Origin of the sequence: Brevibacterium sp. UCMA 11754, assembly GCF_021532275.1 — a bacterium.
Classification (GTDB): Bacteria; Actinomycetota; Actinomycetes; order Actinomycetales; family Brevibacteriaceae; genus Brevibacterium.
This window is the reverse complement of the sequence record NZ_JACBOT010000021.1, coordinates 56,984-172,326: the sequence shown is the minus strand read 5'-3', so window position 1 is coordinate 172,326 and position 115,343 is coordinate 56,984. Positions and strand designations below refer to the sequence as shown.

Genomic DNA, 115,343 nt, shown 5'->3' with positions numbered 1-115,343 from the left:
TAGAGAATACTAAGGTGATCGAGAGAATCGTGGTTAAGGAACTCGGCAAAATGCCCCCGTAACTTCGGGAGAAGGGGGACCATCCTGGTGAAGCCAACGTGCTTGGTGATGTGCTGGTGGTGGTCGCAGAGGCCAGAGAGAAGCGACTGTTTATTAAAAACACAGGTCCGTGCGAAGATGTAAGTCGATGTATACGGACTGACGCCTGCCCGGTGCTGGAAGGTTAAGAGGACTCGTTAACCCTTTAGGGGTGAAGCGGAGAATTTAAGCCCCAGTAAACGGCGGTGGTAACTATAACCATCCTAAGGTAGCGAAATTCCTTGTCGGGTAAGTTCCGACCTGCACGAATGGCGTAACGACTTCTCTGCTGTCTCAACCACGAACTCGGCGAAATTGCATTACGAGTAAAGATGCTCGTTACGCGCAGCAGGACGGAAAGACCCCGAGACCTTCACTATAGTTTGGTATTGGGATTCGGTGTGGTTTGTGTAGGATAGGTGGGAGACTGTGAGACCTCGACGCTAGTTGGGGTGGAGTCGTCAAGTGAAATACCACTCTGACTATACTGGATTTCTTAACTTCGGACCCTGATCGGGTTCAGGGACAGTGCCTGATGGGTAGTTTAACTGGGGCGGTTGCCTCCTAAAGAGTAACGGAGGCGCCCAAAGGTTCCCTCAGCCTGGTTGGCAATCAGGTGTCGAGTGTAAGTGCACAAGGGAGCTTGACTGTGAGACGGACGTGTCGAGCAGGAGCGAAAGCTGGGACTAGTGACCCGGCCATGGCTTGTGGAAGCGTGGTCGCTCAACGGATAAAAGGTACCTCGGGGATAACAGGCTGATCTTGCCCAAGAGTCCATATCGACGGCATGGTTTGGCACCTCGATGTCGGCTCGTCGCATCCTGGGGCTGTAGTCGGTCCCAAGGGTTGGGCTGTTCGCCCATTAAAGCGGTACGCGAGCTGGGTTTAGAACGTCGTGAGACAGTTCGGTCCCTATCCGCTGCGTGCGTAGGAAATTTGTGGAGGCCTGTCCTTAGTACGAGAGGACCGGGACGGACGAACCTCTGGTGTGCCAGTTGTACCGCCAGGTGCATGGCTGGTTGGCTACGTTCGGGAAGGATAACCGCTGAAAGCATCTAAGCGGGAAGCCTGCTTCGAGATGAGATTTCCAACCCCACTTGTTGGGGGTGAGGTGTCCTATAGATTATGGGTTTGATAGGCCGGGTATGGAAGCACTGTGAGGTGTGGAGTTGACTGGTACTAATACGCCGATCACTCATACAACCATTTTGTTGGTTGGTGTGTGGGAGTAACGTTTACGGGTTTTATAAGGCTTAACGGGTCATGTTGCATGATGGTGTTCGCGTTCGCTGTACGGTTCTTGGACTGCTACTACACTCTTTGAGCATTTGGTTGCTTGGGGTGGTGGTGGTTCGTGTGGTTTTGCGGTGGTGATAGTGGTGGGGAAACGCCCGGTTAACCGTTCCGATCCCGGTAGCTAAGCCCATTCGCGCTGATGGTACTGCAACTTGGTGGTTGTGGGAGAGTAAGTGACTGCCGCAATATTCTTTAAAAGGGGAGGCCATCCTGTCGTTGACGGGGTGGCCTTCTTGTGTGTGGTGAGGGGTCATTCCATGTTTGGTGGGGTGACCCCTGACTCGTATTCATGGCCTTGTGTGTTTTCATGTGTGGTGTGGGGTTGTGTTGGGGTTGTCTCGTGTGTTGCGGGGTAGCCCCTTTTTTTATATTCAGTTCCGTGGTGTGGGGTACTGCCGAAGATGTGTGTCGTGTGTTCGGGGATTTTCTTGTTGAGTGTTGTACGCGACTGGACTCACTGGGATGGCTGGCAGGTTGAAGACAGAGCGTCGCAGCCAAGGAAACACGCAAGGTCCGTCCATTGGCATTGCTGCGTCATCTCCTCGCGCTACCCTTGAAGCCGAACAACCGAGCAGCAGCCTATGGGCAGGAAACTGAGGAGCACAGTGGAAACGAACAGGCGCACGATCATCAAGTCAGCGAGTGTGGTGGGCGGCGTCGCAGTCGTCGGGTCCTCTGCAGGGCTCGCCTCGGCGTGCACCTCGGAGGAGCCGGACGATTCACAGTCGAACTCTGGCGCAGATGCCACCGTTGAGGCTAGCGAGGTTCCGGTCGGATCCGGCACCGTCGTCGATGAAACCTATGTCATCACCCAGCCAAAGGAGGGCGAGTTCTACGCCTTCTCTTCCGTCTGCACACACCAGGGCTGCCAGGTTCGCACCGTGACCGAAAAGGAGATCGTGTGCCCGTGTCATTCCTCGAGGTTCTCGACGACTTCAGGTGAGGTGACCGGAGGTCCCGCTAGCGAGCCCCTCCCCGAATATTCGGTGTCTGAGAGCGGCGGGAAGCTGACGATCTCCGGCAGCTCCTGAACCCAGCGGACCTCACCTCTTGCGAGCGAACCCTTGTGCGAACTCGGTACTGTCCGTGGCCGATGGTCCTAGCTCAGCAGCAGTCCCGGAACCACTAAGGCAGCGGAGACGGCGAGCGTAAGGACGCTCGAGACGCTGAGATTGGTCATCTCCGACCGGCGCGTCCTCTCATTCGCTGCCCGCCACGAGAGGTTCGGCCAAGCTGTTGCCGCCAGATACACCGCGATGACATAACCGCCGAGGCTGAGCATCTAGACGTAGATAAACCACGAGCTCCAACCGCCGAAGTTCGCGATAAGCCGGACGAGCAGCAGCATGGCGACGGCAACGAGAAGATTGCTCAGCAGCATTGTTCGGGTTGTCGCTCGAGATGCCCGGATGGCGGCGAAGGATCCCCATGCGACGACGACTGCGCTGGCGATCTGAGAGAAGAGTTCGGGATTCATGATCGGTCTCCTGCCGACGAGATCAGATCAGCGGCATCGTCGACCCAGTTCGCCGAGTCGACGAGGACGACGATCCCCTCGTGCGACTCGGGGTCGAAACCGAGGTAGGACCGGTAACCGCCGGTGCCGCCGTTGTGCCAAGTGAGATTCGGACTGCGATCCTTCGTTGTGAACCAGGCCCAGCCGATGCGGTCGCTCTCGTCATAGTCTGCGCGAGGTTCGATCGCCTCGGCGCCTGGAGCCGTCCCGTCCATCGTCGCTCGCAGCCAGATGCTCATATCGTGCACTGTCGACCTGGCGGCACCCGACGGGGCCGTCCCGCCCAGTGTCCAGGGGGCGGCACTGAGCCCGGAGGCTGTGTACCCGTGGGGCAGTTCCTGCGCCGATTCGGGCACGTATGTGCTGTCCATACCCAAGGGCTCGGTGATCCGGTCGCGAACGAGCTCTCCGTAACTGGATCCGGTGACCGTCGCTAGGGCCTGGCCGAGGATCCCGAAGGCGAAGTTCGAGTACTCCGGCTCTTTCTCGCCCACGTCTACATCCTTGAGCGAGCCGACGAGGTCCCTCGCAGTCCCGCGATAGGGGTCTGTGTGGAGGTATCTCGAAAGTAGTCTCGCAAGGCCGTCTCCGAAGCTCAGCGCCGGTTCCTGCTTGGGCAGACCCGAACGCTGCGTGGCGATCGAGGTCAGAGTCACCTCGGCGACATCACCTTCGAGATCGGGCCACACATCGCCAAGTCGGGTACCCTCGTCGATCTCACCCCGCTCGATGGCGTCGGCGAAGAGCGCAGCGGTGAAGGTCTTCGTGATCGACCCAATCTCGAACTCGGAATTCTCGTCCGCACCGACCCCGCCCCAGGTGATCTCATCTCCGTTGACCTTCGCGGCCGCAACATGGTGCCAGTGCGCGCTGCCGAGGGTCTCCTCGACCTGTTTGACCAGACCGGCATTGCCGGTGGCCTGACCTTGGAATCCGCGGGGGAACGGTGTGATGACCATGAGGAGGGCCGCAGTGATCACAGCGGCGATGATTGCAGTCAGCCGTCGCTGAGGTGTGGCTGTCGTCGGGTGCGGGGGAGGGGTGCTCGTGTGCGAGGCGTTGGTACTGGTATCCATTTGCTGTCCTGTTCCAAGGTCAGTGCGGTGTCAGTGGGTGCCGATGAGGATGAGCGTGAGCAGGGGGATGATCTTCTGACCAGGGACCCTCCAATGCCCGCGCCGAGAATTCTCGAGCCAGCCGGCTCCGGCGAGGGCGTGGACGTGGTGGTAGATCTGGCCGGTTGTGCCGAATCGGTCGTCCTGGCCGAGCTGGGACACAGTGGTCGTGCCCTCGTAGACCGCTTGCAGGAGCTCAAGTCGGACTGGGTGGCCCAGTGCTGCCAGGGCAGGGGCCGCCTCGGCGAAGTTGAGGTCTTCAAGTGCAGCGGAGGGCAGACCCATCTGCCAGGAAACCGGGGACTCGGCGCCGGGTGGGGTGATGTGACCGGTGTAGACGACACCACCTTCGTCTCCCGCATGGTCGAGGAGGCCGTTGAGGGCCCAGAAGGTATCGTCCTCGGCAGCTCGGGCCGGTCGTCGGCTTGGGGCAGGGTCAACAGCAGCCTCGGCAGAAGCAGCAGGTAAGACCGCGGCATTCTCCAGGTCGGCGACCTTGCGCTCGAGCTCTGCCAGGCGGGCCTCGACTGTGCTCATTGAATCATCCTTCGACGGGGTACTCATAGCATCATAATACAGAATATACGTAATTACGTAAAGACATGAATTGCCAGTGTGGTGCCCGGTGCCAGACAGACTCAGGTGAGAGACCTAAACTGGTGGTGTGATGAGTACCGACGAACCGCGCACCGAGCCCACGCAACCGCGACCTGAAGCACTGCCCCAGGCCATCTCCGAGTCGAAAGCGCTCGGTGCTCCGATGGTCGTCCGCGGAATCCTCGGCGTCGCCTTCGGCTTCGCGACGGTCTTCTGGCCACGTGATGCGGCAAGCCCCAAACACCTGTCGATGGGCGTCGACATCGTCGACATCCTGTCCATCAGCTACCTCGTGCTGTTCGCCCTGGCCCTTGTCTACCAAGCACTCCGCTCGCCGCTGAGCGTGCGCACCGCGGTCTACGGCCAAGCTGTCATCACGATCCCCGCGATCGTGTTTCTGTTCCTTGCAGACCAACCCGCGGAACTGCGCGCGGCAATGAGCATCTGGGCCCTGCTCCACGGACTCATCGAGCTGTACAACTACCGTCAGCTCAAGTCCCACCCGATGGCCTCGGACTTCCTCATCGCGGCGGCCTGCCATGTGCTGCTCGGCGTGATCCTCATCTTCGGAGACGGATTCGGTGCGCTGTGGATCCTCGGCTTCACCGGTGTGGCCACGCTCATCGCCGGCGTCATCTTCATCATCGGCGGCTACTCGCGCATCAGCAAAGCCAAGCAGATCGCAGCCGGCAACGAGACATTCGTCGAGGGCCTCCCCGCAGCCGAGACTGATGATCCAGACGCATCCGACACCCCCGACGCATCCGACACACCAGACTCTCCCGACACTCCCGACGACAAGAACTGACATTCGCCGGGCAGCCGCCGAAGACCACGTCACCCGACGCCCCCAGCCGAACTCGAGAAGACCGAGGTGAGATGAGTACCGTCGAGCACGACTACGAGAATCTTTCCCCACTTACACCCATCGCCGCCTCCGTCAGCTCCTCGGGACTCCTGGGCGACCTGGCCGAAGCCAGCCGCGAACTCTCCCCGGAGCTCTTCCGCCGACTCTTCGAAGTCTCCCGTTCACCCTCACTCCTCATCGCCACCGACTACGACGGCACCATCGCGCCGATCGTCGACCTCCCCGGCCAGGCCTTCCCGCTGGACTCCTCGGTCGACTCACTGCGCGCGCTCGCTCTGCTCCCGTCCACCTCGGCGGGGGTGATCTCCGGTCGCAGCCTCCGCGATCTCGCGGCGATGTCACGGCTGCCCCGGGAGGTCCACCTCTTCGGCTCCCACGGCGGAGAGACGGACACTGTCGCCATCGACAGCCTCGATCCGGAGCAGCGCACGGCTCTCGACGGCCTCCGGCGAGACCTGTTCCAGACGCTGCCGACGACGATCATCGAACACAAGACCACCGGTGCGGCCGTCCACCTGCGCGGGCTCGACGAGGCAGAACGCCACAAGGTCGAATCCGCAGTGGATGAACTCGTTGACACTCACGCGATCTTTCCGACTCGGGGCAAGCAGGTCATCGACCTCTCGGTCGTCCCCTCTTCGAAGGCCGAGGCTCTGCAGCGTCTTCGGGAGCAGACCGGGGCACAGGTGGTCGTGTTCATCGGCGATGACACCGCGGACGAATTCGCCCTCGAAACGCTAGGGGAGGCTGACCTGGGGCTCAAGGTGGGCCGCGACTCTGCAGAGACGCACGCGGACTTCCCGATCAGCTCTCCGGAGGAGGTCTCCGTCGTCCTCGCCGCGATCTACGAGCTGCGCAAATCCTGGCTGTTCGGCAGACGCGCGACCCCGATCCACCGGCACAGTCTGCTGGGCAACGGGCAGTCGACGGCACTGGTCGACCCTTTCGGCAGCATCTGCTGGATGCCGCACCCGCTGCCGCATTCCTCGTCGATGTTCTCCGAAATCCTCGGCGCCGAGGCTGCCGGATTCTTCGCCGTCGACACCGAAGCCGGCACCGCCCCGCTGACACAGCGCTACCTCACCCACTCCACGCTCCTGGAGACCCGCTGGCCGGGCCTGAACTGCATCGACTACCTCGCCCCGGTCGACGCCAACAGCGACGACACCATCGTCGTGCGCGTGCTCACCGGCGACACCGCGGCCCGGATCCGCTTCGCCCCACGACTGGACTACGCCACCGTTCCGACGCGCATGATCCGCAGCCACGACGGCGTACAACTGCTCGGCACCTCCGAGCCCATCTCCCTGATCGCGCCCGGTGTCGACTTCGAGATCAGTGAGACCGGACAGTCACACACCGCCGAGGCGGTTGTCGTGCCCTCTGACATGCCGGGCGGCGTCGTGGTCCTCGTTCTGGCCTGCGGCACCGGCACCGGCGATGCCCGCTACATGGCCACCGGCGGTGAGCACCATGTGCGCCAGCGCGCCCTGAGCTTCTGGACCAACTGGGTCGACACCCTCAACATCCCCAGCCACCACCGCGAAGAGGTCATCCGCTCGGCGGTGACCCTGCGCGCCCTGTGCCACGAACCGACCGGAGGGGTGCTTGCGGCACCGACGACCTCCCTGCCCGAGGGCATCGGCGGCGTGCGCAACTGGGACTACCGCTACACCTGGCTGCGCGACGGATCGATGACCGTGCGCGCGCTGCTCTCCCTCGGGTCCACCGGTGAAGCCGAAGGATTCCTGTCCTGGCTGACTGGAATCCTGGCCCGTACAGTGTCCCCCGAGCAGCTCCACCCGCTCTACGCCGTCGACGGTTCCGCACTGACCACCGAGGCGGTGCTGGCCCACCTGCCCGGATACGCGGGATCCCGTCCGGTTCGGGTGGGCAACGCGGCCGAACACCAGGTCCAACTCGACGTCTTCGGCCCGGTCACCGAGCTCCTCAACGAACTCAGCGAACACCTCGGCGATCTTCCGGATTCGTATTGGACACTGACGTGTCAGATGGTCGAAGCCGTGAGCAAACGGTGGTTCGAAGCCGATCACGGGATCTGGGAGGCCAGGCGTCCGCCGAAGCACAACGTCTACACGCGTGTGATGTGCTGGGTGACCGTCGATCGGGCGCTGCAGATCGCCGAGCGCTTCGGCCGCGAACTTCCCGGCGCCTGGCGGCAGCTGCGCGAGGAGATCGCCCACGATGTGCTCGAGAACGGGTACAACGAAGAGGTCGGGGCCTTCACCGTTGCCTACGGTGAGACCGACCTCGACTCGGCGTGCCTGTTCGTGGGGCTCTCCGGTCTGCTGCCGGCCGACGACCCGCGCTTCGTCTCGACCGTCGATGCCATCGAGCGCGAGCTGCGAGTGGGTCCGACGGTCTTCCGCTACCGCTACGACGATGGGCTGCCCGGTCTTGAGGGCGGCTTCCACATCTGCACGACCTGGCTCATCGAGGCCTTCATCAAGGTCGGACGCATCGACGACGCCTGGGACCTGTTCCGTCAGCTGGACAACCTGCTGGGGCCCACCGGACTGCTGGCCGAGGAATACGATCCGGTCGCGGAGATGCACCTGGGCAATCACCCGCAGGCCTACTCTCACCTGGGCTACATCCGCGTCGCGCAGATGCTCGACGCCTACCGCCCCAGCTGAGCACGGCATACGGTCACCGGCAACCGGCACCCGAGAAACGGATTGAGTGTCAATACACGGGTGCAAGCGTGTGTTTTTCGACATGCAACCCGTGCCTCGGCGCAGGTGGCGTAGCCTCACTCGACGAGGAGGGTGACCACCTCGGCGATGCACGCAGGACGCTCTTCGCCTTCGATCTCGATGACGTGCTTGAGGATGACCTGGGTGCCCTTGTCTCCGGGAATGACCTCGTTGACGCTGACGGTGCCGCGCAGGCGAGAGCCCACCGGGACCGGCTGAGCGAAGCGGACCTTGTTGAGGCCGTAGTTGACGCGGATGGAGACGCCCTCGATGGTGAAGATCTCGCTCGAGAACTTCGGGATCAGGGACAGGGTGAAGAAGCCGTGGACGATCGTCGAACCGTAGGGGCCCTCTGCCGCGCGCTGTTCGTCGATGTGGATCCACTGGTGATCGTCGGTGACATCGGCGAAGGTGTTGATCGCGGCCTGGTCGATCGTCGTCCACTCGGACGAGCCCAACTCGGTGCCGACGAGTGACGTGATCTCATCGATTCCATTGAGTGTGCGCATTCTTGGTTCTCCTTTGATCCGTGACGGTCGCGCGTGATGGTCGTGCGTGGCGAGCGTCTTGCGTGTTCTTAGCGGACATTCGATTGAAGGAATGTCAGTACTTGGCACCTTACTTGTTCGCCTCGCATTTGGCACCGGTGTGTCCGGGATTCGGTAGCGGCATGGCGATGGTGTGTCCGGGATTCGGTTAGGTTGGGGGTATGGCACCCTCCACGGATGAACCACTGACTCAGCCGCTCTCACCCCGGTGGGTCGACCGGCCGGCAGGCTACCGACACTTCGAGTCGGCCCACTTCGTCGGTCATGGCCGCGAGACTTTCGATCGCTGCGCGGAGGAGCTCCTGCATTGGGAGGTGAAGATCCGCAGCGGGTTCGACATCGGTGTGCAGGCTCCGGAGGACGACACAGACCCCCTGAACGTCGGCAGCAGCTGCGCTGCGGGTGCTGCCGGCAGGGCCGCCGGTACGAGCGTCGGCGCGGGCCTCCCGCGGGTCCGGGCCGGACAGGAGCCGACGATCTTCGTGCGGCTCGGGCCGTTCCGCCTGCCCGAGCCGGCCCGCGTCATCGAGGTCTTCGAGGCTGAAGCAAGACGTGGCTTCACCTACGCGACGAAACCTGGATACCCGATCACGGGCGAGGAGTCATTCATCCTCATCCACGCTGACGATGATCGAGTCTTCCTTGTGCTGCGCTCCGTCTCACGAGCGGGAATGGGAATCTGGCGCCTCGGGGAGCCCTTCGTCCGCCTCGCCCAGATCATCTACCGCAGGCGATACTCACGTGCACTGCGAGGATGAGGACCGCGATTCCAGCGGGGACGAGGCCCACGCGGTCTGGGCAACCGCCATTGTGCGTACCGCCATTGTTGGCTCGCGTTCGAAATTTCCCACGAAATCGCATGCAACTCCACAATGACGCGACTGCGTAACCACGCAACCACGCACCGACTGCTGCCTTCCAGAAGCTGTCCAACAGTGGCCAATGGGTGCCGTGGGCCATGCGAAGCAGCCCTGCTGAAACCTCAGGCAGATTCGAGATACTGCTGGAGCGCTAAGTCCTGTGCCTCGGGGTCCGGGAAGACCGCCTCGGTGCGTGCACCACCGGTGATCGGATCATTGCTGAAGATCAGGCGAATGCCCAGCAGACGGGCCTGCCCCTGTGCGATGACGAGTCCCAGGCCCATGCCGCCGCCACCGGCGGAGACGAAGCGGGTCGGCCCGGTGTTGACGATGTCGGGTGGGTAGCCGGAACCGGAGTCGGTGATCGTGATGCTCCGGGTGCTCGTCTCCAGGCGGATCGGATCCCCGCCGTGCTTGATCGCATTGACGAGCAGGTTGGTGATGATGCGTTCGAACCGCCGGACATCGGTGACCAGCGTCGAATTCAGTGCCGCGTACTGGGTGTCGATCTCGTGACCGCCCAGAGCACCGGAGGCCGTCATCGTGCCCAACAGCGACTGGACCGTCTGGTCGATGTTGACGCGGGTGAACTCGGGGTTCGCTCGACCCGCATCGAGGCGCGAGACTTCGAGCAGGTCTTCGACGAGAACCTGCATGCGCTTCACCCGATCCTTGACGAGCTCGGCAGGACGCGAATCCTCTTCGAGCAGGTTGGCCGCGTTGACGAGGCCGGTCAGCGGAGTCCGCATCTCGTGCGCCAGGTCCGCAGTGAAGCGCTGCTCGGAGTCGATGCGCTCAGTCAGCCGTGTCACGGCTGTGTCGACCGCCGAGGCGAAGGCCGCGACCTCCTGGTCCGTGTCGTCGACGACATCGGCGATCCTGATGCTCGTATCTCCGGCCGCGATCTTCCGCGCGGCCTGGGCGCCCAGAGTCAGCCTGCGTGAGATGCGCCCTGCCACGATGGAGCCGACACCGCCGACGACCAGCGAGGAGCCGACCATTCCCACCAGCAGAGCCTGGTCGATGCGGCCGATGAGCTCCTGACTGTCCTTGGTCGAAGCGCGCACGGAGATCACCACGGTGTGGGTGCCGACCTCCATCGGGGCGGCCGCCCACACGATCTCCTCACCATCAACCTCGGAGCGCATCGTCACGCTCTGGCCCTTGAGCGCCTGGGCGCGTGCATCCTTGGGCAGAGCAGGGTCATCGATGCGGGCGTTGAGGGTGAGCACTCCGGTCTCGGAGAAGATGGCGACGGAGTTCGCGAGCTGCTCGGTCACGGTTGAGCGCATGCGGTCATCCTCGGCACGGGCCGCGGACTGGCGCAGCACGATGGAGCAGGAGAGCACGGCGATGATGACCGAGGCAACGATGAGAAGGGAGATCTTCCAGCGCAGTGACATGGGATCAGCCCGCGAAGCGGTATCCGAATCCGCGGACGGTCTCGATCATGTTGGCGCCGATCTTCTTCCGCAGGCGCTGGATGTGGACGTCGACGACACGGGAGTCGCCGGCCCATTCATAGCCCCACACGGTGAAGGCGATCTTCTCACGGGAGTAGACGTGCTCGGGCTGTTCGGTCAGGAGCAGGAGGACTCGCAGCTCGGTGGGGGTGAGGTGGACTTCCTCGCCGTCGATCTCCACGGTCAGGCGACCGGTGTCGAGGACCAGGGAACCCAGCCGCGTCCGGAACGGGCCGAGCTCGCGGTCAGACTCGGCGCTGCCGTTGTTGTTCGCGCCCGTACCCGTGTAGCCGCCCTGGCTGGAGCCCGACTGCATGGCCGGTGAGCTGTCAGGGCGGGGAGGGACGGTGACATCGCCGCCGATCATCTGTTCGTTGCCGCTGTCATTCAAGTCCCCCGAGGTGAATTTTCCGCCCGCGCCCAGGAACGTGTCATCGGACTCCAGCTGGGCCTTGAGGCGTTCGCGGGTGTCCATGCCGGGACTGGCTCCGAGCACCTCGGGGATTCCGTCCCCGGTGATCATGCCGCCGGGGCCGATCACGGTTTCGTGCTCCTCGTCCATTTCGGTGGTCGGGGAGTAGCCGAGTTTGTCGGTGCCGGTGGTGATGAAGCGGCGGACGACGGCGCGGATGCGGGCGTTGAGCACCTGCATGTCGAAAGGCTTGGTGAGATAGTCGTCGGCTCCGGCTTCGAGTGCCTGGACGATGTCGATCGCATCCGAGCGTGCGGAGATGATGATGATGGGAATGGTGGACCGCTCGCGCACGGCCCGGCAGATGGATGCGCCGTTCATTGTGGGCAGCATGAGGTCGAGGAGCAGAACGTCGGCACCATGTGCAGCGACGAACTCGTACCCCTCACGACCGTCGGCGAATGCCGACACCGTGTAATCGAACCGTTCCAGGCCGATCTGGGTTGTCTCCCGGATGACCTCGTCATCCTCAACCAGAACAATATGCATTACGTTTCTCCATTAAGCCGCGTGAAGCGTTGACCCGGTTCAAACCTACCTTCATGCAGGCGGAAGACCTGCACCGACCAACCCGAAGGGCAGCAGGCATCGTCACCATCGGCGTACATCGCCTCCTGCACTACCAGTGTCCCATTCTTACCTGGGCTGAGTTTCAGCTGGTTGCCGGTGGCGATCAGTTCAAGGCGTGGTTCGCCGTCCTTTTCGCTGATGACGGCGCCCGCAACGATCTCGCTCTTCTGCTGCGGATTGGCCACGGTGACGAGTTGGAACCTCTTATCGTCACTGAGGAAGGGTGTTGAGAATTTGAGACATTCCTTGCAGTCGGCGACGACCTGCGCAGACTCTGTCGCCTTCCCCGTCACTGCGACTCCCGAAGCGTCCATGATGAGCTTGCGGATCTCCTTGAGCGAGAAGGGATCGTCGGGTGGACCCGAATCTTTGTTGGCAGGTTCGAACAATGAGGGGGATGCCTTACCTTCAGGTTCGACCCGCAATCCCCTGTCCGGACCGCATGCGGTCATGCCCGCCAGTGTGAGCGTCGCAAGGACGGTTGCGATCACTGTTCTGCAGATTGAGCGCGGGCGCGACTTCTGACCAGGGGTGACCTGGTTCGGGCTGAGCGCGCGCGAAACCTCAGCAGAGGGGCGCCGAATGGGGGTGGGCACGTAGACATTTTTGCTTGTTCTGCTCGGGTAGTCCACCTGAGTCCCGTTTCGGGCGAATCAGGAACGGTCGATTGCCCACCTCGTCTCCGGGCTGCCGAGCGACCTCGGTGCACAGATTCTCAGCTGAGGTCGGTACGCTGGGGGCATGGCAGCATCGAAGTCTGAGAAGAAGTCCACCAGCACCGTGTCCTACAAGGATGCGTTCAAAGTGGGGCTCGTCTGCGGCATCGTCGTTCTGGTCCTGTCGATCATCGTCACCCGCGCCTGGCAGGACCCGACCGCATTCGGATTCGCCTTCGTCTATGCCGGTGCCGCGTTCGTCCTGGTCAGCGCCTGCGCCTGCATTCTCAATTGGGTGATGCGCAATGACACTCAGAATGACGATCAGACCTACCCGATCCTCAAATGAGCACAGCGGTCCTCCCTTAACCCCTGCCAGCAGACATAACCCCTGTCGGCTGAGGCCCACCTCGGTGACGTAGGCTTTTTCCATGGAGACCTGGAACACAGAACTGACGCCGTTGTCCTTCCTGCGCCGCTCGGCCGACGTCTTTCCCGACAAGCGCGCCGTGGTCTACAACGACCAGGAGATGACCTACCGCGAATTCGCCGCGGCCGTGGAGACCCGGGCGCATGCTCTGCGCGCAGCGGGCATCAAGCCCGGCGACCGAGTCGCCTACCTCATGCCCAACCTTCCAGAGGCACTCATCGCCGAGTTCGCCGTGCCGCTGGTCGGTGCCGTGCTGGTGCCGATCAACACCCGGCTGGCCCCCGAGGAGGTCCGCTACATCTGCAACCACAGCCAGGCGAAGCTGCTGGTCGTGGATGCGCAGCTGTGGCCCAGCGTCGCCCCCGTCATCGACGGCCTCGACACCGTCGAGCGCATCGTAGACGTCGAGGACACGACGATCGATTCCTCCGCCGAGGCGGTCCGCCCGGATTCGTCCTCACCCGTCGTGACCGGCCTGGACGAGTTCCTGTCCGGCGCCGAAGCTGACACCGAGGCGCTCAGTTGGAGCGTCGAGGACGAGCGCGCGACGCTGTCGATCAACTACACCTCCGGCACGACAGGACGGCCCAAGGGTGTGATGTACACGCACCGGGGCGCCTATCTCAACGCTCTCGGCGAGGTCATCCACTCCGAACACGACGAGAAGAGCGTGTACCTGTGGACGCTGCCCATGTTCCACTGCAACGGCTGGTGCACGGGTTGGGCGCTGACTGCAGCCGGCGGCACCCAGGTGTGCCTGCGCGAGGTGCGCGGAGACGTGATCTGGGATCTCATCGATCGTCACACGGTCACCCACCTCAACGGTGCCCCGACCGTGATGAGCACGGTCATCAACGCCGAGCGGGCGCATTCCCTCGACCGGGCAGTGACGGCAACGATGGCAGGCGCCGCACCGAGCCCGACTCTCATCTGGCAGATGGAGGCACTGAACTTCGAGATCGTGCACGTCTACGGCCTCACGGAGACCTACGGCCCGTACACGGTGTGCGAGTGGCAGGATTCGTGGGATTCACTGGATGACAAGTCCCGGGCCAGGCTCCGCGCACGGCAGGGAGTCGGCATGGTCCAGGCCGATCAGGCGCGCATCGTCGCCCTCGAGTCAGGTGACGAGCTCGTCGACGTTCCAGCCGACGGACAGACGATCGGAGAGATCGTCATGCGCGGCAACAACGTGATGAAGGGCTATTTCCGCGATGAAGATGCCACCGTGAAGGCCTTCCAGGGTGGCTGGTTCCACTCCGGTGACCTGGGCGTGATGCACGAGGACGGCTACATCGAACTGCGTGATCGGTCGAAGGACATCATCGTCTCCGGCGGAGAGAACATCTCGACCGTCGAGATCGAGCAGGCGATCTCCTCGCACCCGGGAGTCCTCGAAGTCGCCGTCATCGGAGTCCCCGACGACAAATGGGGCGAACGGCCGAAGGCATTCATCATCGTGCGTGAGGGACAGCCGGTCACCGAGGCAGAGGTCATCGACCATGTGCGCACGCAGATCGCGAAGTACAAGGCCCCACGCGAGGTCGAAGTCGTCGAGGCACTGCCCAAGACCTCGACCGGAAAGATCCAGAAGTTCGAACTCCGCAACCAGGAATGGGGCGACCGGCCCTCACGCATCCAGGGCTGACGCGTGGGCCCCGCCGGGGCGAACCGTGGGAGGGCCCACGCCGGGGTGAACCGCGGTGAGGGTCCTCACCCGCGTCCTACCTGAACCTCAGCAGGCGCAGGCTGTTGAGGACGACGAAGACCGAGGAGAACGCCATCGCGGCACCGGCGATCATCGGGCTCAGCAGTCCGAACGCAGCGATCGGAACGGCAGCCGTGTTGTAGGCGAAGGCCCAGAACAGGTTGCCCTTGATCAGGCCCAGAGTCTTCCGGGACAGGCGGATCGCCTGCGGGATCTGACGCGGATCCGAACGCACCATGGTGATGTCCGAAGCCGCCATCGCCGCGTCGGTGCCCGATCCCATCGCGATGCCCAGGTCGGCACCGGCCAGGGCCGCGGCGTCGTTGATGCCGTCACCGACCATGGCCACCGCCTGCCCCTGAGCCTGCAGCTCATTGACCACGGCGATCTTGCCTTCGGGGCGGACATCGGCACGGATCTCGGTGATGGAGAGCTTGCCCGCGACCACCTCGGCGGCTTGGGCATTGTCCCCGGTGAGGAGGACGGTGTTGATGCCGAGCGAGTGCAGTTCGGAGATCGCCTCGGCGGCACCGGCCTTGATCTCGTCCGAGACGAAGGTCAGTCCCCGGAAGTGAGAGTCGATGGCCAGGGCGACGATCGTGGCGCCGGTGGGCACATCCACAGCCGAGAACGAGACGTCGATCCCGCGCTCTCGGAGCAGATCCGGGCGCCCAGCGATCACCTCGGCGCCGTCGATCGTGGCCTGCAGTCCGCCGCCGGGAATGTTCTCGAAATCATCCACCGCCGAGGCGGCCGATCGTTCCGGACGCGCGCTCGCCTGCGCGAGCGGCTGAGCCTCGACCCGCGAATCCGTGTCGGACCATTGCCGCGTGCTGGCGGACTCGACGATCGCGCGGGCCACGGGATGCTCGCTCTGTGACTCCAGTCGAGCCAGAGCCGTGAAGTCCTCGTCACTGAGCTGCGTCGCCTGCAGGGACATGACGCCCGTGGTCAGGGTGCCCGTCTTGTCGAGGACGACCGTGTCGATCGAACGACTCGACTCGAGTGCTTCGGGCCCGGAGACGAGGATGCCCAGTTGGGAACCGCGCCCGGACGAGACGGCCAGAGCAGTCGGCGTGGCCAGACCCAGCGCACAGGGGCAGGCGATGATGAGGACGGTGAGCGCGGCGTGCAGGCCCATCGCCCAGTTGCCGGTGATCAGTCCCCAGGCCAGGAGCGTGAGGGCGCTGATCGCGAAGACGATCGGCACGAACACCGCGGAGATCCGGTCGGCCAGGCGCGCGACGGCCGGTTTGCCCGTCTGCGCACGGCTGACCAGATCGGCCATGGCGGCCAGGGTCGTATCGGATCCGACTCGGGTGGCTCGGACCTCGAGCGCACCCGAGGTGTTGATCGTGGCGCCGGTGACCGAGTCGCCGAGTCCGACCTCGACGGGAACGGATTCGCCGGTGAGCATCGCCTGGTCGATTGCGGAGTGGCCGGCGATCACCTCACCGTCGGTGGCGATCTTCTCGCCCGGACGGACGATGAAGACATCGTCGACGGTGAGCTCGTCGATCGGGACCTGGACTTCCTCCCGAGCGCCGTCGCTGCGATCGCGCAGCACGCTCGCGGATTTGGCACCCAGTCCCAGCAGTGCCTTGAGAGCGGCGGTGGCGCGGTTCTTCGCCCGGTCCTCGGTGAGCTTGCCGATGAGCAGGAACACTGTGATCGCGGCCGCGGCTTCGAACCACACGTGATAGTCGCCGGGGATCTGCCAGCCGTGGCCCGCGGCCACCGCCCGACCCAAGGTGATGTATGAGTAGAGGCTGGCGACGATGATTCCGACGCTGACGAGGGTGTCCATGGTCGTGGACCTGCCCCGTGCGGCCTTGAACGCTGCCGAGTGGAATGGCCACGCGCCCCAGGTCACCACGGGCAGGGCGAGGATCGCGACGATCCACTGCCAGCCGGGGAAGTGCCAGCTCATGACCATGGACACGGCCACGATCGGTACTGCGAGAAGCAGGGATCCGAGGAACCGAGGTCGCAGATGCCTGGGATCGTAGTCGACGATCTCAGGCCCGCTCGCCGAGGTGGTCTTGACTGTGGCGCCGTATCCGGCCTTCTCGACGGCGGCAGTGAGGTCCGCGTCGGTGAGCTCGGATTCGACGACCACGTGGGCGGAATTGAGGGGGAGGTTGACCTCCGCGCTGACTCCGTCCAAGCGTGTCAGCTTCTTCTCGATGCGCGCCGAGCACGATGCGCAGGTCATTCCCGTGATGTCGAGATCGACCTCGCGTGACATCACTTCACCTCATAGCCGGCTTCATCGACGGCGGCGCTGATCGCGCCGTCGTCGAGGTCCCTTTCGGAGGTGATGGTCACGGGGGAGACCCCGCCGGCATTGAGCTCGACGGTGACGTCGGTGACTCCGGGCAGTGCTCCGAGCTCCTCCTGCACGGCGCCCACGCAGTGGCCGCAGGTCATTCCGGTGACCTTGATGGTGGTTGTCGTCATGATGTGTCTCCTGTCTTCGCGCGTCAACCGGCAGGTATGCCGATGATGTCGCCTCAGCTCTTGATGAGCCGGGCGATAGCGGCTGAAGCCTCTTCGATCTTCTTGCGTGCTGCCTCGTCGTCGCCGGAAGCGGCGGCGTCGACCACGCAATGAGCGATGTGCTCTTCTAAGAGGTTGATGGAGACCGCGTGCAGCGCGGCCGTTGCTGCGGAGACCTGGGTCAGGATGTCGATGCAGTACTTGTCGTCATCGATCATCTTTCCGATCCCACGGACCTGACCTTCGATCCGTTTCATCCGCTTCGCAAGGGCGTCCTTCTGCGGGGTATATCCATGATGCTCAGTCATGACGATACTATATACCCCCTTAGGGTATGTGTCAAGTGGCCGGCCCCCCGCGCGCTCTGACATGGAGAGCCTCGGCCATTGTGCAATTGGTCTCACCGTGGGCCCCGGGCGTCGCCAAGCTCCTACAATCGAATCATGCGTGTTGCCAGACTGTATCGATTCCCCGTCAAGGGGTTCCCCGCCGAAGAGATCTCCGAGGCGGATGTGCGCACCGAGCGAGGCATCATCGGCGACCGGGTCGCGGCGTTCACCAACGGCAGCCTCGACGTCCCCGACGACAGCTGGCACAGATACTCCGCGTTCACCGTGCTCAAGAACAACACCGACCTGCAGAAATGGCAGGTGGCACTCGATCTCGCCGAGGTGCCTGAAGGGTCTTCGGCGACCGTGACCCTGACGTCCCCGACCCAGGAGTCCACGACCTTCCGCACGGATGACCGGGACTCAAGGGCCGCCTCGGCGGACTTCCTCTCTGCCCGCATACCCCCGCAGGGTGACTTCCCTCGCGCGCTGAGCGTCGCGGATCAGGGGATGTTCGACTCGCAGGCCTCGGGAATCTCGATCATCAACCCGGCCACGGTCGCCGCGATCTCCCAGACCGCCGAGGGGCAGGCGGCCCTGGCGCCGGACGAAACCGAACTCGACCCGCTGCGCTTCCGCGGCAATGTGCTCGTCGAGGGACTCGCTCCCTTCGAGGAATTCGCGCTCATCGGCAAGATCGTCCGCCTCGGCGGGGTGCGCCTGGCCATCACCCAGGCGATCGAACGCTGCCCGGCGACCACGGTCAACCCCGCCACCACCGAGGTCGACGTCAACGTCCCCCGGGTCTTGGCCTCGGCATGCGGACACCTGCACTGCGGCATCTACGGCCGCATCCTCGAATCCGGCCTGGTCAGTACCGGTGATGAGAGCGAGATCGAAGGCGAAGCCCCGCGCGAGCTCGTCAAGACCGCGCGGACTCCGCGCTTCATGACAGTGTTGGGCAGCCAGCAGATCTGCAACGACATCGTCGAGGTCTCACTGCGCGATGATCAGGGCTGGATCCGCGAATTCGACGAACCCGGCACCAGCCTGCGCGTCCACCTCGAACTGGTCGAACCGTTCTGGCGAACCTATACGATCACGGACGTGTCCGATGACATCGTCTCTATCGCGGTGCGCACCCAGGGCAAGGGCTCCCGAGCGGTCGCAGAACTCGCCGCCGGACAGTCCATCCTCGCCTCCGGTCCGCACGGAACGATGACCGCCGAGCGGGTCTTCGGCGGCACGACCGCGCTGGTCACAGCGGGCATCGGCATCACGCCGAGCCTCGGACTGATGCGCGGGGCGGAGTTGTCAGGCACGGACAAGATCAGGCTCGTCCACGTCGACCGCGACCACCGGACGGCCTGTCTCTGGGACCGCCTGCAGAAGCGGGCCGCGTCTCGGACGGTCCCGGTCGAGGCCCACCATCGTGACACCGCGAGCCAGGGCAGGCCGGGTCACTCGGACCTCGTCGACTGGCTGGCAGGCTGCGACAACGTCATGGTCTGCGGACCCGCCGATTTCACCCGCGCAGTGCTCGAGGCCAGCGCCGAGGCCGGAGTTCCGGCAGTGCACCAGGAGATCTTCGCCTCCCCACACACCGGTATGAGTGAGGCCATCGCCCAGTGTCCGCCCGCCGAGGTGACTCTGGAGAATTCGGGGACCAGCTTCCTCTGGGAGCCGCAGCAGGGGACCCTGCTCGAAGCACTGGAAGCGCGCGGACTGCGTGCCGACAGCTCCTGCCGGGGCGGCTCGTGCGGAACCTGCGCCGTGTCCTTGGCCGCCGGGTCGGTCATCTACCCAGTGGAGCCCGCCGCGCGGATCACCGCTGACGAGGTGCTCGTATGCTCCGCCGTCCCGGCCGGGCCCATCAGCCTCGGGATCTGATCAGCCCCAGCCTCGGAAGCTGATCGACCCCAGCCTCGGAGACTGATCAGCCCCGGCCTCGGCGCAGTGGGTGGCAGAATGGAGCCATGCCCAAGGATCAGCGTGCCAAATTGTCAGGAGGACTGACAAAATCAGTGGGACGTGTGAGCCGACGAATGAAGCTCGGCGTGGCCGGGCGCATCATGTTCGCGAACTCGATCATGCTCGTGGGCATCATGGTGCTGACAACGAGTCTCCTCTACATCCAGCTCTCCCAGCTGAACCAGAAGCGCGAACAGGACCTGCTGCGCTCTGCGGCTGACAATATGTCTATCTCGCTGAGCCTCGTCGGGTCCGGTGAGACCAGTCCGGCCGATTTCATCGACCAGGACTCGCATGAGAACGTCGAGACGATGCTCGACAATGTCGTGAGCGAATACGACTTCGATGTGGCCGCAGTCGTCCCCATCGACTACCTTGTCACTCCTCCGTCCCTGGGTTCGTCGAACCGGCAGGAGCGCAACGAAGCGAATATCGTGTCCTCCACCTCGGGCGATGTGCCCGATGGCTCCATCGATCAGCTCGCCGCGGCAGTCGATGGTTCGAAGGTCTCCGACGGTGAGTCCATCGTCCGCTTCCTCGACGACGGCGGCCCCGGCGGGGGCACGATGTACGTCATCAGTCCGGTCTTCGCAAAGCACCTCGGCGTCGATGGCGTCGGTCCCGACACCGTCGTCGGTGCCGTCATCGTCGGCAACTCCGCCGATTCGGTGCGGGAGGGCTTCTTGGCCCAGAGCAACTGGCTCATCGGCATCGCCATTACGACTCTGGTCCTGGGCATCGCCGCCTCCTGGGCGACCTCCCGCGGCCTGCGCCGAGTCACCGGCGACTACGGGGCCACGGAGCTGCGCAACATGCTCGAGTTCTACTCTTCGGTGCTCAAGGCCGTGTCTGAAGGCCTGCTGCTCGTCGACCGTTCGACGGGCATCGTCCTCATCAACGCCGATGCACGCGAACTCCTGGGGCTTCCCTCTGCCGGCGAGGGCTCCACGGGTGAGGAGATCCCAGGCACCGACGACCCGGTCGGGGCGACCTCGCCGATCGGCGGCATCGCGCTGCGCGACCTCCATCTGCCCGATGCCCTCATCGATCTGCTCTCGTCTGGTCGGTGGGCCCGCGATGAGATCCATTACACCGACGATCGGGTGCTCGTCGTCAACCAGCAGCCCACCGATGCCGCCAGCGACACCTGGGTCGTGACGATGCGCGACCACACCGAACTCGCCGAACTCTCCGGCGAACTCGTCTCCGTCCGATCGTTCTCCGACTCACTGCGCGCACAGACCCATGAATACGCGAACCGGCTCCATATGGTCGTCTCCCTGCTGGAGACCGGACATGTCGACGAGGCGATCGAATTCGCGGCCAAGGACCTCGATGACCTCAACCGGGTCACCGGCGATGGCCAGATGAGCTTCGACCACCCCGTGCTCTCCGCACTGCTGCTGTCGAAGATCGCCCAAGCCGCCGAGGTGGGCATCGACATGACGGTGGACACGGCGGGACTCTCGGGCCGCCTCGGCGGGGACGACCGTGACCTGGCGACCATCCTCGGCAACCTCATCGACAATGCATTCGACGCCCTGAGCAGGCAGGACGTGCTGCCTGAGCACAAGCGGGTGCATGTGCACCTGAGCGGGACAGGCGGGGCAGGCGGCTTCACGATCGAGGTCAGCGACGATGGTCCGGGCATCGACGAAGAACACGTCGACGCGATCTTCGAACGGGGCTGGTCGACCAAGCACGACGGCGTCGAGACCGACAAGGGACTCGGCCGGCAGGAGACCGGCACCCGTGGGGTCGGACTGTCACTGGTCGTTCAGGCGATCCGCCGCCTCGGCGGGGCCGTGGACGTGCAGGGCCGAGGCGAGGACTGCGACGATTTCCAGGGTGCTGTGCTCACGGTGTGGCTGCCCGACGATGGGTACGTCGATCCCGGTGCGCTCGGCCAGACATCCGGGCTCCCCTCCGCGCGGATTGCGGCATCGAACCAGCCGCCGACGGGAAATCCGCCCACGGGGCCGATCCAGATCGTGCGCGGCGACCGCGACGACCGCGACTGAGCTGCTCGGCGGCCCGGCAGTTCGAGCCGACTTCGCAGGCGGTCGGCAGCCTGAGCTGCTCAGCGGGCGGTCGCCTGTGGTGGGCGACGTCCCAATGAATGAAACATTTCCGCGACATCGCGTGGATCCGGCTTAGGCTGTGCAGGAATGCCGGGCCGACGACCACGCGTCATCGGCTGAAGCGAATACGAGTGGAGGAACTATGGACCAGGACATCGTCGTTTGCGAACCGCTGCGCACCGCGATCGGAGGATTCGGAGGACAGTTCCGCGACATCCCCGCCCACGAGCTCTCCGCCACCGTCGTCCGCGAACTCATCGCCAGGACCGGACTCGATCCCGAACTCGTCGCCGACGTCATCATGGGACAGGGCTACTCCACCTCCGAGGCTCCCTGCATCGGCCGTGTCACCGCACTCGACGCGGGCCTTCCCGTGACCGTGCCCGGCAAGCAGGTCGACCGCCGCTGCGGTTCCGGACTGCAGGCGGTCATCGACGCCTCGATGGTCGTCGGCTCCGGCAACGGAGACTTCGTCATCGCCGGCGGTGTCGAATCGATGTCCCACGCACCCTTCTACAACGACACCATCCGCTGGGGAGTCCGCGGCGGCAACGCCGAATTCACCGACTCCCTGGGCCGCGGCCGCACCACTCCGGGCGGAAAGAACTACCCGGTACCCGGAGGCATGCTCGAGACCGCAGAGAACCTGCGCCGCGAGTACTCGATCGGCCGCGAAGAGCAGGACGAACTCGCATACAACTCACACCAGCGTGCAGCCGCAGCTGCCAAGGACGGTCGCTTCGCCGAGGAGATCGTGCCGGTGACGATCCCCGGCACCCGCAAAGTCGCCGAGCATCAGGTCGACGCCGATGAGCACATCCGTCCCGACACCAGCATCGACAAGCTCGCCAAACTGCGTCCCATCCTGGGCAAGGGTGATGACCAGGCGACGGTCACCGCAGGAAACGCTTCGGGACAGAACGACGGAGCTGCCGCGAGCATCGTCACCACCCGCGCTGCCGCCGAGGCACAGGGGCTCAAGCCGCTCGGCCGCCTGGTCAGCTGGGCAGTGGCCGGCGTGCCGCCGAAGACCATGGGCATCGGCCCCGTCCCGGCCACCGCCAAGGCACTCGAGAAGGCCGGGCTGAGCTTGGCCGACATCGACCTCATCGAACTCAACGAGGCCTTCGCCGCCCAGGCGCTGTCCGTGACCCGCGAATGGGGCTTCGGCAAGGACGACTTCGACCGCCTCAACGTCAACGGCTCCGGAATCTCCCTGGGCCACCCGGTCGGTGCGACCGGCGGTCGGATCCTGGCGACGATGCTGCGCGAGATGGAGCGCCGCGACGCCCGCTACGGACTCGAGACCATGTGCATCGGCGGAGGTCAGGGCATCGCCGCAATCTTCGAACGCGCCTGAGGATTGACAGCGTTCCAGTCCTGTGTCACGGATGTGCCCAGGCTGTAACACGAACAGCGGCAGACCCGCAATCGCGACGGTTAGACTGGCGGCATGTCAGATACAACTGAGCCTGAGTCGAGCATCGGTGTGCTCGTGGTTGAGGACGAGGCAGTCGCCGCCCGAGCCCACGCGAAGTACATCGAGCGCATCGACGGCTATCACCTGGCGGGCGTGGCGAAGAACGCCACTCAGGCGATGGCTGCTCTGACCGGAAAGATCTACGGTCTCAATGCGGACTGCATCAACCTCGTCCTCCTCGACATGAACCTCCCCGACGGCCACGGACTGCAGGTCTGCCGGGCCATCCGCGGTCATCGCGTCGACGTCGACATCATCGCCGTCACCGCGGCCCGGGACATGCAGATCGTGCAGGAGGCACTGTCCTACGGTGTTGCCCAATACATCATCAAGCCGTTCACCTTCCCGGTCTTCAAATCCAAACTTGAGGCATACTCCTCCTTCCGCAACAGCCTTGGCGGGGACAGCACCGAGGGCGAGGTCACCCAGACCGACGTCGACACCGCAATCGCAGCACTGCGCACCCACACGGTGACTGCGACTGCCAAGGGCGTCCCGGATGCCGTGCAGACCGAAGTGAAGTCCGTCCTCGACGCCAAACCCGGACAGTCCGCCGCCGAGGTCGCCGTTGGTCTCGGAGTCTCCCGAGTGACCGCACGTCGGTACTTGGAGGCCATGGCCGACGCGGGCATGCTCGCCCGCCGACCCCGGTACGGAGCGGCTGGCCGGCCGGTGCTCGAATACACCGTCGTCACCGAGGACGCCTGAACCACCCCCTCGACACCCGGACCCCCATCCCCGCCACCCCTCGACGCCCGGACCTCTATCCTCACCATCCCCGAGACCCGGACTCGTACCCCACCCGCTCGTACCCCACCCGCTCGTACCCCACCCGCTCGTCCACTCATGCGCTCGCGCCCCCCGGCATGTGGACTTCCCGAGTGACTGCATCGATGATTGACCTATGACAAAGAAGTCCACAACCTGGCTGGCGATCGCAATCGTCGTCGTGCTGCTGGCCTGCGCGGGCACCTTCGCCTTCTTCACATTGCCGCTCAAGGCAAAGACGGCAGCCGAAGACGCCACCGCCGACCTCAACAGCGGGACCATCGAATCGAGTGTCTGGTCGGATGAGAAGACGGCGAAGAAGCTGCACGAACTGGTCCTCGGAACTGTCGCTCAGAGCATGAAGAAGCGCTCGGTCGAGCTCACCGGCACCGAGAAGCACGGTGACGACGTGATCGCGAAACTGAAGTGGACATGGACGAACCAGGATGGAGAGCCCTGGGAATACAGCTCCGAGCTTCCTCTGCACAAGAAGGGTCTGCTCTGGTCAGCCGAGCTCACCCCCACGGTGCTTCACCCGGACCTCGACAACGGACGAGTTCTCGTCTCGCAGAAGAGTCCCGGCGCACGTGGTGCGATCCTCGGTGAGGACGAGAAAGAGCTGATGGCCGAGGGGCCCGTCGTCGATATCGGCATCCACCCGGCCAAACTCGACGAAGCCGGCGGCAACAGCAAAGGTGGCCAGGACACTCTCACCACGCTTCAGGACGAACTCGACATCGATCTCAAGGCGCTAAAGGAGCGCATCGACAAGGCCGAACCCGAGCAGTTCGTTCCCGTCATCACCTTGCGCGAGAGCGACTACAGACAGGTCAAGGACACGATTCACTCCCTTCCCGGCACCGTCTTCAACTCGCACACTCAGCCGCTGAGCCGGAATAAGGGCTTCGCGGGTCCGACGCTGGGAACGGCCGGGGCCGCCAGCGCCGAGGAGGTCGAGGCCTCGGATGGAGAGCTCACCGGCGAGTCCATCGTGGGCAAAAGCGGACTGCAGAAGGCCTTCGACGAAGAGCTGAGCGGGCCGGGCAGCGAAGCGATCTACATCGCGGACGCCGAGAAGGACGGCGGCGACGAAGGCGCCGGCGAAGGCAGCGATTCCGACGAAGGCAAGGCCGCCGAGCCCGTGCTGGTCCACGAATTCCCCGATCATGACGGCGAGGACATCACCACGACACTCAATGTCGGCGTGCAGGAGGCCGCAGACACAGCGGCCGCGACGGGCAAGAAGCCCACGGCTCTCGTGGCGATCCGGCCCAGCGACGGTCACATCATCGCTGTGGCCAACCAGGATCCCGAAGGTGCCGCCTGGGACCGGGCGCTGACCGGGCAGTACGCGCCCGGCTCGGTGTTCAAGGTCGCCTCGGGTCTCGCCCTTCTGGAGTCAGGAGTCGATGCGAAGACGACCCTCGACTGTCCGAAGACCACGACGGTTGATGGAAAGAGCTTCAAGAACGCCGAAGACCATGTCCTGGGCGAGGTGGCCTTCGAAGATGACTTCGCCGAATCCTGCAACACCGCATTCGTCGATGCCGCGGAGAAGGTCTCGGCCTCGGACGTGGCGAATGCGGCATCGAGCCTGGGCATGGACGACATCGATCTCGGAATCGAGGCGAAGATGGCGACCGTTCCCAGCGACGATGACGCGGTGACGCACGCGGCGCAGATGATCGGCCAGGGCAAGGTCAACTCCAGCCCTCTCGCCGTGGCGGTGATGGCCGCCTCCGTGGCCGCGGGAGACACGGTCGATCCGCTCCTCGTCGCCTCTGGTGATAGCGAGGACGGCAGGGACAGCGAGACCGAGAGCGGACAGGCGATCGACGCCGATGCGGCCACGACGATGCAGAAGCTCATGCGCCGCGCAGTGACCGACGGGACCGCCGATGCGCTGCAGGGCGTCCCCGGCGAACCGGTCCACGGCAAGACCGGCACCGCCGAATACGGTGGCGAGACCCCTCTGCGCACCCATTCCTGGTTCGCCGGGTATCAGGGCGACGTGGCCGTGGCCGTCCTCGTCGAGGACGGCGGATTCGGCGCCGAGGCGGCTGTGCCGGTTGCGAAGAAGTTCTTCACAGAGCTCAACTGAGGAAGGACCTCACCCTATCTGCGCTGCGGAAGAATCTCACTTCATCCGCAGCGCGCGCATGACTTCGAAGGCCGTCGTCAGGGTGCGAGCGAAACGGGACTGATCGATCGGGCCGAATGGGGCGATGGGAATCAGGTTCTGCTCGGCGATGCTGTGCGTGTGCGTGAACTGGTAGAGACCCTCAACGCCATGTCGATGGCCCATTCCTGAAGCCTTGACGCCGCCGGCAGGGGAATCGATCGACCCCCAGGCGGCTACGTATGCCTCATTGACATTGACCATCCCGGAATCGAGTTGTCGAGCTGTTTCGATCCCGCGGGACTGGGAGTAGACGCTGGCATTGAGGCCGTATTCGGAAGCGTTGGCTCGTTTGATCGCCTCCGCATCGCTGGCCACCGGATACACGGCGACGACAGGCCCGAAGGTCTCCTCAGCAAACAGCTCGGCGTCCTCGGTGACATCGGTGAGCACGGTCGGCGAGTAGAAATACGGGCCGAGCTCCGGGACCGGGTGGCCTCCTGCGATGATCCGAGCTCCGCTGGCTCGTGCCTGTTCGACGTGCTCGCTGACCCGGGCAAGCTGCTTCGGCCCAGCCAACGACCCCATTCCCGGCCCATACGCGTAGTCGGCGCGCAGTTCGAGGTTCCGGGTCGCCTCGGCGAAATGGGCACAGAACTCGGGGTAGAGATCCTCATGGACATAGATGCGCTCGATGGACAGGCACAGCTGGCCGGCCGAGGAGAAGCACCCGCGCACCGCCCCATCCACGGCCGAGGGAAGCTCGGCATCGGAGAGGATGAGCATCGGGTTCTTTCCGCCGAGTTCAAGGGCGGTCGGAAGCAGACGTCGAGCAGCCTCGGCGGCAATGGAGCGTCCCGCAGCGGTCGAGCCGGTGAAGGAGATCCCATCGGCACCGGCCATCAGGGCAGGGCCCACCTCTTTGCTGGGTCCGGGAACCAGCTGCCAGGCCTCCGCGGGCAGGCCGCAGGCAATGGCCAGACGACGCATGATGATGGCCGTCAGGGTTGTCTGGCTGTCAGGTTTGTGCACCACCGCATTGCCGGCGGCCAGAGCCGCAAGCAGGTCGGTCGCGCCCAAAGTCAGCGGATAGTTCCAGGGGGTGATGAACCCGACGACGCCCAGGGGCGTGCGGGTGACCTCTGTGCGTGTGAGGACGGGAACGGCACCGCGGCGGCGCTCCGGCCGCAGACGGGCGGGAGCGGTCACGCCATAGTGACGGCACACATTGTAAGTATCGAGAATCTCGTCATAGGCGTGGATGCGGGCCTTGCCGGTCTCGTATTGGATGATGTCGAGGAGGAGATCCTCGTGTCGGCGCAATGCAGAATGCAGGCGCAGCAGCACTCGGGCGCGGTGCTCGGGGGACCGTGCGGCCCAGGCCTCGCCGGCGATGCGCGCAGTGGCATAGGCCCGTTCGATATCAGCCGGGGTGTTGATGGAGAAGCGGGGGAGTTCGAGGCCGGTGAACGGGTCGGGGCTGACCATGGGATCGCCGCTGCCTGACGCCTCGGCGTAGGGATCACTGTCGAGGAATTCGCGGAGCCGATCGGTGACATGGGTGATTTGGTCCGAGGGGGTGGCGGTGCTGGTGGCGTTCGTGTGCATCATGCCTCCGTGTCGTCAGCGAATGGGTGGAATGCGGCCTGTGGAACCACTAACTTACGCTACAGTATCTTCATGGTCTCACGTGAACTGCGTCACGCACTGAAGGGGGTCGAGGACCCCGTCGCTGTGATCGATCTGGAGGCGTTCGACGCGAATGTCACCGCCTTGGCCCAGCGCGCTCAGGGCCTGCCGATCCGCGTCGCCACGAAGTCGCTGCGGACTCCCGCTGCGATCGACCGCGCGCTCGCCCATCAGGGCTACTCGGGTGTCTTCGCCTATTCTCTGCCGGAGGCGTTGGCCCTGCACGCCCGCGGAGTCCGTGACATCCTCGTCGGCTATCCCACCGTGGACCGGCGCAGCCTCTCCCAGATGTTCGCCGAGGCGGGGGCCACGCAGAACATCACCTTGATGATCGACTGTCCCACCCACCTCGACATCATTGACAGTGCCCGTGCGGCTGCGGCTGCTGGCGACGACGCACAGACGGTCCGCGTGTGTCTCGATATCGATGCGGCCTACCGCCTCGGCGAGGGGGTGCTCGGCAGTCGGATCCACATCGGGGCCAGGCGCTCGCCGATCCGAGATTCGGCCTCTGCGGTCGATCTTGCCGAACACGTCATCGCTCGCCCGGGTATCGACCTCGTCGGGCTGATGTCCTATGAAGGACAGATCGCCGGGACCGCCGACGCTGGGGCAACGGCCAGGCAGGTGATGGTGCGCGCCATGCAGAGGCGCTCGATCGCAGAGCTGAGGGTGAGGCGCTCAGGCATCATCGACGCAGTGCGCGCGCTGACCGAGCTCGAATTCGTCAACGGCGGCGGCACCGGGTCCTTCGAATCCAGTGCCGCCGAAGGCACGCTGACAGAACTGGCCGCCGGCTCAGGGCTCTTCTCCCCGGGATTCTTCGACGGCTACACCCACTTCCACCATGAGCCGGCCGCGTACTTCGCCACCCCTGTGGTGCGCCGGCCAGGACCCGGCTGGGTCACGGTGTTCAAGGGCGGTTTCATCGCCTCCGGCGTGCCCGGAGCGGACCGTGTCCCGACGATCGCCTGGCCGCAGGGGCTTGACTACGCGGGCCTCGAAGGCGCGGGTGAAGTCCAGACCCCGCTCACCGGTCCCGGCACCGAGGACCTTCGCATCGGCGACCTGGTCTGGTTCCGGCATGCGAAGGCCGGTGAACTCGCCGAGCACTTCAACGAATTCCTCGTCGTCTCCGGTTCGCAGGTCATCGACACCTGGTCGACCTACCGCGGACAGGGGTGGGCGCTGTGAGCGGGCGCGTGAAGACTGCTCGAAGGCTGTTCCGGAACTGGTCAGGCCACGTCCACGCCCATCCGCACACCTTCCTCCGGCCCACCTCGGCGGGGGCGCTGGCCGAGATCCTGACATCCGCGGCCGCTGCCGGTCACCGTGTCCGACCTGTCGGTGCCGGGCACTCATTCACCCCCGTCGCCGCAGGTGACGACGTCATGATCAACCTTGACCACCTCAGCGGAATCATCACCGTCGACGAGGCGAGCGGGCGGGTGCGCTTCCACGCCGGCACCCGGCTGCGTGATATCCCAGCTCTGCTCGCGCCGTTCGGACTGGCCCTGGCCAACCAGGGCGACGTCAACCCGCAGGCGCTCGCCGGAGCGATCTCGACGAGCACACACGGGACCGGGCTCGGCTTCACCGGATTCGCCGGAACCGTCACCGGTCTCTCGCTGATGGGCCCCGACGGTGCCGTCCGCAACCTGTCCCCGACGAGTGAGCCGGAGATCTTCGATCTGGCCCGCGTCGGGCTCGGCGTGCTGGGCATCGTCACGGAGATCGAGCTGCAGTGCGTGCCGGCCTTCGACCTCATCGCCGAGGAACTCGTGACGGATGTCGACGAACTGCTGGCCGACCTTGAGCCGCGGATGCGTGCGGCCGACCATTTCGAGTTCTACTGGTTCCCACACACAGATACCGCTCTGACCAAGACGAACACCAGAGTCGGTCTGGGTGAGATCGGCCCGGGCCACCTCGCCGAGGCAGGGGTGCGCAACCGGATACTCAACCTTCTCGACAAGGAAGTCGTAGAGAACGGTGCCCTGCGTCTTGCCGTCGAGCTCGGCGCCGCAGTGCCCAAACTGGTGCCGCACATCAATCGGCTCGCCCAATCCGCGGTCTCAGACCGGACGTACCGGGCACCGGGACACGACGTCTTCGTGACACCTCGGCGGGTGCGGTTCAACGAGATGGAGTACGCGGTCCCCTTCGCATCCGGCGCCGAGGTGATCCGGGAGATCCGAGCCGCCATCGAGTCGAGAGGGTGGACGATCTCATTTCCGATCGAGGTCCGATCGGCGGCGGCCGATGACGTTCCACTGTCGACGGCCTACGGGCGAGAGACGATGTACATCGCCGTGCACCGGTTCGTGAAGGAAGACTTCGCCGAGTATTTCCGTGTCGTCGAAGGGATCTGCAGGAGCCATGGGGGCCGCCCGCACTGGGGCAAGATCCACAGTCTGGGCGCCGGCGATCTGCGTGAGCTCTATCCGCGTTTCGAGGACTTCTGTGAGCTGCGGATCCAGTTGGATCCGCAGGCGATGTTCGGAAACCGATTCACCGACTCCCTGTTCGGGCCGGACTCACGCGCGAGCTGAGAATTTCCCGCTGACCTGCCCGCAGGCGCTCACCAGCAGTAAAGTGGCAGGAAAGTCTCGATGGCTTGCCCTATCCGGAGTCATTGGGAGAGTGCCGCAGCATTCCCTAAGAAATGGAATCCTCGATGTCAGATTTCGAATCGCAGGCCCAGTCGGACCCCGCAGCCTCCAACAGTCCGGAGAAGGACAAGGGGCGCCGTCGATCGATGATGGTTGCGGCCTTCGGCACCATCGTCGAGTGGTACGACTTCTCGATCTTCTTCTACGTCGCGACCATCCTGACCAAAGAGTTCTTCGGCGATCGGCCCGACTCGCTGCTGCTCACCCTTGGCGTCGGAGCTGCCGGGTTCCTATTCCGGCCGCTCGGCGCCATGGTCTTCGGACACCTCGGTGACAGAGTCGGCCGTAAGTCCGCACTGGTTGTCTCCGCTGTGCTCATGGCCGTCGCGATGCTCGGCATCGCCGTCATGCCCGGGTACGACACGATCGGCATCTGGGCAGGCGTCGGCATGGTGTTCTTCCGCTGCCTGTCCGGCTTCTCCGTGGGTGCCGAATACACCGGCATCATGGTCTTCCTGATGGAGTCGGCCGGCAGCAAGCGGCGCGGACTCGCGGCCAGCTGGGCGGCGGCCAACAGTGAGGTCGGGGCTCTGCTCGCGGTTGGGTCGGGAGCGCTGCTGGCAAGCACCCTTTCGGCCGAGGCGATGAGCTCCTGGGGTTGGCGAGTCCTGTTCATCCTCGGTGCGCTGCTCGCTGCACTGATGATCCCGCTGCGTCGGATGATGGAGGAGACCGACACCTTCAAACGTCTGCAGGCAGCGGAGAAGGCGAAACAGCTGCAGACGAAGCAGCTGCAGGCGAAGGGTGACGATCCCGTCGTCTCGCGTGGTCGCTCCCCGCTGCTCATCGCCTTCCTCCAGCAGCCCCGCGCGATCCTCGTCGCGTTCCTCATCTCCTCGATCGGTTCGGTCAGCTACTTCCTCAATATCACCTACGTGCCGACCTATATCGAAGAGGTCTCGCAGGTGGAGAACTCCGGGTCCCTGGCACTGGGCACGATCGCCGCCGTCGTCGCGATCGTCATCACCCCGTTCTTCGGCATCGCCTCGGACCGGTTCGGACGGAAGAGGACTTTGGCCGTGCTGATGGCCGTCTTCATCCTCACCACCATCCCCGCGTACGCGCTGCTGGCCGACGGGAACTCCGGGGTCGCGATCTTCGGCGTGGCATTCCTTGCCGTGCCGGCAGCCGGCTGGAGCGCTGTGGCGGCGGCCATGGTTCCCGAGCAGTTCACCGGCACCAGCCGGTTCTCCGGAATGGCCATCGGCTACAACGTGGCCACGGTCCTCTTCGGCGGACTCTCGCCGCTGATTGCGACCGCACTGATGTCCTCCACCGGTCTGACGCTGGCTCCGGCGATCTATGCAACCGTCATCGTCGTGGTGGCAGGCGTTCCGACGCTGTTCCTGGCGCGCAATATGGCAGGCAGGCCTTTGGCGGAGGTCGATCGCGACAAGGATCTCGTCCCGGCGTGAGGTCAGTTCTGGGGGAGGCGCTCCAGCAGCCACGAGATGATCTCGGGCCAGGCTCTCTTGGCGACCGAGCGTCTCAGCAGGCCGTGATGACCGATTCGGGAGACCTCGAGTTCCTGCGGTGAGAACGTGCGTCGTTCCACCTCGGCGAGGCGGGCATGGTCGAGGAGTGCGTCGACCTGCGCCGGTGATGCCCAGTTGTCGTCGCTGGTCCCGATTGCGAGCACCGGGGTGCGCAGGCGGGCCATCCGAGTGGAGGCTCCCAGCGTCGGATCGTCGAAGAAGTACTCGGACATGCGCACCCACCGGCCCCATTCGAGCATGGCTGCGGTGGGGATGTCTTCGCCGAGGCCGAGACGTCTGCCTGGTGCGTAGCCGACGAGGGGACTGATCAGGGGGCCGAGCACCCGGAGGATGAGACCGACCCTCAGCCGTTCGGCCAGTGGGTTGATATCGTGCAGTGCCGCTCGTGAGGTGCCCACGGTGACGATTCCGTGCAGATCTTCGGCGGCGTTTCCCAGCAGCAGGGCATGCCCGCCGAGGCTGTGCCCGAGAGCAACCTTCGGCAGCTCAGGGAATTCGTTCGCGGCCCAGGCGGAGACGGCATTCGCGTCCTGCTGCATCCAATCGCGCATCCGCAGCCGGGTGTGCTCCCGTGCTGGACCAGAGGCCGCAACGCCTCGCACATCGTAGGTGAGCACGGCCAGGCCGCGTGTGACCGCATAGTCGGCGAAATTCGTGTAGAAGCGGGCCGGCGTCGCCGTGGCGGAATGGATCGTGAGGAGCCCGACCGGGGTTTCCCGAGGCATCAGCAGCGTGCCGACGATGCAGCTCTGTCGGTCGGATTCGCTGCCGTCGGGACTGCTGTCACCGGCGGCAGCGGTGTGCGGGCTGCCGGGAACCGGGATGCGCACGGAACTCATCATTGTGCTCGTCATGAGCACAACGTTAGTGAAGATCGACCATATTATCTACTGTTCGGTAACAGTAAGTTCTATGCATCGGGATCAGCCCTGTGTGCGGGCTTTCCAGTCGGCGACCTCTGATTCGGCCAGCTGCGCGGCGACGCCCACGTAGGTGGCCGGAGTCAGTGCGGTCAGCAGTTCGGTCTCTGCCTCGGGCAGTCCGAGACCCGCGACGAAGGACTGCAGATCGGCCTGATCGATGCGCTTGCCCCGGGTGAGTTCCTTGAGTTTCTCATAGGGGCTGTCCATTCCAGGTACGCCCTGCAGCCCGGCGGCGCGCATGGCCGACTGGATTGCCTCTCCGAGGACCTCCCAGTTGGAGTCGAGGTCGGCGGCCAGGGCCTCTTCGTTGATCGCGAGCCGTTCGAGGCCCTTGACCAGGTTGTTCAGCGCCAGGACCGAGTGCCCGTAGGCCACTCCGATGTTGCGCTGCGAGGTCGAGTCCGTGAGGTCTCGCTGCATCCGCGAGGTCACCAGGGTCGACGCGAGCGAGTCAAGCAGCGCGCAGGAGAGTTCGAGGTTCGCTTCGGCGTTCTCAAAGCGAATCGGGTTGACCTTGTGCGGCATCGTCGAGGATCCGGTGGAGCCGGCGACGGGGATCTGCTTGAAGTAGTTCATCGAGATGTAGGTCCACATGTCCGTCGCCAGGTTATGGGCGATGCGGTTGAACCGTGCGATATCGGCGAAGAGCTCCGCATCCCAGTCGTGGGATTCGATCTGCGTGGTCAACGGGTTGAACGTCAGTCCCAGGCTGCCTTCGACGAAGGTCTTGGCCAGCTTCGGCCAATCCGCGCCGGGCACGGCGGCCAGGTGGGCCGAGTAGGTGCCGGTCGCGCCGTTGATCTTGCCGAGGAACTCGTTCACTTCGATCCGCTCGTATTGGCGGCGCAGGCGGTGGATGAACACCGCGAGCTCCTTGCCCATCGTCGTCGGCGTCGCCGGCTGGCCGTGGGTGTGGGAGAGCATCGGGACCTCGGCCAGCGCCGAGGCGGTATCTGCCAATGAGTCGATGAGCGCCTTCGCACGGGGCAGCCACACATCGACGGTGGCGCCCTTGATGCCGAGAGCCCAAGACAGGTTGTTGATGTCCTCCGAGGTGCAGCAGAAGTGGACGAGCTCGCTGAGGTCCTCGGCGCCGAGGTCGACTAGCGCTTCTTTGATTGTGTACTCGACGGCCTTGACGTCGTGAACCGTGACGGCCTCATGGGCGGCGAGGGTGGCGATCGTCTCGGCATCGAAGTTCTGGGCGAAGGCACGCAGCCCGGTGACCTCATCCTCCGTGAGGCAACGCACGCCCTCGATCACGGAGTTCTGCGCGAGATGGATGAACCACTCGACCTCGACGGTGATCCGGTTGCGGTTCAGGGCCGCCTCGGAGAGGTGATCGACGAGGTCAGCGGTGTCTTTGCGGTAACGGCCATCGAGTGGTCCGAGAGCAATGGCGGGCGAGATGTCAGCAAGCGAAACAGTCGGCATGGCCCCATTTTCTCATGAGCCGGACAAGGACGCGGAACCGACCACCAGGCGGCCGTGCCGAGGTCCGAGATCCGCAGTGCGACTCGTGCTCCTGACCCTGTGGATTCGGTCGTGACTTCGACGCCGGAACCCTGTGGAGCGTCGACCCGTTTCCACAGGACGAACTGAGGCTCTTCCGGTGGACGATGCCGATTCGTAGGGTGAGAGCCGACACCGATTCGGAGGGAGGACGGCAGTGATCACGGACGAGCTGGCACTCAACAGGGACGGGTGGAGGCAGCGGGCAGACGAGCTGCGCAGCCTGGCGCAGACCTGTCGGCAGGTAGAAGGGTGGGACTCCCCGGCGGGACGGATGCTCGCCGATCGTCTGCTGACATGTTCGGACTCGATCAGCACCCTCGCGGAGAGGGCCGACAAGCTCGCCGAAGCCTACGACCTGCACCTGCAGGTCGTCTCAGTGGGAGGTCGGATCCAGATATGAGAGGCAGGGCGAAGGCAGCGGCACGGGTGGGTAGGCCTGCCGCGGGGCCGGGCGGGTCTGCCGTCGGGTCGGGCAGCACGTGGTTTGCTGTCGACATCGCACGGATCATGGGGCTTCCCGAGCGGTTGAGAACTCTCTGGCCCCACGAGCTGAGGCCACGCGCGGAGTCTGCCGAAACCACCTCGGCGGGGGTGAGTGATATGGGCGTGATTCCGGACGTCGGAAGGGGGATCACGGAAACGGTGATGCTGGGGGAATCCGCGGGCAGGGACTCAAAACGTGGGCCCGATGTGCTCACTGCCTGGCTGACCGGGTTCACGGCCGAGCTCAATCTCACCCGTTCCCGGATCACCATTGTCATCAGCTCCGGGGATGAGACTATCCATCTCGAGGTGTCCCTGTGTGATGACATCTGCCTGGCCATTCTGGTGCTGCATGGCGAGGGGTTCGAGGAGTTCGAAGGCTTCGAACTCCTCAGGCGCCTCGACCCTCCCGAGCTCGGTCGGGTCACCGAGGAGCTGTGCTCTCTGGTTGAGAAGGACTGTGTGCTCACTCTGACCTATCTGAGCGAGGCCAAAGTCGCCGGGATGGAGTTCCTGCACAGGGTTGACGGTTCCTGGGCCCGACCGACGCTGGAGCGCGATGGTGACACGGTCACCGTGGGGACCGACAGCAGCCTCGAAGCCAATGCTGTGCGAGTCCTGCTTGCGGCGACTCTGACTCGGCTCCAGACGACGACTGGCCGCCGGCCGTGATCGCGACCCGAACCGCTGGCGGTCCGCAGCTGAAGATCGATGACCGGGCAGATTCCAGCGGCGACGATCTGCAGCGCATCTGCGGCACCATCGGTGATCTGACCGCGGAAGGAACGCTGGCCGACTTCGACCTGGCCACGCTCCTGACGCAGGTCCCCGCTCCGCTCACGGCGCTCAATCTCGACGCCGCCCGGATCGTCTACCTCCACCAGTCGGCGCGCGTGCTCATCGAACTCGAAGCAACCGTCCTCGCCGTCAGGGCTGCAGCCCTCGCCTACAGGCAGGCTGAGAAGGGCATCAGCGACACATTCGGCGGACTTCTCGACTATTTCGGTTACGTCACCGGTCGCGTCATCGCAATCACTCTGCCCATATCCATCCCGATCGGCATCGCGGTCGGGGCACCGATCTACCTGGGGGTGAGATTACTCGACGCCACAGGTCTCGACGATGTCGTGGCCAAACATTTCGGCATCGACTTGGCGCAGACGAAGGCGGCGGCCAAGGAAGCCTTCGTGGCCCTTGTGTTCGAGAACTCCGATGTCTCCGGGGCCATCATCGAACATGTGCTGCCTGGAATCGTCGTCGGCTTCATGGGGTTGCCGCCGATGGTGCTGGCCGCCGAGGGCGACCACGCGCTGTGGCCACACGACTCGTCATCGATGACGGCGTGGATCCTGGGAGGTGCGAACATGTTCGGCCTGCTCCTGCCCTCGGACGTGGAGGTGTGGAGGGCCAAGGGAATCACTCCGGCCGATGACGAACCGCCGCGCGACATTGAGGACCTCTACGGCAGAGAGGCAGACCGCCACCGCGGCGCCGACTCCGGGCAGGTGCGGATCGAAGAGATCACCTCGCCCGACGGCACTACCCGCTATATCGTCTACGTTCCCGCAACGACCGACTGGTCGCCCGAGCCCGGGCAGAACACCACCGATCTTACGGCGAACGTGCAGGCGATGGCAGGCAACGACACCGTCATGGCGGAGATGGTCCGCCAGGCCATCGCCGATGCGAATATCGGTTCTGATGCCGAGGTCATGCTGGTGGGGTATTCGCAGGGTGGAATCACTGCCGGTTCCCTGGCAGCCGACCCGGCGTTCTTGGCCGATGTGAATGTCACCGCGCTCGTGACCGTGGGCGCACCGATTTCAGACTTCCCGGTTGACGAGGGCATCGACGTTCTCTCGATCGAGCACGAACAGGACCTGGTTCCCGACCTCGACGGCAATGAGAATCCAGCAAAAGACCATTGGTCGACGATCACAGTCGACTACGATCCCGAGCAGCTTCGCCAGGCTCCGAACCTGAAGGGCAAGACCGATGCCGAACTCGACGAACTGTTCTCCTCCGCCGGGGCAGCGCATTCTTCGGCCGCCTACACCGCCTCGATCGGGCTGATGCTCGCGGGCGGTCATGCCGGTCTCAACCGATTCACCGCGAAGAACTCGGGATTCTTCACCGGGGATCTCAAGCAGACGAGGGACTACCAGGGGAAACGCAGATGAAGATGCCGCTGGATGGGATGGGGCCAGCGGCGACGAAGGGTGGGCACGGGGCCCGGGGACCTCCTCGGCGAAACCGGAGCCCCACCTCGGCGCGGTAAGGCTCTGAAGTGCTCGGACGTGCGTTTGTCGGACGTTGGAGCAACTCTGCGACCATCGACAACTCGACATGGAAGCCTTTGGACGTGAACCACACGCCCGAAATTCGCATCCTAGGCTGAACCCGACCATAACAATTGGCGCTCGACGCACGTTGCCGATGTGGCATGCGGTCGGTGGATTCGGTATCGTGGTATCACCTGTGAATCACATCACTCGAGGGCGAGAACTCACACCAGAGGTCCCGTCCTCAGGACACCGTCCACCACTGGTCACCTCCGGTGCGCTTGGACCTTGAACAAAGGAGAACTGGAATGACCTCCAACATTTCAGTGGGAACCGGGACTGCCCACAGTCAGTCATCGGAACCTCGGATGATCCAGATGCTCACCGAAGACGGCAATCGCGTCGAATCCGGTGAATATGACGCCTTCGCGGCAGAACTCACCGATGAGGATCTGCGCGGCTTCTACCGGGATATGGTCCTGGTGCGTCGCATCGATGCTGAGGGTGCGGCCCTGCAGCGCCAAGGACAGCTCGGCCTCTGGGCGCCGATGTTCGGTCAGGAAGCAGCCCAGATCGGAATGGGACGGGCGGCTCGCCCCCAAGACTTCGTATTCCCCACTTATCGCGAACACGGCCTCGCCTACACCCGCGGTGTCGAACCCGAAACCCTCCTCGGCATGTTCCGCGGCCAGGACCACGGCGGCTGGGACCCTCAGGAACACCGTTTCCACACGTACACGATCGTCATCGGTTCGCAGACGCTGCACGCCACCGGCTACGCCATGGGCGTGTCCATGGACGGCGATGTCGGCACCGGTGACCTGGAACGCGACACCGTGGCCATCGCCTGCTTCGGGGACGGAGCCACTTCGCAGGGCGACGTCTCAGAGGCGCTGACCTTCGCTGGAGCCTTCCACGCACCCGTACTGTTCTTCTGCCAAAACAACCAGTGGGCGATCTCCGAACCCACCCACGTCCAGTCCGCGGCACCACTGTGCAAGCGCGGAGAGGGATTCGGCGTTCCCGGCCTGCGCGTCGACGGCAACGACATCATCGCGATGTACGCGGTGGCCCGAGCAAGCCTGGACTCGGTCCGCGCAGGAAACGGCCCAATGCTCATCGAAGCCTTCACCTACCGTCGCGGTGCCCACACCACAGCCGATGACCCGACGAAGTACCGTGATCGGGCAGAGGAAGAGATTTGGGAGGATCGCGACCCGCTCAAGCGGCTCAAGGCCTACCTCGACAACCACACCGAGACCGCAGACGAATTCTTCGCCGAGGTGGACGCCGAGGCCGATACTCTCGCCGCGCGCATCCGCCACAACTGCATGACCATGGAAGATCCCGATCCCGTCGAGATGTTCGCCCATGTCACCTCCGAACCTCACCCCCTCGTCGATGAGGAACGTGCGGAATTCCTCGCATATCAGGCCTCATTCGCCGATGCAGGTGAGGCCTGATGGAGAAACTTCCCCTGTCAAAGGCCATCACAGCCGGAATGCGCAAAGCCATGGAGGACGACCCGAAGGTCGTCCTCATCGGTGAGGACATCGGAAAGCTCGGCGGCGTCTTCCGCGTCACCGAAGGTCTGCAGAAGGACTTCGGTCCGCAGCGGGTCATCGATGCGCCGCTGGCCGAATCCGGAATCGTGGGAACCTCGATCGGCATGACGCTGCGCGGCTACCGCCCGGTCATCGAAATCCAGTTCGACGCATTCATCTTCCCTGCCTACGACCAGATCGTGACCCAGGTGGCCAAGCTCTACAACCGCACCCTGGGCAAAGAGAGAATGCCGATCGTCATCCGCGTGCCCTACGGCGGCGGCATCGGCTCGCCCGAGCACCACTCGGAGAGTCCCGAGACGGTCTTCGCTCACCACGCGGGACTGCGCCTGGTCTCACCGTCGAACGCCCACGACGCCTACTGGATGATGCAGGAAGCGATCAAGAGCGATGACCCGGTCATGTTCTTCGAACCCAAGCGCCGCTACTGGCTGCGCGGCGACGTCGACACCGCGAACCGAGGCAGCCTGGGAATGCACGACGCCCGTGTCGTCTCCGAGGGCACCGACGTCACTCTGGTGGCCTACGGCCCGCTGATGCCCACGGCCAAGGACGTCGTCGCAGCCGCGGCCGACGAAGGTAAGAGCGTCGAGCTCATCGACCTGCGCAGCCTGAGCCCGATCGACTTCGCAACGATTGAGAAGTCCGTGCAGAAGACCGGTCGGCTGGTCGTAGCGCACGAGGCGCCGAAGTTCCTGGGGCTCGGCTCCGAGATCGCCGCACGCCTGTCTGAGCGCTGCTTCTTCAACCTCGAGGCTCCGGTCATCCGAGTCGGTGGCTATCACACGCCGTACCCCGGCTCGCGGATGGAAGAGCACTATCTGCCTGACCTGGATCGCATCTTCGATGGTGTCGACCAGGCACTGGCCTACTGACTCAAGGAGAGTTGATATGTCTTTTGAATTTTCTCTTCCTGATGTCGGTGAGGGTCTGACAGAGGCCGACCTCGTGTCGTGGAAGGTCGCCGTCGGCGACACAGTCACCGTCAACCAGATCCTCGTCGAGATCGAAACGGCCAAATCTCTGGTCGAGCTGCCCAGTCCGCAGGCCGGACCGGTCGAGGCTCTGCTGGTCGATGAGGGCCAGACCATCGAGGTCGGAACACCGATTATCCGCTTCGGCGGCGGCGATCCTGCCGGCACCTCCGAGTCCGCAGGAGCATCGTCACCTGCAGCAGGAGATGCACAGGCCTCGACCGAAAGCGCAGGCGAAACTGAAGGCGGCGCCACCCTGGTCGGCTACGGTGCCAAAGCAGCGTCGTCGAAACGCCGTCCCCGCAAGGGTGCAGGCGTTCCGGCGCCGACAAGCTCGGCCGCCGCACCAGAAGCTCCAGCGGCTCCGGCGCCCGCTGCGCCGGCGGCTCCTGCAGTGCCAGCGGCTCCTGCTGCTCCAGTTGCAGCGGCACCAGTTGAATCCACGGCACCGGCAACCGCCTCGGCGAACAAACCACTGGCCAAGCCTCCAGTGCGCAAGCTCGCAAAGGATCTCGGCATCGACCTGGCTGCGGTCGTTCCGACCGGTTCTCGCGGTGAAGTCACCCGAGACGACGTCAAGGCCGCGGCCAGCGGCACCGGCGCGGCAACCACCGCAGCGACAGGCTCGAGCGTCGGGTCCGCAACCGCCTCGGCGGGGGCCGGCTCCAATGACGGACTCGAAGAGCGGATCCCGTTCAAGGGCGTGGCGAAGATGATGGCCAAGGCCATGGTCGAATCCGCGTTCACGATGCCCCACGTCACCGAGTTCCTCGACGTCGACGTGACCGAGACGATGGCCTTCGTGCGCAAGCTCAAGTCCACGAAGTTCCTGGGCGAGGACATCAAGGTGTCTCCCTTGCTGCTCGTGGCCAAGGCTGTGGCCTGGGCTGTTGCCCGCAACCCGCGGATCAACTCGTGCCTCGAGGGCGAAGAGATCGTCGTCAAGAAGTACGTCAACCTCGGCATCGCCGCAGCCACCCCGCGTGGTCTGATCGTGCCGAACATCAAGGATTCACACGCGATGGGCCTGACCGACCTGGCGCAGGGCATTCAGGATCTGACTGCGCTGGCTCGTTCGGGCAAGACGCCTCCGGCCGACCAGTCGGGTGGAACGATCACCATCACGAACGTCGGCGTCTTCGGCGTCGATGCGGGTACTCCGATCATCAACCCAGGCGAGGCCGCGATCCTGGCCTTCGGGCAGATCAGGAAGAAGCCATGGGTCGTCGGCGACGAGATCGTTCCGCGTGACATAACGACGCTGTCGGTGAGCGCTGACCATCGTGTCGTCGATGGCGAGATCATTTCGAAGTTCCTCGCCGATGTCGGTCGCGGACTCGAGGATCCGACGCTGCTGCTGGCCTGAGGCTGGCTCAGACTTCCCCAGCAGAAGTCACTGTCGAGTCGCCCTGACTTCGAGACAACGACGGAGCTCCGGGACACCTATGTGCGCACAGGTGCCCCGGAGTTCCGTCGTTGTCTCGGCGCTGCGCCCGAACTCCGGCGCTGCGCCCGAACCCCGGCGCGTTGTTGATGTCGCGGGGAGGGCGAACCCGAACCTACTTGTCGAGGTAGGCGCTGTTGTCGGTGGGGCTTCCGTGGGTGACCAGACGTTTGGCCAGGCAGTGGTTGCGGTCCAAACCCCAGGAGCGGCACTGATCGAGTGCGGGTTCGGGATCGCTGTAGGGGGTGTCGATGACGGTTACCCAGTAGTTGTCGTCCTTGTAGGAATCCCAGTCGCCGCTGTGGACGAGGATCGCACCCGGGTACTTGACGCGGTTGGCCTCGAACTCGTCGACGATGTCCTGTGCACTCCACGTCTTACCGTCGGCCTCCAAGCCGACGTCTTTCGCACTGATCTGCGTGACCCACTTCCCCTCGAGGTCATCGGCCTTCTCAGTGCCCTCCTGCGTGTAGGTCGACAGTGCTTCCTGCGGACTCGCTGTCGGCTGCACCAGAGTCTCGGAAGGAGAGGGAGGGGCGGATCCGGTCTCATCGCCGCCGAAGTCGACGGGCACCGTTCCCGTCGACGGTGCCAGCCAGCGCACTCCGAAGAAGGCCAGGAGCGCGAGGATCATGACGATAGCGATGATGACGACGGTGATCTTGGCTCCGTTGCCCTTCTTCGGGGCCGGAGCCGGCTGGAGCGGAATCTGCCCGGAGGCCGGACCATCGGAGCCATGTTCGGAGTGTGTCGAATGTGCGGGCTGGTCGCTCTTGTGGCCGGGGCCCTCTGTCTGCCCGCGGGTACCGGTTTGCCCCCGTTGTCCTGTCAGTGATGCTCCGGGGGAGTTCTGAGATTGTTCCCGGAACGGGGAAGCCCCTGCGGGGGCGAAGACATTGCGCGTGCGACTTTTCGATACGGGTACATCGCCAGTGTGCTTCTCGAGGTATTCGTAATAGGTCGAGTTGTCGAAGTCGGCAGCACTCTGGGTGGACTCGTGGCCCGGCGACGGGGTCACACCGGCGCGATCCGGTTGGCCCTTCTGCCAGTCATCACTGGTCGCTGGACGGATTCGCGGCCTCGGTGGAACGTCGCTCATCGGTCCTCCTGAGTGCCAGATGTGGTGGCAATCATCTTCTTACCTTGGCACGTCATCGGCACGTGTTCAACACGAGCCAGAGCAGGATGCGTTGTCTGCTGGATGGTGCGCGGATGGCGCGCGCGAAGATGCGTGCGAGATGAGCGTCAGGTGGGAAGCGGCGTTGGGCCCGCGAATCCGGGCGCAGTGCGTTCTGAGGCCCTCAGTGGCAACACGTCCAACGAGGTTCTGCGACGCTGTTTCAGTGAATTTGCTCTGAAGGCCTGTTTCTCTCTAAGATTGTTATCTGTTGTGTCGTAGCAGTTCGATCACTGATTGATCTGCTAAGGCCAACATGGTGCTCACCCACCGCTGCACTCCAGCTTCGGCCAATCTCTCACAGGCTACGGCTTCAGCGCTGGTGAGACATCTCGCCCGAACGGGCAAACCTGTTTTGGCGTACACAATTTTCATTGCGAACGCCTCGTGCCGGGCAACAGCCTGGTCAGCGGTCGGACATCAGTCCGGCCGAGCAGCATTCGTGAAAATTTGTTGATGTCTTCCGACATCGGCGCAAGCGAGCGTGGATCCCACGCAGCCCTGCTTGTTTCGAGAGTCGGTAACTTGTGAACTGGAGGAGAGTCATGGCAGCAAACTGCCAAGTAACCGGGGCCGTCCCTGGTTTCGGACACAATGTGTCCCACTCGAAACGAACCACCAAGCGTCGTTTCAACCCGAATATTCAGAAAAAGCGCTACTACGTTCCGTCTCTGCGTCGCAGCATCACCCTTAACCTGTCCGCCAAGGGCATCAAGGTGATCGACGTGCGCGGAATTGACGCCGTCGTCGGCGAACTCATTGCCAAGGGAGTGAAGCTCTGATGGCTAAAGCACAGGACATTCGTCCCATTATCAAGCTCAAGTCGACCGCTGGCTCCGGGTTCACCTATGTGACCCGCAAGAACCGCCGCAACAACCCGGATCGCATGGTACTCAAGAAGTACGATCCAGTTGTTCGCAAGCACGTCGATTTCCGAGAGGAGCGCTGAGCGCATATGGCTAAGAAGTCAAAGATCGCACGCGACAAGCAGCGTCGCGTCATTGTTGAGCGCTACGCGGAGCGTCGTGCGACGCTCAAGCGCCAGCTGACACACCCAGACAGCACCGACGAGCAGCGTGAAGAAGCACGCCTCGGACTGCAGAAGCTTCCTCGCGATGCCTCACCAGTGCGTGTGCGCAACCGCGACCAGGTGGATGGCCGTCCACGCGGCTACCTCCGCAAGTTCGGTCTCTCCCGTGTTCGCTTCCGCGAAATGGCACATAACGGCGAGTTGCCCGGCATCACGAAGTCAAGCTGGTAATCTCGAGGAAGTTCGTTATCGGAAAAACGGACCGGTAACCGACCGACTTGTCCTAAGGAGGACACTTTTATGGCTAAGAACCGCAGTGAGCTCGTAGCAGAAGTTGCAGAGAATTCCGGACTGACCCAGAAGCAGGTCTCGGACGTTCTTGACGGTGTCTTCGATGTCTTCTCAGACGTCGTCGGCAAGGGCGAAAAGCTCACCATCCCCGGATGGCTGTCTGTCGAGCGCACCGAACGTGCCGCTCGCAAGGGACGCAACCCGCAGACCGGTGAAGAGATCCAGATCAAGGCCGGCTACTCCGTGAAGCTGTCCGCTGGTTCGAAGCTGAAAGCTGCCGCTGGCAGCCCTAACTGAGCCTCGCGCATCAGCGTGAAATGACCCGGACCTTTTGGTCCGGGTCATTTCTTGTCTCCTCGCCGAGATCTCGACCACGTCCGGGTCTCGCAGTTGGCTCGGCCTCAGACTCCGGCGATATCCTTGAACTATGAATGAAGCGGCGGTCTGCCACCAGTGAGCACTCAAGTCTTCGAATCGGTCACCCGATTCACGTCTCGCGCGGCCGTTCCCCTCGTCGTCATCGGCGGACTCGGTGTTGGTATGGCCGCGATGCTCTTCACCGGAGCGGCGGAGGCAACACTCCTCAACGACCCCGGCCCCTACGTGCGATTCGGTCTGCCGGCCGCGAAATTCGTCTTCAACATTTCGATGGCACTGACTTTGGGCGCGCTGATGTTCGCCCTCCTCATCCTGCCCCGCACCCAGGGGCGCAGCCGGAACAGGAAGACGAGTCCCGCAGCCGCGAAGTCGGGCACCGCCGATGAGCTCCCGTTCAATGCGCTCTGGGAGAAGGCCCTGAAGATCGCCGAGGTGGCATCGGTGGTCTGGACGATCTCTGCAGTGGCCGTCCTCGTCCTCACCTTTGCCGACACTGTCGGCGCACAGGCCTATCTGGACTTCTCCAATCAGCTTGGCGTGTTCCTGACCCAGATCGCCTTCGGTCAGCTCTGGACACTCATCGTCGTCCTCATCGCCGTCGCCTCGACCCTGTGCTTCGGCACACGCAACTACCTCGGCATCGCGGGGGCAGGCGTGCTCGGCGTCGGCGTGATGATCCCGCTGGCACTGATGGGACACTCCGCTGAGGCCTCCGGACACACCCAAGCCGTCAACAGCATCGGTCTGCACCTGCTGGGCGTCACCATCTGGCTGGGCGGCCTCTTCGTCATCGCCCTCCTGGGCTCGGACCTTGCCCGCTCCAACCAGCTGCGCACCACGATCGAACGCTATTCCTCGTTCGCACTCATCGCCTTCGCCCTCGTTGCCTTCTCCGGTGTGGTGAACTCGCTGTTGCGCGTCCACAGCCTTGCTGACGTCATGACTCCCTACGGGCAGGTGATCGTGGCGAAGGCCTTCGCGACGATTCTGCTCGGTCTCATCGGGTTCTGGCACCGTCAGTTCGTCATTCGCCGTCTGGGCACCGCAGCCTCGGCGACCATGGAATTCTGGCGGCTCATCATCGTCGAGTTCGTCATCTTCGGCGCCACGATGGGTCTTGCGGTCGCTCTGTCGCGGTCCCAACCCCCGGTTTCACAGGAGCCGGTGGGTGACCCGTCCCCGGCTGAGATCCTCACCGGCGAGCCGCTTCCTCCGCCGCCGAGCTTTGCCCGATACTTCACGGAATGGTCCCTTGACCCGCTGTGGGTCGTCGTGGCCGTCGGTCTGGCCACGGCCTACATCGTCGGCTTCGTCAATCTCCGGCGCCGAGGTGATTCCTGGCCGGTCCATCGTCTGATCTGCTGGCTACTCGGCATGATCTTCCTCGTCTACGTCACCTCCGGCGGCGCCAGGGTCTACGGTGAGATCCAGTTCTCCGGACACATGATCCAGCACATGCTCCTGATCATGGTGGTGCCCCTGCCGATGGTTCTCGGCGCACCCATCACGATGCTCATGCGTGGAACGAAAGCTCGCACGGACGGTTCGCGCGGGATCCGCGAGTGGGTGCTCTGGCTCGTCCACACCCCGTATATGCGCTTCTTCGCGAACCCGATCTTCGCCAGCGTGAATTTCGCCGGTTCCCTCGTCATCTTCTACTATTCGGGCGTGATGAAGTACGCGCTCGAATGGCACCTCGGCCACGAGCTGATGATCATCCACTTCCTCGGCGCGGGCTATCTGTTCGCGCAGGCCCTCATCGGCATCGATCCCGGCGTGGAGCGCCCGGGATATCCGCTGCGCCTGCTCATGCTGCTCATCACGATGGCCTTCCACGCGTTCTTCGGGATCTCGATCATGAGTTCCGAAGTCCTCATTGAGGGCGACTGGTTCGGCAACATCGGCGCCGACTGGGGCTATTCGGCGATCGAAGACCAACAGACGGGCGGAGGGATCGCCTGGGGCATCGGCGAATTCCCTACCTTGTTCATTGCAATCATGGTGGCCTTCCAATGGTCGAAGTCCTCGGATCGAGAGGCTAAGCGCATCGACCGCAGCGAAGCGCGCACCGACGACGCGGAACTTCGCGCCTACAACGACATGCTCGCCAACATGGCCCAGCGCGACGCGAACAGTGGTCAGAGAAGCAGATGACTGCACACCTCGTGTGCGGGAATGTGCACAGATAATTCCCGGATTCGAGCCCTTTCTGCACCCATTCGCCTGCTGGATGGCGCAGACTGTTGCATGAATCATATTTATCCACAGCGTCACGTAACCCGCGCCGATGGCGTGGACCTGAAGCCGCATTGCAGGGGCTTGCAGGCTCACCTCCGTACGGGCCGAGACGCCACAGCGAGTCGATCCGCGCATTCAACGGTGATGCGGATCGTGGAAAACAAGGAGAGTCATGAGTTCTTCGAACAACGCCGAGAGGAAGACGATTCGCGCACAGCTGCGCAGGGTCGTCGCCGCTTCGATGGCAGGAACCGTCGTCGAGTGGTACGAGTTCTTTCTCTATGGAACAGCCGCCACATTGGTCTTCCACATCCTGTTCCCGCCCACGGACGATCCGCTGAACGCGATTCTGGCAGGCTTCGCCACCTATGCCGTGGGCTTCATTGCGCGGCCCTTCGGCGGCATCATCTTCGGCCACTTCGGTGACAAGTACGGACGTAAGAAGCTGCTCCAGGTCTCGATCATCCTCGTCGGTGCGGCCACCTTCCTCATGGGCTGCCTGCCGACCTTCGACACCATCGGCTATCTCGCGCCGGTTCTGCTGGTGCTGCTGCGCCTCATTCAGGGCTTCGCCGTCGGCGGAGAATGGGGCGGTGCGGTCCTGCTGGTCGCCGAGCACTCGCCGAACAAGGAACGTGGTTTCTGGGCGTCCTTCCCACAGTCTGGTGTGCCGCTGGGCAATCTGTTGGCGACCGGCGTGCTGCTCACCCTCACGGCGACACTGACCGAAGAGCACTTCATCACCTGGGGATGGCGTGTGGCCTTCTGGCTCTCGGCCGTCATTGTGCTCATCGGCTACTACATCCGCACGCGGGTCTCGGATGCACCGATTTTCGACGAGGTCCAGGCCGAGGAGATCGAGGAAGGCGTGGACTACGGCATCAAGGCCGTGTTCAAGCGCTACCCGCGTGAGGTCTTCGCCGCGATGGGGCTGCGCTTCGTCGAGAACATCCACTACTATCTCGTGGTGACCTTCTCGATCACTTACCTCTCGATCGCCGTCGGCGTGCAGCAGGCAGAGATCCTCGGGGCGCTGCTCGCCGCGCACGCCATCCACGCAGTCATCGTGCCGATGGTCGGAGCGGCGACGGACAGGGTCGGCCGTAAGCTTCCCTATGGCATCGGCATCGCACTGACTGCCACCTGGGGATTCTTCGCCTTCCCGATGTACGACACCGGCAACGGCTTCGTCATCTTCCTCGCGCTGCTCATCGGACTCGTCTTCCACGCACTCATGTACGCCGGCCAGCCGGCGATCATGTCGGAGATGTTCCCGACCCGAATGCGCAACTCGGGCGTGTCGACCGGCTACCAGGTCACGGCCATCGTCGCCGGATCCTTCGCGCCGATCATCGCCACCGCGCTGCTGAAGTGGACGGACTCCTCGGTTCCGATCGCGATCTACCTGCTGGTGGCCGCCGCCATTTCGATGGTCGCCCTCTATTTCACCAAGGAGACGAAGGGAATCGATCTGCGCTCCCTGGACCAGGCGGACAAGGACCGTCGCCACGCGGTGAAGCGCTGATACTCACACCTCAGCACTCGTACGCACAACAGTGAGTTCGGTAATCGGGCGGTGTCGATGATCGTCGGCACCGCCCGATTGCATGACAGCGGACAACACAACAGCGGACAGCACAACAGCTGTCAATATTGGCGAAGCACAACGATCGAAGGGACTGCAATGGTCGATCTCAACAAGAAGCGCGCCCTGGTCACTGGGGGAGCCTCCGGCCTCGGCAAGGCGATGAGCGAAGCCTTCGCCGCAGCCGGAGCACACGTCATCGTCGCCGACGTCAACGCGGAATCTGCGGAAGCCGTAGCCAGCGACATCGGAGGAGAGGCGTGGACGGTCAACCTCGCGGACACCTCGGCTCTGGATGGAGTCGACCTTGACGTCGACATCCTCGTCAACAACGCCGGCATCCAGCGGATCCACCCGATCACGGAATTCCCGCTCGAGGAATGGCGACTCATCAACACGCTGATGCTCGAAGCGCCGTTCGTGCTGACTAAGGCAGCGCTGCCCGCGATGCACGCCAAAGGCTGGGGCAGGGTCATCAACCTCTCCTCGATCCACGGGCTGCGGGCCTCGGCGAACAAATCAGCCTATGTGGCGGCCAAGCACGGGCTCATGGGATTGACGAAGACGACCGCATTGGAAGCGGGTCCACACGGTGTGACCTGCAACGCGATCAATCCCGGGTATGTGATGACACCGATGGTCAAGGGTCAGATCGCCGATCAGGCGAAGACGAACGGCATCACCGAGGACGAGGTCCTCGAACAGGTCTTCCTCGGACATTCTGCCGTGCCGAAGCTTGCAGATCCCGGCGACATCGCCGCTCTGGCACTGTTCCTGGCCAGCGATGCTGCCGCCGTCATCAACGGCAGCGCACACAGTGTCGACGGCGGCTGGTCCGCCGCCTGAGGGCAGACGTACAGCGCCGGTCGCCGCCTGATGGATAGATGGTCCGGATCGGACTCAGAGGACCTCGAGGACGCTGCGGACTCCTGCGTTGCGCAGGGACTCGTGGCGGACCGAGGCCCAGTAGGAGACCGGCTTCGAGAATTCCTCGGGCAGCACCTGTACGAGGCGGCTGTTGCCCACGGCGAGGAAGTCGGGCAGGATGCCGATCCCGACTCCGTTCGATGTGGCGAGCACGTGCGCATGCACCGAGGTGGAGCGGAAGAACCCCTTGCCGCGCGGCAGCGCATTGCCAGCCTCGTCGAGGTCATCGACCTGCAGCGAGTTCTCGATGTAGTAGATGAGCCGGTGCTCGGCAAGATCATCAAGCGTCGTCGGCATCGTGTGAGACCCCAGGTACTCACGGGAGGCGTAGAGCTGGAGCCGATAGTCGCGGATATGCTTTGCGACGCTGCGTGGTGCGTCCGGCCTGCCGACGACGACCTCGATATCGACACCCGAGCGGTACTGCCGGGCCCGCTGCGTGGCAGTGATGAGTTCGAACTGCAGACCGGGATGGCTGCGCTGCAGCTGGGTCAGGGCCGGGACCGCGAATTCAAGAGCGAAGGCCTGCGGGCAGGCCAAACGGATCGTCCCCGACAGAGTGGAGCTGGCGTGGGCGTCGATGCGTCCCAGGGCGGACTCGATGTCCTCGGCCACGGGAAGCAGGTGACGTCCGGCAGCGCTGAGCTCCCAGCCGTCGGGTGAGGCCACGAGCATACGCTCGCCGTAGGCCTTCTCCAGGGCCGCGATGCGTCGGGAGACCGTCGTGTGGTTGAGGCCCAGGCTGTGCGCAGCGGCCGTGAACTTGCCCAGTCGAGCCACGGCAAGCAGCGTCAGCAGATCTTCGGGAGAGATCTGCGAACCGGATCCGCCTGGTGCATATGAAGCCATAATGGTTCCATCCTATCTGCGTGCACGCACATATCTGGTGCGGAATATGTGATTCTGCGCGACAGGTGTTGGCCGAGTGACTGGCGTAATGTGAATGGGAACACTGCACCACCTGAAGAACATGATGCGAGGAGGCATTTTATGTCGACAATTGGATGGGTCGGCCTGGGAAACATGGGTCGTCCGATGACAGCGAACCTGGTCAAAGCCGGTCACACCGTGAATGGCTTCGATCTCGTCGAGATCGCCGTCGAAGAGGCAGCCAAGCACGGGGTGAATCCTGTGAAGTCCATCGCCGAGGCGGTCGCCGGAGCCGATATCGTGTTCACGATGCTGCCCAAGGGGGAGCACGCCCGGGCCGTGTACCTCGAGGCCGACGGCGTGTTGGCCCACGCAGACACCAAGACACTCCTCGTGGACTCTTCAACGATCGACTTCGATTCCGCCCGCGCACTGCATGCAGAAGCGGCTAAGGCCGGTTTCCGCTTCGTCGACGGTCCCGTGTCCGGCGGCGTCACCGGTGCCGAGGCAGGCACGCTGACGTTCATGCTCGGCGGCACCGAGGAGGACGTGGCCGAAGCGAAGACGTTCATCGAGCCGATGGCCGGCAACATGTTCCACGCCGGTGGCGAAGCAGCCGGTCAGGCCGCCAAGATCGTCAACAACATGATGCTCTCGATCAGCCTGCAGGGCGTCGTCGAAGGGGCCGTGCTCGCTGATCGCTTCGGTCTCGACCCCAAGGTCTTCTATGACATCGCGACGGTCTCCTCCGGAGATTCCTGGCCTCTGCGCACTTGGTATCCGGTGCCGGGCGTGACAGAGACCGCGGCTTCGAACAACTCCTTCAAGCCCGGATTCGCCGCGGCTCTCATGCACAAAGACGTCGGCCTCGCGCTCGCAGGCGCGGAGACTCAGGGCCTCGACCTGCCTGCAGCGCAGCTCGTCCACGCTCAGTTGCAGAAGCTCGTCGACGCGGGCCTCGAAGGGCTCGACACCTCGGCGCTGATCAAGAACATCGATGCCAAGGCCGAGGGCCTGCCCGAATAAGGACGAGCGGGAGAATCTGACGAAACACGGCTGCGATGAGCGCCGCTGCAACTAGCTGCAGTGATGAGCGCGGCAGCTGGCAGCCCCGTCTCGCCGGACAGACACCAACGGTTGGTAAGTTCTCTTCGACCCACGAACCCTTGAACCCAAGGAACGAATCTCGAGGAGAACTTGCCAACCGTTTGCCGTGCACCAGGGCGCCGTGCCCACGACATGCAAGTTCCGCGCCGAACTCCGCGCCGAACTCCGGCTTCCGCGCCGCTTCGCCGGCGACCTGCAACTTCAGCGGGTACGTGGAAGACTGGAAGCATGAGTTCCCCAGACACTCCTGAACCACAGAATACGTCCGAACCTCAGAACACTCCTGAAGCGCTTTCGCCGACTGCCATCGCCTCCATCAGAGGCAACCTCGATGAGGTGGCCACACGTGCGGCAACCGCCGCCGAGGCGAGCGGTCGGACGAGTGCTGATGTGAAGGTCCTGCTCGCGACCAAGACTCAACCGGCCGCGAAGATCCGAGTGGCCCTCGAACATGGATTCACCCTCATCGGGGAGAACAAGGTCCAGGAACTGGTCGGCAAGGCTGATGACCTCGCTGATCTCGATCACGAGGCCCATCTCATCGGCCCTCTGCAGAAGAATAAGGTCAATCACACCCTGCGCCATGCGCACTGCATCCAGTCCGTCGACAATCTGGAAGTGGCGACGAAGATCAACAACCGTCTTGAGGTCCTCGACCAGACTGTGGATTTCTTCGTCCAGGTCAACACCTCCCGGGAAGACTCTAAGTCCGGGATCGCGCCCGAGGAGACGGAGGCGCTCATCGCGGCACTGCAAGCTCACACACGGATGAGGCTGCGCGGTCTGATGACGATCGGTCTGCCCGGACGCACACCGGAAGAGATCCGTCCCAGCTATGCCGACCTGCGAGAACTCAGCGAGAAGCTCATCGCCTCGGGAGCCATGTCGCCCGACGCCAATGAGCTGTCCATGGGCATGAGCAACGACTTCGAGCTCGCAATCGCCGAGGGTGCGACCATGGTCCGCGTCGGTTCCAGTGTGTTCGGCGCCCGCGACTGATCCTGAGGCAAGCCGCGACCACACCTGAGGCAAGCCGCGACCACACCTGAGACAATCCGCGACCACACCTGAGACGTCCGCAGGTGACCATCACGTTCGAGGACTGGGGCATTGGTCACATGATGACACCGGGCCTCCCGCCGCGGCGGTGAATCTGTGAAGATGGAGCTATGAACACCAGTCCGCAGGAATCCCAAGCGTCCGCGGCGCCTGCCGCCGCGCAGTCCCACCAGGTCAAGGTGCGCGCACCCGAGCTCATCGGCCGCAGGTGGATGAACTCCGGCGGCAAGGAGCTGAGCCTGGCCGATCTGCGCGGCAAGGTGATCCTGCTCGATTTCTGGACCTTCTGCTGCATCAACTGCCTCCACGTGCTCGACGAGCTGCGTCCGCTCGAGGAGAAGTACGCACAAGAGCTCGTCATCATCGGCGTCCACTCGCCGAAGTTCGAGTTCGAACGCACCGTCGAAGCCGTTGATCAGGCAGTCGAACGCTACCAGGTCGAACACCTCGTCCTCGACGATCCCGACCTCGTCACCTGGCAGGCATACACCGCCCGTGCCTGGCCCACGCTGGCCGTCATCGACCCAGAGGGCTACCTGGTCGCGACCCTGTCGGGCGAAGGTCACGGTGCCGGCCTCGGTGAGATCATCGAAGGACTCATCGAGGAGCACTCGGCGAAGGGCACACTGCACTCCGGCGACGGACCTTACGTGCCGCCGCCAGCACCGGAGACCGAGCTGTTCTACCCCGGCAAGGTCACCGCACTGACATCGGGCAATCTCCTCGTCGCCGATTCGGGACACCACAGCCTCGTCGAATACGACTCTTCGGGCCAGGACATCATCCGGCGCATCGGCACCGGCGAACGCGGCGCGGGCGATGGCGATTTCGCCCAGGCGTCCTTCAGCGAACCCGGCGGCATCACCGTCCTTCCCGGGGACGTGGCAGCGAAGGCCGGCTACCATCTCGTCGTCGCCGACACCGTCAACCACACCCTGCGCGGCATCAACCTCGAGACCGAAACCGTGACGACGATCGCCGGCACCGGAGCACAGCACATGGTCGGCGCGATCGACAACGTGGTCGGCACCCACGGCGAACTCGGCCGCTACGACGGCCCCGCCCTCGACGTGAAGCTGTCCTCACCGTGGGATGTCCTCTACGTCCCCTCCACCGCCGAGGTTGTGGTGGCGATGGCGGGCAATCACACCATCTGGTCGTTCAACCCCGAAGCCGGGTCGATCCGCCTGCTCTCGGGCACCATGAACGAGGGCCTGGCCGATGGTGATGCGGACAGCGCATGGTTCGCGCAGACATCGGGCCTCGACCTCACCTCCGATGGCGACGTGCTCATCGCCGACTCGGAGACCTCGGCGATCCGGCGGCTCGACCCCAACTCCGGAGCCGTGTCCACGCTCATCGGTGAAGGGCTCTTCGACTTCGGCTTCCGTGACGGTCCCGCCGCAGAGGCCAGACTGCAGCACCCTCTGGGAGTGCGGAGCCTGCCGGACGGATCGATCGCAATCGCCGACACCTACAACGGGGCGATCCGCCGCTATGACTTCACCACGAACGAGGTCTCGACCCTGGCCCGCGGCCTGCGCGAACCATCCGACATCTTCGTCCTCGAAGCTGCCGGCTCCGCTGAGTCCGCCGAAGCCGATGGTTCTGCGCCGGCCGAGCTCCTCATCGTCGAATCCGCCTCGCACGCCCTGACCAGAGTGAAGCTGCCCAAGGACGCTCAGAGAGTCGACGAGGGTGCGCTGACCAGCAAGCGTCCCTCGACCGAGATCTCCTCAGGCCCAGTGGCAGTGTCCGTGAGCTTCACTGTTCCAGCAGGTCAGAAACTTGATGACCGGTGGGGAGACCCCACGTATCTGCAGGTCTCGTCGACACCGCCTGAACTGATCGTCTCCGGTGACGGCGGTGCAGAAGGACTGAAGCGCGACATCGTCATCAACCCCGAACTCGAGTCAGGGGTCCTGCACGTGACCGCACGAGCCGCCGCGTGCGACGGCGAACCAGGCGGAGAGATCCCCCTGCACGCCGCGTGCCATCTCTACCAGCAGGACTGGGGCATCCCCGTCGACCTCGTCGCTACCGCTCCGACCGAACTCACCCTCGACCTCCGCGGGGCCTGAGGCCCGTCGCAGTCTGCTCGTCATTGTGGACTTGCGTTCGAAAATCGCGAACTTCTCGCACGCAAGTCCACAATGACGCGGGGCTCAGTCGCGACGGCGATCGCGGCGCTTCTGCTATTTCACGGTCACGTCGCCGAGGCGGCGCGGATCGAAGCGGACCTGCGAGGACTTGACGACGACGGAGCCTCCCAAGTCGAAGGAGAGCGTCTCATCGAAGTCGTGCTCGGCCGCCGTGACGATGTCGCGATAGCGTCCCTGGATGCGCACCTCGACAGTCGACGGGGTGAGCTCGAGATCGTTGCCCGAGGCGGCCAGGCTGACCTCTGGTTCGCGAGCCAGCGACCACTTCACATCGCCGAGGATCTCGTTGTCCGTCTCGTAGCCGAACACGCAGTCCGAGGGGTAGAGGGTCTTCGACTTCACACATTTCGCCAGATGCTCGGTGACCTGCTCACCGACCGACTGCTCCAGCTTCGCCGTGGGCTCGGGCGAGAGCGCGATCTGGGCGGTGTCGGTCGGGGCGATCACCTCGGCGCGTTCGGGCTTCGACTTGAGGTAGGTCGCATCGAAGCCGACGAGATAGGTCGCGGGGAACAGCACGGGAATCGTTCCGGCGGCGACTCCGTAGCCGTTGACCGTGGCCGTTGACGACCCTTCGACCTGCAGGTCGAGGGTCGGCCACTCCTCCTGTTCGATTGCCCACCGGTCGAACAGCCCGGCAGTCGCCGGCAGCTTCACCATCGACAGATCCACGGTCTGCGTCTGCGAGGACAGAACATAGCTCAGCGAGACCTTCGCATGGGCGCCGTCCATCGATACCGTCGTCGCCTCGGCATCGCGCGGCAGGTCAGGGGCGGCAGAGAGCACATCATGATTGAGCGCCAGAGTCGACGACGGGGTGGGGGAGGCGAGATAGGAGAACGCACGCTCCGCGTCGGCGTCCTCGATCGCGGAGATATAGGCTTCAGCGGCGCGGGCAGGAGTGTAGACGGTGAGGTTGAGGAGGGGAACTGCTGCCACGGTGAGGACTATGACCAGGAGCGCCGAAATCAGAAGCCTGCGCGAAGTTCGCATTGCTTCTCCTGAATCGGTGGGGGATGAAGGAATTTCAGTGTAATGCCAATTGCCCGCTACTCGGCTCTATGAACGGCGAGGACGCGCGGGAAGGGGAGTCGGACGCGTGCCGGTGGGGTCTATTCCACCGAGTACGCGTGCAGTGCCTGAGTGTCGACCTCGACGAAGACATGAGTGCCGACCTTGACGTTGGCACGCAGGGCAGCGATCGAGTCGCCGAGGCTGGGGTGGAGCACGCCGAATCCGCTCTCGCTGCCGGACACGCCAGCCAGGTCGGCCAGGTCCACGTCGAGAGCGAGTCCCATCTCGGTGTCCACCGGCGACAGCTTCGCCTGCAGGCAGGAACCGTGATCGCGCAGTCCGATGACGACGGCTTCGAACACCGTCGCCGAGGTGAAGGCCGGGTCGTGTTCGTCCAACGACAGGAGAGCACTGCGCCACCCGAGAGTGACGAAGACCTTCCCGTCGAGTTCGGTCCGAGCCTTCACCGCAGAGTGGCCGATCGACAGCCAGCCCTTGCGTGCCAACCCGGAATAGACGTTGACCCTGCTGAGTTCGGCCGGCAGGGAGCCTCTGGGCTCCGTGACGACCTGTTCCAAAGTGCCGAGCGAGACGAGCTCGCCTTTTTCGATATCGGCCACGCCCGCCTCGGCGACGGTGAAGTCGGTCAGCGTATTCGAGGTGAAGACGATCCCGCGGCCGTGCGCTGCGGCGAGATCGGCCAGACGACCGCGCAGGCCAGCGCGCACATGTCCGGGGACGGATGCGAAGGGGTCGATGAAGGTCAACCACGGCAAGCCGCTCGCCCAGGCCACGGCCAGGCCGAGTCTCGCACGCTCGCCGGCATCAAGTTCGCCGAACCGGCGCCTCAGGACGTCAGGGTTGACCCCGAACTCCGTGCACGCCAGAGCCAATGCCGCCTCCCCAGATCCGGCATCGGCTTCGCGAAGATATGCTCTGACCCACCTGCGCACACGTGTGAGACCCGACCGGAGCCCGGTCGGGAACTGCGGCGGAGGAGCGACGTCGGAGCGCGCAGCAACGGACAGCACCACCTCAGTGGTGCTGTCCGTGCTGCCCATGAGACCGAGCATTGTCCCTGCTCGGAGACGACCGAGATCGATCTGGTGTCTGCCGAGGTGCAGCCCCGCTAGGGACAATTCATCGTTCAACGGATCTTAGAACTCCGCAGGATCGTCGGAGGCGGTCATCCGCCGACGAGTGATGACGACGGCTGCGGCACCGACGACGAGGAGTCCGACTCCGAGCGCCAGTCCGGTCATCTCGGCACCGGTGCGGGGCAGGTCACTGTCGCTGTCGCTGCCGTTCTGCCCGCCCTCATCGACCGAGGTGCCGTTGGTGACGACGGTGAAGCTGCCGCCCTGTGCCTTGTCGAAGCTGTCGGCCTGGGCTGTGACGTTGTACGTTCCCAGCACGGCCTTGACCTTCGCCTGCACGCCGAAGGTCGCTTTGCCCTCGGAGTCGGCTTCCTTGGTCATCGTGTAGCGATCGACCTTGCCCTGAGCATGCTCGACCGTGATCGTGATCTTCTCACCTGGCTGTGCGCCGGTGATGCCGAGCTTGATGCCCTCATTGAGGAAGTCCTCGGAGCTGATCTCGGTCGGGTCGATGATGAGCGCCTGGGTCGCGGTTGCCGCGGCCTTCTTCTCACCGTCATCGGTGCCGGGGCTGGCCGGAGCGGTCGTCTCCGACGGTTCTGCCTTCGGAGCGTCCGACTTCGGAGCTTCGGACTCTGGAGCGTCCGATTCCGGAGCTTCGGACTCCGGAGCTCCGGACTCGGTCTCGGTAGGAGCAGGGGCCTCCGACTTGTCGTCGGTCTCCGTCGGCTCGGGAGTCTCGGATTCCGTCTCCGTCGGCTCGGGAGCCTGAGTTTCGGTCTCCGTCGGTTCCGGAGCCTTCGTCTCGGTCTCAGTCGGCTTCGGAGCAGCGGGCTTCGAAGCTTCCTTGGTTTCCGTGGGCTCTTCGCTCGGCTCTTCCGACTTGGTCTCGGTCGGAGTCGATGTCTCGGATGGCTCATCGGTCGCGGTCTCGGACGGATCTGGGGCCGCTCCTGTTGCGGGTGAGCAATCGGAGCCCTTGGCGTCCTCGTCGATGTCCGAGTCACTGGCCACGACCTCGAAGGAGACCTTCGAGGAGTCCTTCTCGGTCTTCTCATCGGTGAGGTAGAGCGAGTATTCGCCAGAGGGAACCTTGGCGTTGTCCGTGACGGAGAAGAAGTAGGTGCCGGACACCTTGCCCTTTTCGTCGACGGTCAGCTTGGTCTCCGGCGAGTACTTGGACCCGTCGGTGCCGACGACCGTGACGGTCGCCTTGCTGTCGGGGGTGAATCCGGTACCGGAGAATCCGATGCCCTTTTTGCGATCCGCGATATCGGCCCGGGTGACCTGTGCATCAGACAGTGTCGCCTGCGGGTCCGAGCTGTCGGGAACCTTGGAATCTGGGTCGGTTGACTGCTGTGCATCTTCATGTGCACAGAGCGGGCCTGCCGGCACCGGAGCGGACGCTGTCGCTGCGAACGCGGGAGCGCCAGCAAGACCTGTCAATGCAACGGCTACTGCGGGGGCAAGCACAAGACGCGAGGTCTTCACAGTAATGCCTTTCGTTCGTTGTCAACCCACGAAAGACGATGGACTCCCGGCATTCCTTGGCTTAAGAAGAGGAAGGCACCATCGTGCGCGGGTTCGTACAGCTCCTAACTCTAAGGCATTCACGAACGGCTGTGGGGAGACACACGGGAGAAAACCAGCAAAAACACCACTGATCGTTATCGAGTCGTTACCAAACTCCGGTGTGTCGCGGAGGCTGTGAGCAATTTCGCCCCTTCGTGAGTGCTGCTCACTGCACTCCTGAGCCCTGGGCGACTACCATCGGTTACGTGACTCTCCTTTCCGATCGCGACATCCGCGCCGAGCTCGACTCCGGACGCATCGCCCTCGACCCCTATGACCCTTCGCTGATCCAGCCAGCCAGCGTTGACGTGTGCCTGGATCGCTACTTCCGTCTGTTCGACAACCACAAATACCCGGTCATCGACCCGAGTCTCGATCAGCCCGAGCTCACCCGCTTCGTCGAGGCCGCGCCGGGAGAGCCGTTCGTGCTGCACCCGGGCGAATTCGTGCTCGCCTCAACGCACGAGCTCGTCACCCTGCCCGACGATGTGGCCGCGCGGCTGGAGGGCAAGTCGTCGCTGGGGCGCCTTGGGCTGCTGACCCACTCCACGGCAGGCTTCATCGATCCCGGGTTCAACGGTCATGTGACGCTCGAGCTTTCGAATGTCGCGACTCTGCCCATCACCCTGTGGCCGGGAATGAAGATCGGTCAGCTCTGCTTCTTCCGCCTCAGTTCGGCTGCGCTCAACCCCTACGGTTCGCAGGCCACCGGCAATCGCTATCAGGGGCAGCAGGGCCCCACGGCCTCCCGTTCTCACCTCAACTTCTATCGGAGGGACATGTGACCACTCGCCGAGAGCTGCGGATGCAGCGTGAGGCCGCCGAGCGTGTCAGTGACACGGATGTCTCGGCGGACCTGCGCGGCTTCCATCTGCTTCTCCTCGACGAAGGGGTCGAGGTCTCCGATGTGCTCGCGCTCGTGCACAACAGGCTTCCCGACCTCGCGCCCCGCCTGGATGAAAGAGGTCAGCTGAAGCTGAGCCGACACTCACGTCTGAGTGAGGGAGTCGACCTCGATGCTGCCGCGATCGCCGCGCTCGAGGTTCCCGACTGGGCTCATCACGCGGTAGTCATCGACTGCCCCCGAGACCGGGAGCCGGTCCCGCCGCCTGTCTGGTTCAGCGACGCAGACGGACTCCATGAGGCGTTCCCGGAAGGGCTGCCCGACCGGGAGGAGGAGCGGATGCTCAGCCTCATCCTGGGCGTCGCATCACGCCTGCACACCGGTGTCCGCCTCGCGGACGAACCGGGCCTGCCGACTCGGGTCATCGTGCCCGACCCGGAGGCGAAGATCGACCTCTATCTCTACTCGTCCTATTGGCTCGAGCCCGACGTGGCGCTGTCGCTCGTCCGCAAGCACGCTCCGCATGCCTTCCAGCAGGCGCTGCCGACACCCGACGAGGCTGTCCTGGCTCAGGCCACGATCGACGATCCGCTCTTCGATCCTTCGGCGCCGGTCATCCTCGACGGCTATTCGCTCCTCGTCCCTCTCGGGGAGATCAGCGAGAAGGCAGGCATGATTGAGATTCGAGTATCGGAGTCTGACTGGGTGCCGCCGATCATCGGCAAGCATCTTGCGATGCCGCTGATCGAGTACCACGTGCACTGGATGGATACCGAGTCGAAGCGCTACCAGCCGGTCCAGACCCGTCGTTTCCGGCGAATGCGCAACAAGGTGGCCGGCCTCGTCGACAGCATCGGAGCAGAACTGCTCATCGGCTGTGACGGCACCGGCCTGGATGAGACCGGCTTCCTCGTCACGAGCAGCCAACTCCGCAGCTGACGCAGGTTCCAGCCCTCAGCCCTCGGGCCGTTGCAAAGCTGACTAAGCCCCCCGGGCGGTTGCGAAGCTGACCAAACCCCGGGCCGTCGCGAAGTCGACTTCGCGGGCGGTGAACGGTTTGATTCGCGCAGGGTTCGCGCAGAACCTATGTGGAATGGGCGTGGAATCTGAACAGAATGTGTTCATAATGACTGCTGCGAACGGCCCCATTGATTGGGAGATAGGCAGGGTGTCGTGAGAAAATACTGTTGAGCACTACATTCTGGCAAATCGTATAAATGACGGAGGTGTCCGCCGGTGATAGTCATGACAGGAGCCTTTTTCGGGGCTGCTGTCATTGCGTACCCACTGGTCAGGCGCCTCGGTCGCAACGGGTTCTTCTTCCTTGCGCTGGTGCCGTTCGCCGCGCTGATCTTCAGCCTGGCCAAGGTCCCCGACATCTTCGGGTCTGCAGGTTCGCCCTTGGTCGAGAGCATGAACTGGCTGCCGGCACTCGGCCTCGAGGGGATCTTCCGCCTCGACGAACTCTCCTGGATCATGAGTCTTCTGGTCACAGGCGTCGGTGCCCTCGTCTTCGTCTACTGTGCCCGCTACTTCCCACCCGATGAGCCCGGCCTGGCCCGGTTCGCCGCAGTATTCATGGCCTTCGCCGGAATGATGTACGGACTCGTCATCGCCGATGAGCTCCTCATGCTCTACCTGTTCTGGGAAGGCACCACGGTCTTCTCCTACCTCCTCATCGGCCACAGCCAATCCCGCCGTCGCTCCCGCCAGGCCGCACTGCAGGCCCTCATCGTCACCACGGCCGGCGGACTGGCCATGCTCGTGGGCATGATCCTGCTCATGGCCGCGACCGGAACAGGCCAGATTTCCACGCTCATGGAGCGCGCCAGTCTCGGTCTGGACACCGGGCCCGTCATCGTCACGGCCGTGATCCTCATCCTCGTCGGTGCGGTCTCGAAGTCCGCGCTGCTGCCCTTCCACTTCTGGCTCCCCGGCGCCATGGCAGCACCGACCCCGGTCAGCGCCTACCTGCACGCAGCGGCGATGGTCAAGGCCGGGATCTACCTCATCCTGCGTCTGGCACCGGGCTACCACGCACTGCCCGGATGGTCGGAGACCCTGCTCACGCTGGGACTGCTCACGATGTTCATCGGCGGCTGGCAGGCCCTGAAGCAGACCGACCTCAAACTCCTGCTTGCCTTCGGCACGGTCTCCCAGCTCGGGTTCCTCACGACGATGGCCTCCTTCGGCACACCCGACATCACAAAAGCCGCGCTGGCGATGCTCATCGCACACGCCCTCTTCAAGGCCTGTCTGTTCCTGTGCGTGGGCATCATCGACCATCGTGCCGGCACGCGTGACCTGACGAAGCTCTCCGGTGGCTGGAAGGCATTCCCCGTCGTCGCCGTCTGCGCCACGATTGCCGCGGCCTCGATGTCCGGCCTGCCGCCGCTGCTGGGCTTTGTAGCCAAGGAAGCGGTCTATTCGACCCTGCTGGCTTCTGGGGACAAGGCATCGATCATTGCGCTGATCGGCGTCATGATCGGATCGATGCTCACCGTGGCCTACTCGGCGCGCTTCGTCTGGGGCGCGTTCTCGAGCAAAGCGGGCGTCGACGACATCGCCCGCCGCGATGAGAAGATCACGCTGATCATCTCCCCGGTCATGCTCACCGCGCTCACCGTGGTGTTGGGACCGGCCGCCGGGCTCCTCGACGGCTACTTCGGAGCCTGGACCTCGATGCTGCCGGTCATCGACCCCGGCGACGGCGACTACCACCTGGCCCTATGGCACGGGCTCGAACCTGCACTGGCCCTGTCCGCGATCACGATCGCCGTCGGTCTTGGCCTCTTCTTCCTCCGCGACTCGTTTGCCAAGGTCCAGTCGACGCTGCCTTCGGGCCTGGACTTCCACGACCTGTACAGCAAGCTGATCAACTGGATGGAGAGGCTGGCCCTGTGGGTCACCTCCCGCACCCAGCGCGGTTCGCTGCCGTTCTACCAGAGCGTGATCTACCTCGTCCTCGTGGCAGGCATCGGTCTGGCCGTGATCTCGAACGACACCTGGAACATCGATTTCCAACTCTTCGACACCCCGCTCGACCTCATCATCGCAGCGGTCCTCATCATCGTCGCAGTCGCAGCCACCCGCGCTAAGAAACGTTTCACCGCCGTGGTCGTCACCGGAATCTCGGGCTATGCGATGGTCGCCTACTTCGCCTTCGTCGGCGCCCCGGACCTGGCCCTGACCCAGGTTCTCGTCGAGACCATCACCATCGTCGTCTTCGTCCTCGTCCTGCGCCGACTCCCGGCTCGGATCGGTCAGAGCACCGGCCGCTTCACCCCGGCCTGGCGCGCCATCATCGGCGCCGCAGTCGGCGTGACCATGATGGTGGTCGTGCTCATCGCCGCCGGTGTGCGCATCAGCGACCCAGTCTCCGTGGACTTCGGTCAGCTCGCCTACGAACTCGGCCACGGGAAGAACATCGTCAACGTGACTCTCGTCGACATCCGCGTCTGGGACACCCTCGGTGAGATCTCGGTCCTCGTCGCCGCCGGCACCGGCATCGCCGGACTGATCTTCGTCCGCGGTCGTGAAGGACACCTCCACCGCTTCGTCTCCCGCCGTGACGGCACCGAGCTGCAGGGCCGGGTGCGCTTCCAGCCGGTGGCCGAGGAGATCGGCAACTTCCACGACACTCAGCGCGAGGACGTGACACAGCGGCGAGTCTCCTGGCTCATCGCCGGACGCACACTGGCCCCACGCAACCGATCCATCATCCTCGAGGTGACCGCCCGCCTGGTCTTCCACGCTGTCCTCATCTTCTCCCTCTACCTCCTCTTCGCCGGTCACAACGAACCCGGCGGCGGCTTCGCCGGTGGTCTCGTGGCCGGTCTGGCACTGGTCGTGCGCTACCTCGCCGGAGGCAAATTCGAACTCGCCGAGGCGGCCCGCTTCACCCCCTCGGGCCTGCTGGGAACCGGAATGATCATGGCCGTGCTCACCGGCGTCGGCGGTTGGATCTGGGGCGACACCGTGTTCAAGTCCGTCTATCTCGAGGGCGACATTCCGGTGCTCGGACATCTGTCGTTCGGAACCTCGACGTTCTTCGACATCGGCGTCTACCTCATCGTCGTCGGCCTCATGCTCGACATCCTCAGATCCTTGGGCGCCGAGGTGGACCTGCACCAGGAGCGCGACGAGATGGTGCTGACCAACCGACTCAACCAGTCGTACAACCTCTCGGAGAACTTCAGCGCCGAGGCTGAGCACGACGCGGTCTCCTCGATCCTCGACCGTGTCAACCACCTCGACGTGGACAACGGCGCGGAAGGGGGACGGCTATGACTGTGCCCTTCATCATGGTGCTGGCGATGGGATTCCTCTTCGCCTGTGGCATCTACCTCATGCTCGAACGCTCCCTGACCCGCGTGCTGCTGGGCTTCATCCTCCTGGGCAACGGAGTCAACCTCCTCATCATCCTCACCGCAGGCAGGGGAGCCCCGCCACTGACTGACGGGAAGAACCTGTCCACGGAGGGCATGTCGGATCCGCTGCCACAGGCGCTCATCCTCACAGCCATCGTCATCACGTTCGCGGTCACAGCGTTCCTGCTGGCCATGATCTATCGCTCCTGGCGATTGGTTCGCGCCGACTCGCTGCAGGACGACACCGCCGACCTGCGGGTGGCGATCACGAAGATGATCGACTCCGAGGCGGAGGCGAGCACTGACTACGACGACACCGAGTTCGGTGATGAGGCCGAAAGCCCGATCACCGGCGCCATCGACCTCGACGACGACGGCAAGCCCCACGAACGTGAAGACGGCGAGGTCGGCACGGACAGGGCGAAGAGCAGCGAGGGCATGGGCAGGACCGGGACCACCTCGGCGAACAAGGACGGCAGAGGTTCCGAAGGAACCGAGACGGAGGAGAAGAAATGATAGATCTCCTTCCCGTGCTTGTGCCGCTGCCCGTCCTCCTGCCCCTCCTCGGTGCAGGCCTGGCGCTGGTGCTGTCGAAGCACTCGCGGGCGCAGAACATCGTGTCGATCCTGATCCTCAGCGCGGTCATGATCATCTCCCTCATCATGCTCTTCGGCGTCGACGCCCACGGCCCGCAGGTCGTGGCGATCGGCGGGTGGGAGCCGCCCGCAGGGATCGTGCTCGTCGCCGACAGGCTCTCCTCGCTCATGCTCGTCGTATCCTCCCTGGTCACCTTGTGCGTGCTCATCTACGCGCTCAGCCAGGACGCCAACGACGATTCGGACGAGACCCCGATCTCCGTGTTCAACCCCAGCTATCTGGTGCTGTGCGCGGGCGTCGCCAACGCCTTCCTCGCCGGTGACCTCTTCAACCTCTACGTCGGCTTCGAGATGTTCCTCGTCGCCTCCTATGTGCTGCTGACGCTGGGTGCCACGGCCGAGCGGATTCGGGCGGGCGTGACCTACGTCGTCGTCTCGCTCGTGTCCTCGATCATCTTCCTGGCAGCGATCGGCGTCATCTACTCGGCGACCGGAACAGTGAACATGGCGCAGCTGTCCGAGCGGCTGAGCGAACTGCCGCCGGATGTGCAGATGATCCTGCATGTCCTCCTGCTCATCGGCTTCGGCATCAAGGCCGCGATCTTTCCCCTGTCCTTCTGGCTGCCCGACTCCTATCCGACCGCTCCGGCCCCGGTCACGGCTGTGTTCGCGGGGCTGCTGACGAAGGTCGGCATCTATGCGATCATCCGCACCGAGACGCTGCTGTTCTCCGAGTCCTCTCTGCGAGTGCCTCTCCTGATAGCGGCAGCATTGACGATGGTGGTCGGAATCTTAGGCGCGATCGCCCAGTCGGAGATCAAGAGGATCGTGTCCTTCACCCTCGTCTCCCACATCGGCTACATGCTCTTCGGTGTGGCTCTGGGGACCACTGTCGGACTCGCTGCCGCAATCTACTACACGGTCCACCACATCATCGTCCAGACCGCGCTGTTCCTGGCCATAGGAATGGTGGAAATGCGAGGTGGGTCGACCTCGACCAGGTCCTTGGGTGGGCTCATGGTGCTCTCACCGGCGCTGTCGATCATCTTCTTCATCCCTGCCCTCAACCTCTCCGGCATCCCGCCGTTCTCCGGGTTCATCGGCAAGGTCGGCCTCTTCGCCGCCGGCTTCTCCGACCACGACTGGCTCGCTGTCAGCCTCATCGTCGCCGGCACGGTGACCAGCCTGCTGACCCTCTACGTCATCGGGCGTACCTTCAACCTGGCCTTCTGGCGGGACCCCGCGGATGCGGAGGAGCCGAACGAAGAGCTCGTCGCAGAGTTCGCCGAACGCAAGAAGGCCAAGCTCGCGGGCAAGCCCTGGAAATCACAGATCGGCGTTCCGGGATCGATGTTCGCCGCCACCACCGTGGTCGTCATAGCCTCCATCGTCCTCACCGTCTTCGCGGCCCCGCTGTGGGGAATGGCGAACCGTGCTGCGGAGAACCTGCAGTCGCCGGTCAGCTACGTGAGCGATGTGCTCGGGGGTGATGGCCTGTGAGTCCCAACCGGCCTCGGATGACGAAACGCAGGAGCTTCGTCCAACAGCTCGTTCTGGTGTTCTTCCTCGTCCTGTTGTGGGTGATGCTCTGGGATGCGGTGTCGCTCATGCACATCATCACCGGCATCATCCTCGCCTTCGTCGTGACCCGCGTGTTCTACCTGCCGCCGGTGGTGCTCTCCGGCAGGTTCAACATCATCCACGCCCTCAGCTACGGACTGTGGTTCCTCTATTCGCTCATCATCGCCTCTGTCGAGGTGGCTTGGTACGCATTCCGGCCGCGCGCGGTGGGCGCCGGATCGGTCATCGCCTGCGACCTGCGCACGAGTTCGGACCTTCTGATGACACTCGTAGCCGACACTGCCAGCCTCATCCCCGGATCGATCATCGTCGACAGCGACCGGGCGCTGGGCGTCCTCTATCTGCACGTCCTCGACTGCGATTCCGAGGAGAAGGTCCTCGCCGCCAAAGAGCTCGTCTACCATATCGAAGAGCTGCTCATCAAAGCCCTCGGCTCCCACCGTGACCTCGCCGCACTGAAGGTCAACCCCGATCCGATGGCCGATGAACGCGGAGGTGCCTGATGAGCCAGATCGTCCTCGACACCCTCATCGTCGCAGCCTCGGTGCTGCTGGCCACATCGGCGATCATCGCCCTCTACCGCATCGTTCGAGGGCCTTCGATCCTCGATCGCATGATCGCCACCGACGTTGTGCTGGCCTCCATCATGTGCGGTTTGGGCGGGTTCATGGCCCTGTCCGGTCGCACGGATCTCCTGCCTGTGCTCATCGTGCTGGCGATGCTCGGATTCGTGGGCTCCGTCAGCGTCTCCCGGTACGTGTCCAAGTCCGATTCCATGACCCCCGGCGCCGAGGTGGGCTCACTCAGTGACTTCTCCAGCTCGGACTGGCACATGCCCAAGGAATCAGTCGATGACACCGAGGGGAACAGCGGCACCGGGGCCCGCCAGCAGGCACAATCCCCGGTCGGCGAGGAGTGGCCCGATGACGTGGCCCGCGGAATATCCGATGTCGCCGACGGGCCCGATGCGATCACCGTGCAGGAAGACGAAGAGCCTGTGACCGTGGGACTCGACCAAGGAACCGACCCCGGCGCTGCCCCCAGCGCCGACCCCAGCGCCGACCCCGACGCCGACCCGGATGCTGAGGGGATGGGTACGGGACCCGACTCGGGACCCGAGGACTCCGACGACGGTGAGCGCACCGGACCTGAACCGGATGAAGACGAAGGGGGACGCCGATGATCCTCGACATCATCTCTGCGGTGCTCATCCTCCTCGGCGGGGTGCTGTCGCTGGCTGCCGCGCTGGGTCTGCTGCGCTTCGGCGATCTCCTCTCACGCATGCACGCGAGCGCAAAGCCCCAGATCCTGGGGCTGCTGATGGTGGCTGTCGCGATTGCGATCCAGTACCCTGCATGGTCGACGGTGACGACGTTGGCGATCGTCATCTCGTTCCAACTCGTCACGATTCCCGTTGCCACGCACATGGTCGGACGAGCCGGTTATCGCACCAAGCACCTGCGACGTTCTATGCTGTACCGAGATGAGCTCGCCGAGGCGGTCGATCGGGCAGAAGCCAGGGAAGCCGCGTGGGAACGCAGAAGAGGAAGTGGAACGGACCACAATGACGGCTGACACTCAGCACGAACCCCAGCCCTTGGTGCTGGTCGCCGACGACGAACCCGATGTCCTCGGCGCCGTTGTCCCCTTCCTCGAACGCTCCGGTTTTCGGGTGCTCGCCGCCAGCGATGGCCTGTTGGCCCTCGATGAGATCCACCGGCACAATCCCGATGTCTGCGTCCTTGACGTGCTCATGCCCGGTGCCGATGGCAGACAGGTTCTGCGACGACTGCGCCAGGAGGAGAACTGGGTCCCGGTTCTGCTGCTGACCCAAGTCGGAGAGGCCGTCGAGCGGGCGATGGCGCTCGAAGAGGGCGCCGACGACTACCTCAACAAGCCCTTTGACCCACATGAGCTCGTGGCGCGCATCCGCGCAGTGCTGCGTCGGACCCGGACAGACGGACCGCCCCTGGCCACTGCTCCGGTGCTGGTTTCGAGCTTCGGCCTGCGCGTCGATCGTGTGGGCAGGCGCGCATGGATGGGCAATCGCGAACTTGTCATCACCCCCAAGGGCTTCACCCTGCTGGAATACCTCATGGTCCACAAGGACGAACTCATCGAACGGTCCCGTCTGCTTGAGATCCTGTGGGGCTTCGAAGAGGCCGTGGGCACACGTGCGGTGGATTCCCGTGTGGCCGAACTGCGCCGAGTCCTCGGGGAGGACGCCGCCGAACCTCGGTGGATCGCCACCGTGCAGGGTCGGGGCTACAGATTCGTCGGTGAGGTCCGAGGCGAAGATGGTCAGAGGTCACCATGACGAACTTTCTGGTCATCGAGATCCAGATCTGGCTGTTCCTGCTCCTGCTTTTCCTCGTGCTGGCAGGCTTGGCCGTCGGCGCCTTCTTCGCCTGGAGGTATCTGCGCAGACGTGAGGCCGCACTGAAGGAGTCGATCGAGACAGCGGCGAGTGAGGACTCCCTGGCCAAACGCAATCGGATGCTCATCCGACTGGACCACGAGCTGAAGAATCCGCTGACCGCGCTGCGCACATCGGCCGCGAGCATCCGCGACGTTGTCCGTGAGGGCGGCTCGATCACCGAAGTCGAATCCTCAGCCAAACAGGTAGACATCTCCTCGCGCCGGGTCGCACGCCTGCTGGCCGACCTGCGCAAACTCGCCGACGTCGAGACGCGCATCATCGAATACTCCCGAGTCGATCTCGATCGGCTCATCCACCAGGCCGTCGAGGATGCATCGACGGCACCCGGCGCAGAAGATCGCATGATCGTGGCCACGGTCGCCCGTGCACCCTGGCGTCTGCCCGACATCGCCGGTGAGGAAGATCTGCTGCTCACAGCGATCCTCAACCTGCTGGGCAATGCGCTCAAATACTCCTCTCAGGCCGAAGTCGTCGAACTGCGTGCCAATGAGCAGATCATCGACAGCCACCGCTGGGTCGTCGTCGAGGTGGCCGACACCGGCAGCGGCATTCCGCTGACGGAGCAGGAGCAGGTGTGGGACGAACTCTCACGCGGCTCGCGCGTTCGTGCAGTGGCCGGTTCCGGCATGGGACTGTCACTGGTGCGGGCGATTGTGACCCGTCACGGCGGCTCGGTGCAGCTGTTCAGCCAAGAAGGTGTGGGCACCTCGGTGCGTATGGTGTTGCCGGTCCTCGGCGATGCCGCTCAGGTGACGGTGCCGCCGATGGCCGATCAGGTCGGGCATGCCGCGGCCGGATCTCATCCGGTCCAGCCGGTGCAGCTTCCCGACTCGGGGCAGACTCCCGGCTTCCTGCCTCCCCGGCAGCCTAACGAGGCGGAGCTTCAGGGACGGATCCTGGGCACACCGCGACGAACCTCGAAGCGACGCCTCGAGCGAGTCGACGGCAACCTCGTCCACCGGTCGACCGGAGAATCCCTGGGCGGCGGTTTCCGACCGGACTCTGGTCAGCACTCCCAGTTCAAGCCCGGCCCAGGCGTGGGCCGGTCACTCGGGGACCCACAGGCAGCGCCGCAGTCAGGGTCCCAACCTGGACCCCAGTCGGGGCCGGTGCAGGCCTGGCAGCAGCAGCCTCAGCAGCCTCCGGCGCAGCCGCCTCAGACACAGCAGCCTGATTCGGGACAGCAGCCACGCAGCCGCCGTGATCTGCGGTCGAGGGATGAACGGTGATGACACACGCTGCGAAGGTGCGAACAGTCGTGGCAGGAGCGGCACTGATCAGCCTTGCTCTCAGCGGCTGCTCGGCTCTGCAGATCCGCACCGCAGAACGGGATTCCGGTCCCGTCCGTGTGGCAGTGCAGAAGAAGGCCGGCGAGAACCCCACCACGGCACCCCCTGATGACGGAATCCCCGAGGGGATGAAGGAAGTCTCGGTCAACCTCGGCGCCGAATGCCCCGTCGACGTCAGCGTTGCGATGACAGATGACTGGACTCAGGGATCGGCCAGCGACGATTTCCACTCCTTCTCCCGCGGCACCTCCGTCGCCGACAGCGACACGATCCTCATCACCTGCAGCAAGGGCTACGACGAGTCTCCGCAGTCGATCGTCGATGCGAAGAAGAAGTACACGTTCGCGGAGCCGGACTCCTCGGTGCTCTCCCAGCGCACGGGCAGCCTCGCGGCCGGATCCTACTGGTCTTACCAAGGTGTGCTCGGCCCGACGGAGATCTTCGCGATCAACCAGGAGCCGACAGTCATGTACGGGACCCGGATCGGATACCAGACAAATGGGCGCCTCGTCGACATCGGCGTCGAGATGCGCGCTCTCGAAACGGACGCGGACGCGGCAGAGGAGTTCAAGCAGATGCTGCCCACGGTCACCATCGACGGGGAGAAGGTTCCCGCGCCGAGATTCAAATAGAAGTCTGCAGGCCCGAACATCGGCGATGATCCTAGGATGGTTCTATGACGATCAACGACGCTGTGACTGCTCTCCTCGATGCCCGCCGTCTGCAAGGCCTCCTGGCGAACCAGACCGGCCGTGTCATCGCCCAGTATTCCTTCCTCAACGCCGAGGGCAGCAGCTACCTCTCCCACCTGGCAGATATCAGCGGTGAACGACCGCGCCGAATCACCCGCGGCGATCAGTCCATCGGCCCGGCCGCGATCAGCGACTCGGGCACCGTCTACTTCGCGGCCAAGCGCACCGGCGAAGACGGCAAGGATGCCGAAAGCCCCAGCCTCTGGGCCCTGCCGGAGACCGGGGAAGCACGCAAGCTCGCCGATCACGACGGGGGATTCTCCCGAATCGAGGTCAAAGGCCACTCCATGATCGTGCAGTTCCCCGTCCACACCTGGGCCGCGAACGAGCCCGAACACCAGGAATACAGTCAGGAACGCAGAAAATCGAAGGTCAGCGGAATCCTCCACACGGGTTTCCCCATCCGCCACTGGGATCATGACCTGGGCCCGGGACAGGAGACCCTTGCGGTCGCAGACCTGAGCGAGATCACCGACGAATTCGACGAGGACCTCACCCCCGACGCCACACGGGGCGCTGCTGAATCCGAGACGACCACGTCCGACGGTGCCATGTCCGCAACCCCGGCCGCCGGGGCCACCAGCTTCAGCGAAGATTCGACCACAGCCGCTTCCCCCGGACTCACTTTTCGCTACCTGCCGCTGCCGTCTGGACGGCTCGTCGACTGGGCCGTTGATGAGGAAGCGCAGTTCGTACTCGTCCAGGTCGAGAAGCCGATCCCGGGTCAGCTCGAGGCCAGCGAGATCTGGCAGATCGACCTGCACAAACATAGTGCACCTCGACTGCTGGTCGAGGCTGCCGCCGACCACGGTTTCGGCATCGACGCGATCAGCCCCGACGGAACCCATGCCCTGGTCACCCGCGAGCAGTTCTGGACGTCGAAGACGAACCTGTCCGCGACGCTCATGCTCCTCAACCTCGACACAGGGTCATTGGAGACAGTCTGGCCCGAAGCCGATCACTGGTTCGACCCCGTCTGGGCCGACGATTCGACGATCGTGGCAACCGCTGACGACCACGGACGCGGCAGTGTCTTCATCGGTGATGTCAACGACGAACAGCCTCGGCGGCTGGTGGGCGGTCCGGGGCAGAAATATGCCTTTGCAGGACTGCAGGTGCAGGGAATCACGGTCGTGGCGACCGCCTCGGCGATCGATGTCGCACCACTGCCCATCGCCATCGACCTGATCTCGGGCCAGATCAGCGAGCTCGCCAACCCGGCGAACGTCATCGACGGGGCAGGCACCCTCACCGAGGTGGCCGCCGTCGGTGACGACGGCACCGAGGTGCGAGCCTGGTTGGCTCTGCCCGACGGGGAAGGTCCGTTCCCACTCGTCGTATTCGCCCACGGCGGGCCCTGGGGATCCTGGAACTCCTGGACGTATCGGTGGAACCCGGGACCGTTCGCGGCCGCCGGATATGCGGTGCTGCTGCCGGATCCGGCGATCTCCACCGGCTACGGCCAGTCGATGGTCGACCGCGGTCAGCAGGAACTGGGCGGGGCACCCTTCACGGACATCCTCGCACTCACGGACGCGGCCATCGAACGCCCCGACATCGATGCCGAGCGCACCGCTCTGGCCGGCGGATCCTACGGCGGGTACATGGCGAACTGGGTGGCCGGGCACACCAGCGAACGGTTCAGATGCATCATCACGCACGCCTCCCTGTGGAACACGACGTCGATGGGGCGGACCACGGACAACGCCTCTTGGGACGTGGCCATGCGGAAGCAGTCGGGGACGTACTCGCCGCACCTGTTCGCCGACCGGATCGAGGTGCCGATGCTCGTCATCCACGGTGACAAGGACTACCGGGTGCCCATCGGGCAGGGGCAGGAACTCTGGTACGACCTGCTGTCCCGGTCGAAGACACCGCTGGACGCGGAGGGGCACACACAGCATCGCTTTCTGTACTTCCCCGACGAAGGACACTGGGTGGCCGGTCGCGGCAATGCCGAGGTCTGGTATCGCACGGTCCTGGCGTTCCTCGACAGGCACGTCCTCGATATCGACGCCCAACGTGTCCGCACTCTGGGGTGAGACGCGGCTCGCGCCCAGACGTCGCACCAACGCGGGCCGGTCACACCTGTTTGAGACCGGTCGGCCACTTTGCTCCATTGGCCCAATACGCTGAGATCTCGGTCAGGTCGCGGCCCTTGGTCTCCGGAGCGAAGCGGAAGACGAAGAGGAACGCCAGCGCGGCCAGCACACCGAAGACGAGGAAGACTCCGGCACCGCCGATGAGGTCGAGCAGGTCCGGGAAGAACTGCGCCACGATCGCGTTGGCGACGAGGTCGGAGGTCAGCATCAGCGAAGCACCCAAGGCTCGGTACTTCGAGGGGAAGGTCTCACCCGCGTAGACCCACACGAGGGAGCCGAAGCCGAAGGTGTAGCCCATGGTGAAGGCGATGATGCCGATGACGCCGAGGACGGTTCCCCACTGGGTGCTTCCTGCCTCTCCGCCGAGGCTGAAGACGAGCACCAGTACCAGCGTCGACACGATCATGATGCCGATACCGGTCAAGAGCACCGGGCGGCGGCCGAGGCGGTCGACGATGAACATCGACACGATGACCGCCACGAGAGCGAAGGTCTGGACGACGGCGGGCAGGCCCAACAACGACCCGTATCCCTCGAACCCCATCGACTCGAAGATCGAAGGAGCATAGTAGATGGTGGCGTTGATGCCGGTGATCTGGATGAAGAAACCCAGGCCGATGACGAACATCGTGGCCCTGAGCAGGTGCCCGCGGAACATGTCGACCAGCCGGCCGCTGTCCTGGGTGAGCTCGCCGCGGATCAGAGCGATCTCGTGGTCGATGTCGCGGTCGGGTTCGAGTGCGCGCAGTGCGCTCGCGGCCTCGTCCTCCCGCCCTTTGAGCATGAGCCAATGCGGAGTCTCTCGAGTTCGCAGCAGCAGGATCAGAACGATGATCGCAGGCAGCGCCGCCAGTCCGAGCATCAGTCTCCAGGATTCGATGAGGGCAAGGCCCCAACACACAAGGTAGCCGGCGACGATGCCGACGACCGTGGTGACCTGGTAGGCCACGAGCAGTCCGCCGCGAACATTTGTCGGTGACGACTCGGCGATGAAGACGGGCACCACAGCCAGGGCGACGCCGATCGAGACGCCCAGGAGCAGGCGCGCCAGCAGCAGAGTCAGGTAGCCGGGGGCAAGGCCGGAGATCACGGAGAAGAGGATATAGCCGCCGGCGATGACGAACATCGTCTTCTTCCGCCCGATCGAGTTCGACAGGGAGCCGCCGAAGAGGGCACCGACGATCTGGCCGATGACGACGGCAGTGGCGAGTCCGCCCAATTCGGCGTTATTCAGGCCGAGGTCGGTCTCGAGGAAGAGCAGCGCACCGGCGATGTTGGAGATGTCGTAGCCGTAGGTGATGCCGAGTGCGATCGCGGCGAACGCGACGATGATGACGAGTCGGGGTGCTCGTTTGAGGTCGGTGAGAAAAGCCATGTTGCTGCTCCTTCGTCAGACTGGCTTGAGAATATGCCGCGCCGGAGTGCGGCGCGTGATTGTGGTGCACGTTACACACAAGCGCACTTGAATACTATCTGTCAAGAGATAAATATGCCATGATGATGATTGATTAATCGTCAATACAATCAGGAGGATGATCGATGTCGGGTCGCGGCGAGTTCATGGCACAGGAACTGCGAAGCCAGCCAGAGACATGGGAGCGGGTTCTGAACCTCGAGGCTCCGGCCTCGGCGCTGCCGCAGGACGGGGAGCGGATCGCGGTCATCGGCTGCGGGTCCTCGTGGTTCGGCGGGCAGGTGTTCGCCTCCCTGCGGGAGACGCTGGGTAGGGGCGAGACCGATGCCTTCACCGCCAGCGAGTACCCCACGCATCGGAGCTACGACCGCATCATCGCGATCTCCCGGTCCGGCACCACCACAGAGCTCGTCGACGCCCTCGAGCGTCTCGGCGATCGCACACCGGTCACTGCCATCGTCGGCAGCGACGGATCGCCGATCGCTCAGCGTGCCACGGACGTCATCGCCCTTGATTTCGCCGATGAGCGATCTGTCGTGCAGACGAGGTTCGGTACCTCAGCCATCGCAGCCATGCGCTCCTGGTTGGATCAGGGAAGCCAGCTGGAGACCGCGATAGGGGATGCGAGGGCCGTCCTTGCGGGAATCTCCCCCGACTTCTCCGAGTTCGCCGACAGCCTCCTTGATGATGAACTCATCGACGCCGAGCAGTTCAGTTTCCTGGGTCTGGGATGGACGTGGGGTCTGGCCAACGAGGCCGCGCTGAAGCTGCGTGAATCCGCGCAGACCTGGACCGAATCGTACTCGTCGATGGAGTACCGCCACGGACCCATCGCCATCGCCGCGAAGGGGCGCGTGACCTGGCAGCTCGGTGATGCTCCGGCAGGGCTGCGCGAGCAGGTCGAGGCCACGGGGGCCAGATTCGTCGAATCCGACCGCGATCCGTTGGCCGAGCTCGTGCGGCTGCACGCACTCGCACTCATCAGGGCCCGCCGCCTCGGCGTCGACCCCGACAATCCGCGCTCACTGACACGGTCGGTGGTCCTGGGCGGATGACGGCGCGCGCAGAGATCCTCCGCGTTGCCGAAGGGCTGAGCCTGGGTCCCGGTCCAGTGGCGCTGGCCGTCGACGTCGGAGGTACCGGGATGAAGGCTGCGCTGTTCGACTCCGCTGGTCGGCTCGTCGATGCGCTGACCGCCCCCACCCCGGAATGTACGCAGAGCGCGGCGTCGGAGGTCATGGCCGTCATCGCGGACTTCCGTTCGACCTTCGCCGCGGACCACGAAGGACACCCCATCGCCGAGGCGGCCGTGGTCATCCCCGGAATCGTCGACGAGGCCGGCGGGACCGGAATCCATTCCGCAAACCTCGGGTGGCGCAATGTGCCGTTCCGATCGCTGTTGAGCGAGAGCCTGAATCTGGAGGTCAGGCTCTCACACGATGTGCGATCAGCCGGACGGGCCGAATTCGAGCTGGTCGAGGACACACCCGACGACGCTGTGATGATCACCATCGGCACGGGCATCGCGGCAGCCATCCGCGTCGGCGGTCGGCTGATCTCCGCCGGCGGCTATGCGGGAGAGGTGGGATTCACCGAGGTCTCCGTCGATACCGCCGAGGGGCTGTTCCGCGGGCCGATCGAGCACATCGCCTCGGCGTCGTCGATCGCGAAGCGGTATTCGCAGCGCAGCGGGACCGCGGTCGCAGGATCCTTGGACGTCCTCGACGCCGTGCATGCCGGTGATCCGATTGCACGACAGGTGTTCGCCGAGGCGGTCGACGGGCTCGGTGCCGTGTGTGCACAGATCGCGGCGGTCGTCGCACCGGAGACGATCATCCTGGGAGGCGGCTTGAGTGGGGCCGATGAGCTCCTCGACGGAGTGGAGGCCGCGCTGCGGTCCCGGCTGGACTTCCACCAGATGCCGAGTATCCGCCGAGCTGGCTTGGGCCCCGTCGCCGGGCTCATCGGTGCTGGCCTGCTGACGAGGGATCCGGCATGAGCATCGGGCGCGCAGAGGTGCAGCCCGCGGACGAGCCGCGCGTGATCACCGTGACGCTCAGCCCCGCCTGGGACATCACCATCACCGCCTCACAGCTGGACCTGGGACGTTCGCACCGGATCGATCCCGCAGTCGGCAGACTCGGCGGCAAGGGAATCAACGTGGCCCGTATCCTGGCCGACACCGGGATCGGAGCATATGTGCAGGGCCCAGTGGCAGGCGAGTACCGACCCGAGGCCGACAGCGCAGCAGGCGTCGAAGCCTCGCCTGCCCTCGGCCCGGTCTGGGATCTCACTCCGACTCCGAGCAGGCTTCGACGCAGCTATGCCGTCGTCGAAGGGTCCGGACGTGCCACCGTGCTCAACGAGACAGCCGCGAAGCACCCGCCCGAGGTGTGGGATGCGCTGTCGGAGACAATCGATCGACGGCTGTCCGAGCCGGCAGTGACCGTGCTCGTTCTCTCCGGCTCCACTCCGGCAGACTGTCCCGAAGACTTTCACGCCAAGCTGGTGAGAGCAGCGCATGCCGCCGGAGTCAGCGTCATCGTCGACACCTCAGGGCCCGGACTGCTCCGGGCGGCTCGGGCCGGTGCCGACTGGGTGAAGCCGAATGCGGAGGAACTGAACGAACTGTTCGAACACAAGGACCTGTTCGAACACGAGGATCTGATCGCCTCGGCGGGGGAACTGGTTCGTGCCGGAGCCAGCAATGTCCTTGTCTCCCGTGGGGAGGACGGGATGGTCCTCGTCGACCGGACCGGCCCGCGCTCGAGCGCGCGTCTGGAGAGGGTCCTGCAGGGCAATCCCACGGGAGCCGGCGACGCCTCTGTGGCGGCCCTGGCCCGGTGCCTGGCCGCGAACTCGCAGAGTGATGAGGCGGCTCGGCTGCCTGACGAAGACGTTCGCACGATCCTCACGGAGGCGGTCGCACTCTCCGCCTCTGCGGTGCTCATGCCCCAAGCGGGGCAGATCCACCCCGATTGGCAGAAACTGAGACACGACGTCGTCATCACGAAGGAGCAGACATGACCAGGGCCGCTACGACCGACCTGCTGACCGGGACGGACGCCGCCATCGGAGCATTCAACGTCATCCACCTGGAATCCGCCGAGGCGATCGCGGCTGGCGCCGAACAGGCGGAGGCGCCCGTCATCATGCAGATCTCCGAGAACTGCGTGAAATACCACGGCAGCCTGGCTCCGATCGCCCGCGCCGCGATGGCGATTGCAGAATCCGCGCGGGTCCCCATCGCCGTCCACCTCGATCACGCGACCGACGTCGACCTTGTGACCGAGGCTCTGGAACTCGGCTTCGACTCCGTGATGTTCGACGGAGCGCACCTGAGCTTCGCGGAGAACTGTGCGATCACCGCCAACGTGGTCCGTCGTGCCCACGGACGCGGAATCAGCGTCGAGGCGGAGCTGGGTGAGATCGGCGGAAAGGACGGTGCACACGCACCCGGTGTGCGCACTGACCCTAGCGCGGCAGCCGAGTTCGTGACGGAAACTGGAGTCGACGCGCTCGCCGTGGCTGTTGGCACCTCGCACGCGAAGGTCGAGCGGACCAGCCGCCTCGACCTCGAACTCATCGCCGAGCTGGCCGCCGGACTGCCGGTGCCCCTGGTTCTGCACGGTTCCTCGGGCGTCGCCGATGATGAGATCCGTCGGGCCGTTGCCGCGGGCATGGCCAAGATCAACATCTCCACCCACCTCAACAAGGTCTTCTCAGGCTCTGTGCGGACGACCCTGGAGGCCCACCCGGACATGGTCGACTCACGGAAATACCTCGGACCCGCGCGTGAGGTCTTCGCAGCCGAGGCTGCCCGCCTGATCAGCCTCCTTTGCAATCCCCTCGGCAAGGACAGAGACTGACTCTATGAGCACGCGTGAGGACCGCCTCGACTCCATCCTGTCGAAACTCGACCGGGAGACAACTGTCGGCGTGGAGGCTCTCAGCCAGGAGCTGAAGGTCTCTCTGGCCACGATCCGTCGTGACCTCGACCTACTCGAACAGCGCAGGCTCGTCGAACGCACCCATGGCGGAGCCACCAGGCGTGCCGTCGACTACGACCTGTCGCTGCGCTACAAGGAAGCAGCCTCTGCAGAGGCGAAGGCGGCAATCGCGCGAGCGGCGGTCGACCGGATCACCCCCGGATCCGTCATCGGACTCTCCGGCGGCACGACCACGTTCATGGTCGCCGATGCCCTGAGCCGACGCGACGACCTCCTCCACGACCTCACCATCGTCACCAATGCGGTCGACATCGCCAACAGACTCGCCATCCACCCGGGCATCAAGGTCATCGTGTGCGGGGGAGTCATCAACACGTCGAGCTTCGAACTCGTCGGATCCTTCGTCGACTCCGTGCTGCGCAGCATCTGGCTCGACCTCGCGTTCGTCGGCGTCCACGCGATCTCCGCTTCGGCCGGGGGTATGACAGCCAACGAGGACGAAGCCTACGTCAACCGACTCATGGCCGAACGCGCCGAGCGGGCCATCGTCGTCGCTGACTCCTCGAAGTACGGCAGACGATCCTTCGCCTCGGTCGGCGGCACCGAAGTCTTCCAGGCGATCATCACCGATTCCCAGCTCGAGGCGGTTGCTGCCACCGAGTTGGTCCAAGCCGGGTACGAGATCGAACTCGCACCGATGCATCAGGAGGGCCGATGAGTAAGCAGCCTGCCGACGAGCTCGCGGACACGATCATCCACAATGCCATCATCCTCGACGGTGATCCGGCCGGTTTCGCCTTGGGAACCGCCGATGACTGGCTCGCCGAGGCTGGGGGAGATGTCATTGCACGCGGGCGAGGTTCGGGCTGGCAGGACCTGGCCACCTCGGCGAGGGTGCAGATCAGCGACGCAGGAGGAGCCTACCTGGCCCCCGCCTATGTCGACATCCACTGTCACGGGGCCGGAGGCTCCAGCGCCGAAGACGGAGAGGTCGGACTCAGCGAAGTGCTCGCCGTCCATCACCGGCACGGAACCCGGGCGCTCGCCCTCTCCTACGTCTCGGACACGGTCGAGGGGCTCTGTCACTCCTTGACCGCCGGGGCCGGGCTCTGCCGTGACACTCCTGCTGTGCTCGGTCTCCATGCCGAAGGCCCGTTCCTGTCCCCTGACTTCAAGGGTGCGCACGCACCCGAAGTGCTCACAGCACCCACCCCCGAGGCGGTCGAATCGATCCTTAGGGCTGCTGACGGAACGCTGGCCCAGATCACGATCGCCCCCGAACTGCCCGGTGCGCTCGACGCGATCTCACGGTTCACCTCGGCGGGGGTGAGCGTGGCCATCGGGCACACCGCGGCCGGGTACGAGGAAGCGGCCCGTGCCTTCGACGCGGGCGCGAGCATCCTCACCCACACGTTCAACGCAATGCCCGGAATCCACCACAGGGCACCGGGCCCGATCCTCGCCGCAATCGAGGCAGGACACGTCACGCTGGAACTCATCAACGACGGAGTGCACGTGGCGGCACCGCCGGCGCGAATGCTGGCGACCTTGGCTCCTGGGCGGATCGCGCTGATCACAGATGCCATGGCCGCGACGGGGATGGCCGACGGGGACTACATGCTCGGAGCGCTGCCGGTGAAGGTGGAGGATTCCGTGGCCCGACTGCTGGGCGAGGACGGTGCGACGGGCTCCATCGCCGGGTCCACGCTGACCATGGACTATGCGGTGATGAGAGCGGTGGCTGAGATGGGTATGAGCCCGCTTGAAGCCGTCCAGGCCGCGAGTCTGGTGCCGCTGCGGGCACTGGGACTCAGCGCCGATGACCAGCACAGTCTGCTGGGCGTGGGAATGCCCGCTGACTACCTGCTGCTGAACGCGGACATGAGCATCCAGCCTGAGAATCTGGCACGATAGGTGACATGGATGCCCTGCTCCTCATTGACACCGATGACGCCAGTTACACCTCCGACGAGAACGCCGAGATCTTAGTCGACATCGTCGGCCGCACTCGCACGGTCGGCGGTGTGCTCATCTTCGCCTCAACGAAGGACGAACTCGTTGACGTCGACGATGAGGAACTCTCCATCTTCGTGCCCGACGAAGAAGACCTCGTGCTGCGTTCGGAGAAGCCTGACGTCTTCGACGGCATCCGAGACCTGGCTCCCGGCCTCCACGACATGGGCATTGACCGCATCGTCATCGCCGGTGGGGACGTGAGCACAGTCGCGAATTCCGAAGATGCAGATGCCCCGGTCGACGCAGATGTTCCGGACGGCGCGGATGCTCCGGACGGCGTAGGCAGCACGGATGGTGCGGATGACGCAGACGCTTCCGACGGCACCGGCGCCGGCGATCTGCCGGGATCGGTTCGTGCCTCCGCGATGGCCGCTCTCGTCTGCAACTTCGACGTCATCGTCCTCTCCGACGCGGTGATCGACCCCGAAGGCCAACCGGTGACCTGGCTGGACTCGGCCGAAGAAGCTGGAGCCATGATCAAGAAGACCGCTGACACCTGGCTGAGGATGTAACCTCTCTGGCGCCATTGGCCCTATTAGTTCTACACTGAGTAGAAGTTTTGAGTCTCCTGAGGCTCAGCTATGAGGTCATCCGTGTGAGCGTCCCAAGGAGAGGAGAGTCATGACCGGGTCGAACAAGTCGGTTCGTGCTCTCTTCGCCGCGCTCATGACGACTCTGCTGGCCGTGCTGATGCACGTCGGCGCCGGTGGCACGACCTCGTTCGTCGGCATCGTGATCGTCTTCGTCTTCGCCTTATGGGCCGCAACGATCCTCGCTGGTCGTCGACTCGGATATCTGGCATTGGGATCACTGCTCGGCTTGGGCCAGGTCCTCATGCACCTGTCGATGGGTTGGTTCACCGCCGCACCCGCCGCCACCGGTGCAACGACGACCGGAACGGCCATGGGCCACCAGCATATGAACCACGGGACCGGTGCCCTCGACTTGGGCCAGGCTGGGTCGATGTCCCATCCGATGTCGCACATGGCCGGCGACGGCTCGAGTGCGAGCCTGGCCATGGTGCTCGCTCACATCGCCGCGGTCATCGTCACCGCAGTGGCCCTCAAGCGCGGCGAAGACATCATCCTCACCATCCTGCAGCTGGCGCTGGGGCCGGTCGCCACCGCGCTCCGGTCACTCGCCGAGGCGGTCGGCGTACTGGCCGAATTCCCGACCCGACTCGTCCAGGGCGAGTTCAATCTGACACGGGCCATCACCTCTGCCGTCGTCGGCCCGAACTACCGACGCGGACCGCCCGCTCTCGTCTGAACTCAAAATCTCACCATCGGCGGAAACCCCGCCGACTCACACATCATTGGTGACAGCCATGCACCGTCGCAGACGCGCCGTACCGTGTGCCCGATCGGGTCCATGCGACTGATCGCGCCCGATCGCCTCGGCGCCCGATCGCGTCCGCGTCGACGCAAGTCGCGACCTGTGCCCGGCTGCACCGACAAGCTGAAAGTGCAGACGAAATGCGAATGAACACCACCCTGATGGCCACCATGTCAGTTGCCTTCATGATCGGCCTCAGCGCTTGCAACCAGAGCCAGGCGAGCGAGCCTGAAGAGGCGAGCAGCTCCCAGATCAGCGTCGACTCTCTGAGCCTCGACAACGCCTGGGTCAAGGCCGCCGACGACGGCATGACCGCTGTATTCGGAGAACTCAAGAACAACAGCGACAAGGACATCAACCTCGTCGCCGCGAAATACGATGACGCCGACCAGGTCCAACTCCACGAGACTCTCGAAGACAACTCGGGAGGAATGTCGATGCAGGAGAAGAAGGGCGGCTTCACGATCCCTGCGGGTAAGTCCCTGAGCCTCAAGCCCGGTGGCGATCACATCATGGTCATGGGGTTGGCGAAGCCGATCAAACCGGGCGAAGAGATCTCGTTGGAGCTCGTCACCGCCGATCAGCAGAGCTTCCCGGTGACCGCCATCGCCAAGGACTATTCGGGTGCGCAGGAGAACTACGCCCCTGGCGAGGCCGATGACGAAGGCGACGGCGCCGACCATAAGGACATGGATCACGGGGACAGCAGTGACCACTGAGCCCGAGTCCAGAGATGCATCTTCTGATTCTCACGGCTTCAGCCGCCGACGCCTCATCGCATCGGCGGCCGCGGCCGGAGGGACGGGAGTGGTCGGCGCCGTCGCAGGCTTCGGTGGGGGACGCTCCGGAGCTGGCGGCCGTTCCGCGGCCGCGCCGTCCCGGGATCTCAGCGGAGCCAACGGCCCGGTCACTGAACCGTTCTACGCCCCTCACCAGTCCGGGGTGGAGACTCCTCCGCAGGCTCATGCGCACTTCCTCGCATTGACGCTGAAACCCGGAATCAACGCCGCCGAGGTGGTCCGCTGGCTGCGCCTGCTCACTGCAGATGCCGCCGCCCTGACGCAGGGCAGCGGCCCACTGGCCGACTCCGAACCCGAACTCGCCCACGATCCGGCGCGACTGACCATCACGTTCGGATTCGGCCGCGGCCTCGTGAAGCTGGCGGGGCAGAACTCCGTACCGAGCTGGTTGGGTCCGCTGGAGAAGTTTCCGATCGATGATCTCGATCCGGACCTGTGCACAGGGGATCTGCTCCTCCAGATCTGCGGTGACGATCCGCTGACCTTGGCACATGCCCGAAGGATGCTGTGGAAGGATTCCCGGACCTTCGCCGAGGTGGCCTGGCAGAGGGATGGGTTCCGCCGTTCCTACGGCAGCAAAGCAGTAGGGAAGACCCAGCGGAACCTCTTCGGACAGTTGGATGGGACAGCCAATCCCGGATCGGGATCCGAAGACTTCGCGCGCATCATCTGGGGACAGGGCACCGGCCGGAAGGATGCGGTGTACTCCGCGCGCGGGGAACCGCCGGACGACCTCGGCGCGCATCTGCCTGAGTGGATGCGCGGGGGAACGACTCTGGTGTTGCGCGATATCGCGATGAACCTGGACACCTGGGACAAGGCTGACCGGCCGGCACGCGAGTTCGCGACGGGACGGACCCTCGAACAGGGTGCACCGCTGTCAGGAACTGACGAGTTCGATGCTCCCGACTTCGCCGCGGTCGACAAGCGCGGCCTGACGAAGATCTCGGCGGCTTCGCATGTGGCCAGGGCTCGAGATGGGCTGGGCCCGGAGACTCAGATCCATCGGCGAACGTTCAACTATGAGACGGGCGCGGGGGAGGGGGCCGGACTGCTGTTCGCTTCGTTTCAGGCCGACATCGACCGGCAGTTCCTGCCGATCCAACGCCGCCTCGCCGAGGTGGATCTGCTCAATGAGTGGACCACGCCGATCGGGTCGACGGTGTGGGCGATTCCGCCAGGCATCACAGAGGGAGAGTACATCGGGCAGAGCCTCTTCGAGGGCTGAATCGGTTCAGAACAATGGGCGGGGGAGTGCATCCTCGAACTCGAGCAGCCAGCGCTTGGTGGCCAACCCCTCGCCACGACGACCGCCGGAATAGCCGCCCAAACCGTCGCTGGCCACGACTCGATGGCAGGGGATGACCAGCGGGAGTGGATTCAGGCCCATGATGCTGCCGATTGCCCGTGCGGGGATCCCCGTCCCGCTGCGCCGGGCAAGCTCGCCGTAGGTGACGGTGGTGCCGGGCTCAACCGTCTCGTCGAGAGTGGTGAGCACTGTCCGCGCAGTCGCCGAGATCTGTCCCAGGTCCAGGGGCAGATCGAAGGTGGTCAAGGTTCCGTCGAAGTAGGCGCGAAGCTGTCGCAGTGCTTCGCCGAGAAGCGGGTCAGTGTGGTCAACGTCGGGGCCAGCAGTACCCAGACCGGTGTCGTCGAGCTGGCCGGATTCTGTGTCCGTTTCTCGCCAAGTGACTCGAGTGATGGATCGCCCGTTGCTGGTGACGGTGATGGGGCCGACAGGAGTGCCCGTCGTAGCTTGAGAAGAATCATCCTCGGCATGGAACTCGTGCGAACTCATCGTCACGCATCTCCTCCCTGTTAGTGCAAACGTAGCGCACTATTGCGGCCGGGCCATAGTGCGCTGTGAGAATCACGGCGCTGAGCTCATTCACCATTCAGCGAAAGACCCTCCGGCTCATGTGGATGAGCCGAAGGGTCTTTTGCATGGGTTGGATCACTTCTCTTCGTCGGTGATCTCACCCTCGTAGGCGTCTGGGTTCGCCTTCAGCCATTCTGTGATGGCCTTGTCGCCCTTGTCCTTGTATTTGTTGACGACCATGTCTTCGAGGTCACCGTACTGAGCATCATCGAGCTTGATCTTGCTGATGTAGTCAGCAGCCTCGGAGAATTCGTCGCTGAAGCCCTTGGTGGCTGTGAAGTGAAGCTTCTCAGGATCGCCCATGGCACCCTCGGGGTCCTTGAGGTCCTTGACAGGGTAGGCATTGTTCGCCCAGAACGGACGCCACAGGGTGACGACGATATCTTCTTCGGCGTCGGTGGCGTTGCCGAGCTCGGTGAGCATGGCTGCGGTCGAGGAGGTGACGAGTTCGTACTCCTTGTCCAAGCCGTACTTGGGGATCATTCCCTTCGTCGCCTTGGTCAGACCGGCGCCGGGCTCGATGCCGATGATCTTCCCGTCGAAGTCTTTGCCCTTGCCCTTGAGGTCTTCGATCGAGTTGATGTCCTTCATGTACTTCGGCACCGCAATGGTGAGCACAGCGTTGTCGTAGTACGCGCCGACGTCTTCGAGCTTGTCGCCGTACTCGTCCATGTACTGCTTGTGCGTGACCTCAGGCCACGACGAGGGGTACATGTCGACATCTCCGTTGGCGACTCCGGCATAAAGGACAGCAGCGTCACTGAAGGTTTCGGTCTCGACGTTGTAACCGAGCTTGCTGAGCTGGTTCTCCAACAGCAGCGAGACGCTCTGGCCATCTGTCCAGCCGGTGACGTAGCCGAGCTTGATATCGCCCTTGTCTCCGCCGCCTCCGTCGTCCTTCGCAGCTTCCTGCGAACAACCGGTCAGGGCCAGGCCGAGAGCTGCTACTCCGGCGACGAATGTGGTGAGGAATCTATTTTTCATTTCGTGTTCCTATTCTCTTGTATTCAACATCTTCTGTCCGCGATGGCTTGGTTCGTTCAGGCTTGCGCAGCGACGGCCTTGGTCTTCGCCTTGCGCTTGCGCATCATGGCGACAAGCGAAGTCGGAAAGTCCTTCGCAGTGCCCAAAGCCGCGGTCACTCGATCGAGGTAGACCGCGATGATGACGACACCGAGTCCGGCCTCGACGCCAAGGGGCAGGTTCTGAGTGGCGACGGCCTCGACGACGTTCTTGCCCAAACCGTCGGCACCGACGAACCCGGCGATGACGGCCATAGCCAGGGCGAGCATGATGACCTGGTTGATGCCGGCCATGATCGTCGGCGTGGCCAGAGGCAGTTGGACGCCTCGGAGAATCTGACCCGGTGTGGCTCCGAAGGATTGACCGGCTTCGACCGTCTCCGAGTCGACTCCGCGGATTCCAAGTTCGGTGAATCTCACACCGGGAGGCAGCGCAAAGATGACGGTTGATACGAGTCCGGGCACCACGCCGATGCCGAAGAAGGTCACAGCCGGGATGAGGTAGACGAATGAAGGCATCGTCTGCATGAAGTCGAGCACGGGCCGGATGGCGGAGGATGCCCTGTCGTTCCTGGCGGCCAGGATGCCGACCGGAACCGCGATGACGATCGCAATGACTGCCGCGATGATGACCAGTGCCAGGGTCTGCATCGCCGGCACCCATTGGTCCATCGTCATGATGAAGAAGAGTGTGATCAGTGTGCCGATCGCCATCTGCCAGGACCGCAGGAGCCAGCCGATAAGTGCAAGCAGGACGATGATGACGAACGGATGGAGGTCGACAAGCACATTTGTCAGCGTGTCGATGAGGAAGTTGAAGAGGAAGGTGACGAAGTCGAAGAACCACGAGACGTTCTCTTTGAGCCAATCGAAGAGGGTATCGACCCACGCTCCCACCGGGATTCTGATGTTCTCCATTAGAGATCGCCCCTCCCACTTGCTGCACCGGCTTCTGACGCATCATCTGTCTCGGCGAGGATTTGGTCGATGAGTCCAGTGTCCACTGGTGGAGTCCACTCCAGGCTGTCGTCATCGGGGGTCTGCTCTCCGTCTCCGTTCTGGTTGCCCAAGGCGGCGAGCAGGGTCGCTCGAGGGACGACCCCGACGAGATGCCCGTCGTCATTCGTCACTGGTACAGGAAGAGGGGTCTCCGATGACGGTAGGAACAGCTCGATGAGCAGATCCTCGGGTGAGGCTGATGTCGTCATTGGTTGGATGATCTCGTCCAGAGTCTTCCCGCCATTGCGGAGATGGTCGATGCAGTCGCGATCGCTGACGACACCGAGGAATTTGCGGTGGCGGTCGGTGACGTAGATCGCCGACGCGTTGCTCTCACGCATGTTGCGCAGAGCGACACGAGGCCCGTTCTGGTTGGTCACGACCTGTCGTGCCTTTTCCATCACGTTGCTTGCCGTCAGGACACGGGCACGATCGACGTCGTGGACGAACTGTGCGACGTAGTCATTGGCGGGATCGGTGAGGATCTCTTCTGGTGTGCCGACTTGGACGATGCGCCCGTTGCGCATGACTGCGATCCGGTCACCGAGGAACATTGCCTCGTTGAGATCGTGGGTGATGAAGATGATGGTCTTCTTGAGTTCGCCCTGCAGCTCCACGAGCTGCTCCTGCATCTCGCGTCGGATGAGCGGATCCAGTGCAGAAAATGCCTCGTCCATGAGCAGGATGTCGGTTTCGGCAGCGAGTGCACGTGCCAGACCCACACGCTGCTGCATGCCGCCGGAGAGCTGCTCGGGGTACTTGTCTCCCCAGCCTTCGAGGCCGACGGCTTTAAGCCAGCGGTCCGCGACTTCGTCGCGTTTGGCCTTCTCCGTCCCCCGGATTTCAAGTGCATAGGAGGCGTTGTCGCGAACCGTCCGGTGCGGGAGCAGTGCAAAGTGTTGGAAGACCATTGAGATGTGTTCGCTGCGTACCTTGCGCAAAGCTGCCGCATCGATCTTGGCGATGTCTGTGCCCAGAACTTCGACTGACCCCGTGGTCGGAGCCCACAGCCCGTTGAGTGTACGGATCAGAGTGGACTTGCCGGAACCGGAGAGTCCCATGACGACGAAGATCTCACCCGCTTCGACCTCAAAGCTGGCATCGATGACCGCTGCTGTGCCGAGCTTTGTGAGTTCGTCGCGATCTGCACCTTCTTCGAGACGCTTGACGACTTCCTTCTGGCGCTTGCCGAAGACCTTGTACACGTTTGACGCTTTGACTACGCTCACGTGATTCCTCCTTACATTCTTGAACTTCCGCAAGAACGAGAGGCTTCACCCCCGTTTTGCGATGCGGTGGTGGTCGATCCGAACTGGGTCGATCGCTCACTCGCCTCACCGCACACGGATATCTCACTCCCTATTGTAGTTTTGTTCAGGATCTTCGGTAGTAGTTTTGTCGATAGAACACGGAGTGGCGAACTTGACGGACGCTCTGACCTGGGGCGATGTAAACTCATGCGTTACTTGATTGTTACAAACCGGTCTTGAGGCATATAGGTATGGCCTTATTCGATTTGTTACACAATGCGGGTTGTTGATGCCAAAAGAGACTGTCAGCTCTCCAAGGGGAGGCGGCCTGGTATCACGGAATATTCAGGAAGAGGTGTTCACGACGCGACGCTCAGGAACCCGAGGATCTCAGGGTTGACCACCTCGGCGAACTCTTCGAAGAAGCCATGCCGACCTCCAGGGCAGATGCGGATACGGGAGTTCGGTATGCGCTCATGCAGCAGGTGGGCGTTGGCGACGGGATTCATGAGGTCGTCGTCGCCGTGGACGATGAGCGTCGGTGCAGTGATCTCCGGCAGGCGCTCCCACGCATTGTGACGGGCACTGATGCGCAGATGTGCCGCGGACTCCTGGGTAGTCATCGTGTCATCGCCGAGGAGTTTGCTGTACCTCGGGGCCACGGTCCAATTCGGGGTGTAGAACAGTGAGAACAGGTACTGCGAATGTTCACGACCGTGCAGTCGTGCCAGGTTCTGGCCCACCTCCCGAGGTCGTCTCACGGAATTCGGCCCTCCGGGTGTCGTGCACCCCAGAACCAGCGCACCGACGCGATCAGGGAAGTCCACAGCCAGCATCTGAGCGACTCGCCCGCCCATCGACGTCCCGTAGACGGCAGCGCGGGTGATGCCCACATGGTCGAGAACCTCGGCGGCGTCGGCGGCGAAGCTAGCAGTCGAGAGTTCACTGAGTTCACCGCGGCTGCCGCCGGTGCCGCGGTAGTCGAAGGTGACGGTGCGAAACTGAGGTTCGAAGTCCGGGCGCAGTTCGTCCCACCATTCGTGAGAGTTCGACTGTCCCTGGAGAAGGAGCAGGGCAGGTGCCTCCGGTGGGCCGCTGACCTGGATCGCGAGCGGAAATCCGTCTCGAGCGGTGATGGTGAGCTGGTCCCTGGTCTCCACGTGGTGTTCCTCTTCGCTGGTGCGCCGGCTCAAGCATCTAGGCTTGGGCCATGAAGCAATTGCCGTTCCTCAATCATGCCGCAGATCCGCAGCGTCCGGCCATCATCGTTCCCGTCCAGGCAACCTCGGCCGAGGACATCGCACGGCAGTGCGGGGCCATCGCCGATACCGCACTCGTCGACGTCATCGAATGGCGCATAGACTCCGTGATCGACTCTGTCGCGGACCAGACCAGCCAGGGGGCCGTCGCGATTTATCCCCAGAGGCTCGCCGAGGCGGTCCTGGGCTTGGCAGTACACGTGAGTACGGCTGGGCTGCCGGTTCTCATCACACTGCGGACGGGGTTCGAGGGCGGCAGCGCCGAGGTCAGCGAAGACGTCTACACAGAGATCCTCAGAGCTGTCATCACCGGGCTGCCTGAAAAGTCCGGGAGATCCGAGGCAACGGGTGGGACTGCGGGTGTCACGTGGGCACTCGATGTCGAAATCGATCGCCGAGGTGCGGCAGAACTCATCGACTTGGCACATGACCAGGGCCTGTCGGTGGTGGCCTCACACCACAACTTCGCCGCAACGGACTCGGCAGAGGCATTGGCAACCACATTCACCAGGATGGCTGCGGCCGCGGCAGAAGTGGCGAAGATAGCGATGATGCCGGTGACCCGTGCGGATGTTGCGGAGCTCCTGCGGGCCACTGCGCTCGCCGAGGAGACTCTTGAGATTCCCGTGCTCGGAATCTCGATGGGCCAGCTGGGCAGAACCAGTCGGGTCATGGGCGCAGATTTCGGAAGCTGCGCAACGTTCGCGCAGCTGGGGGAGGCGTCGGCACCCGGCCAGATCGCCGTTGCGGATCTGGCCGGGATCATCGACTCGCTCTACGGCTGAAAGGCCAGCGATTCCGACCGATCAACAGGGCGAATAGTCAGCCCTGTCAACAGGGCGAATAGTCAGCCTTGTCAACAGAGCGAATAGTCAGCGGTGCTGATTATTCGATGAAGCCGACTGGTCAATCGACGTCTTCTTCGATCTGCTTACGGAACTTCTTGGGCAGAGCGTCGTCGCCGAAGCTGTTGCGCACGGTGCTGGCGGCGATGCGCTGCACGACGAGCTGTGCCACTGCGACGCCGACGCCGGAGACGATGGTCCAGGCCAGAGCCTCGGACATCGAGATCTCGTCATCGACGGGGTTGTTCGGTGCTGGTCGTTTGGTCGCCTTCTCCCAAGTGAAGGTCAACGCCTTTCGAGCCGCGAATGCTGCCACGATGGGCGCTCCGACGCCGATGACCTGCCATGCGAGCTTTCCCATGCTCGTGTCCTTTCGTTAGACGTTGTGCCTGCGGCGATGATGCGCCGCGCAGATGTCGCTGGGGTGCGAATCCGTACGTGACCACACTAGCGCAGGAGACCCATTCATACGCAGGAGGCAGAACTTCATACTTTCGAGGGATGTGGCGCGCGCATGCGGGCGATAGATTGAAGCTTCAGTGCACGAGAGGAGCTTGAATGCTCAGCAGATGGAAAGTCGCGGTCATCACCGGGCTGTTCGCCTTCGGCGCGCTGAGCTTCGTTCTGGGGCTCTTCCCGCTGCTCGCCGACATCTTCTGGATCCTGTGGTTCGCCGGCTGCGGGGCATGCATCCTCGCGCTGGTTCTGACGGTGGTCGTGCCGTCTCCTCGTTCCGCATCGAATCGTTCCGAGACCGGCCGTCCCGACTCGAGCCGACCGGAAGCAGGTCGTTCCGCGGTGAACCGGCACGCACCGAGGCGGTCGGCAGCGGATTCGGCCGACGGCGTCAGCCAGCCATGATCAGTCTCTGAAGCTCCGCCGTCAGGTCCTCGTCTCGTGGGATCGGGTTCCCGTCCAGCTGATTGAGTGACACGGCCGTGCGCATCGACGACACATACCAAGCGCCATCGGCCTCGACCACGTCGCTCAGACCGAAGTCCGCATATTCGGCACTGAGCCCGAGCTCTCCCGCATGGTCGAAGATCAGGCGCTGGGTCGTGCCCGAGAGCAGACCTGCTTCCGGATTCGGCGTGAGGAGGCGGTCGCCTCGGCGAATGATGAGGTTGGACGTCGGTCCCTCGAGGACGACTCCATCGTGGGAGACGAACAGTGCCTCGTCTGCGCCCTGCTCCGCCGCGTATCTTCCGGCGGCCTGGTTGACCGCATAGGACAGGGTCTTCGCCCCGATGAGCAGCCAAGGTGCCTTGCTTCCCAGATAGGCGTCGTAGCCGCGATCGAGGCTGACAGCGGAGATGCCCTGTGTGCGTGCTCGCGTGATCTTCTCGTCGACGGGAACGTTGAAGGCCCACCCCCGGGCGCTCTGGCTTCCGTCTGAGTTCTGGGTTCCGCGTGAAAGCGCGTAGCGGACCCCGAACTCGGTGAGGCTCGGATCGGCCGCGCGCACCTCGGCGATCACGGTGTCGAGGCCGCAGTCCCACAGCTCCGGTTCCGGATCGGGCAGGCCCAGCGCCGAGGCGGATGAGCAGAAGCGTGTGAAATGGCGATCACGAGACACCACGGTCACGCCGTCGCCGATGCGCACGAGTACGGTCTCGAAGATGCCGTCGCCACGATGGGCCGACAGGTCCGTGACAGGGAGCTGCGGGGCACCGAGATCGGCGACCTCGACGGTGGACGCGGCCGGGTCGATCAGGACGAGAGTATCGGTCATACAGACAGTCTAAGTTCTCGAAAAACCTGCGCCGAGAGGTTGCTGCGTTCAGCCTGTGCGCAGCAGAAGCCGTGGTCAGCCTGCGCTGACGCCGAACAGGAGGCCGAGGGTGTATGTCACGGCTGCTGCACCGAATCCCACCGCGAGCTGTCTCAGGGCGCGTGGTCCCGGAGCGGTTCCGGAGAGCAGGCCGACGGTGCCGCCGGTGAAGAGGAGTGCGATGCCGACGAGGCCGGCAGAGAGGAACACGGCGGGCAGGCCGGACATGCCGAAGATGTAGGGCAGGATCGGGATGAGGGCGCCCGAGGAGAAGAAGGCGAAGCTCGACAGCGATGCCCCCAAGCCGGTGCCCAGCTCGTCGCGGTCGACCCCGGAGTCGATGCTGGGCAGCTGAGGAGCCGCGTTCTTGTTCTTGGCTGCGGCGATCGTCCGATGTGCTCGAGCATCGGCTTCGGGGGAGTCCATGCCCCTGGCGCGGAAGACGAGAGCGAGCTCGTTGGCGTCGATGTTGAGGTCGGCCAGCGCGTGGCGCGATTCAGGGTCCGGGGTCGACGCATCGAGCAGCTCGCGCTGGGACCGCACGGAAATGTACTCCCCGGCCGCCATGGACAGAGCCCCGGCGAGCAGCCCGGAGACGCCGGTGAGCAGAATGACGTGGTTGCCCACCCCGGCAGCGCCGACACCGAGGACGAGTGCGAGGTTGGACACGAGCCCGTCATTGGCGCCGAAGACTGCGGCCCGGAAGTTGCCCGACAGGCGGGCCCGGGAGCGGGCGGCGAGAGCGCGCACAACCTCGGCGTGGATCCGCTCGTCGGCGGCCATCTCTGCCGATGCTGCCTCGTCGTCGTCATAGGGTGAACTCGTCTCCGACTGCTGCGCCAGAGCGAGGACGAAGACCGACCCGAACATCCGACCCAGGAACGCGAGGCTCAGGGTGACCAGATCGGGGGCCCGCTTCTTCTGCGCATGCTCACCGAGGAGGTCGATCCAATGTTCCTGATGCCGGGATTCGGCGGTGGCCAGAGCGAGGAGTATCTCCCGATCTTCGCCGGTGCGACGCTCGGCCAGATTGCGGTAGACGCGCTCCTCGAGCCGCTCATTCGCAAGGTATCGCTGCCAACGTCTGATCGTCCGGCGGTCGGGCTCATGGACAGCGTCGGGGGTTGTTGGTTCGTTGTTCATCACTGGTCAGATTCTACTTGGTGTAGGCATTTGAATTCAATACTTGCGCAATCGACGAAGTATTGGTTGTTATCAATTCGTTACCTCAAAGGTCCAGGGGATGGACTAGATTAAAGCTCAATGTGAGTTGTGTCACCGTTTCGTTATAGATGTATGTATTTCGTTACCAATGGCGAAGACATTGCGAAACGTGAGAATCAAGCTTCCCCTTGAGCTCGACCGGTTGCCACCGCTGCTGTTGCGAACTTCTGACAGCAGCGGTGGCAACCGGTAAGCGCTCAGCTATTCGTGTGCTGCGATTAACCCCGTGGGTGACGTTCGGTCGATGACCGGACGCGGTCAGAGATGCCCGTTCGCGAACGTGTGCGAAAAGCAATCATGGTTCGTCTGGCACCTGAGGAGCGAAAGGAACTCCATGAAGTTGCGTACCAAAACATGGTTGGCGGTCACCGCCGCCACCGGTCTGGCTCTCGGCGGATTCAGCCCGGCACTGGCGGCTGGGAACGCGGGGCCGACCGAGCACACCGATATGGGCGTCACCGGCGACGCCGTGATGAATCATCTGCAGAAGATCTCCGATATCTCGACCTCCCACGCCGATGAGGGGTTCCGCGCGTTGGGGACTCCCGGTTATGAGGAGTCGGTCGAATACGTCGAACAGACGCTTGAGGCAACCGGTGCCTTCGACGTCGAACGACAGGCCTTCGAGGTCGACGATCAGACGTTCGGCGAGGTTGCTGTCAGTGTTGACGGCGAGGAGGTCGAGGTCACCCCGGCCAGCTACACCGAGGGCACCGAAGAACCGCTGACCGATCTGTCGGTGGCGCTGCCGCTCGACGAGGACTACAGCGACCTGGACGGCGGTCAGCTGGGCTGCGAGGCCAGCGACTTCGATGACAGCGCCGAGGGCGCACTCGTCCTCGTCGCCCGCGGCACCTGTTCCTTCGGAGAGAAGACCCAGGCGGCCACGGATGCCGGAGCCGCAGCGGTCATCCTCTACAACAACGACAGCTCTGCCCCCGATGAGGCACTCAACGCCACCCTCGGCGAACGTATCGAGAACGGAGCGCCCACGGTCGGCGTCAGCTACAACGTCGGCAACGATCTGCTGACCAAGATCGAAGGTGCCTCCGAGGAAGAGCCGCTGCTGGCGGACTTCACCCTCGAAACCGAATACACCACCTCGACGACCTGGAACGTCGTCGCCGAGACCAAGGCCGGCGACCACGACAACGTCCAGATGTTCGGGGCTCACCTCGACGGTGTCCGCGAAGGTCCGGGAGCCAACGACAACGGGTCCGGCTCAGCTGCACTGTTGGCCAGCGCCGAGGCTCTGGCCGAGCAGCCGACCGAGGCCGACAACGCCATCCGCTTCGGCTGGTGGGCCGCGGAAGAGGTCGGACTTGTCGGTTCGACCCACTACGTCGAAAGCCTCGGCGATGCCGAGCTCTCGAAGGTCAAGTCCTACATGAACTTCGACATGATCGGGTCCGACAACTACATCGTCGGCACCCTGGATTCGGACGGCTCCGATGTGCCGATCCCGGACGGAGTCAACGTGCCCGAAGGATCGGCGGAACTTGAGAAGATCTTCACCGACTACTTCGCCGACAATGATCAGCCCAACGTCGGAACCGACTTCTCAGGCCGTTCGGACTACCAGGCCTTCATCGACAACGGCATTCCATCCAGCGGCCTGTTCTCCGGCGCGGATGGAACGAAGACGGAGCAGGAAGCCGAATGGTTCGGCGGAACCGTTGGTGACAAGCACGACACGAACTACCATCAGCCCACGGACACGATCGAGAACGTGAGCCAAGAGTCTCTCGACATCTTCGCGCCGGCCATCGGCTATTCGGTGCACACACTCGCATACGATCTCAGCGATGCGCCGGACCCGACCGATCCGCCGACCACCCCTCCGACGGATCCTCCGACGGAGACTCCTACCGAGACGCCGACAGATGATCCGACGGATGCCCCGGGCGAGCGGAGTCTGAGCATCGATCCGAAGACGATCGACCAGGCGGACTTCGTCGGTGAGGAGGGCGTCCAGGTGGCGGCCGCCGGCTGCACCCCAGACACGACCGCCACGATGACCGTGGAGCCGCAGAACGGCGAGATCGAGACATTCGAGCAGACCGCGACGGCAGATGCCGATTCCGTGGCCAAGTTCGGCGTACGCGGTCTCGACGAGTCCAAGGCCGCAACCTACGTCGGCAAGTACGACGTCACGGTCGACTGCGACGGCGGTGACCCGCTGTCCGGTTCCTTCGAGGTCCTCGCCGAGGACGGCGACGGCCCGGGTGCCGGTGATGGCGGCGGAGACCTGCCGCGCACAGGCAATGAGGCCCTGCCTCTGGTGATCTCGGCCGGCGCACTTATGGTGCTCGGCGTGATCATGACAATGGGAGCTCGCCGCCGCAAGGCCTGAGCATCCCCCGAATGCCACGCGGGCCGGTGACTGAAAAAGTTCACCGGCCCGCGTGCCCATTCACAGTCTTCAGCACCCGCTCATCTTGGTCAGGCAGAATTGGTTCGTGACTCCCAAACTCTTCTTCAAGACCTTCGCCATTGCAGAGACCATCACTTGGACACTGCTCATCATCGGCATGATCCTCAAGTACACCCATATCACCGAGATTGGGGTGCGCATCGGCGGCGGCATACACGGGTTCGTCTTCATCTGCTTCGTCATCGCCGTCATCGGCGTCGGCACCTCGCAGACGTGGAGCAAGAAGCGCATCGCCTCGGGCCTGGCCTCGGCCATCATTCCCTACGCCACGATTCCCTTCGAAAGATCCGTGGAAAAGACCGGAGCACTGGAGGGTGACTGGGGGCTGGGTGCAAATGGTCGTACCCCGCGGAGCTGGTTCGAGAAGCTCACCTCCTGGGCGATCCGCTCACCACTCCTGGCCATCGGTGCGGGAATCATCTTCGTCATCATCATCTTCAGCGGACTGCTGTTCCTCGGTCCTCCCGGCGAATGGGGCAAGTGAACCTCGCATAGCCTCGGCGGGTCTGTCCAGGACATGCAGATTCGCATAGGATGAACACACCGGGCGCTGTGGTCTCACTGCGCCTGGTCCCTTCCAATCCAGAATCTCGGAAAGGCTCAAGTGGATTTCATCCTGGGCGCCGTAGTCATCGGTGTCATAGTCATCATCGCCCTGATCGCGTTCTTCGTGATCATGCGCTCGATCAAGATCGCCTCCCCGTCTGAGGCCCTCATCATCACCGGCCGCAATGCCAGCAGTTCGGGTGGCACCGGTCGCATCATCATCGGTGGGCGCTCAGTCGTCTATCCGATCGTGCAGAAGGCATTCATCCTGTCGCTGTCCTCACGTCAGATCGCAGTCGCGATCGACGGGATCTCGATGAACGGCATCGCATTGCGCCTGCACGGAGTTGCGCAGGTCAAGGTGGGCGGCACCGAGGAGGACGTGCGCAAGGCAGCACAGCGCTTCCTCGATCAGCAGGATCAGATCGAGCCCTACAGCACAGAGATCCTCTCCGGTACCCTGCGCGCCGTCGTCGGTACGCTGACCGTTGAGCAGATCATTCAGGATCGCGCTTCCTTCGCTTCGCAGGTGCAGGAGGAATCCGCGCACTCGATGAACAACCAGGGTCTGGTCATCGACACCTTCCAGATCTCTGCGGTCGAGGACGAGGGCAGCTACCTGAAGGACTGGGGTCGCCCACAGGCGGCCGAGGTCGCGAAGAATGCCGCCATCGCCGAGGCGAACGCCAGTCGTGCCTCCTCGGTCGAGGAAGCGTTGCAGAACGAGTCGACCCAGAAGCAGCAGGCTCTGACAGATCAGGCCATCGCCGAACAGCAGCAGCAGCTCGCGCTGCGGCGTGCGGCGCTGAAGGAAGAAGCCGATCAGCGTCAGGCGGGTGCCGACAACGCCGGTCCGCTGGCGAATGCGGCGGAGAAGCAGAAGCTGCTCGAGCGCGACCGAATCGTCGCGAAGGAAGCCGCAGAGCTGCGTGCCGAACAGCTCGATGCCGAGGTCAGGCGTCCGGCCGATGCGGAGCGGTACCGCCAGCAGGCAGAGGCCGACGCGCGAGCCTACGACGTCGAAGCTCAGGGTCGAGCCGAGGCAGCCGCCGAGTTGCATCGTCGCTCGAAGGACGCTGAGGCCATTCGCCTCGAGGGTGAGGCTCAGGCCGATGCGATCAGGGCTCGCGGTGAGGCAGAGGCTGGGGCCCTCCAGGCTCAGGCCGAGGCCTACAAGAAGTTCAACGATGCCGCCGTCCTGTCGAAGGTCCTCGAGGTTCTGCCGACCATCGCCGGCGAGCTCGTCGCGCCCTACGCGAACATCAAGGACCTTTCGATCGTGTCCACCGATGGTGAGTCCAAGCTTGCGAACTCGGTGTCGAACAACCTCGCTCAGGTACTCGAGGTCGTGCGCGGCACCACCGGCATCGACCTCAGCGATCTGGTCAGCAAGGCCCAGAACCAGGGTGGATCGAAGTCTGCGACAGGCTGGGGCCGCGATGGCTCGACCGCGTTCGACGACGCTGGTGACTTCGCCGGGTCGGGTTCTGCAGGCGGTGGAGCCGACGACAGCGATCAGGTCGTCGAAGGTGAGATCTCCGAGGGCCACGGCGGCCATCCGGGTCGCGGGGATCGCTCAGCTCGCGGAGATCGCTCGGATCGCGGAGGTTCGAAGGCCACTGGTTTGGGTGATCCCAGCGCATGGTCGGGTGGGAACTTCGACCCGAAGGACTACCTCGACGAAAACGGTGAGCTCGACCTCACCCACATCGGCGATGACGTGAAGAAGGCCACCGGAATCGACGTGCAGTCCTATATCGCCGAGGCGCTGCGCCGACGTGACGGCCGTGACGGCGACTCGGACGGCTCAGGCGGTCCCGACAAGAAATAGTCTGTGCCCTGATCGGCACTCCCACTGCCCGGGGGTGATCTCGGGCTCAGTGCAGAATTGATGCGTGCGTGCTCGGCAGTTGCTGCCGGGCACGCACGCATTCTGCGTCTGCGTACGCGTCCGCTGCCCGGCCCGCCTCGGCGGCAATTGGAAGTTGGAGCGGGATGGGCGGCGGGCACCGGCACGCCCTGGGCTCTCGTGATGACACACACATTCATAAAGACATGCGCATATGTTAATGTGATTGTGTAGGAGGTTCCCATGGCACATGACCACTCGCACGGTTCAGGATCGCGTCGACGCTTGGCGATCGTATTCGGCATCGTCCTGGTGATCTTCGTCTTCCAGGTGATCGGCTCGATCATGACGGGCAGTCTGGCGCTGCTGATAGACACCGGACATAATTCCGTCGACCTCATCGGCATCGGGATCGCACTCTTCGCCGCCACCCTGGTCCGCAGGCCGCCGAAGGGTCAGAAGACCTGGGGGTTTCGCCGAGCCGAGGTGCTTGCTGCCGGAGCGCAGGCGACTCTGCTGCTGGGACTCGGCGTCTACAGCCTCATCGAGGGCATCCGTCGCTTCTTCGTCCCTCCGGAGGTGCCGGGCCCGGAACTGTTGTTCTTCGGTGTCGTCGGACTTCTCGGCAATATCGTGTCGATCATCATCCTCAGTTCCTCCAAAGAGCAGTCGCTCAACCTCAAGGCCGCGTTTCTCGAGGTCATCGCCGATGCGTTGGGGTCCGTCGCCGTCATCCTTGCCGCCGTCTCCATCTGGCTCTTCGACTGGACCCGCGCCGATGCCGTGGCGGCTCTGTTCATCGCCGCGCTGATCGTCCCCAGAGCCTTCTCCATCCTGAAGGAGACCGGATCGATCTTGCTTGAAGTCGCCCCCAGGGAACTCGACCTCGACAAGGTCAAGATGCACATTGAAGGAGTCGAGCACGTCCAAGAGGTCCACGACCTTCACGTGACGCGCATCGATTCGAACCTCCCTGTGCTCACCGCCCACGTGGTCCTCGCCGACGAATGCTTCTACGACGGTCATGCCCCGCGAATACTCACCGCGCTCCAGGAGTGCCTGGCTGAGCACTTCAAGGTCGCGATCGAACACTCGACGTTCCAGTTCGACAGGGCGAAGGACGCGGCCCAAGAGACGCACACCCACACCTGAGGCCGTCCCCGGGAGGAGGCTCAGCTCGTTCTGTGGCTTTGCCCGCAGGGTTCACTTCGCAGAGGGCGGAAGCGAAGTCTTCGCGTGGATGGCCTCGAGCTGATTGGAGACTCCCTGCCCCGCGATGTCAGGTGCCGAACCATGGACGGGTTGCATTGCTGCCCGGCACGGATTCGGCCATCTGCGATTACCTCGACTCCCGACTGGACGAGGGCATCATCGTCCCTGTGATGATCGGAGTCGTGGGTCTGGGACAGTAGGGGCTGGCGCACGACAGTTGGTAAGTCCTGGTCGAAAATCTCGCTCTCGTCGACCGGGAGTTACCAACCGTTTGCCTATTCGGCGATGGGCTCTTTCGGCGAAGGGCTCTTTCGGCGAAGGACGCGGCCCAGGAGACGCACACCCACACCTGAGGCCGTCAGCCGCCGCGGCTCAGCTCTGCGGCAGGATCTGCAGCGAGTCGGTGCGGAACTTCTCGAGCCTCGCGGGGTCGATCGACACGCCGAAGCCGACGCCTGTGGGCACGTCGACCTTGCCGTCGTACATGACGATCTCTTCGGTGATGTCCTCGTGGAAGAAGCGATTCGATCCGGAGATGTCTCCGGGCAAGGTGAAGCCGGGCAGTGATGCCAGTGCGGCATTGGCGGCACGGCCCAAACCGGTCTCGACCATTCCGCCGTGCCAGACTGCTACACCATGAGCGGCGCAGAGATCATGGATCTTCTTCGCTTCGATGAAGCCGCCCACCCGCCCAGGCTTGATGTTGATGACGGCTGCCGCACCCATGGAGATGGCATCGGCGGCGGCTTCAGCGGAGTCGATCGACTCGTCCAGACACATCGGGGTCTCCATCAGCTTCGCGAGCTCGCCGTGCTGGCGGATGTCGGCCTCGCCCAAGGGCTGTTCGATGAGGAGGAGGCCGTACTCGTCGAGCCTGCGCAGGTGGGAGGCATCGACGAGGGTGTAGGCGGCGTTGGCATCGACCTGGAAGCCGAAGTCATCGCCGAAGGCCTTGCGCACCGCGGCGATCGGGGCAATATCCTTACCCGGCTTGATCTTGAGTTTGATGCGGGCATATCCCCCGTCCAGATATCCGCCGATGACTCTGACCGTCTCTTCGACAGAGTCCTGGATGCCCACGGAGACTCCGGAGGGGACGGAGTCGACGACGCCGCCCAGGTAGGTCTTGAAGGACTGGTCGTTGAGCTTGAGCTGGGCCTCGATGACCGCCATCTCCAGCGCCGACTTCGCCATCGGGTGACCGATCACGTGTCGCAGATGCCAGGACACGGTCTCCGCAGTCAGATCGTCGACGTCGAAGAGGATCGGAGCCAGCCACCGCTTCGTCACATCGATGCCCGAAGCCACGTACTCAGAAGAGTAGAGCGGGGAGATCATCGCGACCGACTCACCCCAGCCCGTGATCTCACCCTTCGGGGTGTCGAAGGTGGCCTCGACGAGGTAGCAGTCCTTCTCCGTCTCCCGCATGAATGAGGTCTCGAAGGGGGTGACGAGGGGAATGGATACCTGGTGGAGAGTGATCGACTTGAGTTTCATGCGCCATGCACCTTCTTTGTGTTCGGGGCTGATGATCCTATGACCCAGCCTATAACCACTGGCAGGACCGCCTCGGCGGGCATTGGAGTATCGACAGGATTCCTTGTGGCCATCTGCGGCACGCTACACCCGTCTCACGCGCCGGTCTGCCGCTGGAGCGCGTGCGCCCGACATTGGTACTGTGAGTCAAAGATCCCGCTCAACTTAAGGGAGAGCTACGTGAACGACTACCTGCGGTCGCTCAAAGGCCGGAAGCAGAAGTGGTTCGGACTCAAACTGCCAGTCAAGGCTGCACTTGCGCAGCCGTATCTCCACCCGATGCTGAGGACGGTGGCGCCCCACATCAACGGCATCAAGGTCGGCAGGCTGCCCGCACCGATCGGACTCACCGAGGTCCGCGGTCGTGCCGGAGGCGCAGGCTTCTACCTCGTCGATCCGTTCCGCTGCGAGATCGCCAAGGAATTCTACTGGGGCAAAGGCCGCCGGACGGAGGCAGAGGACGCCTTCGCGCTCGACCTCATGGTCGAACTCTCCCGCGACGCGGACGTGTTCCTCGACATCGGCGCCTACACCGGGGTCTTCACGATGGCGGTGCTGGCCGCGAATCAGACTGCCGTTGCCCACTCGTTCGAGATCATCCCCGCCGTCGTCACCGGGTTGGAGAAGAACGTAGCGCGCAACCACCTCGGCGATCGGGTGACTGTTCATCCGACGGGCGTCGGCAAGCCCGGCACCACGATGCAGGTGCCCACTGGCGACGGGGGATCGGCATTGCCGTCGTTCTATGGGACTGGCATGGACTTCGACTCCGGTGCGCAGGTGCGCTTCACCTCGCTCGACGAGCTCCTCCCGGATCTGCCGCCCGGCCGTCCGCAGGTGACTGTGAAGATCGATGTGGAAGGTGCGGAGAACGACGTCCTCGGCAACGGTCGGGAACTGTTGGGCACACTGCAGCCGGACATCCTGTGCGAGGTCCTCGATGACCGGGCGCAGCCCGAGCAGCTGATGCGCATCCTCGACCGCTTCGACTACCATTACTACCTCGTCGGCGACGATCACCTCAGTGCTCATGACGAGATCGTTCCCGACCCGCATTTCCGCGACTGGCTCTTCAGCACGAAGAACCCGGAGGACATGCGGGTCGCGGGCTATCCGGTCAGGTGATCGACCGAATCAGCGCTGCGCGCTGAGGCTCGCTTCAGCCCTGCGGCCGAAGGCGCGTCTCAGCCCTGCAGCTGACCAGTGGATTCGGCCTGCAGCTGATCGGCGATGAGGGCCGCGAGCAGGGCTGTGCGCGGGGCGATCTCAGCGATGACCGCGTGCTCGTGCTCGGCATGCGCACCATCGCCCACGGCACCCAGGCCGTCAAGTGTCGCAATGCCGTCACCGGCGGTGAAGTTGCCGTCCGAAGCGCCGCCCACGGACACGCCCTCCGGAGCGGGCAGGCCGAGTTCAGCAGCCAGAGCAGTGGCACGATCGAAGAGTTCAGCCGACTGCTCACGTTCGAACGGCGGACGGTTGATTCCGCCGATGACCTCGATCGACGATCCTTCCAGCTGCGGGCGGGTGGCGAGTTCACGCATGGCTGCATCGACTCGATCGAGTTCGGCGGCCGTGCGTGCACGTACATCCACATCAACGCGCGCCTCGGCGGGAACCGTGTTCGAGGTGGTGCCCGCACTGATCACGGTCGGGACCACAGAGGTGCCCGCTGAAGCATCGGCAAGATCTGCGACAAGGGGCAGGTGCAGGGCCAGCGCCATGCCCGCATTGATCCCCTTCTCCGGTTCGAGCCCGGCGTGAGAGGCCTTGCCTTTGAAGACGAGGACGTAGTTGCTCGTGCCCTTGCGCTCGAGCTTGAGCGCACCGCCGGCGCTCGCCTCCATCACATACACGGCCTTCGCCTCGGCCGCCTCGGCGCGAATGAGATCGGATGAGGAGATCGACCCGATCTCCTCATCACCGGTGACCAGAATCGACAGTCCTTCAAGGGCCCCCTCGCCGAGGTGCTCGCGCAGAATCGCGCTCGCGTGGATGCTCATGATCGCCCCGGTGAGCATGTCGAAGCTGCCCGGCCCGCGCAGAGTCCCCTCGTCGGTGGAGAAGGGCTTGCGGTCCAAGGTCCCGTGCGGCCACACCGTGTCCTGATGGTTGAGAAGGACGACGCGGGCCGGGCCCGAGCCGAAGCGCAGGCGCACATGGGCGGTGTCATCGACGGTGATGACCTCGGCGGTGGCCCCGAGGCGTTCGCGCAGCAGTTCGACGAAATCCTGGGCACCCGCGGCCACGGCTGCTTTGTCGTGCGACGGCGTCTCCTTCGTGATGACGCGTCTGATGTCATCGAGGATGAGGGGGAGGCGGTCGGTGGCCTTCGATACGAGGTCAGCGGACTGGAGATCTGAGGACAGTGAGGTGGTCATGCGCCGATTCTACGATGTGGCCGGCAAGGGCGGTTGCGGCGTCCGCATGATGCGACGTGACTCAGCCTTATCCGGGCCGAGAAAAGTCGGACTTCGTACACGCGCAGACCGGGTCAGTCTGTGGTTTGCTTGACCCATGGGTGAGGCAGTCAATTCCAAGCGGTACACGCCGGAAGAACGCACGCTGTATCGGGAGAAGCTCGCGGAGAACCTCGAGCTCTTCGACACGTATCTGCGCCATGCGGAGTTCAAGTCCGCGGGCACGATTGGTCTGGAGCTCGAACTCAACCTCATCGACTCCGACAACCAGCCGAGCCTGAACAACACGAAGGTCCTCGAGCGCCTCGATGATGAGTACCAGTCGGAGATCGGCGGGTTCAACCTCGAACTCAACCACCCGGTGCTGCAAGTGGCCGGGCGTGGACTGAAGACTCTGGAAGCGGGCGTGGCGCACCGGCTGGGCAAGGCCCAGAAGGCCGCCGAGGCGGAAGGGCTGAAGGTCGCATCGATCGGGACTCTGCCGACCCTGAGCACCCAGTTCCTCACCGAAGAGACATGGATCACCGAAGAGAATCGCTACGAGGCGCTGAGCAACTCGATCGTCGATGCTCGGGGTGAGTACGTCCGCATCGAACTCGACGGCGAGGAGAAGTACAAGCACGAATTCTCCGATATCGCCCCGGAAGCATCCTGCACCTCGATGCAGCTGCACCTGCAGGTCGCACCCAACAAGTTCGCCGAGGCGTGGAACGCTTCCCAGGCGATCGCAGCAGCCCAGGTCGCGATGAGTGCGAACTCCCCACTGTTCGTCGGTCGCAAACTCTGGCACGAATCCCGGATCCCGGTGTTCACCCAGTCCATCGATACGCGCACCCCGGAACTCGTCAATCAGGGAGTTCGGCCCCGAGTCTGGTTCGGGGAGCGCTGGATCACCAGCGTCTTCGACCTCTTCGAAGAGAACGTTCGCTACTTCCCACCGCTGCTGCCCGAGATCAAGGACTTCGTCGAGTTCAGCTCGGCCGATGCTCCGAAGCTCTACGAACTCAACCTGCACAACGGCACCGTGTGGCGCTGGAACCGACCCATCTACGATTCCTCGGACTCCGGAGCCCACATCCGCGTGGAGAACCGACTGCTCCCAGCCGGCCCGACGCCCGTCGACATGGTCGCCGATGCCGCTTTCTACTACGGTCTGGCCGAATTCCTCGTCGGAGAGAACCGCCCCGTGTGGTCGCGGATGTCCTTCAGTGAGGCGGAGGAGAACTTCTTCGCCTGCGCCAAGGACGGCATCCATGCGCGCGTGACCTGGCCGAAGATCGGCCACATCGATGTCGCGGACCTCGTGCTCGATGTTCTCATTCCGCAGGCGCGCAGGGGACTGAGCCGATTGGGCATCGACAAGGACGTCATCGATGAATACATGTCGATCATCGAAGGTCGGGCCGAGAGGCGGACCAACGGTGCGACCTGGCAGCTGAAGATGCTTGACCGCTTGGCCCCGAACAGCGCGCCGGACTCACCGGAGCGCCGCGAAGGACTCAAGCAGATGATGGACGCCTACGTGGCGAACCAGGCCTCCGGCGACCCCGTCCATACCTGGGACGTGCCAGTCTGAGCGTTTGCCTGTCCGCGCATTCGTCCGACCGCGGCGATGCGGGCCCGCTGCGGCACAGGCATCAACGGCGCAGACCCGCTGCGGCGCAGACACCAACGGCGACGCGCGCATCCGACATCGCTTAGGTGGTCGAAATGGTGCGGTCGTGAGCAGCGCGATGCGTCCAAAATGACCACTTAGGGCTCAATCAGGGACGGTCGGCCTCATGAAGGGGCAGTCAGAGGCGTTCGACCTCGACGAAGACGATGTCGTCGGTCCCGTTGGGATTCGAGACCTCATGTTCGGACCCTGCGGCGCGTGTGTAGCTGACTCCTGCTTCGAGGTCGGCGACGATCGACTTTCCATCCGAGTTCCGCACGTGCATCGCATCGGTGACCATCGGAATGACGACGTACTCATACTCATGTCTGTGCATCGGGATGACTCCATCAGGCTGGATCGTCCACCTGGTCACGCGGAAGACTCCGTTGTCGAGCTGGACCTCACCTGTCGAACCGGTATTCTCATCGCTCATGATTGACACTCCTTCTGGTCGTCGCCTACTGTCTGCTCTTCACCCTAGCCTTCAGCACAACAGCATCCCAGCCCTGCGCGTGACCCGCGGCACACAGGAACTGCTTCGACGGTTAGCATGAGCAGTATGCGATACCCCTACGCTGACATCGACGATGTCGAAGACGATATCCGCGAAACCATCCTGGCCGTGTCAGAGAAATCGGGCTTCGTGCCCAACGTGTTCCTCTCCCTGGCCCGGCGGCCGGACGAGTTCCGCGCATTCTTCGCCTACTACGACGCTCTGATGGAGAAGGAGACCGGGAACCTGAGCAAAGGAGACCGGGAGATGATCGTCACGGCCACCTCGGCGGTCAACAACTGCCTCTACTGCGTCGTCGCCCACGGAGCCGTGCTGCGGATCATGGAGAAGAAGCCCCTGGTCGCAGACCAGGTGGCAGTCAACTACAGGCAGGCCGACATCACCGACCGTCAGATGGCGATGCTCGACTTCGCGATGACGGTCTGCACACAGCCCTGGGCGCTGTCCGACGCTGACTTCGCGGCCCTGGCCGAACACGGATTCGACGACGAGGACGCCTGGGACATCGGTGCCATCACCGGATTCTTCGGCCTGTCCAACCGCATGGCACACGTGGGCGGAATGATGCCCAACCCCGAGTTCTACCTCATGGGACGCGTCCCGCGCGAGAGGAAGTGACCGATGACCATGAGCACTCAGACGAGCGCACCCCGCGTCTCTGACCGGGCCGGACTCGTCCAGCCCTTCGCCGCCATGAATATCGTGGCCAAGGTCCAGGAGATGTCGCGCCAGGGCCAAGACACCATCGCCATGTGCCTGGGCGAACCGACCCAGGGTGCACCGGGGCCGGTGCGCAGGAGAGCCGCCGAGGTGGTCACCGACGGCACGAACCTCGGCTACTCCCCGATCTTCGGCATCCCTGAACTGCGCACGGCCATCGCTGGGCACTACCGCGACTGGTACGGCGTTGAGGTGCCCACGGAACGCATCGCCATCACCACGGGTTCCTCCGGTGCTTTCCAAACGGCCTTCCTGACCTGCTTCGACGCAGGTGACCGCGTCGCACTCGCTCGCCCGGGCTACGGCGCATACAAGAACATCCTCGCCGCATTGAACTGCGAGATCGTCGAACTCGACTGCGGTGGAGACCATGGCTTCCAACCGACCGTCGAACTCCTCGAGCAGGCACATGCGATGGCACCACTCAGGGGACTCATGCTCGCCTCGCCGGCGAATCCGACGGGGACGATGATCTCAGGCGAGCACCTCGGCGAACTCATCTCCTGGTGCGCCGAACACGGTGTGCAGGTGATCTCCGACGAGATCTATCACGGCATCAGCTACATCGGCACGCGTGGTGAGACCGCGTTGGCCCATGATGACAATGCCATCGTCATCTCTTCGTTCTCGAAGTACTGGGCGATGACCGGGTGGCGACTCGGCTGGGCGATCCTGCCCGAAGAGCTCACTCACGCTGCGCAGAACGTGACCGGAAATCTGTCGCTGTGTGCCCCGGTTCCCGCCCAGTATGCGGCCGTGGCGGCCTTCACGGAAGAGTCCTATGCCGAATGCGAGGCGGCGGTCGAATCCTTCGCCCGTGCTCGCAAGCACGTTCTCGACGCCACTGCTGACCTGGGGTTCTCCGATATGGCCCCGCCCGATGGGGCGTTCTACATGTATGCCCGCATCGACGAGATCCTGCAGAGGTCGAGTGACGACATCGTGACTGCGACCGATTGGTGTCAGGCGCTTCTCGACGCTACCGGAGTCGCCTTGGCTCCGGGTGATGACTTCGACTCCCTCAACGGGTCGCGCTCGGTTCGGCTGTCGCTGGCTGTCGGTGCGGACAAGACCGCCGAGGCGCTCGACCGGATCCTCGACTTCATGAGATGACTCCGAACTCGGCCGCGGCCCATGGCGAGGAGCCGCCCGTACAGCCGCCTGCGTCCTCGGGATCACCAGCCGCCTCAGAACCGTCGCCCTCAGGGCCGCCGACACTGGGCATCATCGTGTCTGCACTGCTCCTGGGCTCGGCCGGTCTGTTCGTCATCCTTGCCGAGGCGAGTGCCCCGACCGCGGCATTTCTGCGCTGCTGGATCGCTGTCATCGTCTTGGCACCCTTGGTGATCCTCGAGCTCCGACGCCATGGGCTCTTGCCGTCCAGGGCACTCATCGTCGCAGGCGTCTCGGGTGCGGCACTGGGCATCGACTACGTGCTGTGGGCCCAGAGCGTCCTCGATGCTGGAGTCGGCGTCTCCACTGTCCTCATCAGCGTCCAGGTCATCGTCTTCCCGGCACTGGTATGGGTCTTCGGAGGAACGCGGCCAGGGTGGCTGTTCATCATGTGCATTCCCATCATGATCATCGGCATGCTGCTGACCGGAGGCGTCTTCGGCGCCGATGAGGGAGCGGCGAACCCGGAGCGCGGTGCGATCTTCGGAGTGCTCTCCGGAATTCTCTACGGCGTCTACATCTTCGGCATCCACCACAGTCGGAAGGCGGCACCGACCTTCTTGGTCGCCCCCGTTGCGGTGGGCACCATTGCTGCGGGAGTGATGACGGCGATCGCCGGTGTCGCACTCGGCGGGCTCGACTTCGACCTGGGCTGGGACGGGTGGGCGTGGATGGTGGCGCTGGCCGTCTTCGGCCAGGCTCTGTCATGGGTGCTGCTGAGCATCTCGAGCCCGCTGGTGTCGGTGTCGCGGACCGCCGCTCTCATGTTGCTCCAACCGCTGTCGGCGGTGGTCCTGGGCTCGGTCATCGCCGGAGAACGGCTGCAGCCGGCACAGTGGATCGGTGCGGTGCTGGTCGTTGTGATCGTCTGGGTAGTCGGTGGTGGCATGGAGGCGCTGCGCAGACGACGATGATGCCGGGCGAGGCCCGACGACTGATGCGTTCAGTGCTCGTGACCTTCGACGGTGTGGGCCAGCGCGTCGAGGATGATATGAGCGACGTGGTCGTCCTTGAGCGAGTAGTAGGCTTCGCGGCCGATTCGGTTGACTCCCACGAGGTGGAGGCCGCGCAGGAACTTCAGGTGCTGGGAGACCAGCGGCTGCGAAAGCTCGGTGGACTCAACGATGCGCGTCACTGTCGCCTCACCGTGGGCGAGAACCAACAACATCTTCAGCCTCGACGGTGTGGCCAGTGCCTTGAATAGGTCGGCGGTCTCTGAGATGGCTTCCAGATTGCCCTCGGGGTTGCGCAGGAGCTGCTTGACTGCGGCATTGACCGGGGTGGAATCTGAAGTGGAGGCCATGGATAGAGATTACCGGAAATTCTGCGGCGAACTCACCGTTCAGCTCAGCGCATCGACGTCGTCCTGACTGCCGATGAGGTCGTCGGCCAGAGACTCCCACTGCTCATAGGCGTCAGGCAAAGCGGACCGTTGGACGGCCTGTGCCGCCTCGGTGGGGGGCATCGTGTGCCAATCTTCGATCTGCACGAGCCCCGGGTTTTCGATGTCCGGGTTGATTCCGTAGAAGGACTTCGTGGCAAAGATGGGGTCGTTGAGGCGCTCCGGTTCACCCCAACCCTGCGAAGGGCGCTGCTGGAACAGACCGATCGAGTCGCGGTCACCCGAGTCGAGGTTCCGCAGCGAGGATTCCTGGAGCGCGGTCATGAGAGCGATTCTGATTGCACGATCATCGAAGTCGCCGCCGCGGCCGATGCCGATGATCAGTCGGGCATTGTCGATCTGTTGTTCGGTCAGTTGATTCACTGAAGCCATCTGCATCTGCCTGATCTTAGTCGAGCCGAAAGAGACAGGTGAGTTGATGATGACGACGGCGGCAAGGACCAAGGCCGCCACCGCTGCCCCGAAACCGATCAGGGCACCACGAAGCACGGACCGAGAGCCCTTGCGGTGTCGAGTCGTTCCAGCCATGAATATAACGATAATGCAACAAACTGAGGGATGCATGTATCCACGCCGTTCCTTTTGTCACAGAAAGGTCACGCAAGAGAATTTTTTGTGCGTCGGCGGCGATGCTTCATGTTCCAACTCTGCGACATTTCCTATGGACGAACCGACCAGCGTGTTGTCTAAGATCGGATCATGATCTTCGTGAGACGACGCAACCCAAGATCTCGACTCTTCGGTTGCCTGGTGGGTGTGATCGCGGTAGTCATCATGGTGGTCGTTGTCATCGCAGTCGTCGCCGCAGTGGTCCTTGTAGGCGCCGGCACCGACAGGTCGGGCGAAAATTCAGACGCGGGCTCGGGCGGGGGCGGCGCACCGAGCAGTGCCCCGGCATCCCGCGGGCACTGGTCCAACGGCGAGTGAGCAGCTGCGCGGCCGGGTTGCTTCAGCTCGCAGTCCTGCTGTCCTGCTGCCGTCGACTGATCGCCGGGGCAGTTCTCGAGATGTTGGTCTTTCATTTCGCCATGACCTTGACCTTGACACTGTGTCAGGGACTTCACTGGTTTCAAGGAGGTGGGACCAATGACCAATCCACACAGCACCACGCAGACCGATGAGGGCCAGGAGCCCGTCATCGCAGCCTTGGCGTCGTCGAACCCGCAGCAGCGACTGCAGGCGGCGCTGTCCGTCGGAACCACTGCCGAGGACCGTCACCTCGGCGTTCTCATTCAGCGGTGCAGAATCGAACCGGACTTCTTTGTCCGTGACATGCTCACCTGGGCAATCACTCGGATGCCCGCCGAGGCGACTGTGCCGCTGCTCATCGCCGAGCTGAGCTCCGATGTGCCGCAGGCCCAGGGTCAGGCACTGCACACATTGTCGAAGATCGGTGATCCCCGCGGCTGGGAGGCCATGGACCCGGGAACTATCGGAGACAGTCTGATCGCTCATGCCGACACCGAGGTGGCCCGCAGTGCATGGAGGGCTGCAGCGACACTTGTCCCCGGTGATGATCGAGAGCGGTTGGCATTGTCCCTGGTCACACAGCTTGGGAGGGGTGACATTGAGACGCAGAAGAGTCTCAGCCGAGCCATTGTCTCTCTGGGTGCGGATCTCGTGTCAGTGCTCGATGGAAGACTGCAGGCAGAGGAAGAAACAGTGCGGACACACGCCATGGCGACTCGGGACATGTTCACCGACCCGGACGCCGGCTTCGCTCACGCCTTGGGTGAAGCCAAGCGCGTGGTCGCACTGGGGTCCGAGGCGTCAGCATAGGTCGATTTTGGGAAGGGTCGACCGAGGCGGCACTGCCGGGCGGGGCAAGCTTGCGCAGTGCTGCGTGCGACACCTCGGGCTCCTTTCTCATGAACTGGATGCGCTGATGGCGCATCCGCGGCAGCGTGACCTGTCTATAGTGGAGGCGGGAGAGGGGTGCTGATGCTGATCGGCGAGGTGGCCAAACGGTCAGGCGTGAGCGCCCGCATGCTGCGGCACTATGAATCCTTGGGGCTCATCGATCCCAGTGGGCGCACCTCGAGCGGGTACCGGGAGTATTCCGCAGCCGATATCGGACGCATCTTCCACATCGAAGGGCTGCGCAAGCTCGGAATGTCGTTGGCAGAGATCGGGACTCTCCTCGATGATCCTGCATTCGATCCGAGTCGTCTGATTCGCGAGCTGGTCGAGACATCGAGGCGACGCATCGCAGCCGAACAGGAGCTGCTCTCCCATCTCGAGCGCATCGACCGTCTCCACCATGCCGATGGGGAGGCACTGCTGCTGACCATCGATCTCCTGCGCTCCCTGGAATCCGGCGACGTCATCCAGCGGCATAAGGCGGCACTGGGAAGCGGCGTCGACGGAACTGTGCCCGTGGAGTCCCTGTCGGCAGCCGTTCTCAACGAACCAGTGCTCAACGCTGCCGGGGCCATGCGCTGGGCCCTGGCCCAGTCGGGGCCCGAAGCGGTCCGCTATCTGGCGAAGGGAATGGACGACCTCTCCGTCGACGTCCGTCGCAACGCGCTTCAGGCGCTCGACGAGATTCGTCGCAATACAGCGAAGGACGAGCTCGGGCCCGTCGCTGAGGCGACCATCACCGAGGCACTGCACTCCGGCCTCGGCGACACTGACTTTCAAGTGCGCAGCGGCGCCGCACTCATTCTGGGGCAGATGGGGGATCTCGCTGCAGTCGCGGATCTGCTCGAAATCGCGATGGAGGGCCCCAAAGACATCGAGGCCGCCGAGGCACTCGCCGCCTTCGTCAACGACGCCCCGGAAGAAGGGGAGCGTGCTGAGGTCGCGACGCGGATCATGTCGGATCTGCGTCGGCATGCCCGGTCGCCAGAGGCGACTATGCGATTCCGGGTGCTGCAGGTCCTCATCGAGATTCCAGGTGCCGAGGTCGATGATTTCATTGCCGAACTCAGCACCGACGAAAATCTTGAGGTTGCGGCGACGGCGACTGCGACCCTGAATCGCCGCCGCGATCATTAGACTTGTCCCATGACCTCCGGAACAACGACGCCCGAACCTGGGCCCGACCGCTCGGATGCCTCTTTGCAGCGACGACAGAGGCAGCCGTTCGCATTCCGGCGCCACCGTTTCACCGTCACCGGGGTTCTCGATTACCTCTTCTTCCTCTTCGGGGGTGCTTCGTCAACGTGGTTGGCGATGCTGATCCTGCTCGAGGGGTTCTCGCTCGGGTGGTGGCAGGTGCTGACCCTCCTCGTGTTCTGGGGAGTGGTCTCGTACCTGGCGCTTCCACGGCTGCATCGCATCCTCTCTCAGATCTACGTCCCGAACTATTTCATCGGTCGGGCTCGGACCTCGGACGGACTGCTCGGTGACCCGGTCAACCTCGCATGGCGCGGTGATGAAACGCAGATCCATCACGCGATGAAGGCTGCGGGCTGGATTCTTGCCGATGGCATCACCCCAGCTTCAACCTGGGAGATCATCAGGTCCACTCTGACGCGGCGAAGCTATCCCAAGGCGCCGGTGTCGCCCCTGCTGCTGTTCGGCAGGCGCCAGGACTTCGCCTATCAGCAGGAGGTCGACGGCGACCCCGGCCAGCGCCACCATGTGCGGTTCTGGAAGTGCCCCGCCGGCTGGATGCTGCCCGGTGGGCATCAGGCGGACTGGTTGGCGGCGGGCACCTATGACAAGAGCGTCGGGATCTCTCTGTTCACACTGCAGTTCACCCACAAGATCGAAGAGAACACCGATGTTGAACGTGACTACATCGTAGACACGGTGGCTTCGGCCGATGAGGCGATCGTCGTCCAGCATATTCAGGACTTCTCGACTGGTTATCACTCACGCAACGGCGGTGGGGACGCGATCATCACGGACGGGGATCTCCCGATCATCGAAGTCACCGAGGTGGCCGCCGACGAAACAGATACTCCTGACCGACTCGAACTCGCCCTCGATGCGACTCAGATCTATTCCGACGCTCGGTCGGTCAGAGAAGTGACGAAGACACTGTGGCACAAGCGGCCGCTGCAGACGGTCGTCGGTGCCGCCCTCGTCCTGGTCCTGCTCATCTTTCAGGCGTGGGATGTGCTGGGCACAGTGCTCGACTGGGATGGACTGCGCACCGAGGTCGTTGACTACAGCGAGGACATCGAAACTCTCGCCGATGAAACCGCAACACAGATCGTGGCAGGAGTTCTCATCGGACTCAGCCTCCTCATCGGCTGCCTGCAGGTGATCGCGAGCATCTCCGTTTTCCGCGGCAGCAATCGGGCTCGACTGTGGATCCTGACTCTTTCCACGGTGTCCGTGATCGTGTCGATGACGAACTACTTCACGGGAGACCGCGACCTCGCGACCAACATGTACGCGCTGACGACGATCGCCATGCAGGTCGCAGTGCTGCTGTCGCTGTCCAGCGATTCCTCGCGGCTCTTCACTCGTTTCAGCACCGCGGAGCTGCGCGCCGAACGTCAGGAACAGGCACTCGAGGACTGAGTGCCAGGTCCGGGTCCACCGGCACAGAAATACCTGGACGGAGCAAAAAGCTGTGTATCCTGACGGCGACTGCATGACGGCGGGGCGAACCTGCCGTCGGAACCGGACACCAGCGAAGAGGCGGAACCCCATGACCGAACCGACATCCAACTCAGCTGCTCCCACTGAGTCAGTTGCCGCCATCGACGCGAAGATCTTCGACACGATCGACCCAGCGCTCAAGGTGGTCAGTGCGGAAATCGAGATCGCAGCACCCGCCTCGGAGGTCTTCAAGCTCATCGCGGACCCTGTCCGCCAGCCCGAATGGGACGGCAACGACAATCTGGGCACGGCCGCCCAGGGGCAGCGGCCGACCAGCGCCGGCGGATCCTTCATCACTACTTTGACCAAAGGCGTGGATCGAGAGAACCATATCGTCGCCTTCGAGGAGGGCAGGCTCATCGCCTGGAAGCCCTCCGAAGTCGGTGGTGAACCGTTCGGCCAGAAGTGGACGTGGGAGATCGAAGCGACGGGAGAACGCTCAAGCCTGGTTCGCCAAACCTATGACTGGACCGAATTGAGAGACCCTCAGCGACTGCCGCGTGCGCAGTCGACGACGTCCGAGAATCTCTTGGCGTCGCTTGAGAGGCTCAAGGCTCTCGCCGAAAGCTGAAGCGAAAAGCTCCTCACCGAGGCCAGGCATCTGCCAAGCGTGAGAGCAGCTGAGCCAGGAGCGCACGCTCCTCATCGGTGAACCCGTCAAGGGCCAGGTCGACACTCTCACGTTGGGCTCCCCGGAACCTGTTCGAGATCACTCGACCCTTCTCCGTCAGCGCAATGAGAGTGCGACGGGCATCATCGGGATCGGCTTCACGTTGGAGCAGCCCCAGTTCGACGCCCTGTGACACGAGGCGGGAGGCGCGAGGCTGGTCGACGCCGATGGACTCGCCGATCGCACTGACGCCAAGTGATCGGCCGGCCTGAGCAAGGGCGATAAGCAGTCGCAGCTGCGCTCGCCCGCCGAAGTGGGCGCCGAATCTCCCTTTCCAGTCGTGTTCGTCCTCGTGCCGACCGTGTTCACTGCCGTGGCGACGCCCGTCCCTGCGTGCGTCCTCTTCGTGTCGATCGGGTGGGCCCTGTGGGGGGCGCTCATCCCCGCTGCTTTGGGGATGGCGGCCGCGACCGAACGGGAAGTCGCCCCGTCCGGGACCGCCGAACCCGGGATGGCCACCGAAGCCAGCCGCACCGCCTGGTGGTCCGAATCCGCGCGAGCCGCCGCCGGGGCCGCGCCTCCACTGCAAGCGCGTCAGCGCCTCGGCGATCCTCTGACTGGCATTGTCCGCGCCCTGATCGCCGTCTCCTTGATCGCTGTCTCCCTGATTGCTCATACTCCGATTTTACATGTTGATTGACATGCACCCTAAATGCATGTCAAGCTACATGTACATGTCAGATGACAAGCAAAGGAGACGACATGAACTCGCACAACAACAGCGAACAGAACACCAACGCCAACAGCGGCCAAGAAGGTCGCGACGACCGTGCAGACGATCGAAGTGAGATTCCCAGCGAGGAGAGCATGAATATGAACGATGGAAACGAATTCGACGAGGCAGGCCCTGCCGAGGGTGGCCATTCCGAAATGCGTGACGAGACCCCGGAGTTGACGGACCTTCTCAGGCAGGCGAGCCGCCTGCTGCGCCGAAAGGTCTTTGCTGCGGCTGCGGCGGGGGAGTTCGGAAGCCGCGGTCAGACGACCTGTGAACAGGTCGATGCCGTGGTCGACGAAGCGCTGTCGGATGAGGAGCTCGAATCTCTGACAGAGAATCTCGGCAAAATCGTTGACGCGCTCGGCGGGCATGCAGGGGGCGCGGGTGAGGAATGGAATGATCGCGGAGAATTCGCCCGCCGGCGCGGCTTCGGACCCGAGTTCGGACCCGAGTTCGGACCCAGGTTCGGACCCAGGTTCGGACCTAAGTTCGGACACGGATTCGGACACGGATTCGGTCCTCGCCGCGACCGGGGCCAGCGTCGTGAGTGGGCCTCGCGTGGTGGCTGGGACTCACCCGAGGAATGGGGCGAAGACAGTGCAGACGAAGGCCGCTTCGTCCACCACCGCGGTCACGAAGAGTGTGGACCAGGCACACACGGCACCGACCACCGTGGGCATGACCACAGAGGTCATAACCACCGTGGACATGACCACCGTGCTGGCAGCCGACGCCGAGGCATGGGCAGGATGGTCGGGGCTGCCTTCGACCACGGATTCGCAGCAGGCTACAAGCGCGGTGCCCGGTCCTGAACGCTCAAGGACGCAGAGCAGTCGGTGCTCAGCCGCGCTGGAGCACTGACTCCAATGCCTCGAGCACTGCAGGGTCCTCAATCGTCGAGGGCACGGCCGGGGAGTCGACTCCGTCGGCGATCTCGCGCATCGTCTTGCGCAGGATCTTCCCCGACCGAGTCTTCGGCAGGGCAGAGACGATATCCACCTGTCTGAAGGCAGCGACGGGGCCAATCTCCTTGCGCACCAGCGCCACGAGTTCGGCGATGACCGCATCCGGATCGGTCGCCTCGGCGGAATCACCGAGAACGACCAGTGCGCGCGGATTCTGTCCCTTCGTGTCATCGTGAACGCCGATCACGGCGGTCTCCGTGACCGCAGGATGGGAGGCGATGACGGCCTCGATCATGCCCGTGGACAGGCGGTGGCCGGCGACGTTGATGACATCGTCGGTGCGGCCCATGACGAAGACGTATCCGTCTTCGTCGATGTACCCCGAGTCGCCGGTGAGGTAGTAGCCGTCGAACGCGGACAGATACGAGGAAACGAATCTGGAGTCATCGCCCCAGACAGTGGCCATCGTTCCCGGTGGCAGGGGCAGCTTCATGACGATGAGGCCCTCCTCGCCGGCCGGCATCGGCTTACCGGTTGGATCGAGGACTTCGACCTGGAAGCCCGGCACCGGCTTCGTCGGAGACCCGGCTTTGAGGGGGAACTGAGTAAGTCCGAGCGGATTGGCCGCGATCGGCCAGCCGGTCTCCGTCTGCCACCAGTTGTCGACGACGGGAATGTCCCGACCGGTCGCCTCGGCGAGGATCTTCGTCGTCCACTCATAGGTGTCCGGGTCGAGGCGTTCACCGGCGAGGAATGAGGCCCGCAGGCTGGAGAGGTCGTACTTCTTGATGAGCTCGCCGTTCGGATCTTCCTTGCGGACCACGCGCATGGCCGTCGGCGCCGTGAAGTGAACGTTGACCCCGTGGTCTTCGATGATGCGGAAGAAGGTGCCCGCGTCGGGAGTGCCGATCGGTTTGCCCTCGAACAGGACCGAAGTGACTCCGGCCAGCAGTGGCGCGTAGACGATATAGGTGTGGCCGACGACCCAGCCGACGTCGGATGCGGTGAACATCGTGTCGCCGGGATTGAGTCCGAAGACATTGGGCATCGAGAACGCAGATGCCACCGCGTAGCCTCCGGAATCACGCACGATGCCCTTCGGTTTGCCCGTCGTGCCGGAGGTGTAGAGGACGTAGAGTTCATCGGTGGCCTTGACGGTGACCGGATCAATGCCCTCGGGGGTGTTCGCGAGCAGTTCGGCGTAGTCGAGATCGTTCTCGCCCATATCGCAGCGGTGCTCGTGGCGTTGGACGATGACGGTGAACTCAGGTTTGTTCTCTGCGATGTCGATCGCCTCGTCAACCATGGGCTTGTACTCGAGGATGCGGCTCTTCTCGACCCCGCATGAGGTGGAGATGACGGCCTTCGGAGAGGTGTCGTCGATGCGAACAGCCAGCTCGTTGGGGGCGAATCCGCCGAAGACCACCGAGTGGATCGCTCCGATGCGGGCACAGGCGAGCATGGCGACAGCGGCCTCGGGGACCATCGGCATGTAGATGATGACCCGATCGCCCTTGACCACGCCCTTGTCGGACAGCGCCCTGGCGAAACGGGAGACCTCGCCGAGGAGTTCTGAGTACGTGATCGTGCGAATCGTGTCG

General features: G+C 63.9%; 103 protein-coding genes and 2 rRNA genes (2 of these 105 running past the window's edge). 71 read left to right on the top strand and 34 right to left on the bottom strand.

The features are described 5' to 3' along the window. The 3 genes from HX613_RS09810 to HX613_RS09800 form a co-directional block, all read left to right on the top strand. Positions 1-1,281, top strand: a 23S ribosomal RNA gene (locus HX613_RS09810) (it extends 1,836 nt beyond the left edge of the window). A 160-nt stretch (positions 1,282-1,441) separates the two neighbouring features. Then, positions 1,442-1,560: ribosomal RNA gene (gene rrf, locus HX613_RS09805) — 5S ribosomal RNA — on the top strand. Positions 1,561-1,979: 419 nt separating this feature from the next. After that, positions 1,980-2,405, top strand: coding sequence for a Rieske (2Fe-2S) protein (locus HX613_RS09800; protein WP_235345152.1), 426 nt, complete (start codon positions 1,980-1,982; stop codon positions 2,403-2,405). A gap of 251 nt (positions 2,406-2,656) precedes the next feature. Here HX613_RS09800 and HX613_RS09795 read toward each other — a convergent pair whose 3' ends face one another. Genes HX613_RS09795 through HX613_RS09785 form a run of 3 tightly spaced genes read right to left on the bottom strand, consistent with a single transcriptional unit; the run spans position 2,657 to position 4,542 of the window. Next, entirely contained in the window at positions 2,657-2,851 is a 195-nt protein-coding gene (locus HX613_RS09795; protein ID WP_235345151.1) for a hypothetical protein, read from the bottom strand. Next, entirely contained in the window at positions 2,848-3,966 is a 1,119-nt protein-coding gene (locus HX613_RS09790) for a serine hydrolase domain-containing protein (protein WP_235345150.1), read from the bottom strand. Before HX613_RS09790 ends, HX613_RS09795 begins: the two co-directional genes overlap by 4 nt. Before the next feature lie 30 nt (positions 3,967-3,996). After that, on the bottom strand, positions 3,997-4,542 hold the full coding sequence (locus HX613_RS09785) for a helix-turn-helix domain-containing protein (protein ID WP_235345149.1): 546 nt from the start codon (positions 4,540-4,542) through the stop codon (positions 3,997-3,999). Between the two features lie 130 nt (positions 4,543-4,672). Between HX613_RS09785 and HX613_RS09780 the strand changes: the two genes are divergently transcribed. Then, positions 4,673-5,410, top strand: a complete 738-nt coding sequence (locus HX613_RS09780) for an HdeD family acid-resistance protein (RefSeq protein WP_235345148.1) — start codon at positions 4,673-4,675, stop codon at positions 5,408-5,410. 71 nt (positions 5,411-5,481) lie between these two features. Continuing rightward, positions 5,482-8,127: a trehalose-phosphatase gene (otsB, locus tag HX613_RS09775; RefSeq protein ID WP_235345147.1), complete on the top strand. Its 2,646-nt coding sequence runs from the start codon at positions 5,482-5,484 to the stop codon at positions 8,125-8,127. Positions 8,128-8,243: 116 nt separating this feature from the next. Here otsB and HX613_RS09770 read toward each other — a convergent pair whose 3' ends face one another. Further along, positions 8,244-8,696 (bottom strand): MaoC family dehydratase, encoded by a 453-nt coding sequence (locus HX613_RS09770; RefSeq protein ID WP_143924667.1) that lies wholly within the window; start codon positions 8,694-8,696, stop codon positions 8,244-8,246. Between the two features lie 200 nt (positions 8,697-8,896). On the opposite strand from HX613_RS09770, the gene HX613_RS09765 reads away from it, so the two are divergent. Then, positions 8,897-9,493 carry a DUF1990 family protein gene (locus HX613_RS09765; RefSeq protein WP_235345146.1) on the top strand — a complete coding sequence of 199 codons (597 nt, stop codon included), beginning with the start codon at positions 8,897-8,899 and terminating at the stop codon, positions 9,491-9,493. A gap of 224 nt (positions 9,494-9,717) precedes the next feature. Here the strand turns inward: HX613_RS09765 and HX613_RS09760 are convergent, their stop codons facing one another. From HX613_RS09760 to HX613_RS09745, 3 genes are read right to left on the bottom strand one after another with little or no spacing between them, the layout of a single operon-like run. Further along, a complete protein-coding gene (locus tag HX613_RS09760; protein ID WP_235345145.1) occupies positions 9,718-10,998 on the bottom strand; it encodes a sensor histidine kinase in 1,281 nt (426 codons plus the stop codon). A gap of 4 nt (positions 10,999-11,002) precedes the next feature. Next, complete coding sequence (locus HX613_RS22650; RefSeq protein WP_328284939.1) at positions 11,003-12,019, bottom strand: response regulator transcription factor; 1,017 nt, start codon at positions 12,017-12,019, stop codon at positions 11,003-11,005. Then, the gene (locus HX613_RS09745) at positions 12,019-12,591 is read right to left on the bottom strand and encodes a hypothetical protein (protein WP_235345144.1); all 573 of its coding nucleotides are present in this window, start codon (positions 12,589-12,591) and stop codon (positions 12,019-12,021) included. Before HX613_RS09745 ends, HX613_RS22650 begins: the two co-directional genes overlap by 1 nt. A gap of 250 nt (positions 12,592-12,841) precedes the next feature. Between HX613_RS09745 and HX613_RS09740 the strand changes: the two genes are divergently transcribed. Both HX613_RS09740 and HX613_RS09735 read left to right on the top strand, forming a co-directional pair. After that, on the top strand, positions 12,842-13,105 hold the full coding sequence (locus HX613_RS09740; protein WP_235345143.1) for a hypothetical protein: 264 nt from the start codon (positions 12,842-12,844) through the stop codon (positions 13,103-13,105). An 82-nt stretch (positions 13,106-13,187) separates the two neighbouring features. Beyond that, on the top strand, positions 13,188-14,834 hold the full coding sequence (locus HX613_RS09735) for a long-chain-fatty-acid--CoA ligase (protein ID WP_235345142.1): 1,647 nt from the start codon (positions 13,188-13,190) through the stop codon (positions 14,832-14,834). Between the two features lie 76 nt (positions 14,835-14,910). Here the strand turns inward: HX613_RS09735 and HX613_RS09730 are convergent, their stop codons facing one another. From HX613_RS09730 to HX613_RS09720, 3 genes are read right to left on the bottom strand one after another with little or no spacing between them, the layout of a single operon-like run. After that, a complete protein-coding gene (locus tag HX613_RS09730) occupies positions 14,911-17,142 on the bottom strand; it encodes a heavy metal translocating P-type ATPase (RefSeq protein ID WP_235345140.1) in 2,232 nt (743 codons plus the stop codon). After that, entirely contained in the window at positions 17,142-17,354 is a 213-nt protein-coding gene (locus HX613_RS09725) for a heavy-metal-associated domain-containing protein (RefSeq protein WP_235345139.1), read from the bottom strand. The genes HX613_RS09730 and HX613_RS09725 overlap by 1 nt, the downstream gene beginning before the upstream one ends. 53 nt (positions 17,355-17,407) lie before the next feature. Beyond that, positions 17,408-17,701, bottom strand: coding sequence for a metal-sensitive transcriptional regulator (locus HX613_RS09720; RefSeq protein ID WP_235345137.1), 294 nt, complete (start codon positions 17,699-17,701; stop codon positions 17,408-17,410). Between the two features lie 135 nt (positions 17,702-17,836). On the opposite strand from HX613_RS09720, the gene HX613_RS09715 reads away from it, so the two are divergent. From HX613_RS09715 to HX613_RS09695, 5 genes are all read left to right on the top strand, one after another. After that, complete coding sequence (locus HX613_RS09715; RefSeq protein WP_235345135.1) at positions 17,837-19,612, top strand: MOSC domain-containing protein; 1,776 nt, start codon at positions 17,837-17,839, stop codon at positions 19,610-19,612. An 86-nt stretch (positions 19,613-19,698) separates the two neighbouring features. After that, positions 19,699-21,714 carry a sensor histidine kinase gene (locus HX613_RS09710; RefSeq protein ID WP_235345134.1) on the top strand — a complete coding sequence of 672 codons (2,016 nt, stop codon included), beginning with the start codon at positions 19,699-19,701 and terminating at the stop codon, positions 21,712-21,714. A 202-nt stretch (positions 21,715-21,916) separates the two neighbouring features. After that, positions 21,917-23,134 carry an acetyl-CoA C-acetyltransferase gene (locus tag HX613_RS09705; RefSeq protein WP_222103668.1) on the top strand — a complete coding sequence of 406 codons (1,218 nt, stop codon included), beginning with the start codon at positions 21,917-21,919 and terminating at the stop codon, positions 23,132-23,134. Positions 23,135-23,227: 93 nt separating this feature from the next. Next, complete coding sequence (locus HX613_RS09700) at positions 23,228-23,962, top strand: response regulator (RefSeq protein WP_235345133.1); 735 nt, start codon at positions 23,228-23,230, stop codon at positions 23,960-23,962. 196 nt (positions 23,963-24,158) lie between these two features. Further along, positions 24,159-26,123: a penicillin-binding transpeptidase domain-containing protein gene (locus tag HX613_RS09695; RefSeq protein WP_235345131.1), complete on the top strand. Its 1,965-nt coding sequence runs from the start codon at positions 24,159-24,161 to the stop codon at positions 26,121-26,123. Between the two features lie 36 nt (positions 26,124-26,159). Here HX613_RS09695 and HX613_RS09690 read toward each other — a convergent pair whose 3' ends face one another. After that, a complete protein-coding gene (locus tag HX613_RS09690) occupies positions 26,160-27,752 on the bottom strand; it encodes a succinic semialdehyde dehydrogenase (RefSeq protein WP_235345130.1) in 1,593 nt (530 codons plus the stop codon). 69 nt (positions 27,753-27,821) lie between these two features. Here HX613_RS09690 and HX613_RS09685 point away from each other — a divergent pair, with 69 nt between their 5' ends. From HX613_RS09685 to HX613_RS09675, 3 genes are all read left to right on the top strand, one after another. Next, positions 27,822-29,024 (top strand): amino acid deaminase/aldolase, encoded by a 1,203-nt coding sequence (locus HX613_RS09685; RefSeq protein ID WP_235345129.1) that lies wholly within the window; start codon positions 27,822-27,824, stop codon positions 29,022-29,024. Between the two features lie 8 nt (positions 29,025-29,032). After that, positions 29,033-30,382 (top strand): D-arabinono-1,4-lactone oxidase, encoded by a 1,350-nt coding sequence (locus HX613_RS09680; protein ID WP_235345128.1) that lies wholly within the window; start codon positions 29,033-29,035, stop codon positions 30,380-30,382. 125 nt (positions 30,383-30,507) lie between these two features. Further along, a complete protein-coding gene (locus tag HX613_RS09675; protein WP_235345127.1) occupies positions 30,508-31,917 on the top strand; it encodes an MFS transporter in 1,410 nt (469 codons plus the stop codon). A gap of 2 nt (positions 31,918-31,919) precedes the next feature. On the opposite strand, the gene HX613_RS09670 is transcribed toward HX613_RS09675, so the two are convergent. Further along, a complete protein-coding gene (locus HX613_RS09670; RefSeq protein WP_235345125.1) occupies positions 31,920-32,852 on the bottom strand; it encodes an alpha/beta hydrolase family protein in 933 nt (310 codons plus the stop codon). A 69-nt stretch (positions 32,853-32,921) separates the two neighbouring features. Then, on the bottom strand, positions 32,922-34,355 hold the full coding sequence (gene purB, locus HX613_RS09665; protein ID WP_235345124.1) for an adenylosuccinate lyase: 1,434 nt from the start codon (positions 34,353-34,355) through the stop codon (positions 32,922-32,924). A gap of 235 nt (positions 34,356-34,590) precedes the next feature. Here purB and HX613_RS09660 point away from each other — a divergent pair, with 235 nt between their 5' ends. The 6 genes from HX613_RS09660 (at position 34,591) to HX613_RS09635 (ending at position 41,106) form a co-directional block, all read left to right on the top strand. Beyond that, positions 34,591-34,836, top strand: coding sequence for a hypothetical protein (locus tag HX613_RS09660; protein ID WP_235345123.1), 246 nt, complete (start codon positions 34,591-34,593; stop codon positions 34,834-34,836). Positions 34,837-35,036: 200 nt separating this feature from the next. Further along, a complete protein-coding gene (locus tag HX613_RS09655) occupies positions 35,037-35,591 on the top strand; it encodes a hypothetical protein (protein ID WP_235345122.1) in 555 nt (184 codons plus the stop codon). After that, positions 35,588-37,099: a hypothetical protein gene (locus HX613_RS09650; RefSeq protein WP_235345120.1), complete on the top strand. Its 1,512-nt coding sequence runs from the start codon at positions 35,588-35,590 to the stop codon at positions 37,097-37,099. Before HX613_RS09655 ends, HX613_RS09650 begins: the two co-directional genes overlap by 4 nt. Before the next feature lie 410 nt (positions 37,100-37,509). Then, a complete protein-coding gene (pdhA, locus tag HX613_RS09645) occupies positions 37,510-38,664 on the top strand; it encodes a pyruvate dehydrogenase (acetyl-transferring) E1 component subunit alpha (protein ID WP_198395733.1) in 1,155 nt (384 codons plus the stop codon). Beyond that, positions 38,664-39,641, top strand: coding sequence for an alpha-ketoacid dehydrogenase subunit beta (locus tag HX613_RS09640; RefSeq protein WP_235345119.1), 978 nt, complete (start codon positions 38,664-38,666; stop codon positions 39,639-39,641). The genes pdhA and HX613_RS09640 overlap by 1 nt, the downstream gene beginning before the upstream one ends. Positions 39,642-39,657: 16 nt before the next feature. Next, positions 39,658-41,106 carry a dihydrolipoamide acetyltransferase family protein gene (locus HX613_RS09635; RefSeq protein WP_235345118.1) on the top strand — a complete coding sequence of 483 codons (1,449 nt, stop codon included), beginning with the start codon at positions 39,658-39,660 and terminating at the stop codon, positions 41,104-41,106. A gap of 193 nt (positions 41,107-41,299) precedes the next feature. Here HX613_RS09635 and HX613_RS09630 read toward each other — a convergent pair whose 3' ends face one another. Next, complete coding sequence (locus HX613_RS09630; protein ID WP_235345117.1) at positions 41,300-42,283, bottom strand: protein kinase; 984 nt, start codon at positions 42,281-42,283, stop codon at positions 41,300-41,302. Between the two features lie 623 nt (positions 42,284-42,906). On the opposite strand from HX613_RS09630, the gene rpmB reads away from it, so the two are divergent. The 7 genes from rpmB to HX613_RS09595 all read left to right on the top strand — a co-directional run bounded on the left by rpmB (position 42,907) and on the right by HX613_RS09595 (position 48,729). Then, the gene (gene rpmB, locus HX613_RS09625; protein WP_198395738.1) at positions 42,907-43,143 is read left to right on the top strand and encodes a 50S ribosomal protein L28; all 237 of its coding nucleotides are present in this window, start codon (positions 42,907-42,909) and stop codon (positions 43,141-43,143) included. Continuing rightward, entirely contained in the window at positions 43,143-43,310 is a 168-nt protein-coding gene (rpmG, locus tag HX613_RS09620; RefSeq protein WP_143923870.1) for a 50S ribosomal protein L33, read from the top strand. Before rpmB ends, rpmG begins: the two co-directional genes overlap by 1 nt. Before the next feature lie 6 nt (positions 43,311-43,316). Next, entirely contained in the window at positions 43,317-43,622 is a 306-nt protein-coding gene (gene rpsN / locus HX613_RS09615; RefSeq protein ID WP_009882241.1) for a 30S ribosomal protein S14, read from the top strand. A gap of 69 nt (positions 43,623-43,691) precedes the next feature. Further along, positions 43,692-43,979 (top strand): HU family DNA-binding protein, encoded by a 288-nt coding sequence (locus HX613_RS09610; RefSeq protein ID WP_009882243.1) that lies wholly within the window; start codon positions 43,692-43,694, stop codon positions 43,977-43,979. Positions 43,980-44,135: 156 nt separating this feature from the next. Then, the gene (locus HX613_RS09605; RefSeq protein ID WP_235345116.1) at positions 44,136-46,214 is read left to right on the top strand and encodes a cytochrome c oxidase assembly protein; all 2,079 of its coding nucleotides are present in this window, start codon (positions 44,136-44,138) and stop codon (positions 46,212-46,214) included. 256 nt (positions 46,215-46,470) lie between these two features. Continuing rightward, complete coding sequence (locus HX613_RS09600; protein WP_268826741.1) at positions 46,471-47,823, top strand: MFS transporter; 1,353 nt, start codon at positions 46,471-46,473, stop codon at positions 47,821-47,823. 159 nt (positions 47,824-47,982) lie between these two features. After that, the gene (locus HX613_RS09595; RefSeq protein ID WP_235345115.1) at positions 47,983-48,729 is read left to right on the top strand and encodes a 3-hydroxybutyrate dehydrogenase; all 747 of its coding nucleotides are present in this window, start codon (positions 47,983-47,985) and stop codon (positions 48,727-48,729) included. Positions 48,730-48,783: 54 nt separating this feature from the next. Here the strand turns inward: HX613_RS09595 and HX613_RS09590 are convergent, their stop codons facing one another. After that, the gene (locus tag HX613_RS09590; protein WP_235345114.1) at positions 48,784-49,659 is read right to left on the bottom strand and encodes a LysR family transcriptional regulator; all 876 of its coding nucleotides are present in this window, start codon (positions 49,657-49,659) and stop codon (positions 48,784-48,786) included. Between the two features lie 90 nt (positions 49,660-49,749). Here HX613_RS09590 and mmsB point away from each other — a divergent pair, with 90 nt between their 5' ends. From mmsB to HX613_RS09575, 3 genes are all read left to right on the top strand, one after another. After that, on the top strand, positions 49,750-50,706 hold the full coding sequence (mmsB, locus tag HX613_RS09585; protein WP_328284938.1) for a 3-hydroxyisobutyrate dehydrogenase: 957 nt from the start codon (positions 49,750-49,752) through the stop codon (positions 50,704-50,706). Positions 50,707-51,015: 309 nt separating this feature from the next. Beyond that, positions 51,016-51,786 carry a YggS family pyridoxal phosphate-dependent enzyme gene (locus tag HX613_RS09580; protein ID WP_235345112.1) on the top strand — a complete coding sequence of 257 codons (771 nt, stop codon included), beginning with the start codon at positions 51,016-51,018 and terminating at the stop codon, positions 51,784-51,786. Positions 51,787-51,956: 170 nt separating this feature from the next. Further along, complete coding sequence (locus HX613_RS09575; RefSeq protein WP_235345111.1) at positions 51,957-53,927, top strand: NHL domain-containing thioredoxin family protein; 1,971 nt, start codon at positions 51,957-51,959, stop codon at positions 53,925-53,927. Positions 53,928-54,041: 114 nt separating this feature from the next. On the opposite strand, the gene HX613_RS09570 is transcribed toward HX613_RS09575, so the two are convergent. The 3 genes from HX613_RS09570 to HX613_RS22645 all read right to left on the bottom strand — a co-directional run bounded on the left by HX613_RS09570 (position 54,042) and on the right by HX613_RS22645 (position 57,610). Beyond that, on the bottom strand, positions 54,042-55,001 hold the full coding sequence (locus tag HX613_RS09570) for a hypothetical protein (protein WP_235345110.1): 960 nt from the start codon (positions 54,999-55,001) through the stop codon (positions 54,042-54,044). Between the two features lie 119 nt (positions 55,002-55,120). Continuing rightward, positions 55,121-56,083, bottom strand: coding sequence for an ABC transporter (locus HX613_RS09565; protein ID WP_235345109.1), 963 nt, complete (start codon positions 56,081-56,083; stop codon positions 55,121-55,123). Positions 56,084-56,179: 96 nt separating this feature from the next. After that, the gene (locus HX613_RS22645; RefSeq protein ID WP_235345108.1) at positions 56,180-57,610 is read right to left on the bottom strand and encodes an LPXTG cell wall anchor domain-containing protein; all 1,431 of its coding nucleotides are present in this window, start codon (positions 57,608-57,610) and stop codon (positions 56,180-56,182) included. Between the two features lie 287 nt (positions 57,611-57,897). Between HX613_RS22645 and dcd the strand changes: the two genes are divergently transcribed. From dcd to HX613_RS09500, 12 genes are all read left to right on the top strand, one after another. Beyond that, positions 57,898-58,476 (top strand): dCTP deaminase, encoded by a 579-nt coding sequence (gene dcd / locus HX613_RS09555; protein WP_096161874.1) that lies wholly within the window; start codon positions 57,898-57,900, stop codon positions 58,474-58,476. Further along, positions 58,473-59,474 (top strand): hypothetical protein, encoded by a 1,002-nt coding sequence (locus HX613_RS09550; protein WP_235345107.1) that lies wholly within the window; start codon positions 58,473-58,475, stop codon positions 59,472-59,474. The genes dcd and HX613_RS09550 overlap by 4 nt, the downstream gene beginning before the upstream one ends. A 306-nt stretch (positions 59,475-59,780) precedes the next feature. After that, positions 59,781-62,825 (top strand): Na+/H+ antiporter subunit A, encoded by a 3,045-nt coding sequence (locus tag HX613_RS09545; RefSeq protein ID WP_235345106.1) that lies wholly within the window; start codon positions 59,781-59,783, stop codon positions 62,823-62,825. Continuing rightward, positions 62,822-63,421 (top strand): Na(+)/H(+) antiporter subunit C, encoded by a 600-nt coding sequence (locus tag HX613_RS09540; RefSeq protein WP_235345105.1) that lies wholly within the window; start codon positions 62,822-62,824, stop codon positions 63,419-63,421. The genes HX613_RS09545 and HX613_RS09540 overlap by 4 nt, the downstream gene beginning before the upstream one ends. Further along, positions 63,418-65,001 carry a Na+/H+ antiporter subunit D gene (locus HX613_RS09535; RefSeq protein ID WP_235345104.1) on the top strand — a complete coding sequence of 528 codons (1,584 nt, stop codon included), beginning with the start codon at positions 63,418-63,420 and terminating at the stop codon, positions 64,999-65,001. Before HX613_RS09540 ends, HX613_RS09535 begins: the two co-directional genes overlap by 4 nt. Before the next feature lie 17 nt (positions 65,002-65,018). Next, positions 65,019-65,585: a Na+/H+ antiporter subunit E gene (locus HX613_RS09530; protein ID WP_235345103.1), complete on the top strand. Its 567-nt coding sequence runs from the start codon at positions 65,019-65,021 to the stop codon at positions 65,583-65,585. Then, entirely contained in the window at positions 65,585-66,265 is a 681-nt protein-coding gene (locus HX613_RS09525; protein WP_235345102.1) for a monovalent cation/H+ antiporter complex subunit F, read from the top strand. Before HX613_RS09530 ends, HX613_RS09525 begins: the two co-directional genes overlap by 1 nt. Beyond that, positions 66,262-66,657, top strand: a complete 396-nt coding sequence (gene mnhG, locus HX613_RS09520) for a monovalent cation/H(+) antiporter subunit G (RefSeq protein WP_204233481.1) — start codon at positions 66,262-66,264, stop codon at positions 66,655-66,657. The genes HX613_RS09525 and mnhG overlap by 4 nt, the downstream gene beginning before the upstream one ends. Beyond that, complete coding sequence (locus HX613_RS09515) at positions 66,647-67,399, top strand: response regulator transcription factor (protein WP_235345101.1); 753 nt, start codon at positions 66,647-66,649, stop codon at positions 67,397-67,399. The genes mnhG and HX613_RS09515 overlap by 11 nt, the downstream gene beginning before the upstream one ends. Continuing rightward, positions 67,396-68,751, top strand: a complete 1,356-nt coding sequence (locus HX613_RS09510) for a sensor histidine kinase (RefSeq protein ID WP_235345100.1) — start codon at positions 67,396-67,398, stop codon at positions 68,749-68,751. The genes HX613_RS09515 and HX613_RS09510 overlap by 4 nt, the downstream gene beginning before the upstream one ends. Next, a complete protein-coding gene (locus HX613_RS09505; protein ID WP_235345378.1) occupies positions 68,751-69,443 on the top strand; it encodes a hypothetical protein in 693 nt (230 codons plus the stop codon). The genes HX613_RS09510 and HX613_RS09505 overlap by 1 nt, the downstream gene beginning before the upstream one ends. 44 nt (positions 69,444-69,487) lie before the next feature. Further along, positions 69,488-71,605 carry a S9 family peptidase gene (locus HX613_RS09500; protein ID WP_235345099.1) on the top strand — a complete coding sequence of 706 codons (2,118 nt, stop codon included), beginning with the start codon at positions 69,488-69,490 and terminating at the stop codon, positions 71,603-71,605. A 40-nt stretch (positions 71,606-71,645) separates the two neighbouring features. Here the strand turns inward: HX613_RS09500 and HX613_RS09495 are convergent, their stop codons facing one another. Beyond that, positions 71,646-73,040 carry a sugar porter family MFS transporter gene (locus HX613_RS09495; RefSeq protein ID WP_235345098.1) on the bottom strand — a complete coding sequence of 465 codons (1,395 nt, stop codon included), beginning with the start codon at positions 73,038-73,040 and terminating at the stop codon, positions 71,646-71,648. 164 nt (positions 73,041-73,204) lie between these two features. Here HX613_RS09495 and HX613_RS09490 point away from each other — a divergent pair, with 164 nt between their 5' ends. From HX613_RS09490 to HX613_RS09445, 10 genes are all read left to right on the top strand, one after another. Continuing rightward, positions 73,205-74,134, top strand: coding sequence for an SIS domain-containing protein (locus HX613_RS09490; protein WP_235345097.1), 930 nt, complete (start codon positions 73,205-73,207; stop codon positions 74,132-74,134). After that, positions 74,131-75,078 carry an ROK family protein gene (locus HX613_RS09485; protein ID WP_235344865.1) on the top strand — a complete coding sequence of 316 codons (948 nt, stop codon included), beginning with the start codon at positions 74,131-74,133 and terminating at the stop codon, positions 75,076-75,078. Before HX613_RS09490 ends, HX613_RS09485 begins: the two co-directional genes overlap by 4 nt. Beyond that, positions 75,075-76,106, top strand: coding sequence for a 1-phosphofructokinase family hexose kinase (locus tag HX613_RS09480; RefSeq protein ID WP_235344864.1), 1,032 nt, complete (start codon positions 75,075-75,077; stop codon positions 76,104-76,106). Before HX613_RS09485 ends, HX613_RS09480 begins: the two co-directional genes overlap by 4 nt. Further along, positions 76,103-76,948, top strand: coding sequence for a class II fructose-bisphosphate aldolase (locus HX613_RS09475; RefSeq protein ID WP_235344863.1), 846 nt, complete (start codon positions 76,103-76,105; stop codon positions 76,946-76,948). The genes HX613_RS09480 and HX613_RS09475 overlap by 4 nt, the downstream gene beginning before the upstream one ends. Positions 76,949-76,952: 4 nt before the next feature. Then, on the top strand, positions 76,953-77,747 hold the full coding sequence (locus HX613_RS09470; RefSeq protein WP_235344862.1) for a DeoR/GlpR family DNA-binding transcription regulator: 795 nt from the start codon (positions 76,953-76,955) through the stop codon (positions 77,745-77,747). After that, entirely contained in the window at positions 77,744-78,943 is a 1,200-nt protein-coding gene (locus HX613_RS09465) for an N-acetylglucosamine-6-phosphate deacetylase (protein ID WP_235344861.1), read from the top strand. The genes HX613_RS09470 and HX613_RS09465 overlap by 4 nt, the downstream gene beginning before the upstream one ends. Positions 78,944-78,948: 5 nt before the next feature. Beyond that, positions 78,949-79,557, top strand: coding sequence for a hypothetical protein (locus HX613_RS09460; RefSeq protein ID WP_235344860.1), 609 nt, complete (start codon positions 78,949-78,951; stop codon positions 79,555-79,557). Positions 79,558-79,666: 109 nt separating this feature from the next. After that, positions 79,667-80,314, top strand: a complete 648-nt coding sequence (locus HX613_RS09455) for a hypothetical protein (RefSeq protein WP_235345096.1) — start codon at positions 79,667-79,669, stop codon at positions 80,312-80,314. A 212-nt stretch (positions 80,315-80,526) separates the two neighbouring features. Then, positions 80,527-81,099 carry a copper chaperone PCu(A)C gene (locus tag HX613_RS09450; protein WP_235345095.1) on the top strand — a complete coding sequence of 191 codons (573 nt, stop codon included), beginning with the start codon at positions 80,527-80,529 and terminating at the stop codon, positions 81,097-81,099. Further along, on the top strand, positions 81,089-82,408 hold the full coding sequence (locus HX613_RS09445) for a Dyp-type peroxidase (protein ID WP_235345094.1): 1,320 nt from the start codon (positions 81,089-81,091) through the stop codon (positions 82,406-82,408). The genes HX613_RS09450 and HX613_RS09445 overlap by 11 nt, the downstream gene beginning before the upstream one ends. A 6-nt stretch (positions 82,409-82,414) precedes the next feature. On the opposite strand, the gene HX613_RS09440 is transcribed toward HX613_RS09445, so the two are convergent. The 5 genes from HX613_RS09440 to HX613_RS09420 form a co-directional block, all read right to left on the bottom strand. Continuing rightward, complete coding sequence (locus HX613_RS09440; protein ID WP_235345093.1) at positions 82,415-82,978, bottom strand: methylated-DNA--[protein]-cysteine S-methyltransferase; 564 nt, start codon at positions 82,976-82,978, stop codon at positions 82,415-82,417. A 156-nt stretch (positions 82,979-83,134) separates the two neighbouring features. After that, positions 83,135-84,043: a glycine betaine ABC transporter substrate-binding protein gene (locus HX613_RS09435; RefSeq protein WP_235345092.1), complete on the bottom strand. Its 909-nt coding sequence runs from the start codon at positions 84,041-84,043 to the stop codon at positions 83,135-83,137. Positions 84,044-84,099: 56 nt separating this feature from the next. Continuing rightward, entirely contained in the window at positions 84,100-84,999 is a 900-nt protein-coding gene (locus HX613_RS09430; protein WP_198395765.1) for an ABC transporter permease, read from the bottom strand. Next, positions 84,999-86,309 carry a quaternary amine ABC transporter ATP-binding protein gene (locus HX613_RS09425; protein WP_235345091.1) on the bottom strand — a complete coding sequence of 437 codons (1,311 nt, stop codon included), beginning with the start codon at positions 86,307-86,309 and terminating at the stop codon, positions 84,999-85,001. Before HX613_RS09425 ends, HX613_RS09430 begins: the two co-directional genes overlap by 1 nt. 380 nt (positions 86,310-86,689) lie before the next feature. Continuing rightward, a complete protein-coding gene (locus HX613_RS09420) occupies positions 86,690-87,523 on the bottom strand; it encodes an alpha/beta fold hydrolase (protein ID WP_235345090.1) in 834 nt (277 codons plus the stop codon). Positions 87,524-87,540: 17 nt separating this feature from the next. On the opposite strand from HX613_RS09420, the gene HX613_RS09415 reads away from it, so the two are divergent. After that, the gene (locus HX613_RS09415; protein WP_235345089.1) at positions 87,541-88,374 is read left to right on the top strand and encodes a type I 3-dehydroquinate dehydratase; all 834 of its coding nucleotides are present in this window, start codon (positions 87,541-87,543) and stop codon (positions 88,372-88,374) included. Between the two features lie 121 nt (positions 88,375-88,495). On the opposite strand, the gene HX613_RS09410 is transcribed toward HX613_RS09415, so the two are convergent. After that, positions 88,496-88,795, bottom strand: coding sequence for a DUF4235 domain-containing protein (locus HX613_RS09410; RefSeq protein ID WP_198395769.1), 300 nt, complete (start codon positions 88,793-88,795; stop codon positions 88,496-88,498). A gap of 197 nt (positions 88,796-88,992) precedes the next feature. Here HX613_RS09410 and HX613_RS09405 point away from each other — a divergent pair, with 197 nt between their 5' ends. Next, on the top strand, positions 88,993-89,295 hold the full coding sequence (locus tag HX613_RS09405; RefSeq protein WP_235345088.1) for a hypothetical protein: 303 nt from the start codon (positions 88,993-88,995) through the stop codon (positions 89,293-89,295). Here the strand turns inward: HX613_RS09405 and HX613_RS09400 are convergent. Both HX613_RS09400 and HX613_RS09395 read right to left on the bottom strand, forming a co-directional pair. Beyond that, complete coding sequence (locus HX613_RS09400; protein ID WP_235345087.1) at positions 89,282-90,166, bottom strand: aminotransferase class IV; 885 nt, start codon at positions 90,164-90,166, stop codon at positions 89,282-89,284. The genes HX613_RS09405 and HX613_RS09400 overlap by 14 nt on opposite strands. Positions 90,167-90,241: 75 nt before the next feature. Then, positions 90,242-91,348: a VIT1/CCC1 transporter family protein gene (locus tag HX613_RS09395; RefSeq protein ID WP_235345377.1), complete on the bottom strand. Its 1,107-nt coding sequence runs from the start codon at positions 91,346-91,348 to the stop codon at positions 90,242-90,244. Between the two features lie 415 nt (positions 91,349-91,763). Between HX613_RS09395 and HX613_RS09390 the strand changes: the two genes are divergently transcribed. The 4 genes from HX613_RS09390 (at position 91,764) to HX613_RS09375 (ending at position 97,410) form a co-directional block, all read left to right on the top strand. After that, a complete protein-coding gene (locus HX613_RS09390) occupies positions 91,764-93,782 on the top strand; it encodes a M28 family peptidase (protein WP_235345086.1) in 2,019 nt (672 codons plus the stop codon). A gap of 106 nt (positions 93,783-93,888) precedes the next feature. Further along, positions 93,889-94,347 (top strand): DUF3817 domain-containing protein, encoded by a 459-nt coding sequence (locus HX613_RS09385; RefSeq protein WP_235345085.1) that lies wholly within the window; start codon positions 93,889-93,891, stop codon positions 94,345-94,347. A gap of 120 nt (positions 94,348-94,467) precedes the next feature. After that, positions 94,468-96,240: a flotillin family protein gene (locus tag HX613_RS09380; protein ID WP_235345084.1), complete on the top strand. Its 1,773-nt coding sequence runs from the start codon at positions 94,468-94,470 to the stop codon at positions 96,238-96,240. Between the two features lie 261 nt (positions 96,241-96,501). Next, on the top strand, positions 96,502-97,410 hold the full coding sequence (locus HX613_RS09375) for a cation diffusion facilitator family transporter (RefSeq protein WP_235345083.1): 909 nt from the start codon (positions 96,502-96,504) through the stop codon (positions 97,408-97,410). A gap of 432 nt (positions 97,411-97,842) precedes the next feature. Here HX613_RS09375 and menC read toward each other — a convergent pair whose 3' ends face one another. After that, the gene (gene menC / locus HX613_RS09370) at positions 97,843-98,967 is read right to left on the bottom strand and encodes an o-succinylbenzoate synthase (RefSeq protein WP_235345082.1); all 1,125 of its coding nucleotides are present in this window, start codon (positions 98,965-98,967) and stop codon (positions 97,843-97,845) included. 219 nt (positions 98,968-99,186) lie between these two features. Between menC and HX613_RS09365 the strand changes: the two genes are divergently transcribed. Next, a complete protein-coding gene (locus HX613_RS09365; RefSeq protein WP_235345081.1) occupies positions 99,187-100,131 on the top strand; it encodes an FkbM family methyltransferase in 945 nt (314 codons plus the stop codon). Between the two features lie 59 nt (positions 100,132-100,190). Here the strand turns inward: HX613_RS09365 and HX613_RS09360 are convergent, their stop codons facing one another. Further along, positions 100,191-101,387: a M20 family metallopeptidase gene (locus HX613_RS09360; protein WP_235345080.1), complete on the bottom strand. Its 1,197-nt coding sequence runs from the start codon at positions 101,385-101,387 to the stop codon at positions 100,191-100,193. A gap of 136 nt (positions 101,388-101,523) precedes the next feature. Here HX613_RS09360 and HX613_RS09355 point away from each other — a divergent pair, with 136 nt between their 5' ends. Beyond that, positions 101,524-103,002: a glutamate-cysteine ligase family protein gene (locus HX613_RS09355; RefSeq protein ID WP_235345079.1), complete on the top strand. Its 1,479-nt coding sequence runs from the start codon at positions 101,524-101,526 to the stop codon at positions 103,000-103,002. A gap of 217 nt (positions 103,003-103,219) precedes the next feature. Here the strand turns inward: HX613_RS09355 and HX613_RS09350 are convergent, their stop codons facing one another. Beyond that, positions 103,220-103,516, bottom strand: coding sequence for a cupin (locus HX613_RS09350; RefSeq protein ID WP_235345078.1), 297 nt, complete (start codon positions 103,514-103,516; stop codon positions 103,220-103,222). 117 nt (positions 103,517-103,633) lie between these two features. Between HX613_RS09350 and HX613_RS09345 the strand changes: the two genes are divergently transcribed. From HX613_RS09345 to HX613_RS09335, 3 genes are read left to right on the top strand one after another with little or no spacing between them, the layout of a single operon-like run. Next, positions 103,634-104,215, top strand: a complete 582-nt coding sequence (locus tag HX613_RS09345; RefSeq protein WP_235345077.1) for a peroxidase-related enzyme — start codon at positions 103,634-103,636, stop codon at positions 104,213-104,215. 9 nt (positions 104,216-104,224) lie between these two features. Beyond that, complete coding sequence (locus tag HX613_RS09340; protein WP_235345076.1) at positions 104,225-105,430, top strand: pyridoxal phosphate-dependent aminotransferase; 1,206 nt, start codon at positions 104,225-104,227, stop codon at positions 105,428-105,430. Further along, positions 105,427-106,404 carry a DMT family transporter gene (locus tag HX613_RS09335; protein WP_235345075.1) on the top strand — a complete coding sequence of 326 codons (978 nt, stop codon included), beginning with the start codon at positions 105,427-105,429 and terminating at the stop codon, positions 106,402-106,404. Before HX613_RS09340 ends, HX613_RS09335 begins: the two co-directional genes overlap by 4 nt. Before the next feature lie 29 nt (positions 106,405-106,433). On the opposite strand, the gene HX613_RS09330 is transcribed toward HX613_RS09335, so the two are convergent. After that, complete coding sequence (locus HX613_RS09330) at positions 106,434-106,793, bottom strand: ArsR/SmtB family transcription factor (protein WP_235345074.1); 360 nt, start codon at positions 106,791-106,793, stop codon at positions 106,434-106,436. 39 nt (positions 106,794-106,832) lie between these two features. Beyond that, positions 106,833-107,420: a peptidoglycan-binding protein gene (locus HX613_RS09325; protein ID WP_235345073.1), complete on the bottom strand. Its 588-nt coding sequence runs from the start codon at positions 107,418-107,420 to the stop codon at positions 106,833-106,835. A 171-nt stretch (positions 107,421-107,591) separates the two neighbouring features. Between HX613_RS09325 and HX613_RS09320 the strand changes: the two genes are divergently transcribed. The 5 genes from HX613_RS09320 (at position 107,592) to HX613_RS09300 (ending at position 112,020) form a co-directional block, all read left to right on the top strand. Beyond that, positions 107,592-107,819, top strand: coding sequence for a hypothetical protein (locus tag HX613_RS09320; protein ID WP_235345072.1), 228 nt, complete (start codon positions 107,592-107,594; stop codon positions 107,817-107,819). A gap of 159 nt (positions 107,820-107,978) precedes the next feature. Continuing rightward, positions 107,979-108,671, top strand: a complete 693-nt coding sequence (locus HX613_RS09315) for a HEAT repeat domain-containing protein (protein ID WP_235345071.1) — start codon at positions 107,979-107,981, stop codon at positions 108,669-108,671. A 162-nt stretch (positions 108,672-108,833) separates the two neighbouring features. Continuing rightward, entirely contained in the window at positions 108,834-109,889 is a 1,056-nt protein-coding gene (locus HX613_RS09310) for a MerR family transcriptional regulator (protein ID WP_235345070.1), read from the top strand. 9 nt (positions 109,890-109,898) lie between these two features. Next, positions 109,899-111,368 (top strand): LssY C-terminal domain-containing protein, encoded by a 1,470-nt coding sequence (locus HX613_RS09305; RefSeq protein WP_235345069.1) that lies wholly within the window; start codon positions 109,899-109,901, stop codon positions 111,366-111,368. 130 nt (positions 111,369-111,498) lie between these two features. Beyond that, positions 111,499-112,020 carry an SRPBCC family protein gene (locus tag HX613_RS09300; protein ID WP_235345068.1) on the top strand — a complete coding sequence of 174 codons (522 nt, stop codon included), beginning with the start codon at positions 111,499-111,501 and terminating at the stop codon, positions 112,018-112,020. Between the two features lie 13 nt (positions 112,021-112,033). Here HX613_RS09300 and HX613_RS09295 read toward each other — a convergent pair whose 3' ends face one another. Next, positions 112,034-112,735, bottom strand: a complete 702-nt coding sequence (locus HX613_RS09295) for a MarR family winged helix-turn-helix transcriptional regulator (RefSeq protein ID WP_235345066.1) — start codon at positions 112,733-112,735, stop codon at positions 112,034-112,036. An 86-nt stretch (positions 112,736-112,821) separates the two neighbouring features. Between HX613_RS09295 and HX613_RS09290 the strand changes: the two genes are divergently transcribed. Beyond that, positions 112,822-113,649 (top strand): hypothetical protein, encoded by an 828-nt coding sequence (locus HX613_RS09290; protein WP_235345065.1) that lies wholly within the window; start codon positions 112,822-112,824, stop codon positions 113,647-113,649. A 28-nt stretch (positions 113,650-113,677) separates the two neighbouring features. Here HX613_RS09290 and HX613_RS09285 read toward each other — a convergent pair whose 3' ends face one another. Further along, positions 113,678-115,343: the 3' portion of an acetate--CoA ligase gene (locus tag HX613_RS09285; protein ID WP_235345064.1), read on the bottom strand. 266 nt of this gene lie beyond the right edge of the window; 1,666 of the gene's 1,932 nt are visible here — the last part of the coding sequence; its start codon lies beyond the right edge, outside the window; its stop codon occupies positions 113,678-113,680.

Coding starts and splice junctions, on each gene's coding strand:
- HX613_RS09795 (WP_235345151.1), bottom strand. CDS start 2,851: ATGAATCCCGAACTCTTCTCTCAGATCGCCAGCGCAGTCGTCGTCGCA.
- HX613_RS09790 (WP_235345150.1), bottom strand. CDS start 3,966: ATGGATACCAGTACCAACGCCTCGCACACGAGCACCCCTCCCCCGCAC.
- HX613_RS09785 (WP_235345149.1), bottom strand. CDS start 4,542: ATGAGCACAGTCGAGGCCCGCCTGGCAGAGCTCGAGCGCAAGGTCGCC.
- HX613_RS09780 (WP_235345148.1), top strand. CDS start 4,673: ATGAGTACCGACGAACCGCGCACCGAGCCCACGCAACCGCGACCTGAA.
- otsB (WP_235345147.1), top strand. CDS start 5,482: ATGAGTACCGTCGAGCACGACTACGAGAATCTTTCCCCACTTACACCC.
- HX613_RS09770 (WP_143924667.1), bottom strand. CDS start 8,696: ATGCGCACACTCAATGGAATCGATGAGATCACGTCACTCGTCGGCACC.
- HX613_RS09765 (WP_235345146.1), top strand. CDS start 8,897: ATGGCACCCTCCACGGATGAACCACTGACTCAGCCGCTCTCACCCCGG.
- HX613_RS09760 (WP_235345145.1), bottom strand. CDS start 10,998: ATGTCACTGCGCTGGAAGATCTCCCTTCTCATCGTTGCCTCGGTCATC.
- HX613_RS22650 (WP_328284939.1), bottom strand. CDS start 12,019: ATGCATATTGTTCTGGTTGAGGATGACGAGGTCATCCGGGAGACAACC.
- HX613_RS09740 (WP_235345143.1), top strand. CDS start 12,842: ATGGCAGCATCGAAGTCTGAGAAGAAGTCCACCAGCACCGTGTCCTAC.
- HX613_RS09735 (WP_235345142.1), top strand. CDS start 13,188: ATGGAGACCTGGAACACAGAACTGACGCCGTTGTCCTTCCTGCGCCGC.
- HX613_RS09730 (WP_235345140.1), bottom strand. CDS start 17,142: ATGTCACGCGAGGTCGATCTCGACATCACGGGAATGACCTGCGCATCG.
- HX613_RS09725 (WP_235345139.1), bottom strand. CDS start 17,354: ATGACGACAACCACCATCAAGGTCACCGGAATGACCTGCGGCCACTGC.
- HX613_RS09720 (WP_235345137.1), bottom strand. CDS start 17,701: ATGACTGAGCATCATGGATATACCCCGCAGAAGGACGCCCTTGCGAAG.
- HX613_RS09715 (WP_235345135.1), top strand. CDS start 17,837: ATGCGTGTTGCCAGACTGTATCGATTCCCCGTCAAGGGGTTCCCCGCC.
- HX613_RS09710 (WP_235345134.1), top strand. CDS start 19,699: ATGCCCAAGGATCAGCGTGCCAAATTGTCAGGAGGACTGACAAAATCA.
- HX613_RS09705 (WP_222103668.1), top strand. CDS start 21,917: ATGGACCAGGACATCGTCGTTTGCGAACCGCTGCGCACCGCGATCGGA.
- HX613_RS09700 (WP_235345133.1), top strand. CDS start 23,228: ATGTCAGATACAACTGAGCCTGAGTCGAGCATCGGTGTGCTCGTGGTT.
- HX613_RS09695 (WP_235345131.1), top strand. CDS start 24,159: ATGACAAAGAAGTCCACAACCTGGCTGGCGATCGCAATCGTCGTCGTG.
- HX613_RS09690 (WP_235345130.1), bottom strand. CDS start 27,752: ATGATGCACACGAACGCCACCAGCACCGCCACCCCCTCGGACCAAATC.
- HX613_RS09685 (WP_235345129.1), top strand. CDS start 27,822: ATGGTCTCACGTGAACTGCGTCACGCACTGAAGGGGGTCGAGGACCCC.
- HX613_RS09675 (WP_235345127.1), top strand. CDS start 30,508: ATGTCAGATTTCGAATCGCAGGCCCAGTCGGACCCCGCAGCCTCCAAC.
- HX613_RS09670 (WP_235345125.1), bottom strand. CDS start 32,852: ATGACGAGCACAATGATGAGTTCCGTGCGCATCCCGGTTCCCGGCAGC.
- purB (WP_235345124.1), bottom strand. CDS start 34,355: ATGCCGACTGTTTCGCTTGCTGACATCTCGCCCGCCATTGCTCTCGGA.
- HX613_RS09655 (WP_235345122.1), top strand. CDS start 35,037: ATGGGCGTGATTCCGGACGTCGGAAGGGGGATCACGGAAACGGTGATG.
- pdhA (WP_198395733.1), top strand. CDS start 37,510: ATGACCTCCAACATTTCAGTGGGAACCGGGACTGCCCACAGTCAGTCA.
- HX613_RS09640 (WP_235345119.1), top strand. CDS start 38,664: ATGGAGAAACTTCCCCTGTCAAAGGCCATCACAGCCGGAATGCGCAAA.
- HX613_RS09635 (WP_235345118.1), top strand. CDS start 39,658: ATGTCTTTTGAATTTTCTCTTCCTGATGTCGGTGAGGGTCTGACAGAG.
- HX613_RS09630 (WP_235345117.1), bottom strand. CDS start 42,283: ATGAGCGACGTTCCACCGAGGCCGCGAATCCGTCCAGCGACCAGTGAT.
- rpmB (WP_198395738.1), top strand. CDS start 42,907: ATGGCAGCAAACTGCCAAGTAACCGGGGCCGTCCCTGGTTTCGGACAC.
- rpmG (WP_143923870.1), top strand. CDS start 43,143: ATGGCTAAAGCACAGGACATTCGTCCCATTATCAAGCTCAAGTCGACC.
- rpsN (WP_009882241.1), top strand. CDS start 43,317: ATGGCTAAGAAGTCAAAGATCGCACGCGACAAGCAGCGTCGCGTCATT.
- HX613_RS09610 (WP_009882243.1), top strand. CDS start 43,692: ATGGCTAAGAACCGCAGTGAGCTCGTAGCAGAAGTTGCAGAGAATTCC.
- HX613_RS09600 (WP_268826741.1), top strand. CDS start 46,471: ATGAGTTCTTCGAACAACGCCGAGAGGAAGACGATTCGCGCACAGCTG.
- HX613_RS09595 (WP_235345115.1), top strand. CDS start 47,983: ATGGTCGATCTCAACAAGAAGCGCGCCCTGGTCACTGGGGGAGCCTCC.
- HX613_RS09590 (WP_235345114.1), bottom strand. CDS start 49,659: ATGGCTTCATATGCACCAGGCGGATCCGGTTCGCAGATCTCTCCCGAA.
- HX613_RS09580 (WP_235345112.1), top strand. CDS start 51,016: ATGAGTTCCCCAGACACTCCTGAACCACAGAATACGTCCGAACCTCAG.
- HX613_RS09575 (WP_235345111.1), top strand. CDS start 51,957: ATGAACACCAGTCCGCAGGAATCCCAAGCGTCCGCGGCGCCTGCCGCC.
- HX613_RS09570 (WP_235345110.1), bottom strand. CDS start 55,001: ATGCGAACTTCGCGCAGGCTTCTGATTTCGGCGCTCCTGGTCATAGTC.
- HX613_RS09565 (WP_235345109.1), bottom strand. CDS start 56,083: ATGGGCAGCACGGACAGCACCACTGAGGTGGTGCTGTCCGTTGCTGCG.
- HX613_RS09545 (WP_235345106.1), top strand. CDS start 59,781: ATGACAGGAGCCTTTTTCGGGGCTGCTGTCATTGCGTACCCACTGGTC.
- HX613_RS09540 (WP_235345105.1), top strand. CDS start 62,822: ATGACTGTGCCCTTCATCATGGTGCTGGCGATGGGATTCCTCTTCGCC.
- HX613_RS09535 (WP_235345104.1), top strand. CDS start 63,418: ATGATAGATCTCCTTCCCGTGCTTGTGCCGCTGCCCGTCCTCCTGCCC.
- HX613_RS09530 (WP_235345103.1), top strand. CDS start 65,019: ATGACGAAACGCAGGAGCTTCGTCCAACAGCTCGTTCTGGTGTTCTTC.
- HX613_RS09525 (WP_235345102.1), top strand. CDS start 65,585: ATGAGCCAGATCGTCCTCGACACCCTCATCGTCGCAGCCTCGGTGCTG.
- mnhG (WP_204233481.1), top strand. CDS start 66,262: ATGATCCTCGACATCATCTCTGCGGTGCTCATCCTCCTCGGCGGGGTG.
- HX613_RS09515 (WP_235345101.1), top strand. CDS start 66,647: ATGACGGCTGACACTCAGCACGAACCCCAGCCCTTGGTGCTGGTCGCC.
- HX613_RS09510 (WP_235345100.1), top strand. CDS start 67,396: ATGACGAACTTTCTGGTCATCGAGATCCAGATCTGGCTGTTCCTGCTC.
- HX613_RS09505 (WP_235345378.1), top strand. CDS start 68,751: ATGACACACGCTGCGAAGGTGCGAACAGTCGTGGCAGGAGCGGCACTG.
- HX613_RS09500 (WP_235345099.1), top strand. CDS start 69,488: ATGACGATCAACGACGCTGTGACTGCTCTCCTCGATGCCCGCCGTCTG.
- HX613_RS09495 (WP_235345098.1), bottom strand. CDS start 73,040: ATGGCTTTTCTCACCGACCTCAAACGAGCACCCCGACTCGTCATCATC.
- HX613_RS09490 (WP_235345097.1), top strand. CDS start 73,205: ATGTCGGGTCGCGGCGAGTTCATGGCACAGGAACTGCGAAGCCAGCCA.
- HX613_RS09485 (WP_235344865.1), top strand. CDS start 74,131: ATGACGGCGCGCGCAGAGATCCTCCGCGTTGCCGAAGGGCTGAGCCTG.
- HX613_RS09480 (WP_235344864.1), top strand. CDS start 75,075: ATGAGCATCGGGCGCGCAGAGGTGCAGCCCGCGGACGAGCCGCGCGTG.
- HX613_RS09475 (WP_235344863.1), top strand. CDS start 76,103: ATGACCAGGGCCGCTACGACCGACCTGCTGACCGGGACGGACGCCGCC.
- HX613_RS09470 (WP_235344862.1), top strand. CDS start 76,953: ATGAGCACGCGTGAGGACCGCCTCGACTCCATCCTGTCGAAACTCGAC.
- HX613_RS09465 (WP_235344861.1), top strand. CDS start 77,744: ATGAGTAAGCAGCCTGCCGACGAGCTCGCGGACACGATCATCCACAAT.
- HX613_RS09460 (WP_235344860.1), top strand. CDS start 78,949: ATGGATGCCCTGCTCCTCATTGACACCGATGACGCCAGTTACACCTCC.
- HX613_RS09455 (WP_235345096.1), top strand. CDS start 79,667: ATGACCGGGTCGAACAAGTCGGTTCGTGCTCTCTTCGCCGCGCTCATG.
- HX613_RS09450 (WP_235345095.1), top strand. CDS start 80,527: ATGAACACCACCCTGATGGCCACCATGTCAGTTGCCTTCATGATCGGC.
- HX613_RS09440 (WP_235345093.1), bottom strand. CDS start 82,978: ATGAGTTCGCACGAGTTCCATGCCGAGGATGATTCTTCTCAAGCTACG.
- HX613_RS09435 (WP_235345092.1), bottom strand. CDS start 84,043: ATGAAAAATAGATTCCTCACCACATTCGTCGCCGGAGTAGCAGCTCTC.
- HX613_RS09430 (WP_198395765.1), bottom strand. CDS start 84,999: ATGGAGAACATCAGAATCCCGGTGGGAGCGTGGGTCGATACCCTCTTC.
- HX613_RS09415 (WP_235345089.1), top strand. CDS start 87,541: ATGAAGCAATTGCCGTTCCTCAATCATGCCGCAGATCCGCAGCGTCCG.
- HX613_RS09410 (WP_198395769.1), bottom strand. CDS start 88,795: ATGGGAAAGCTCGCATGGCAGGTCATCGGCGTCGGAGCGCCCATCGTG.
- HX613_RS09405 (WP_235345088.1), top strand. CDS start 88,993: ATGCTCAGCAGATGGAAAGTCGCGGTCATCACCGGGCTGTTCGCCTTC.
- HX613_RS09400 (WP_235345087.1), bottom strand. CDS start 90,166: ATGACCGATACTCTCGTCCTGATCGACCCGGCCGCGTCCACCGTCGAG.
- HX613_RS09395 (WP_235345377.1), bottom strand. CDS start 91,348: ATGAACAACGAACCAACAACCCCCGACGCTGTCCATGAGCCCGACCGC.
- HX613_RS09390 (WP_235345086.1), top strand. CDS start 91,764: ATGAAGTTGCGTACCAAAACATGGTTGGCGGTCACCGCCGCCACCGGT.
- HX613_RS09375 (WP_235345083.1), top strand. CDS start 96,502: ATGGCACATGACCACTCGCACGGTTCAGGATCGCGTCGACGCTTGGCG.
- menC (WP_235345082.1), bottom strand. CDS start 98,967: ATGAAACTCAAGTCGATCACTCTCCACCAGGTATCCATTCCCCTCGTC.
- HX613_RS09360 (WP_235345080.1), bottom strand. CDS start 101,387: ATGACCACCTCACTGTCCTCAGATCTCCAGTCCGCTGACCTCGTATCG.
- HX613_RS09355 (WP_235345079.1), top strand. CDS start 101,524: ATGGGTGAGGCAGTCAATTCCAAGCGGTACACGCCGGAAGAACGCACG.
- HX613_RS09350 (WP_235345078.1), bottom strand. CDS start 103,516: ATGAGCGATGAGAATACCGGTTCGACAGGTGAGGTCCAGCTCGACAAC.
- HX613_RS09345 (WP_235345077.1), top strand. CDS start 103,634: ATGAGCAGTATGCGATACCCCTACGCTGACATCGACGATGTCGAAGAC.
- HX613_RS09340 (WP_235345076.1), top strand. CDS start 104,225: ATGAGCACTCAGACGAGCGCACCCCGCGTCTCTGACCGGGCCGGACTC.
- HX613_RS09335 (WP_235345075.1), top strand. CDS start 105,427: ATGACTCCGAACTCGGCCGCGGCCCATGGCGAGGAGCCGCCCGTACAG.
- HX613_RS09330 (WP_235345074.1), bottom strand. CDS start 106,793: ATGGCCTCCACTTCAGATTCCACCCCGGTCAATGCCGCAGTCAAGCAG.
- HX613_RS09325 (WP_235345073.1), bottom strand. CDS start 107,420: ATGGCTGGAACGACTCGACACCGCAAGGGCTCTCGGTCCGTGCTTCGT.
- HX613_RS09320 (WP_235345072.1), top strand. CDS start 107,592: ATGATCTTCGTGAGACGACGCAACCCAAGATCTCGACTCTTCGGTTGC.
- HX613_RS09315 (WP_235345071.1), top strand. CDS start 107,979: ATGACCAATCCACACAGCACCACGCAGACCGATGAGGGCCAGGAGCCC.
- HX613_RS09310 (WP_235345070.1), top strand. CDS start 108,834: ATGCTGATCGGCGAGGTGGCCAAACGGTCAGGCGTGAGCGCCCGCATG.
- HX613_RS09305 (WP_235345069.1), top strand. CDS start 109,899: ATGACCTCCGGAACAACGACGCCCGAACCTGGGCCCGACCGCTCGGAT.
- HX613_RS09300 (WP_235345068.1), top strand. CDS start 111,499: ATGACCGAACCGACATCCAACTCAGCTGCTCCCACTGAGTCAGTTGCC.
- HX613_RS09295 (WP_235345066.1), bottom strand. CDS start 112,735: ATGAGCAATCAGGGAGACAGCGATCAAGGAGACGGCGATCAGGGCGCG.
- HX613_RS09290 (WP_235345065.1), top strand. CDS start 112,822: ATGAACTCGCACAACAACAGCGAACAGAACACCAACGCCAACAGCGGC.